General features: G+C 40.1%; 115 protein-coding genes and 1 tRNA gene (2 of these 116 running past the window's edge). 24 read left to right on the top strand and 92 right to left on the bottom strand.

Going from position 1 to position 115,343, the window contains the following annotated elements:
- The 6 genes from adhE to queA all read right to left on the bottom strand — a co-directional run.
- Positions 1-1,848, bottom strand: the 5' portion of a protein-coding gene (gene adhE, locus J9537_RS01815; protein ID WP_218256502.1) for a bifunctional acetaldehyde-CoA/alcohol dehydrogenase. 753 nt of this gene lie to the left of the window's left edge; 1,848 of the gene's 2,601 nt are visible here — the first part of the coding sequence; it begins with the start codon at positions 1,846-1,848; its stop codon lies off the left edge, out of view.
- A 278-nt stretch (positions 1,849-2,126) separates the two neighbouring features.
- Positions 2,127-3,719, bottom strand: a complete 1,593-nt coding sequence (locus J9537_RS01810; RefSeq protein WP_218257306.1) for a SpaA isopeptide-forming pilin-related protein — start codon at positions 3,717-3,719, stop codon at positions 2,127-2,129.
- A 264-nt stretch (positions 3,720-3,983) separates the two neighbouring features.
- On the bottom strand, positions 3,984-4,352 hold the full coding sequence (gene yajC / locus J9537_RS01805) for a preprotein translocase subunit YajC (protein ID WP_245001275.1): 369 nt from the start codon (positions 4,350-4,352) through the stop codon (positions 3,984-3,986).
- A gap of 85 nt (positions 4,353-4,437) precedes the next feature.
- Positions 4,438-5,583: a tRNA guanosine(34) transglycosylase Tgt gene (gene tgt / locus J9537_RS01800; protein WP_010747142.1), complete on the bottom strand. Its 1,146-nt coding sequence runs from the start codon at positions 5,581-5,583 to the stop codon at positions 4,438-4,440.
- Positions 5,584-5,781: 198 nt separating this feature from the next.
- A complete protein-coding gene (locus J9537_RS01795; RefSeq protein WP_218256501.1) occupies positions 5,782-8,424 on the bottom strand; it encodes a cation-translocating P-type ATPase in 2,643 nt (880 codons plus the stop codon).
- Between the two features lie 597 nt (positions 8,425-9,021).
- Positions 9,022-10,053 (bottom strand): tRNA preQ1(34) S-adenosylmethionine ribosyltransferase-isomerase QueA, encoded by a 1,032-nt coding sequence (queA, locus tag J9537_RS01790; RefSeq protein WP_218256500.1) that lies wholly within the window; start codon positions 10,051-10,053, stop codon positions 9,022-9,024.
- A 431-nt stretch (positions 10,054-10,484) separates the two neighbouring features.
- On the opposite strand from queA, the gene J9537_RS01785 reads away from it, so the two are divergent.
- Genes J9537_RS01785 through J9537_RS01770 form a run of 4 tightly spaced genes read left to right on the top strand, consistent with a single transcriptional unit; the run spans position 10,485 to position 13,881 of the window.
- Positions 10,485-11,657, top strand: a complete 1,173-nt coding sequence (locus tag J9537_RS01785) for a betaine/proline/choline family ABC transporter ATP-binding protein (RefSeq protein ID WP_010747145.1) — start codon at positions 10,485-10,487, stop codon at positions 11,655-11,657.
- A gap of 2 nt (positions 11,658-11,659) precedes the next feature.
- The gene (locus J9537_RS01780; RefSeq protein WP_010747146.1) at positions 11,660-12,295 is read left to right on the top strand and encodes an ABC transporter permease; all 636 of its coding nucleotides are present in this window, start codon (positions 11,660-11,662) and stop codon (positions 12,293-12,295) included.
- Between the two features lie 3 nt (positions 12,296-12,298).
- On the top strand, positions 12,299-13,213 hold the full coding sequence (locus J9537_RS01775; protein WP_218256499.1) for an osmoprotectant ABC transporter substrate-binding protein: 915 nt from the start codon (positions 12,299-12,301) through the stop codon (positions 13,211-13,213).
- A 5-nt stretch (positions 13,214-13,218) separates the two neighbouring features.
- The gene (locus tag J9537_RS01770; protein ID WP_028020376.1) at positions 13,219-13,881 is read left to right on the top strand and encodes an ABC transporter permease; all 663 of its coding nucleotides are present in this window, start codon (positions 13,219-13,221) and stop codon (positions 13,879-13,881) included.
- Between the two features lie 52 nt (positions 13,882-13,933).
- Here the strand turns inward: J9537_RS01770 and J9537_RS01765 are convergent, their stop codons facing one another.
- From J9537_RS01765 to J9537_RS01740, 6 genes are all read right to left on the bottom strand, one after another.
- On the bottom strand, positions 13,934-14,869 hold the full coding sequence (locus tag J9537_RS01765) for a sugar-binding transcriptional regulator (protein ID WP_218256498.1): 936 nt from the start codon (positions 14,867-14,869) through the stop codon (positions 13,934-13,936).
- Positions 14,870-14,909: 40 nt separating this feature from the next.
- Positions 14,910-15,716, bottom strand: a complete 807-nt coding sequence (locus J9537_RS01760; protein WP_218256497.1) for a Cof-type HAD-IIB family hydrolase — start codon at positions 15,714-15,716, stop codon at positions 14,910-14,912.
- A 52-nt stretch (positions 15,717-15,768) separates the two neighbouring features.
- The gene (locus tag J9537_RS01755) at positions 15,769-16,074 is read right to left on the bottom strand and encodes a PTS sugar transporter subunit IIB (protein ID WP_218256496.1); all 306 of its coding nucleotides are present in this window, start codon (positions 16,072-16,074) and stop codon (positions 15,769-15,771) included.
- A gap of 96 nt (positions 16,075-16,170) precedes the next feature.
- A complete protein-coding gene (locus tag J9537_RS01750; protein WP_218256495.1) occupies positions 16,171-16,635 on the bottom strand; it encodes a PTS sugar transporter subunit IIA in 465 nt (154 codons plus the stop codon).
- 14 nt (positions 16,636-16,649) lie between these two features.
- A complete protein-coding gene (locus J9537_RS01745) occupies positions 16,650-17,690 on the bottom strand; it encodes a zinc-dependent alcohol dehydrogenase (RefSeq protein WP_218256494.1) in 1,041 nt (346 codons plus the stop codon).
- On the bottom strand, positions 17,687-19,090 hold the full coding sequence (locus J9537_RS01740; RefSeq protein ID WP_218256493.1) for a PTS galactitol transporter subunit IIC: 1,404 nt from the start codon (positions 19,088-19,090) through the stop codon (positions 17,687-17,689). Before J9537_RS01740 ends, J9537_RS01745 begins: the two co-directional genes overlap by 4 nt.
- Positions 19,091-19,304: 214 nt before the next feature.
- Here J9537_RS01740 and J9537_RS01735 point away from each other — a divergent pair, with 214 nt between their 5' ends.
- The 3 genes from J9537_RS01735 to J9537_RS01725 are packed head-to-tail and all read left to right on the top strand — an operon-like array spanning position 19,305 to position 21,907.
- Positions 19,305-19,958, top strand: a complete 654-nt coding sequence (locus J9537_RS01735) for an L-ribulose-5-phosphate 4-epimerase (RefSeq protein WP_218256492.1) — start codon at positions 19,305-19,307, stop codon at positions 19,956-19,958.
- Between the two features lie 29 nt (positions 19,959-19,987).
- Positions 19,988-20,893: a transketolase gene (locus J9537_RS01730; RefSeq protein WP_218256491.1), complete on the top strand. Its 906-nt coding sequence runs from the start codon at positions 19,988-19,990 to the stop codon at positions 20,891-20,893.
- Positions 20,894-20,917: 24 nt separating this feature from the next.
- The gene (locus J9537_RS01725) at positions 20,918-21,907 is read left to right on the top strand and encodes a transketolase family protein (protein ID WP_218256490.1); all 990 of its coding nucleotides are present in this window, start codon (positions 20,918-20,920) and stop codon (positions 21,905-21,907) included.
- 42 nt (positions 21,908-21,949) lie between these two features.
- Here the strand turns inward: J9537_RS01725 and J9537_RS01720 are convergent, their stop codons facing one another.
- The gene (locus J9537_RS01720; protein WP_218256489.1) at positions 21,950-22,990 is read right to left on the bottom strand and encodes a 2-hydroxyacid dehydrogenase; all 1,041 of its coding nucleotides are present in this window, start codon (positions 22,988-22,990) and stop codon (positions 21,950-21,952) included.
- Between the two features lie 34 nt (positions 22,991-23,024).
- A complete protein-coding gene (locus J9537_RS01715) occupies positions 23,025-23,666 on the bottom strand; it encodes an L-fuculose-phosphate aldolase (RefSeq protein WP_218256488.1) in 642 nt (213 codons plus the stop codon).
- A 263-nt stretch (positions 23,667-23,929) separates the two neighbouring features.
- On the opposite strand from J9537_RS01715, the gene J9537_RS01710 reads away from it, so the two are divergent.
- Positions 23,930-24,934: a DUF4947 domain-containing protein gene (locus tag J9537_RS01710; protein ID WP_218256487.1), complete on the top strand. Its 1,005-nt coding sequence runs from the start codon at positions 23,930-23,932 to the stop codon at positions 24,932-24,934.
- Positions 24,924-25,517, top strand: a complete 594-nt coding sequence (locus J9537_RS01705; protein ID WP_245001274.1) for a hypothetical protein — start codon at positions 24,924-24,926, stop codon at positions 25,515-25,517. The genes J9537_RS01710 and J9537_RS01705 overlap by 11 nt, the downstream gene beginning before the upstream one ends.
- Positions 25,518-25,566: 49 nt before the next feature.
- Here J9537_RS01705 and J9537_RS01700 read toward each other — a convergent pair whose 3' ends face one another.
- The 12 genes from J9537_RS01700 to J9537_RS01645 all read right to left on the bottom strand — a co-directional run bounded on the left by J9537_RS01700 (position 25,567) and on the right by J9537_RS01645 (position 44,149).
- The gene (locus J9537_RS01700; RefSeq protein ID WP_218256485.1) at positions 25,567-27,411 is read right to left on the bottom strand and encodes an ABC transporter ATP-binding protein; all 1,845 of its coding nucleotides are present in this window, start codon (positions 27,409-27,411) and stop codon (positions 25,567-25,569) included.
- Between the two features lie 15 nt (positions 27,412-27,426).
- The gene (locus J9537_RS01695) at positions 27,427-29,808 is read right to left on the bottom strand and encodes an ABC transporter ATP-binding protein (protein ID WP_218256484.1); all 2,382 of its coding nucleotides are present in this window, start codon (positions 29,806-29,808) and stop codon (positions 27,427-27,429) included.
- The gene (locus J9537_RS01690; RefSeq protein ID WP_010747153.1) at positions 29,808-30,254 is read right to left on the bottom strand and encodes a MarR family winged helix-turn-helix transcriptional regulator; all 447 of its coding nucleotides are present in this window, start codon (positions 30,252-30,254) and stop codon (positions 29,808-29,810) included. The genes J9537_RS01695 and J9537_RS01690 overlap by 1 nt, the downstream gene beginning before the upstream one ends.
- A 235-nt stretch (positions 30,255-30,489) precedes the next feature.
- Positions 30,490-32,313 (bottom strand): APC family permease, encoded by a 1,824-nt coding sequence (locus J9537_RS01685; protein ID WP_218256483.1) that lies wholly within the window; start codon positions 32,311-32,313, stop codon positions 30,490-30,492.
- A gap of 176 nt (positions 32,314-32,489) precedes the next feature.
- Complete coding sequence (locus J9537_RS01680) at positions 32,490-35,225, bottom strand: YhgE/Pip domain-containing protein (RefSeq protein WP_218256482.1); 2,736 nt, start codon at positions 35,223-35,225, stop codon at positions 32,490-32,492.
- 154 nt (positions 35,226-35,379) lie between these two features.
- Positions 35,380-35,697: a hypothetical protein gene (locus tag J9537_RS01675; protein ID WP_218256481.1), complete on the bottom strand. Its 318-nt coding sequence runs from the start codon at positions 35,695-35,697 to the stop codon at positions 35,380-35,382.
- A gap of 1 nt (position 35,698) precedes the next feature.
- Positions 35,699-36,631 (bottom strand): NADP-dependent oxidoreductase, encoded by a 933-nt coding sequence (locus J9537_RS01670; protein ID WP_218256480.1) that lies wholly within the window; start codon positions 36,629-36,631, stop codon positions 35,699-35,701.
- Between the two features lie 18 nt (positions 36,632-36,649).
- The gene (locus tag J9537_RS01665) at positions 36,650-37,096 is read right to left on the bottom strand and encodes a GNAT family N-acetyltransferase (RefSeq protein ID WP_218256479.1); all 447 of its coding nucleotides are present in this window, start codon (positions 37,094-37,096) and stop codon (positions 36,650-36,652) included.
- 110 nt (positions 37,097-37,206) lie between these two features.
- Positions 37,207-39,087: an ABC transporter ATP-binding protein gene (locus tag J9537_RS01660; RefSeq protein ID WP_218256478.1), complete on the bottom strand. Its 1,881-nt coding sequence runs from the start codon at positions 39,085-39,087 to the stop codon at positions 37,207-37,209.
- On the bottom strand, positions 39,077-40,816 hold the full coding sequence (locus J9537_RS01655) for an ABC transporter ATP-binding protein (RefSeq protein WP_218256477.1): 1,740 nt from the start codon (positions 40,814-40,816) through the stop codon (positions 39,077-39,079). Before J9537_RS01655 ends, J9537_RS01660 begins: the two co-directional genes overlap by 11 nt.
- Positions 40,817-40,963: 147 nt before the next feature.
- Complete coding sequence (locus J9537_RS01650) at positions 40,964-42,610, bottom strand: MutS-related protein (protein ID WP_218256476.1); 1,647 nt, start codon at positions 42,608-42,610, stop codon at positions 40,964-40,966.
- Between the two features lie 84 nt (positions 42,611-42,694).
- Positions 42,695-44,149 (bottom strand): AcpB/EbpR/MafR family transcriptional regulator, encoded by a 1,455-nt coding sequence (locus J9537_RS01645; RefSeq protein ID WP_218256475.1) that lies wholly within the window; start codon positions 44,147-44,149, stop codon positions 42,695-42,697.
- 243 nt (positions 44,150-44,392) lie between these two features.
- On the opposite strand from J9537_RS01645, the gene J9537_RS01640 reads away from it, so the two are divergent.
- On the top strand, positions 44,393-45,409 hold the full coding sequence (locus tag J9537_RS01640) for a class F sortase (RefSeq protein ID WP_218256474.1): 1,017 nt from the start codon (positions 44,393-44,395) through the stop codon (positions 45,407-45,409).
- A gap of 27 nt (positions 45,410-45,436) precedes the next feature.
- On the opposite strand, the gene J9537_RS01635 is transcribed toward J9537_RS01640, so the two are convergent.
- The 11 genes from J9537_RS01635 to J9537_RS01585 form a co-directional block, all read right to left on the bottom strand.
- Positions 45,437-45,652: a hypothetical protein gene (locus tag J9537_RS01635; protein WP_218256473.1), complete on the bottom strand. Its 216-nt coding sequence runs from the start codon at positions 45,650-45,652 to the stop codon at positions 45,437-45,439.
- Positions 45,630-45,932, bottom strand: coding sequence for a helix-turn-helix domain-containing protein (locus J9537_RS01630; RefSeq protein ID WP_218256472.1), 303 nt, complete (start codon positions 45,930-45,932; stop codon positions 45,630-45,632). The genes J9537_RS01635 and J9537_RS01630 overlap by 23 nt, the downstream gene beginning before the upstream one ends.
- 216 nt (positions 45,933-46,148) lie before the next feature.
- A complete protein-coding gene (locus J9537_RS01625) occupies positions 46,149-46,520 on the bottom strand; it encodes a type II toxin-antitoxin system PemK/MazF family toxin (RefSeq protein ID WP_010747167.1) in 372 nt (123 codons plus the stop codon).
- Positions 46,521-46,614: 94 nt separating this feature from the next.
- Positions 46,615-47,742 (bottom strand): alanine racemase, encoded by a 1,128-nt coding sequence (gene alr, locus J9537_RS01620; RefSeq protein WP_218256471.1) that lies wholly within the window; start codon positions 47,740-47,742, stop codon positions 46,615-46,617.
- Between the two features lie 19 nt (positions 47,743-47,761).
- Complete coding sequence (gene acpS / locus J9537_RS01615) at positions 47,762-48,112, bottom strand: holo-ACP synthase (RefSeq protein WP_218256470.1); 351 nt, start codon at positions 48,110-48,112, stop codon at positions 47,762-47,764.
- A gap of 148 nt (positions 48,113-48,260) precedes the next feature.
- Positions 48,261-49,805 carry a degradosome RNA helicase CshA gene (gene cshA / locus J9537_RS01610; RefSeq protein ID WP_218256469.1) on the bottom strand — a complete coding sequence of 515 codons (1,545 nt, stop codon included), beginning with the start codon at positions 49,803-49,805 and terminating at the stop codon, positions 48,261-48,263.
- Between the two features lie 331 nt (positions 49,806-50,136).
- Positions 50,137-51,492 carry a UDP-N-acetylmuramoyl-tripeptide--D-alanyl-D-alanine ligase gene (locus J9537_RS01605; RefSeq protein WP_218256468.1) on the bottom strand — a complete coding sequence of 452 codons (1,356 nt, stop codon included), beginning with the start codon at positions 51,490-51,492 and terminating at the stop codon, positions 50,137-50,139.
- A 164-nt stretch (positions 51,493-51,656) separates the two neighbouring features.
- A complete protein-coding gene (locus J9537_RS01600) occupies positions 51,657-52,721 on the bottom strand; it encodes a D-alanine--D-alanine ligase (protein WP_010747172.1) in 1,065 nt (354 codons plus the stop codon).
- A gap of 100 nt (positions 52,722-52,821) precedes the next feature.
- Positions 52,822-53,271 (bottom strand): YaiI/YqxD family protein, encoded by a 450-nt coding sequence (locus tag J9537_RS01595; RefSeq protein ID WP_218256467.1) that lies wholly within the window; start codon positions 53,269-53,271, stop codon positions 52,822-52,824.
- Positions 53,255-54,601 carry a hypothetical protein gene (locus tag J9537_RS01590; RefSeq protein WP_218256466.1) on the bottom strand — a complete coding sequence of 449 codons (1,347 nt, stop codon included), beginning with the start codon at positions 54,599-54,601 and terminating at the stop codon, positions 53,255-53,257. The genes J9537_RS01595 and J9537_RS01590 overlap by 17 nt, the downstream gene beginning before the upstream one ends.
- A gap of 16 nt (positions 54,602-54,617) precedes the next feature.
- A complete protein-coding gene (locus J9537_RS01585; RefSeq protein WP_218257304.1) occupies positions 54,618-55,517 on the bottom strand; it encodes a metallophosphoesterase in 900 nt (299 codons plus the stop codon).
- 133 nt (positions 55,518-55,650) lie between these two features.
- On the opposite strand from J9537_RS01585, the gene J9537_RS01580 reads away from it, so the two are divergent.
- The 3 genes from J9537_RS01580 (at position 55,651) to J9537_RS01570 (ending at position 58,096) form a co-directional block, all read left to right on the top strand.
- Positions 55,651-56,052: a hypothetical protein gene (locus J9537_RS01580; protein WP_218256465.1), complete on the top strand. Its 402-nt coding sequence runs from the start codon at positions 55,651-55,653 to the stop codon at positions 56,050-56,052.
- Positions 56,052-56,609 carry an LOG family protein gene (locus tag J9537_RS01575; protein ID WP_218256464.1) on the top strand — a complete coding sequence of 186 codons (558 nt, stop codon included), beginning with the start codon at positions 56,052-56,054 and terminating at the stop codon, positions 56,607-56,609. The genes J9537_RS01580 and J9537_RS01575 overlap by 1 nt, the downstream gene beginning before the upstream one ends.
- A gap of 155 nt (positions 56,610-56,764) precedes the next feature.
- Positions 56,765-58,096 (top strand): ISL3 family transposase, encoded by a 1,332-nt coding sequence (locus J9537_RS01570; protein WP_218256463.1) that lies wholly within the window; start codon positions 56,765-56,767, stop codon positions 58,094-58,096.
- Between the two features lie 67 nt (positions 58,097-58,163).
- Here J9537_RS01570 and gshAB read toward each other — a convergent pair whose 3' ends face one another.
- Positions 58,164-60,425, bottom strand: a complete 2,262-nt coding sequence (gene gshAB, locus J9537_RS01565; protein ID WP_218256462.1) for a bifunctional glutamate--cysteine ligase GshA/glutathione synthetase GshB — start codon at positions 60,423-60,425, stop codon at positions 58,164-58,166.
- A gap of 173 nt (positions 60,426-60,598) precedes the next feature.
- Between gshAB and J9537_RS01560 the strand changes: the two genes are divergently transcribed.
- Entirely contained in the window at positions 60,599-60,802 is a 204-nt protein-coding gene (locus J9537_RS01560) for a hypothetical protein (RefSeq protein WP_218256461.1), read from the top strand.
- Positions 60,803-60,824: 22 nt separating this feature from the next.
- Here the strand turns inward: J9537_RS01560 and ftsY are convergent, their stop codons facing one another.
- From ftsY to rnc, 4 genes are all read right to left on the bottom strand, one after another.
- Positions 60,825-62,186, bottom strand: coding sequence for a signal recognition particle-docking protein FtsY (gene ftsY, locus J9537_RS01555; RefSeq protein ID WP_218256460.1), 1,362 nt, complete (start codon positions 62,184-62,186; stop codon positions 60,825-60,827).
- A gap of 21 nt (positions 62,187-62,207) precedes the next feature.
- Entirely contained in the window at positions 62,208-63,026 is an 819-nt protein-coding gene (locus tag J9537_RS01550; RefSeq protein ID WP_218256459.1) for a Cof-type HAD-IIB family hydrolase, read from the bottom strand.
- The gene (gene smc, locus J9537_RS01545) at positions 63,023-66,616 is read right to left on the bottom strand and encodes a chromosome segregation protein SMC (protein WP_218256458.1); all 3,594 of its coding nucleotides are present in this window, start codon (positions 66,614-66,616) and stop codon (positions 63,023-63,025) included. Before smc ends, J9537_RS01550 begins: the two co-directional genes overlap by 4 nt.
- Before the next feature lie 165 nt (positions 66,617-66,781).
- Complete coding sequence (rnc, locus tag J9537_RS01540; protein WP_218256457.1) at positions 66,782-67,477, bottom strand: ribonuclease III; 696 nt, start codon at positions 67,475-67,477, stop codon at positions 66,782-66,784.
- A gap of 290 nt (positions 67,478-67,767) precedes the next feature.
- Between rnc and J9537_RS01535 the strand changes: the two genes are divergently transcribed.
- Positions 67,768-69,237 (top strand): IS1182 family transposase, encoded by a 1,470-nt coding sequence (locus J9537_RS01535; protein WP_137438785.1) that lies wholly within the window; start codon positions 67,768-67,770, stop codon positions 69,235-69,237.
- A gap of 122 nt (positions 69,238-69,359) precedes the next feature.
- On the opposite strand, the gene acpP is transcribed toward J9537_RS01535, so the two are convergent.
- The 5 genes from acpP to J9537_RS01510 all read right to left on the bottom strand — a co-directional run bounded on the left by acpP (position 69,360) and on the right by J9537_RS01510 (position 75,132).
- Positions 69,360-69,605, bottom strand: coding sequence for an acyl carrier protein (gene acpP, locus J9537_RS01530; protein WP_028020380.1), 246 nt, complete (start codon positions 69,603-69,605; stop codon positions 69,360-69,362).
- 117 nt (positions 69,606-69,722) lie between these two features.
- On the bottom strand, positions 69,723-70,724 hold the full coding sequence (plsX, locus tag J9537_RS01525) for a phosphate acyltransferase PlsX (RefSeq protein WP_218256456.1): 1,002 nt from the start codon (positions 70,722-70,724) through the stop codon (positions 69,723-69,725).
- 114 nt (positions 70,725-70,838) lie between these two features.
- Positions 70,839-72,872 carry an ATP-dependent DNA helicase RecG gene (gene recG / locus J9537_RS01520; RefSeq protein WP_218256455.1) on the bottom strand — a complete coding sequence of 678 codons (2,034 nt, stop codon included), beginning with the start codon at positions 72,870-72,872 and terminating at the stop codon, positions 70,839-70,841.
- Between the two features lie 185 nt (positions 72,873-73,057).
- The gene (locus tag J9537_RS01515) at positions 73,058-74,740 is read right to left on the bottom strand and encodes a DAK2 domain-containing protein (RefSeq protein ID WP_010747187.1); all 1,683 of its coding nucleotides are present in this window, start codon (positions 74,738-74,740) and stop codon (positions 73,058-73,060) included.
- 29 nt (positions 74,741-74,769) lie between these two features.
- Positions 74,770-75,132, bottom strand: a complete 363-nt coding sequence (locus J9537_RS01510; protein WP_010742791.1) for an Asp23/Gls24 family envelope stress response protein — start codon at positions 75,130-75,132, stop codon at positions 74,770-74,772.
- 322 nt (positions 75,133-75,454) lie between these two features.
- Here J9537_RS01510 and rpmB point away from each other — a divergent pair, with 322 nt between their 5' ends.
- Positions 75,455-75,643, top strand: coding sequence for a 50S ribosomal protein L28 (rpmB, locus tag J9537_RS01505; RefSeq protein WP_010747188.1), 189 nt, complete (start codon positions 75,455-75,457; stop codon positions 75,641-75,643).
- 247 nt (positions 75,644-75,890) lie between these two features.
- Positions 75,891-78,488, top strand: coding sequence for a YfhO family protein (locus tag J9537_RS01500; protein WP_218256454.1), 2,598 nt, complete (start codon positions 75,891-75,893; stop codon positions 78,486-78,488).
- A gap of 56 nt (positions 78,489-78,544) precedes the next feature.
- On the opposite strand, the gene truA is transcribed toward J9537_RS01500, so the two are convergent.
- The 38 genes from truA to rpsL all read right to left on the bottom strand — a co-directional run bounded on the left by truA (position 78,545) and on the right by rpsL (position 101,638).
- Positions 78,545-79,291, bottom strand: coding sequence for a tRNA pseudouridine(38-40) synthase TruA (gene truA / locus J9537_RS01495; RefSeq protein ID WP_218256453.1), 747 nt, complete (start codon positions 79,289-79,291; stop codon positions 78,545-78,547).
- 97 nt (positions 79,292-79,388) lie between these two features.
- On the bottom strand, positions 79,389-79,961 hold the full coding sequence (locus J9537_RS01490) for a DUF6434 domain-containing protein (protein ID WP_218256452.1): 573 nt from the start codon (positions 79,959-79,961) through the stop codon (positions 79,389-79,391).
- A 108-nt stretch (positions 79,962-80,069) separates the two neighbouring features.
- The gene (locus tag J9537_RS01485; protein ID WP_010747192.1) at positions 80,070-80,867 is read right to left on the bottom strand and encodes an energy-coupling factor transporter transmembrane component T family protein; all 798 of its coding nucleotides are present in this window, start codon (positions 80,865-80,867) and stop codon (positions 80,070-80,072) included.
- Positions 80,857-81,726 carry an energy-coupling factor ABC transporter ATP-binding protein gene (locus J9537_RS01480; RefSeq protein WP_218256451.1) on the bottom strand — a complete coding sequence of 290 codons (870 nt, stop codon included), beginning with the start codon at positions 81,724-81,726 and terminating at the stop codon, positions 80,857-80,859. Before J9537_RS01480 ends, J9537_RS01485 begins: the two co-directional genes overlap by 11 nt.
- Positions 81,702-82,538, bottom strand: coding sequence for an energy-coupling factor ABC transporter ATP-binding protein (locus J9537_RS01475; protein WP_218256450.1), 837 nt, complete (start codon positions 82,536-82,538; stop codon positions 81,702-81,704). Before J9537_RS01475 ends, J9537_RS01480 begins: the two co-directional genes overlap by 25 nt.
- Positions 82,539-82,791: 253 nt before the next feature.
- Positions 82,792-83,172 (bottom strand): 50S ribosomal protein L17, encoded by a 381-nt coding sequence (rplQ, locus tag J9537_RS01470; RefSeq protein WP_010747195.1) that lies wholly within the window; start codon positions 83,170-83,172, stop codon positions 82,792-82,794.
- A gap of 27 nt (positions 83,173-83,199) precedes the next feature.
- Positions 83,200-84,138: a DNA-directed RNA polymerase subunit alpha gene (locus J9537_RS01465; protein WP_010747196.1), complete on the bottom strand. Its 939-nt coding sequence runs from the start codon at positions 84,136-84,138 to the stop codon at positions 83,200-83,202.
- Positions 84,139-84,217: 79 nt separating this feature from the next.
- A complete protein-coding gene (gene rpsK / locus J9537_RS01460; protein WP_010747197.1) occupies positions 84,218-84,607 on the bottom strand; it encodes a 30S ribosomal protein S11 in 390 nt (129 codons plus the stop codon).
- 24 nt (positions 84,608-84,631) lie between these two features.
- Complete coding sequence (gene rpsM / locus J9537_RS01455) at positions 84,632-84,997, bottom strand: 30S ribosomal protein S13 (protein ID WP_010747198.1); 366 nt, start codon at positions 84,995-84,997, stop codon at positions 84,632-84,634.
- Positions 84,998-85,015: 18 nt separating this feature from the next.
- Positions 85,016-85,132 carry a 50S ribosomal protein L36 gene (gene rpmJ / locus J9537_RS01450; protein WP_010742772.1) on the bottom strand — a complete coding sequence of 39 codons (117 nt, stop codon included), beginning with the start codon at positions 85,130-85,132 and terminating at the stop codon, positions 85,016-85,018.
- A gap of 33 nt (positions 85,133-85,165) precedes the next feature.
- Positions 85,166-85,384: a translation initiation factor IF-1 gene (gene infA / locus J9537_RS01445; RefSeq protein ID WP_010742771.1), complete on the bottom strand. Its 219-nt coding sequence runs from the start codon at positions 85,382-85,384 to the stop codon at positions 85,166-85,168.
- 175 nt (positions 85,385-85,559) lie between these two features.
- A complete protein-coding gene (locus tag J9537_RS01440) occupies positions 85,560-86,207 on the bottom strand; it encodes an adenylate kinase (protein WP_010747199.1) in 648 nt (215 codons plus the stop codon).
- 61 nt (positions 86,208-86,268) lie between these two features.
- Positions 86,269-87,570: a preprotein translocase subunit SecY gene (secY, locus tag J9537_RS01435; protein WP_218256449.1), complete on the bottom strand. Its 1,302-nt coding sequence runs from the start codon at positions 87,568-87,570 to the stop codon at positions 86,269-86,271.
- Positions 87,570-88,010 (bottom strand): 50S ribosomal protein L15, encoded by a 441-nt coding sequence (rplO, locus tag J9537_RS01430; protein WP_010747201.1) that lies wholly within the window; start codon positions 88,008-88,010, stop codon positions 87,570-87,572. The genes secY and rplO overlap by 1 nt, the downstream gene beginning before the upstream one ends.
- A gap of 40 nt (positions 88,011-88,050) precedes the next feature.
- Positions 88,051-88,230, bottom strand: coding sequence for a 50S ribosomal protein L30 (gene rpmD, locus J9537_RS01425; protein ID WP_010747202.1), 180 nt, complete (start codon positions 88,228-88,230; stop codon positions 88,051-88,053).
- A gap of 14 nt (positions 88,231-88,244) precedes the next feature.
- A complete protein-coding gene (gene rpsE, locus J9537_RS01420) occupies positions 88,245-88,745 on the bottom strand; it encodes a 30S ribosomal protein S5 (RefSeq protein ID WP_010747203.1) in 501 nt (166 codons plus the stop codon).
- Between the two features lie 20 nt (positions 88,746-88,765).
- A complete protein-coding gene (gene rplR, locus J9537_RS01415) occupies positions 88,766-89,122 on the bottom strand; it encodes a 50S ribosomal protein L18 (RefSeq protein WP_010747204.1) in 357 nt (118 codons plus the stop codon).
- Positions 89,123-89,174: 52 nt separating this feature from the next.
- Positions 89,175-89,711, bottom strand: a complete 537-nt coding sequence (rplF, locus tag J9537_RS01410; protein ID WP_010747205.1) for a 50S ribosomal protein L6 — start codon at positions 89,709-89,711, stop codon at positions 89,175-89,177.
- A 31-nt stretch (positions 89,712-89,742) separates the two neighbouring features.
- Positions 89,743-90,141 (bottom strand): 30S ribosomal protein S8, encoded by a 399-nt coding sequence (rpsH, locus tag J9537_RS01405; protein ID WP_010747206.1) that lies wholly within the window; start codon positions 90,139-90,141, stop codon positions 89,743-89,745.
- A 32-nt stretch (positions 90,142-90,173) separates the two neighbouring features.
- Positions 90,174-90,359 carry a type Z 30S ribosomal protein S14 gene (locus J9537_RS01400; RefSeq protein ID WP_028020384.1) on the bottom strand — a complete coding sequence of 62 codons (186 nt, stop codon included), beginning with the start codon at positions 90,357-90,359 and terminating at the stop codon, positions 90,174-90,176.
- A 17-nt stretch (positions 90,360-90,376) separates the two neighbouring features.
- The gene (gene rplE, locus J9537_RS01395) at positions 90,377-90,916 is read right to left on the bottom strand and encodes a 50S ribosomal protein L5 (protein ID WP_010747207.1); all 540 of its coding nucleotides are present in this window, start codon (positions 90,914-90,916) and stop codon (positions 90,377-90,379) included.
- Between the two features lie 26 nt (positions 90,917-90,942).
- Positions 90,943-91,254, bottom strand: a complete 312-nt coding sequence (gene rplX, locus J9537_RS01390; RefSeq protein WP_010747208.1) for a 50S ribosomal protein L24 — start codon at positions 91,252-91,254, stop codon at positions 90,943-90,945.
- Between the two features lie 35 nt (positions 91,255-91,289).
- Positions 91,290-91,658 carry a 50S ribosomal protein L14 gene (rplN, locus tag J9537_RS01385; RefSeq protein ID WP_010742760.1) on the bottom strand — a complete coding sequence of 123 codons (369 nt, stop codon included), beginning with the start codon at positions 91,656-91,658 and terminating at the stop codon, positions 91,290-91,292.
- 55 nt (positions 91,659-91,713) lie between these two features.
- Positions 91,714-91,980 (bottom strand): 30S ribosomal protein S17, encoded by a 267-nt coding sequence (gene rpsQ, locus J9537_RS01380; protein ID WP_010747209.1) that lies wholly within the window; start codon positions 91,978-91,980, stop codon positions 91,714-91,716.
- A gap of 21 nt (positions 91,981-92,001) precedes the next feature.
- On the bottom strand, positions 92,002-92,193 hold the full coding sequence (gene rpmC / locus J9537_RS01375) for a 50S ribosomal protein L29 (RefSeq protein ID WP_010747210.1): 192 nt from the start codon (positions 92,191-92,193) through the stop codon (positions 92,002-92,004).
- The gene (rplP, locus tag J9537_RS01370) at positions 92,183-92,617 is read right to left on the bottom strand and encodes a 50S ribosomal protein L16 (RefSeq protein ID WP_010747211.1); all 435 of its coding nucleotides are present in this window, start codon (positions 92,615-92,617) and stop codon (positions 92,183-92,185) included. Before rplP ends, rpmC begins: the two co-directional genes overlap by 11 nt.
- A gap of 2 nt (positions 92,618-92,619) precedes the next feature.
- Positions 92,620-93,276: a 30S ribosomal protein S3 gene (gene rpsC / locus J9537_RS01365; protein WP_010747212.1), complete on the bottom strand. Its 657-nt coding sequence runs from the start codon at positions 93,274-93,276 to the stop codon at positions 92,620-92,622.
- A gap of 13 nt (positions 93,277-93,289) precedes the next feature.
- The gene (rplV, locus tag J9537_RS01360) at positions 93,290-93,637 is read right to left on the bottom strand and encodes a 50S ribosomal protein L22 (protein WP_010747213.1); all 348 of its coding nucleotides are present in this window, start codon (positions 93,635-93,637) and stop codon (positions 93,290-93,292) included.
- Positions 93,638-93,658: 21 nt separating this feature from the next.
- Positions 93,659-93,937, bottom strand: a complete 279-nt coding sequence (gene rpsS, locus J9537_RS01355; protein WP_010742754.1) for a 30S ribosomal protein S19 — start codon at positions 93,935-93,937, stop codon at positions 93,659-93,661.
- Between the two features lie 42 nt (positions 93,938-93,979).
- Positions 93,980-94,813, bottom strand: coding sequence for a 50S ribosomal protein L2 (gene rplB / locus J9537_RS01350; protein WP_010747214.1), 834 nt, complete (start codon positions 94,811-94,813; stop codon positions 93,980-93,982).
- Between the two features lie 39 nt (positions 94,814-94,852).
- Positions 94,853-95,140, bottom strand: a complete 288-nt coding sequence (locus J9537_RS01345; RefSeq protein ID WP_010747215.1) for a 50S ribosomal protein L23 — start codon at positions 95,138-95,140, stop codon at positions 94,853-94,855.
- Complete coding sequence (gene rplD, locus J9537_RS01340) at positions 95,140-95,763, bottom strand: 50S ribosomal protein L4 (protein WP_218256448.1); 624 nt, start codon at positions 95,761-95,763, stop codon at positions 95,140-95,142. The genes J9537_RS01345 and rplD overlap by 1 nt, the downstream gene beginning before the upstream one ends.
- 28 nt (positions 95,764-95,791) lie before the next feature.
- The gene (rplC, locus tag J9537_RS01335) at positions 95,792-96,421 is read right to left on the bottom strand and encodes a 50S ribosomal protein L3 (RefSeq protein ID WP_010747217.1); all 630 of its coding nucleotides are present in this window, start codon (positions 96,419-96,421) and stop codon (positions 95,792-95,794) included.
- Between the two features lie 22 nt (positions 96,422-96,443).
- A complete protein-coding gene (gene rpsJ / locus J9537_RS01330; RefSeq protein WP_010756438.1) occupies positions 96,444-96,752 on the bottom strand; it encodes a 30S ribosomal protein S10 in 309 nt (102 codons plus the stop codon).
- Between the two features lie 441 nt (positions 96,753-97,193).
- Positions 97,194-98,381: an elongation factor Tu gene (gene tuf / locus J9537_RS01325; protein WP_010747219.1), complete on the bottom strand. Its 1,188-nt coding sequence runs from the start codon at positions 98,379-98,381 to the stop codon at positions 97,194-97,196.
- A 162-nt stretch (positions 98,382-98,543) separates the two neighbouring features.
- Complete coding sequence (fusA, locus tag J9537_RS01320; RefSeq protein WP_218256447.1) at positions 98,544-100,628, bottom strand: elongation factor G; 2,085 nt, start codon at positions 100,626-100,628, stop codon at positions 98,544-98,546.
- Positions 100,629-100,708: 80 nt separating this feature from the next.
- Positions 100,709-101,179, bottom strand: a complete 471-nt coding sequence (rpsG, locus tag J9537_RS01315) for a 30S ribosomal protein S7 (protein ID WP_218256446.1) — start codon at positions 101,177-101,179, stop codon at positions 100,709-100,711.
- A gap of 45 nt (positions 101,180-101,224) precedes the next feature.
- A complete protein-coding gene (rpsL, locus tag J9537_RS01310; RefSeq protein WP_010742744.1) occupies positions 101,225-101,638 on the bottom strand; it encodes a 30S ribosomal protein S12 in 414 nt (137 codons plus the stop codon).
- A 400-nt stretch (positions 101,639-102,038) separates the two neighbouring features.
- Between rpsL and rpiA the strand changes: the two genes are divergently transcribed.
- The 3 genes from rpiA (at position 102,039) to J9537_RS01295 (ending at position 103,721) form a co-directional block, all read left to right on the top strand.
- Positions 102,039-102,719, top strand: a complete 681-nt coding sequence (gene rpiA, locus J9537_RS01305; RefSeq protein ID WP_218256445.1) for a ribose-5-phosphate isomerase RpiA — start codon at positions 102,039-102,041, stop codon at positions 102,717-102,719.
- A gap of 130 nt (positions 102,720-102,849) precedes the next feature.
- Complete coding sequence (gene gpmA / locus J9537_RS01300; RefSeq protein WP_218256444.1) at positions 102,850-103,536, top strand: 2,3-diphosphoglycerate-dependent phosphoglycerate mutase; 687 nt, start codon at positions 102,850-102,852, stop codon at positions 103,534-103,536.
- A gap of 101 nt (positions 103,537-103,637) precedes the next feature.
- Positions 103,638-103,721: transfer RNA gene (locus tag J9537_RS01295), tRNA-Leu, on the top strand.
- 50 nt (positions 103,722-103,771) lie between these two features.
- Here J9537_RS01295 and udk read toward each other — a convergent pair.
- From udk to J9537_RS01280, 3 genes are all read right to left on the bottom strand, one after another.
- Positions 103,772-104,398, bottom strand: coding sequence for a uridine kinase (gene udk / locus J9537_RS01290; RefSeq protein ID WP_218256443.1), 627 nt, complete (start codon positions 104,396-104,398; stop codon positions 103,772-103,774).
- Between the two features lie 70 nt (positions 104,399-104,468).
- Positions 104,469-105,155 (bottom strand): YjjG family noncanonical pyrimidine nucleotidase, encoded by a 687-nt coding sequence (locus tag J9537_RS01285; protein ID WP_218256442.1) that lies wholly within the window; start codon positions 105,153-105,155, stop codon positions 104,469-104,471.
- A gap of 11 nt (positions 105,156-105,166) precedes the next feature.
- Entirely contained in the window at positions 105,167-105,883 is a 717-nt protein-coding gene (locus J9537_RS01280) for a 16S rRNA pseudouridine(516) synthase (RefSeq protein ID WP_218256441.1), read from the bottom strand.
- A 488-nt stretch (positions 105,884-106,371) separates the two neighbouring features.
- On the opposite strand from J9537_RS01280, the gene J9537_RS01275 reads away from it, so the two are divergent.
- From J9537_RS01275 to J9537_RS01265, 3 genes are all read left to right on the top strand, one after another.
- On the top strand, positions 106,372-106,989 hold the full coding sequence (locus tag J9537_RS01275; RefSeq protein ID WP_218256440.1) for a 50S ribosomal protein L25/general stress protein Ctc: 618 nt from the start codon (positions 106,372-106,374) through the stop codon (positions 106,987-106,989).
- 211 nt (positions 106,990-107,200) lie between these two features.
- Positions 107,201-107,524, top strand: coding sequence for a DUF960 domain-containing protein (locus J9537_RS01270; RefSeq protein WP_010747228.1), 324 nt, complete (start codon positions 107,201-107,203; stop codon positions 107,522-107,524).
- A 123-nt stretch (positions 107,525-107,647) separates the two neighbouring features.
- The gene (locus tag J9537_RS01265; RefSeq protein ID WP_218256439.1) at positions 107,648-109,021 is read left to right on the top strand and encodes an MATE family efflux transporter; all 1,374 of its coding nucleotides are present in this window, start codon (positions 107,648-107,650) and stop codon (positions 109,019-109,021) included.
- 71 nt (positions 109,022-109,092) lie between these two features.
- Here J9537_RS01265 and J9537_RS01260 read toward each other — a convergent pair whose 3' ends face one another.
- The 4 genes from J9537_RS01260 to rpsO form a co-directional block, all read right to left on the bottom strand.
- Complete coding sequence (locus J9537_RS01260) at positions 109,093-109,626, bottom strand: hypothetical protein (RefSeq protein WP_218256438.1); 534 nt, start codon at positions 109,624-109,626, stop codon at positions 109,093-109,095.
- Positions 109,627-109,773: 147 nt separating this feature from the next.
- Positions 109,774-111,771, bottom strand: a complete 1,998-nt coding sequence (locus J9537_RS01255; RefSeq protein ID WP_218256437.1) for a KUP/HAK/KT family potassium transporter — start codon at positions 111,769-111,771, stop codon at positions 109,774-109,776.
- A gap of 407 nt (positions 111,772-112,178) precedes the next feature.
- Entirely contained in the window at positions 112,179-114,308 is a 2,130-nt protein-coding gene (pnp, locus tag J9537_RS01250) for a polyribonucleotide nucleotidyltransferase (protein WP_218256436.1), read from the bottom strand.
- Between the two features lie 481 nt (positions 114,309-114,789).
- The gene (rpsO, locus tag J9537_RS01245) at positions 114,790-115,059 is read right to left on the bottom strand and encodes a 30S ribosomal protein S15 (RefSeq protein ID WP_010747233.1); all 270 of its coding nucleotides are present in this window, start codon (positions 115,057-115,059) and stop codon (positions 114,790-114,792) included.
- Positions 115,060-115,324: 265 nt separating this feature from the next.
- On the opposite strand from rpsO, the gene def reads away from it, so the two are divergent.
- A protein-coding gene (gene def, locus J9537_RS01240; RefSeq protein ID WP_218256435.1) for a peptide deformylase crosses the window boundary here: on the top strand, positions 115,325-115,343 show its beginning. It continues 545 nt past the right edge of the window; 19 of the gene's 564 nt are visible here — the first part of the coding sequence; it begins with the start codon at positions 115,325-115,327; its stop codon lies beyond the right edge, outside the window.

Below are 115,343 nucleotides of genomic sequence, written 5' to 3'. Positions count from 1 at the left end.
AATAACGGCAAATGGTGTTACTTCAGAACCAGTACCAGAAGTTGTCGGGATACATACGAACTGAGTTTTTTCAGGTTTGCCGATATTATAAGTCCGTTTACGAATATCTAAGAATTTTTGTTTCGCGCCGAAGAATGAAGTGTCTGGGTGTTCAAAGAACATCCACATGCCTTTCGCCGCATCCATTGCTGAACCACCACCAAGAGCGATGACTGTATCTGGTTGGAACTCGTTGAACATTTCTAGCCCTTTGTAAACAGTGTTTGTTGAAGGGTTTGGTTCAACATCAGAGAACACTTCGATTTTCACGTCATTTTTACGACGTCCAAGAACTTCGCGAACGATGTCAGCATACCCAAATTGAACCATACCAGGGTCACAAACTAACATAACACGTTCAACATTTTCCATTTGCGTCAAATACAATAGAGAGTTCTTTTCGAAGTAGATTTTTGATGGTAATTTAAACCATTGCATATTATTTCTCCGTTTCGCTATAGTTTTAACATTGATTAAGTTAATAGCAGATACGTTCTTAGATACAGAGTTCTTACCGTATGAACCACAACCAAGAGTCAATGATGGGATCATTTCATTGTAGATGTCACCGATACCGCCTTCAGCAGATGGTGAATTTACTAAGATACGGCAAGCTTTCATACGTAAGCCGAATTTCACTTGTAAATCTTCATCTTCAGTATGGATAACCGCTGTATGTCCTAATCCGCCTAACTCAAGCATGCCTTGGCAAAGATCAAATCCATGTTGGTGATCATTTGCTTTAATCATAGCTAAAACTGGAGAAAGTTTTTCACGAGATAATGGATAATCCGCACCCACGCCATCTAATTCCGCAATCAGGATTTTAGTTCCCGCTGGAACTTTGATTCCTGCGCGTTGCGCGATATCTTCAGCTGAATGACCAACGATTGCAGGATTTACTGCATATTTTCCTTCGTTCATTACAGCGTCTTCTAATCTCTTCAATTCTGCTTTCTTCACTACATATACTTGATGTGCTTGGAATTCAGCTTTTACTTCTTCATAGACTTCTTTGTCAACGATGACCGCTTGTTCAGAAGCACAAATCATTCCGTTATCAAAAGATTTAGAAACGATCAAATCATTTACCGCACGTTTGATTTTTGCAGTTTTTTCAATGTATGAAGGTACGTTACCAGCACCTACACCTAAAGCTGGTTTCCCAGTAGAATATGCTGATTTAACCATGCCAGGTCCGCCAGTCGCAAGGACGATTGCTACACCTGGGTGATTCATTAACATTGAAGTTGCGTCGATCGATGGCTTTTCGATCCATTGGATACAGTTTTCAGGAGCGCCCGCTGCGATTGCAGCATCACGAACGATACGTGCAGCTTCAGCTGAACATTTTTGAGCACTTGGATGGAATGCAAAAACGATTGGATTCCCTGTTTTCAATGCAATCATTGATTTGAAGATTGTAGTAGAAGTTGGGTTCGTGGTAGGTGTTACCCCACAAACAACACCGACAGGTCCGGCAACTTCAATTAACCCTTTTTGTTTGTCTTCACCGATTACGCCAACTGTCTTATCATGTTTGATGCTGTTCCAAATATACTCTGATGCGTACATATTTTTGATTGCCTTATCTTCGACAATCCCACGGCCAGTTTCTTCAACCGCCATTTTTGCCAACATCATGTGTTTGTCTAGTGCAGCCATTGCCATTTCATGAACGATATGGTCAACTTTTTCTTGATCGAAATCTTCCATTTCTTTCAGAGCAACATTTGCTTTTGCCGCTAATTCATCAATCACTTGCTCAACGCTGATCGCGTCTTTTTCCTTTTCAATCGCTTTAGCCATGTGTATCCTCCTAAAAATTTTTGTGTTACTTTTCACATACACATCATACAACACAGCCGATCGTTTGTAAATAGTTTTTGTGATTTTTTTCACACCATTTCGTTTTATTAACAAACTCCCTATTTTAAAGACTTTCGTAACATTTGTTTTTATAGTAACTTTAACTAATTCTTTACTCTTCTAAAGAACTTTTTTCACAAGTGTAATTTACCTGATAATTGCTTTTTCGGATTATACGAAATTAGTGGCTACCCAAATGAATTTCTATTAAGTCTGCATTAACTGGTCCTTTTAGCACTTAATACAAAAACTGACCCTATCAAGAAGATGCAGCCTATAATAGAGAGAAGTTTATTATTAGACATCCCTGTTTTTGGATATTGTTTTTTAGTTGCAGTTGATGCTGATTGGCTTGATTGTTCGCGGCTGCTTTCTTTTGTTGTGTCCATTTCTTTTGAAGCATTCTTTTTCGTAGCTGCTGTCTCGCCTTCCTTGATATTCTCTTTTGTTAAGGAGATTCGCTTATTTTTTTTGGTAAAGGTAAATGTTATCGGCTCATTATTCAATGTATAGCCTTCAGGTGCTCTTATTTCTACTAATGAATAGTTACCTTCTGGCAACGGATGAATGTGCAGCAGGCCATTCTTATCCGTTATTAGCTTCTTACGAAGATACATCTTCTCTCCCTTCTCGTTGCTTAATTCAAATTCTGCACCTGAGAGCTTCTCTCCTGTTACCGAATCGATTTTAGTTAAATTGATACCGTCCTTATTCTCTGAACTAGTGGTTGAAGTAGGGGTAGTAGACTTTTGAGCTGTCATCTTTTCTTTTGTAGAAGGTTTTCCAATTGTTATTTCTGACTGTTCCTTTCGACTCTGAAGAATAGCTGTCGCAGGAACAAAAACTTGATCACTAGAGACCTGTCCTCTTAAGGAAATTTGATTTAAGACAAGAAATTTATTGGTTTGGGTATTTTGAGTTCGAAAATTATATTGATTTCCTTCACCAGCTCCGCCTGTAATTACTGTTTGATACCCTGGAGTAGAAACCTCACGAATTAAATAGCTGTGTCCATCGCTTAACAATGACTTCCAGTCTTTCAAACCCTCGATCCTGTCTAAATACTTTCTCTGAGGAGACTTATTTTTATAGAAGGAAACTTTGACTACTTCCCCTTTTTTTACTATCTTTTTTTCAGTAATCCCATAAGCAACTGCTTTAACAGGTTCTGCTTGATCCACGATCACATATTCGAAATGTTGAAATTCAGGCAAGTCACCAATTCCTGTTACTTGGGCTTCTACTTGGATTGGACTAGCCTTTGAAGTTACTGAATCGATAATTGTCAATTTGTGATTTGTCAGCGAATCATTGCCTCCTAGATTAATACTATTGCCTGCTTTTACAGCTTTCACTTTAATTGTTAGTGGAATATTTATCAGCTCTTTTTGACTTGCTCCTAGGTCATTAAGTCTTACAGTAAAACGATTATTTCTTAGAAAAGCCTGACCAATCGTCTCTTTGGTGACAGAATTAGTCAAATCCAATGTCGGCTCCTCTATATAAGTATGGAGAAACCGTTCATCGGGTAACGTAAAAGCAAATGTATCTCCCGCTTCCACTTCTTTCATGTTTTCTGTACTAATGGTCCATAAGTAGCTCAATTGGACAATCTCGTCTACTTGAACTTTATTCGCTTCAGAAACTTGAATCCCGTTCTCTTTGGATACTTCTACCCCAAGAACCTCTACCTTGTCTGTAACATCTTTCGCCGCGCTTGTAACCACAGGAGAAAACACACTAGTCATTGTCATACTCAGCCCCAATAACAAAAGAAGGACAAGGATAGATACACCATTTCTTTCTCTCATTCTTTTCCCCTCCACTATCGTTTTATTCCACTAAACAAAAGAACACGTGCGTCATAACTATTTCCTAGTACTGATTCCTCTACTGGCAAAGTACCTCTCTTTTTTTATTTTCTCAGATTATCATCAGCAAAAGAGATGGTTTTAAAATCTTATATTCCTTATTTTTAACAGCTGATAAGTAATCTGGTTTTTGCGAGGAAACAAAAAAAAGGTGCGTATAATTACGCACCTTAACGATTATAATAGTAAGAACAATAATAAATCTTACTTATCTTCTGTTTTATCTTCAGGTTTTTCTTCCACGACAGTTTCAGTAGGCTCTGTTGTTTCTGGTTCAACAACTTCCGTTTCAACAGGGGCTGCCGCTGGACGGACACCAGACTTCACCGTTCTGATTGAAGAACGATCAAATACTAGATAAATTCCTTCACAGTCTAACGTAACTGTTTTATCGTTGTTGTTGATCTCAGAGATCACACCATGAAGTCCGCCAATAGTAACTACGCTATCTCCGACCTTCATTGCATCTAATAAACTTTGACGTTCTTGCTGTTGTTTCTTTTGAGAACGGTTCATCATAAAGAACATTCCCAGCATTAATACTAGCAAGATAATCATTGAAAAGTTTCCCATTTTAAATTTCCCCTCGCATTCTTAGTAAATCCACTTTTAACTGTAACAAAGTTTCCAGCGTTACACTAGCCTTTTTAATCAGACTTTAGAAACTTTTTGCGTTTTGCTTGTTAAAACCATATTCTTCAAAGAAGGCTTGACGAAATTCTAATAAGTTGTCATCCATAATTGCTTGACGAACTTGCTTCATCAAGTTGATCAAGAAATACAAATTGTGATAAGAAGTCAGGCGAATCCCAAAGGTTTCATCACAGTGGATCAAATGACGAATATATGCACGTGTATAATTACGACAAGTATAGCAATCACACTTTTCATCTAGAGGACGGAAATCATGAGCGTACTTCGCATTTTTAACGACTAATCGACCAGCAGACGTCATACAGGTACCATTACGTGCTATACGTGTTGGCAGCACGCAGTCAAACATGTCAACACCGCGTATGACACCATCTATTAATGAATCGGCTGCGCCAACTCCCATAAGATATCGAGGTTTGTTTTCTGGAATTAACGGTGTAGTAAATTCTAATACTCGGTTCATTTCTTCCTTTGGCTCACCAACAGAAAGCCCGCCGATAGAATAGCCAGGAAAATCCATACTTACAAGATCTTTCGCGCTTTGACGTCGTAGATCCTCAAAGCCAGCCCCTTGAATAATCCCGAATAGGCCTTGAGTCGCTGGATTCGCATGTGCTTTTAGGCCGCGTTCAGCCCAGCGAGACGTACGTTCAACAGATTTTTTGACATAATCATAGCTTTCATCAAATGGTGGACACTCATCAAAGCTCATCATAATATCTGAGCCTAATTTATTTTGAATATCGATCGCTTTTTCTGGTGATAAGAACATCTTCGAACCATTTAAATGATTTTTAAAATGAACTCCTTCTTCGACGATATTGCGCATATCAGCCAGTGAAAAGACTTGGAAACCGCCAGAATCGGTTAAGATTGGCTGATCCCAATTCATAAATTTGTGCAGGCCGCCTGCTTCAGCGACCAAATCTTCTCCTGGACGCAGCCAAAGGTGGTAGGTATTACTTAAGATAATGCCGGCACCCATCTCCTTCAATTCTTCTGGTGACATTGTTTTTACTGTAGCAAGCGTCCCTACGGGCATAAACATAGGGGTCGGGAAAGTACCGTGAGGCGTAATGATCTCGCCCAAGCGTGCGCCTGTATGTTTTTCTTTCTTTATTAAACGATAAGAAATGGCAGGTTCAGTCATTTAATTTCCTACTTTCTTCTATATGTATGTGTTTGCAACTTGTACCATAATACTGGTTTTAACTTGCTTTTGCAACTTCTCTTACAGCGATCCTAAGAAGAACTTAAACAGACTCAAAATCTCTTTTTGCGTATAACCTTTCCCTTACTATTAAAAAAAGTCTTCGATGGAAAGAATGACCATCGAAGACGTTCGTTTCTAGATATTTTTCGGATCTACTTCTGGTGCTTTATGGAACTTGATTAGCTCGTTCACTATGATTGGTACAATTGAAAGCAAGATCGCAATCACCCAATGATTCATACTGATTGGTACAAGATAGAACAATTCTTGTGTCTGAGGAATTAGCGCAATTGCCGTTGTAATTCCTAATGCTAACCAGGCCATTTGAGCCAATGATTTATTCGTTGCTAAATCTACTTTAAAAATCGATTTACTACTACGTACATTAAATACGTGCAGGATTGATGAGTAAGCTAAAACTAGAAATGCAACAGTTTGCCCAACTTCCAAACTTGGTGGCGTAAAGTAGCTAACATGTTCAACAAATGCCCCAATATAGAAACCAATCAGAGTCACAACCGTAAAGACCGCTGCGTTCAAACCAATTTTTTCCCATAGACCGCGAGCAAAGATTCCTTCATCGCGAGGAATTGGTTTTTCATCCATGATTCCAGCTTCAGCCGGTTCTCTCCCCAACGCAAATCCAGGAAGCCCATCTGCTACCACGTTTACAAACAACAATTGTACTGCCGTAAACGGGGCACCCCAGCCTAATAGCATTGCAATCACTACAATGAAAATTTCTGAGATATTACAGCTTAATAAAAAGTTGATTGCTTTACGAATTCCTTGGTACACAGAACGTCCACGAGCTACTGCATCAACGATTGTTGCGAAATTGTCATCGGTCAACACCATATCGGCTGCACCTTTAGCAACATCGGTACCGGTGATTCCCATGGCACAACCAACATCACTCGCTTTTAATGCTGGAGCATCATTGACGCCATCTCCAGTCATCGCTACGACAGCGCCTGTACGTTGCCAGGATTTGACGATTCGAATTTTATCTTCTGGTGTCACACGTGCATAAACAGATAAGTCCTTCACACGTCCATCAAGCTCTTCATCACTCATTTTTTGTAATTGAGCACCAGAGATCGCTTCTTTCCGAGTTTTCATGATTCCTAATTCTTTGGCGATAGCTCCGGCAGTAACGACATGGTCCCCGGTGATCATCACTGTTTTGATCCCTGCTTTTTTGGCACGTGCAATAGCTGCTTTTGATTCTGGTCTTGGCGGATCAATCATACCGATCAAGCCCATCAAGCGCAAATCTTTTTCTAATGCTTCCGAGGTTATGTCCTTAGGTTCTTCTTCATGGATCGCATAACCTACAGCAATGACTCGTAACGCTTTTTTCCCGAAACGGTCATTAACGATCGCCGCCTGATCTACATCCCCGTAATGGAATTTTGGTAGTAACACGTCGAAAGCACCTTTAGTAATAGAAATAAATTTCTTCCCGCGCTTATGTACAGTCGTCATCATTTTCCGATCAGAGTCGAAAGGAATTTCACCGATTCTCGGGTATTTTTCTTCCAGTTCAGCTTTCGTATGATAATTTTCCTCTACTGCGCGAACAATTGCTGCTTCTGTAGGATTGCCTTTAATTTCTAATTCATTGTCATCATTTTCCACAATGACATCGGTACATAAAGCCGCAATGCTCAAAACTTCCATCGCTTCTTCCGTCATACCTTCTTCAGTATCAACGACCGAATCACCATGTGTCCAGACACGACGAACACGCATTTTGTTTTGCGTCAATGTCCCAGTTTTATCAGAACAAATCACGTTTGCTGATCCTAAAGTCTCCACAGCTGGTAATCGGCGAATAATCGCATTCTTTTGCGCCATTTTTTGAACGCCATAGGCTAATGTTAATGTCACAATAACCGTCAATGTTTCCGGCACGGCCGCCACAGCTAAGGAAATCGCTGTGATAAACATATCCAACATTGGTTCGCCTTGCATCTCTCCAATGAAAAACACAAAAGCCGCAGCTGCCAAAGCGATCAAACTGATCCGTTTCCCTAATTGATTTAATCGTTTTTGCAGAGGTGTTTTTTGTGTTTCATCACTATTTAAAAGACCGGCGATTTTTCCCATCTCAGTCTTCATACCAGTTGCAGTTACGATTGCTTTCCCGCGACCATTAACTACTGTCGATCCTTTGTAAAGCATATTCAAGCGATCACCTAATGCATCGTCCTCTTCGCCTTGATATTCTGGATCTTTCATCACTGGTTCACTTTCACCAGTTAATGCTGATTCCTCTACACGTAATTGTGACGCTTCTACGATTCTTGCATCCGCAGTGATCATTGAGCCAGATTCAAGTAGTAGTGTATCCCCCGGCACAAGATTCTCAGCATCAATTTCTTCTTGTTTTCCATCACGCATGACAGTCGCTGTCTGCTTATTCATATCTTGCAAAGCAGATAATGCTTTCTCCGCATTTCCTTCCTGCACGATCGCTAAAACCGAATTAATCACAACAATAGCTATAATTAGAAAACTTTCGAAATAATCACCATGATCAGTCGCTATAGCGGTATAAAGGGATATAACTGCTGCAACTAATAAAATAATCGTTGTAAAATCTGTCAAACTATGAAAAAATTTTTTAATCAAGGATTCCTTTGGCGCTTCATCAAATTTATTTTTTCCGTTATTTTTTATTTGTTCCTGTACTTTATCTTCCGTCAATCCATCAGCTAAATCAGCGTCAAATTCGCTAACTACGGTATCTATCGTCTCTTTGTAGGGTTCCATCCCATCCCTCCTTTTCGTTATAAAAAACCTGTCTATATTATTACTATAACACAGAAAAGAGTCTTAACTCAAAGCATACACCTTGTCTTTTGATCAAAAAGTAACAAAATTAATCTTTCTAAATAACCAAGTGTAATCGCTTCCAAAAACAACTCAAATGTGCTATATTATAGATACAAGGAAGGAGGAACTTAGATCATTCGAAGGATTTCTCGATAAGAAAGTAGAAAAAAGTAAACAATAAAATTGTTAGTAATACAAGATTCACCGAAAAGTTGTCAAGAGTGTACGTGTGAAGTATTTCTTTATAAATAGTGAATGCGTATCAGAGGTTGAGTAGTACATCAAACACACAAGTAAAAAGATACGTAAGTAAGAAAAAAGTTTCTTAAAACTGAATAAAAGTGAAAACGTAGTAAAAACAAATATTTATGTTTATAGTCAAGAAATTCATGTAATACTTTGCATGTATCATAAAAAGTAATATAAAATTCGAATGAACTAATCCTTCCGATATTCTAAGAGCCAGGCAATCGAGAGCCTGGCTTTTTTGTGTGCAAAAAAACCAGTGAAATCATCCACTGGTTTCTTTTGGTCTTATTTAACAAACATTGCGTCACCGAAACTGAAGAAACGATAGCGTTCTTCGATTGCATGATGATAAGCCGCCAAAGTCTCTTCTCGTCCAGCAAAAGCACTGACTAGCATTACTAGTGTTGATTTCGGCAGATGGAAATTCGTCGAAAATGCTTGAACAATTTTAAATTCATAGCCAGGTGTGATAAAGATATCTGTCCAACCACTGTCGGCTTTGATTTCACCATTGAATTTCGTTCCGATTGTTTCTAGCGTACGAATAGATGTTGTTCCAACGGCAATTATTTTTCCGCCTTTATCACGAACCTCATTCAATTGAGCCGCAGCTTCTTCTGTCAAACGATAAAATTCACTGTGCATTTGATGCTCAGCAATATTGTCTACACTTACCGGTCGGAATGTCCCAAGCCCAACATGCAATGTCAAATAGACAAGCTTCACGCCTTTCGCAGCAATCTTCTCCAATAGTTCTGGTGTAAAATGCAGACCTGCAGTGGGTGCTGCCGCTGAGCCATTTTCTTTCGCATACACGGTTTGGTAACGTTCAGGATCTTCTAAACGTTCTTTGATATATGGCGGTAAGGGCATTTCTCCTAAAGACTCTAAATTTTCCAAGAAGATTCCTTCATAGGAAAATTCTACGATCCGACCACCATGCTCCAATTCCTTCTTCACTTCTGCACGTAAACGTCCATCCCCAAACACGATTTGGGTTCCCACTTTCGCCCGACGCGCTGGTTTGATTAATGTCTCCCATTCATCTCCCTGTGTATTGTTCAATAAGAGTACTTCTAGATGACCGCCGGTTTCTGGCTTCTCTCCATATAAGCGAGCAGGTAAAACTCGAGTATCATTCATTACTAGCGCATCACCAGGAGCTAACTCCTCAATAATCTCATCAAAATGTTTATCCTCAATTTGACCAGTCTCCCGATCTAAAATTAATAAACGCGAACTATCGCGTTTTTCTAGAGGGGTCTGGGCAATTAATTCTTCTGGTAAATCAAAATCAAAATCCTCTGTGGTTAACATAGCTTCTCCTCTTTTCCTTCGCTATTCTATCATGGGGAATTCTGATTGAAAAGCACCGTGCTGCTTTCTTCCTCAAGAACCAAAAGAAAAAATAATACAAATTTAAAAATTGATTTCTTTCATTAGTATAAAAATGTTTTTTTATTCTCCCCTTCTCTACTCCTTTGTGATGAGAAAAATGTGATGTACTAAGGGTGTAACGGTTATTTTAAAACCATAGATAACGGTTTCTAATACATTATTTTGACCAAAAACAAGCCAGTTATTTGTTTTTAATTGACCTTTGTTGCATACTAAAACTATAAGTCTGTTAACTTTTCTACATTTAAGATGCTAATTATTAAGATTACGAACTTGCATTAGCAAGTTCGTAATCTTGGTGTACAAAGCGCTAATAAGATGATTTTTATTCAGAAAGAAGGAGTGAAAAAATGATTGAGTTTGACCACGTTTCTAAAATTTACAATGGAAACAAAGTAGCCGTTGAGGACGTCAACCTCTCTTTTGAAAAAGGAGAATTCATTTGTTTGATTGGTACAAGTGGGAGCGGGAAAACGACGACTATGCGAATGATTAATCGGATGATTGATCCAACAAAAGGAACAATCACGATTAACGGAGAAGACATTCAGAAGAAAAACCCTGTTGAATTGCGTCGTCAAATCGGGTACGTCATCCAAAATATTGGACTGATGCCACACATGACGATTCGTGAAAATATTAATCTTGTTCAACGTTTGTTAAAGGTAGACAAAGAAGAGCAGAATAAAACAGCAGAAAGAATGATTGATCTAGTCGAATTACCGCGGGACATGCTGGATCGTTATCCCCATGAGCTATCTGGTGGGCAACAGCAACGGATTGGGGTTGTTCGAGCACTCGCAGCCGATCAAGACATCATTTTAATGGATGAACCTTTTGGTGCCCTCGACCCGATCACTCGCGATTCTTTACAGGACCTTGTGAAGGATTTACAAGAACGCTTAGGTAAGACCATCGTTTTCGTTACCCACGATATGGATGAAGCTTTAAAATTGGCCAATCGAATTGCGATTATGGACAACGGAAAAGTCATTCAATTTGATACACCGGAAAACATCCTGCAGCAACCCGCGAATGAATTCGTAGAGGAGCTTTTGGGTGAAGATCGATTATTACAAGCAAAACCGGATACGACAACAGTTGGCGAAATTATGATGCATACCGCCGTATCTATTACACCGGAAAAGAGCTTGCAAAATGCCATTCGTTTAATGCGCGAAAAACGTGTAGATACGTTATTGATTGTTGATGAAGACAATGTCTTAAAGGGATTTGTCGATGTCGAAACTATCGACCGTGAACGTCGACGCGGTAAAGCGACAAGTGTAGGGGATATTATTAATCCAAACGTTTTTTATGTGAAGGAAGCAGCTTTGGTTCGTGATAGTTTACAACGAATTCTAAAACGTGGCGTTAAATATGTTCCCGTCGTAGATGAAAACAAGCATCTTGTCGGCATTTTAACAAGAGTTTCCCTTGTAGACATCATTTATGATGTTCTTTGGGGTGAAGAAGAAACCTTCGGAGATGCGGCCGAAAGCATTACAAGCGAGGAGGCATAACTATGCAAGCATTCATCAATGAATATGGTGGGCAAATGCTGACAAAGAGTGCTGAACATTTATATATCTCTGCTATTGCATTAGGTCTTGGTATTTTAGTTGCTGTACCTTTAGGCATTTTATTGACTCGCCTGCCGAAAATATCAAATTTTGTTATCGGAGTTGCCAGTGTCTTACAAACCATTCCCTCACTTGCTTTGCTTGCTTTGATGATTCCCTTCTTCGGCGTAGGTAAATTCCCAGCGATCATCGCGTTGTTTATCTATTCTTTATTGCCGATTTTACGAAACACGTATATCGGAATGAAGAATGTGGACCGAAATTACCGAGATGTTGCTAAAGGCATGGGGATGACCAATTTGCAATCAATTTTCACGGTAGAATTGCCAATCGCAGTCCCAACGATCATGGCTGGTATTCGTTTAGCCGCAGTGTATGTAATTGCATGGGCAACGCTGGCTTCTTATATTGGAGCAGGCGGATTAGGGGATATGATTTTCAGTGGTTTGAATAATTTCCAACCCCCTTTGATTATCGCTGGAACCGTTCCTGTTATCTTAATGGCGTTAATTGTGGACCTCTTATTAGGTTTCTTAGAGGATCGCATGACACCCGCAGCACTAAGGAAGGAGGAGTAAAGAATGAAAAAAATAAAAGTTTTAGCTTTACTCGGACTTTCATTATTGTTTCTAAGTAGTTGTTCTTTTCCTGGATTAGCTTCCAATGATGAAGACACAATCGCTATTACAGGCGGGATTACTTCAGAAATGCAAATATTAGGAAGCATCACTGCTGGTATGGTTGAACATTATACGGATAAAAAGACCACTGTAATTAATAATTTAGCTACCAATATGATTAACCATCAAGCTATGTTAAAAGACGATGCTTCCATATCTTCCGCACGCTACACGGGAACAGATTTATCCTCTATCTTGCAATTGCCTGCGGAAAAAGATCCGAAAAAAGCGTTCAATATCGTACATGATGAATTTGAAAAGCGTTTTGATCAAACCTGGTTCCCATCTTACGGATTTGATAACACCTATGTCTTTTTAGTAAGAAAAGATACCGCTGAAAAATATAATCTTAAAAAGGTAAGTGATTTAAAACGAGTTTCAGGAGAATTGAAAGCTGGGGTAGACACTTCTTGGATTACACGTAAAGGAGATGGCTACGAAGGATTTAAGCAAGCCTATGGATTTGAGTTTTCTTCAATCTTACCGATGCAGGTCAGCCTTGTATATGATGCCCTCTCAGCTGGAAAGATGGATATTGTTCTCGGGTATTCAACAGATGGACGTATCGCCAGCTATGATCTCGTAATGCTGGAAGATGACTTACGCTTCTTCCCTCCTTATGACGCTGCGCCAATCGTTTCTAATAAGCTATTGAAATCTGATCCCAAAGTAAAAGATGCACTGGAACGTCTTGCAGGAACGATTTCTACTGAAGAGATGCAAAAGCTTAATTATCGCGCAGATAATGACTTAGTCGAACCACAAATCGTTGCAGAAGATTTTCTAAAAGAACATAACTATTTCGAAGGGAAGTGAGCGTAGTGGAAAATCTAAATACTTTTCAACAATTCATTCAATACTATCAAACGAATGGCAGTATTATTTTTGCCCAATTTGTACGCCACTTCTTAATCTCGATCTATGGAGTTATCTTCGCCGCGATCGTTGGAATTCCGTTGGGGATTTTCATTGCGCGCCATACAAAGTTAGCCAATTGGGTTATTCGTTTAGCCAATGTTATCCAAACAATCCCCTCATTGGCAATGATTTCCGTATTGATGATTGGAATGGGTCTTGGTGTCAACGTTGTTATCCTGACAGTATTTCTATATTCGTTACTACCAATTATCAAAAATACTTACACTGGTATGCGGCAAGTCGATAAAAATGCCTTAGACGTCGGAACCGGCATGGGTATGACAAATTGGCAGCGACTTTATATGATCGAACTGCCTCTGTCCGTTTCAGTCATTATGGCAGGAATTCGAAATGCGTTAGTCGTTGCCATCGGAATCACTGCCATCGGAGTATTCGTTGGAGCGGGTGGTTTAGGCGATATTATCATTCGTGGTACGAATGCAACAGATGGGACCGCCATTATTTTGGCAGGTGCCTTACCTACTGCTTTAATGGCTATCATGACTGACTGGATTTTAGGGATGGTCGAACGGAAATTAGACCCTGCTACTAAAACAAGTAAATAAAATGAAAAATGCTGCTGTTTGAAGAGACCTTCAAACAGCAGCATTTTTTTAGTTAACAATCTAATAATTCATACCCAACTTCTTCATCACAAATCAACACATTGATCAATTTACCGTTGATGGCGCCTAGAGTTGCCGTCGCTCTTTTTTTCGAGCAGACTGCTCCGATACTAATTGGGGCTAGGCGTAAAGAGTCTAAGCCGCTAGATATCGGAAATTGATTGCGGTATTGAATTTCTTTTCCTTCAATATCAAACGCTCGACCGATCATCGTTCCCACAGCTCCTTCGGCCACAAGATCATTCAAATCCCGGTTATCTAAAATCCCTGAAGAGACAAGTGTATTTCGCGTCGTTTCGATATTTCCGATTCCGCTAAACGCCACATCGATTTTCCGTCCAAGTGAGATATTCAAATCAATTTGCGGTTGCGCCAACAGCTCTTCCTGCAGCTTTTTAGAATTGACAAAAGCCGGTGCATTGAAAAATTCATGGCGTCCGTTTAGTTTTTGCGCTAAGCGGAAAACCAGTTCATTTCCATCCATCACTGTTCGATTTGGGCCTAAACTTCCAGTCAGCTGAACGACATGAACATTTTTTAAGTCATGATCCGGGAAATTTTTCACCATTTTTTCGACCGTTACACCCCAAGATATCCCTAAAATCTTATCATTTGATAGCGCATTGCTGATAAAATCTGCTGAAGCTTTACTTACGTTGTCTAGATCATAATCGTAGTCCCCTAAACTCTTTACAACGATAACTTCTAATAAATCAAATTTTTCTTTTAATTGCATCATCAGTTTATTGTTTCGCTCAAAGGGCGCTTCGATCGATATTTTGACAATTTGTTTTTCACGGGCTTCTTCCAGCATTCTGGAAATGGATGGACGGGATACCCCAATTATTTTCGCAATATCATTTTGGTTCATCCTATCTAAATAATAAAGTTCTGCTACTTTTAATAATGTAGAAATATCATTCGCCATTTTTTCCTCCTAGTTCGAATACTGGACCGACATCCTGTAATTATGTAATAAATTCGTCAATGAGCTCTAACGCTTTTGCTACTCCATCTTCATCGTTCGTTGGACAATGCCATTTCGCTGCCTTTTTTAATTCAATCGTAGCATTTCCCATGGCGATTGATTGAGAAAATCTTTCAAAAGTCGAGAGATCGTTCCCATTGTCACCGATCACAAATACCTGACTATTGGAAATACCATAATAGTCAGCTAGTTTTACTAATGCTGCTCCCTTACTGACATTTTTCTTAGAAAACTCAATCATTGTGGGGTATCCCTGAACACAAGAATAATGATTAGAAAAGCGTTGTTCTATCTTACTTTTGTTCTGCTTAATTATATCGGGGTTATCACAAATAAGCAATTTGGAATATTTGTCCGCTGGGTTAAGTTCGCTGATTGGACAGATAGTTAACTGGTTATTTGTTAGAAAACAAAATTCTAAAGTTCCTAGATTGATTGTTGGAAAAGAAGTTGTTACTTCTCGCTCGTTAACAGCGATGCATGTCAAGCCATTGTTTTGACAATAATTTACCACTTCCCAATAATCGTTTAAATCAAGCAACTCCTCAATAAGTTTCTGACCGGTTCCATTTTGCACTATTGCTCCATTGGCAATTACGTGATAATCGCCAGCGATGCCTGTAATTTCCGCATGGGGCAAAACACCAGACATGGGTCGTCCAGAACAAAAAGCAAATCGGTACGCACCGGATTCAGCTCTTAAACGAATCGCTTCAGTAACCTTTTTTGTCAGTTTTCCGCTGGAATTTAGTGTTGTTCCGTCAAGATCCAAAGCCACTAACTTCATTATTCTATCCTTTCAAAAAAGGCTGGACACTCTGATCCAGCCTTACAAATTATTATTTTCCCATTTCTTTCAAGGCTTCTAGCGCTGCATCTAAGAATGTTTCTTCATCTAAACCCGTCAATAATCCGACAGAATTGATTTGTGGAATTCCCTCCGCATCTGCTGGGTCAATTGGACTTGTAAAGGCAATTAGATCAATATCTCCATTGGCTACAGCTCCCTTTACCATTCCCGGGTTAACTTCTTGAATCTCTACTTCATAACCGTGCTCCTCTAACAGCTCGACGATCCGTTCACCAACCATTGCTGAACTAACCGTGCCAGATCCGCACACGGATAAAACTTTAATTTCAGCCATTTCTAAACCTCCCATTAGTTTGTTATTCTTTTTTCTCAGGCACATAGCATTTCCTCTATCTACCAATAGTATAACGCTTTCATCAATTGATGTCTGTTAAAACTTTATTTTACCAGTTACCGCTAAAACTTCTTCGGGCGTTTTAGCCATACGGATCGAATCCAAGTCTTCTTTCGTTTTAAAAACACTCATTAGTTGCCGCAACAAGGCCAACTGCTTCTTAGGGTGTTCCATTGCCAGCGGGAAAAAAATGTTGCTTTGCAATTTAATATCCGGACTTCCCATCATGGAAACTTCAATCGGTTCTTTCGTAACAACGACACCCATCCCTGGACGCAAGACATGTTCCGGGTCCGTGTGAGGAATCGCGATATTATGTCCGTCAGCCGCTAAGCCTGTAGGAAATACTTTTTCTCTGGCAATCACAGCATCCACGTAGGATGGTTTCACAATTTGCGCCTTTTCAAATTCCGCTCCGATTAATTGAATGACTTCGTCAAATGAATGGACATCTTGATCAAGCAAGATGCAATTTTTTTCTACAAGATTTCTCTCTTCCATCACTAATCCTCACCTTATTGTTTGTTCGGCTGTAATACAACTTTTATCTCATTGCCAGCCATTACTTGTTCAATTGCCTCATCCCATTTTTCCAATGGATAAACTTTTGTAATCAATCGTTCCGCATTAATCATTCCTTTTCTCATTAAATCCAAAGTCAAACGCCAGGTAGACGGTTTTTGCGAGCGCGAACCAATAACATTCATTTCTCTTTGTACAATTGAATTCATATCTAACTCATTTAAGCTTTTAGAAAAGACCCCCATTTGTACTAAAGTTCCTTTTTGTTTCAAATAATCAAAAATATTTTTGATTGCGGGGGCTGCACCAGAGCATTCAAAACAATAATCTGCCATTTTTCCATTAGTAAATGTATTTATGATCTCAACCGCGTCTTCTGTCAAGGAATCAATGACGATATCTGCACCTAATTCTTTTGCCGTTTTCAAACGTTCTCCATCTTGAGTGATTCCTACAACAATCACTTTGGCCTCAACACTTTTTAATACTTGACTTAAGCATAAGCCAATAGGACCAGGTCCGACAATCACTGCCACGTCATTTTTCTTAACTTGCGCTTTTTCAAGGCTTGCATGAACACCACAAGCGATAGGTTCTGTAATCGATGCGGCCAATAAACTGATTTTTTCATCTAAAACATGGATGCTCTCTTCCCGAGTCAACACATATTCCGCAAAGCTGCCGTTCACTTGACTGCCTATTCCTTGACGGTTTAAACAAAGATTGTACTCCTTATTTTTACATGATTCACATTCCCCGCAAGTATCAAATGTCGTCTCACTAGTGACCAAATCACCTTTCTGTACATTTGTTACACTTTCTCCTATTGCTTCGACTACTCCAGAGAATTCATGACCCAACACTAACGGTGTCTTCAAGCGATCGTATTCCCCTTTGAATCCATGAATATCTGTTCCACAAATTCCTGTATAAATCACTTTAACCAATACTTCGGTTCCTTTAGGTACAGGCTTCTCAATTTCTAACAACTTCATTTTATTATAGCCAGGTTCTGTTTTGACTAGCGCCTTCATGCAACCACCTTTTCTTCTGGAGCATCCTTTTTCTCACCCTCCAAGAAACTCCAAACAGCTTGTTTATTTTTCTTGAACAATACATACATTGCTAAATAAAGAACCACAACGATTCCCATCCATAAAAAGTTCCCTGATAAAAAGGCTAAAAAGATTAATGCCATCACAGGATTGTATAAAATTCCGAAGCTCGTAATCATCATAGCACCTTCTGGAATATTCACGCCAACTTGAGCAGCAACTTCAGTAAAGTATGGTGCTGTTAATGTACATACGTATAGTCCAATCGTAAACCAAATGATTCCTGATATAACGCCTTTGAAAATATTTCCTTTCGAAACACAAATAATCATTTCTACCATGTATGGCAAAGCGATTAAGTCAACCAAAGGTAGCGTTTCATTTCCTGGTAAAATCATCGCCAGCAATACCATGATTGGAATCAAGATCAGCCCAGTCATTAAAGTTGCGGGTTCCCCGTAACCGACGGCGTCATTGACAGAGAGCATCCATTCACGGTTTTTACCGCTGCCTTTCGCAGTTTTCTTACTAGCATTCGTTAGACTAGTGAATGCTGAAGCGAAAATACTTGCGACCCGAGGGAAAATCGCCATAACGGCTGATACTGCTAACCCCATTGTGAAAACACTGCCCCAACCATCTAATGAAGTTAAATTATTCAAATTTCCCATAATACCAATTAATAAACCTAAAAACAATCCTAAAGTAACTGGCTCTCCTAAAAACCCTAATTTCTTTTTCAAAGTGGCAGGATCCCAATTGATTTTCCCAGCACCTAGTTTATCTAAAAGCCAATTCATCACGATTGCATAAGGAACAGAAGTTACATGATGCGGTGCAGTTAATGTCGTACCAGGCAAATTATAATAATTGGCCCAGCGTTTTGCGATTACTTCTCCAAGTAGCATGACGTATAAGTTTTGCACGATCATGCAAGCCATGGCTAAAGCCATGTTACTGGTAATCAAATAAATCATAGAACCCCAAACCATGAAAGAATAGTTGTTCCACATATCACTAGGCATAAATACATCTGTCCACTTTAATAGAAACAAAGCCACTTGCAGGACCAATCCCACTACTAAGAAGACGACACCTACCTGTGTAGAATAGGCAATAACTGAGGTTGCCTGCCAACCAGTGTCAAATACTGGTAATTTAACACCTGTTTGTTCAACCATGTTATTGATGACAGGTGTAACAATCGGCACAAATGAATTAACAATCAAGTTGAAACCTGTTAATCCGATTCCGGCATTTAACGCAGATTGAAAGGCTTTTTTCGGCTTTACCTTCAAAAATAAGGCTACGATGAACAACATTACCGGTACAACAACAGCGGCACCAAAAGAACTTAAGATATTTTGTAACAACTCCACAATAATTCCTCCTTTTATTGAACTATTTTTCACTTGTTAGAACTTATGAAAAGTATCGCACGGGTTTTTCGTTCTGTCAACACTTTTATTGGAAACGATTACAGTGGTTTTTAATTACTATAAATAGATTTTATACAAATTAATTTAAAAATCCGGCATTGACATTTGTTCTTTATGATGAAATAATGTAAAAAACAATATTGGAGGTATCGTTATGCTTGAACAATTGAAAAAGACTGTCTGCAAAGAAAATAAAGCGCTTCCTAAAAATGGATTGGTTTTATGGACGAGCGGAAATGTCAGCGCAAAAGATCCAGAAACAGAATATGTGGTCATCAAACCTAGCGGGATTCATTTCGAGGACTTGACTCCTGAAAATATGATTGTGGTTGATTTAGCAGGAAATGTGATAGAAGGAGACCTAACCCCTTCTGTCGACACAGAATCACATCTCTATGTGTACAATCATTGTCCGGACGTTTTTGGTATCACCCATACACATTCTCCATACGCTACTGCATTTTCGATTGCTGGAGAACCACTTCCTATTTATACAACGACTTCCGCTGCCGTTTTTGGTAGAGAAATTCCTTTATCTAGAATCGCAGCCGTAGGTGAAAAAGCTATCGGAGCCGAAATCGTACGTTGTTATCAAGAAACGAATTGCCCAGCAATTTTGTTAAAAAATCATGGGGTCTTTACAGTAGGTAAATCTGCGACAAATTCATTAAAAAATGCTGTCATCCTTGAAGAAACCGCTCAAAGTGTCTATTATGCTCGAACATTAAATGGAGCAATAAAACCATTAGACTCTTCCTATACTTCTGAAGTATATGACTTCTATCAAAACAATTATGGTCAAAAATAAATACAATTATATAAAAAAGGAGTTTTATCATGGCAAATAATTATACGATCGCCGATGTAGAAAAAGCTGCAAAAAACATTCGCAAACACGTACTGAAATTGACACTTGAAAGAAATGGCTGTTACCTTTCACAAGCCTGCTCTTCAGCCGAACTTTTCGCAACGCTTTATTTACGCGTACTCAATCTTAGCGAAAGCACAGCGCCCCGACTACCTGAAAAGTTCCCAGGAACCCCTTCAAAGGACAATATGGATTACATTCAAGGAGCTGAGTATCACGGATCATTAAAAGCTCCTTATGATCGTTTCTTCGTGTCACCGGCTCATTATGCTGCGCCCGTATATGCAGCTTTGATCGAAGCAAATCGCCTAGACGAAGACGCGTTGGAGATGTTCAACCGCGACGGTTACTCAATGGAAATGATTGGAGCCAATCACACACCAGGATTCGAAAATGCTGCCGGGACTTTAGATCAGGCAATCAGTGTCGCAGGCGGAACTGCTCACGCAAGAAAATTGCGCGGGGAAGAAGGACGTGTATTCGTGATGATGTCCGATGGCGAGATGGAAGAAGGGCAATTATGGGAAGCCATACAGGCAGCTGTTTTTTATGAATTGGATAATCTCGTTTTATTAGTCGACATCAACGGACAGCAGGTCGAAGGAGAAACCAAAAAAGTCATGAATATTGAACCATTAGAGGATCGCTTCACTGCTTTTGGAGCAAAAGCTGTCTCTGTCGATGGACATGACATCAACGCTATTGAAGAAGCTACAAAAAAAGGTGAAAAGAATAAACCACTAGTTATCCTTTGCTATACTGATCCAACGCAAGGAATCCCTTATTTAAACGAAAGAAGACCCATTTTGCATTTCGTTCGTTTAAAACAGGGAGAAGAATTTGATAAATATGAAACATTTTACAATGAAATGTAAGCTAAATCAGAAAGGAGTCTTATTATGAAAATCGAATCGGATGTTCATTCAAAAAATATGATCAAATTTGCACGTGAAAATGAGGACGTTTTAGTTTTATCTGCCGACCTTGGTACTTCTTGCGAGGTAAAGGAGTTCCCAAAAGTTTTCCCTGAAAAATACTTATCTATGGGGATCGCTGAACAAAACATGTTAAGCTGGGCCGCTGGCTTAGCTCGAGAGGGTTTCCGTCCTTTCCTACACACTTTTGCAGTCTTTTTATATCGTCGACCGCTGGATCAATTGGAGATGTCGATTGCCTACCCGAATCTTCCTGTCTCACTTTTAGGATTCGTTCCTGGAATTACCACTCCCGGGGGGGTCACTCATCAATCCATCGAAGACGTCGGAATTTTAAGAACCGTTCCAAATATGACAATTTTTGACTGTGGCGATGCGACAGATGTTGAATCCGCATTAGACATCTGCAAAGAAGTAAATGGTCCTATCTACGTTCGAATGCTTCGTGGGCAAATGCCGCGACTCTTCTCTCCTGACAAGCCGACTAAGTTCAATAAGGGTCGTGTCATTTCAGAGGGAACCGATGTCGCTTTGTTCTCCAGCAGCATCTGTACAGAAGAGGCTATGAGAGCTACCCAATGGTTGGAAAAGCAAGGAGTTTCTGTTCAGCATGTTCACATCACAACATTGAAACCATTTACCGATCCGTTGGTAGTAGAATCTATCAAAAAAGTAAAGCACGGTGTTGTTACAATGGAAAACCACGTGAAAATCGGCGGGTTAGGTACCGCAGTCGGCGAAGTGATGTTAGAACATCAGTTGCATAGACCCTTGATCAAAGTCGGAATTGACGATGAATGGACACATGGTGCATCAAAACCATATTTATTAAAAAAATACGGGCTAGACGCCGCTTCATTAATAAAAGCTGTCGAAAAAATAATAGATAAAGACTTAGGCTTCAAAGAAGAAGAACTAGAAGACATTCGTTTAGAAGATTACGATCGGGTATAACACAAAAGCGTTTCTGAGAAATAACCTCTCAGAAACGCTTATTTATATAATAAATTCACTGACTCCAGTTTTTATATAGTCATTTACTGTTTTCGCTAATAAGAACGGTGAATTCGGTATCGCATCGACTGTATCACCTGCGATATGCGACGTAATAACTATATTATCCAATTCTCGCAAAGGATCATCTAATGCCATCGGTTCCTCCCAAACAACATCGATCGCTGCCCCAGCAATTTTACGCTCCTTCAAAACTTTAATGAACGCTTCCTTTACTAATATTCCTGGTCTTGCGGTATTAATCAAATAAGCGCTAGGTTTCATCAGCGCTAACAATGATTCATCCACTAGATTCTCCGTTTCCGGTGTGACACGCATGTGCAGCGAAACAATGTCTGCTTTTGTAAATAGCTCCTCTAAAGAAACAAATGTTAAAGACAGTCCTGAGTCAAGAACCTTTTCCTGTTCAACAAACGGGTCATAGGCGATCACATCCACTCCCAGACCTACTAAACGTTGGGCAACCATTTTTCCAATATGACCTAGCCCGACTAATCCAACTGTTTGATTTGAAAGCGTCGTCCGGTATCCATCATTCGGAAATTTTTTGGACCACTCACCCTTCATCACTGCCTCATGAGAAAGCGCGATATTTCTAGTCACTGTATAGATTAAGCCCAGTGTGTAATCTGCAACTGGTTCAGCATTTCGAATAACATGAATAACTGGTATCCTTTTTTCGTGTACCGCTTCCATGTCAATATGTTCCACTCCACCGCGACAAGTACCGACTAATTTCAATTGCTTCGCATTTTCCAGCAACCTACGTGAAATCGGTGCAAGATGAACGAATAAATAGTCTGCATCCACCAGTTCTTCCATGATTCCCTCAGGCGGAGGCACTGCTTCAGGACCATGTTGCTCGATTAACTTCAAGTTTCGCTGAAACATCTCAGGCGAATCTTCTGGACACCATTCCAATGCAACAACCTCTAATGGTTTTGGAAGGAGCATAGATTCCACAGCTCTTTTCATTGTATCGACTGTAACAAATGTATCACCCACGATAATTACCTTACTCATTTTCTCGCCTCTTCTCCGATTAATCTGAAGCTATTTATTGTCCATAGCTTGGAAATTGTTCATGCACCTTCTTCATCTCTGCATCATCTAAAATCACTGGGTCCCCTAGTAACGATGCGCCTATATGCAGTCCAGCCAATCGTTCGATTTCACCAGCGATAGAAAAAGCCTCTTTCAAAGTCGGACCACAAGTTAATAAACCATGATTCGCCAAAAAACAGGCATACCGATCTTTCATTGCATCAAAAGCATACTCCGCTAATTCCGCTGTCCCGAACGTCGTATATTTCGAACAGCGAACCTCACTCCCTCCTGCAATCGCTATCATATAATTGCTTGCTGGTAAATCCTTACGGCACGTAGCAAGGATAGAACTAAATGTTGAATGCGCATGAACAACCGCGCGGACTTCCTCACCACGTTTTTGATAATTGATTAAATGCATTTGCCACTCGCTTGAAGGTTTTCGTGTTCCTTCTACCACATTCCCTTCAAGATCTAATACGACAATATCCTCTGTAGTCATCTCAAAATAATCGATTCCGCTTGGTGTAATAGCCATCAACTTCTTCTCAGAATCATATACGCTAATATTCCCCCCTGTCCCTGCCGTTAACCCTGAGGAAATAAGCTTCTTTCCATACTCCACCAATGACTTCTTTTCTCCTTCCAGCATTTCTCTTCCTCTCCTTTTTGAAATTATGTTCTATAATTAGAAAACATTCTCTATTTGAAACTTATCATCTTTTCAAATAATAGTCAAATATGAACATATTATCTAAATGCAGAAATTGTGTTCATAAGATAAAGGCAGACAGACCACAATAAACTTTCCCTTAATCCTTCATTATGTGCTTTTCCTCACCATTTACTCCGTGTTATCATTTATTCAAGTTATTTGAAGATGACTTTTATGAAAAAGAAGTTTGAGGAGAAAAGATGAAGGGTTTAGTATGCAAATATTGCGGTGGAAATCACTTTAATAAAACCGCAGAGGGCTATGAATGTGATTATTGTCATGCTGTTTATGAATTTGAAGAGGACCCGAAAAAAACGAGTAGCCTTCCGCAAAAAAGGATGCCTATTACGCGGATTACTTTGCTTATCATGTTGGGCCTTCTTTTAGTTAGCGGATTTTTTCTGGTCATTACGAAAGAGCAAACACCAACAAAAACAGCTTCTTACACTAATCCCGCAGCAATTGATAAACCTGGGAAAGAAACGTATACTGCTAGTCAATTAAAAAATCCAGAAAGAAATGTACGAATTGCTGAGCTTTCTTTGAATCAAACCGAACTGAAACTAGCTAGCGCATCCGTCAAAGAATACGGCGGAGACAAAACTGCGGACTTCGAAGAGCGTTTGAAGAAAGCCCAAGCGGAACATGAGTCATTAAAAAATAAGAGACTTAAAACAGCACCGAAAGAGGATATGATTATTGAAAATCCAGACTCTGAATTCGCTGTAACCACCTATTACCGCGAAGCAGGTTTTCTTGCGGCTTATGGTCCTAATTTTGATCAATACTCAAGTTCAGATATTATACGCATTTGGGGACAACCTGATGACATTCTCACAAATTCAGAGGAAATTCAAAAAAATCTTACCCTTGAGTTCGATGATCAAAATAACCCCGTGAGTTACGAAGCCAAAATTCTTAGAGAACAATGGCAGCAAGGCAAACTGACTTGGCGAGAAGTACGAGCTTTTATTGCCTTCGTTCAAGATAATTCTTATGCAGGCTATACGAAGCAATTCGTTTATGAAAAACAAGGAAAACCTAATGTCTATTTCACTGATGATCAAGTAGGATATGTGACGCCGATAGTCCGCTATGTCTCCTTTACTCGATTACCGGAAAAATATCCACGCGCAGGACTAGGCAAGTATCCAGATGATTTTCCTGAAAATTATGGATCGGATGGACTTTATCATGAAAAGTAAAGAATGTATGAACTGTGGAAGTACTAAATTTCATCAAGTTGAAAATGGCTGGAAATGTGATTACTGTGGTACGCTCTATTTAAAACAAAGAAAGAAGACACCAGAAAAACCAATTCAAGAGCCGTCCAATCCCCAAAAGAAAAAGACGAAAATTTTGATTTGGTCGGTTCTTTCGACTATTTTTGTCTTAATGGGTCCGCTTAGTTTTTTGGTTACAAAAATAAATGATACTCGCACACCGACATACAAACCAATTAAACCGAACGCTGAAAAATCTGGAGAAAAAACCGAATTTCCCGGAGAATGGACATCAAGTATTTACGATTCGGTAAAAGTTGCAACAGAGAACTACGACGCCGATAACGAGAAGTATTCTTTCACCGGCGGTTCCAGTTACGAAGAACTAGAAAAGCTTGTTGGCCCACCAGATACGGTGACTAGTTGGGAAAAAGAAGATTATGGAATGCCCCCAAGAGCAATGGCTACTTGGAATAAACTGAAAAATGGGGAGTATACTAGTCATTCGATCACCATTCACTACGATAAAAAGACAATGATGATCACAGATAAAGATCATTACTGAGTGATTAAAAAATGGACGGTACATCAAAATGATGGCCGTCCATTTTCTATTATTCTGATAATTCTTCAAATTGCGAATTATACAATGCGGCATAAAGCCCGTTTTGAGCCAATAATTCTTCGTGGCTTCCTTGTTCCTTAATATCTCCGCCTTGCATATAGAGAATCTTATCCGCATCTTTGATTGTTGACAAACGATGGGCAATAACGAAAGAGGTACGCCCCTTCATTAAGTTATTCATAGCCTCTTGGATCAATCCTTCTGTCCGTGTATCAACAGAGGATGTCGCCTCATCCAGAATTAGAATGGGTTTGTCTGCTAAAATCGCGCGAGCAATCGTCAACAATTGTTTTTGCCCCTGCGAGATGTTGGAAGACTCTTCGTTTAACTCCATATTATAGCCGCCAGGTAATGTCTTGATGAAGTGATCCACGTGAGCGGCTTTTGCCGCTGCGTAAACTTCTTCATCGGTAGCATCTAAACGACCGTAACGAAGGTTGTCCATAATTGTGCCTTTAAATAACCAGGTATCTTGTAAAACCATCCCGATATTTTTACGTAAATCTGCACGATTGAAATCCTTGATGTTATGACCATCAATTTTGATTGCACCAGAATTTACATCATAAAAGCGCATCAGCAACTTAACCATTGTCGTTTTACCAGCGCCAGTTGGTCCAACAATTGCGACTGTCTGACCAGGATCAACATGAGAAGTAAAGTCTTGGATAACGATCTTATCCGGTGTGTAACCGAATTGAACATGTTCAAAGTCCACCATGCCTTCTGCTTTGTCGATCTGAACTGGGTTTTCAGCCAGTTGATCTTCTTCGTCTTCTGCTAAGAATTCAAAGACGCGTTCAGCCGCTGCCGCCATTGATTGAAGCATGTTAGATACTTGCGCAAGCTGAGCAATTGGTTGTGTCAGGTTACGTACATATTGGATAAACGCTTGGATATCTCCGACTGTGATTGAGCCGTTGTATGCCATAACCCCACCAGCGATCGCCACACCGACATAGCCTAAGTTTCCGACAAAGTTCATAATGGGCTGCATCAAACCAGAAAGAAATTGTGATTTCCAAGCTGATTTGAACAATACATCATTTTGCTCTTTAAATTCTTTTAATGAGTTTTCTTCTTCATTAAATAAACGAACGATTGTATACCCACCGATGGTTTCTTCTACCTTCCCATTGATAACTCCAAGGTATTCCTGTTGGGTTTTGAAGTATTTTTGTGAGTTTTTCACAACAACTAAGATCAGTATTAAAGAAATTGGTACGATTAAGATCGCAATCCCTGTCATCTTCACTGAAATCGAAAGCATCATAACGATAACTCCGACAATCGTAAAGGTTGAAGTAATCAATTGAGTTAAGCTTTGATTCAAGGATTGTCCTAAAGTGTCCACATCGTTTGTGATACGGGAAAGAACTTCTCCTGTCGTCCGACTCTCAAAATAATTCATTGGCATGCGATTGATTTTCTCAGAAATTTCCTTACGCATCCGATACGTAATTCTTTGCGAGATCGTCGACATGATCCAGCCTTGGATAACTCCAAATAAGGAAGCTACTAGATATAGGCCTAACATGAAGACTAAGATCCCACCAATTTTCTCAAAGTTAATATCGCCGGTTCCTTGATACTTCTTAATCAAGCCATTAAATAATTCTGTAATCGCCTTTGATAAGATTTTTGGCCCCCAAATATTAAAAATCGTTGAGGCTGCTGCAAAGATCATTACAAAAAAAACTGCGATTTTATATGCGCCAAGATAGGAAACTAATTTTTTGATTGTTCCTTTGAAGTCTTTGGCTTTTTCTACTGGCGCAGCCATTCCCCGGCCAGGTCCGCCACCATGAGGGCGATTTTGTTTTTGTTCTGCCATTCTTCTCGCTCCTCCTTAATCCGCTTCTTCTATGCCTAATTCAGCATTGCTTAATTGTGACTGAGCAATTTCTTGATAGACAGCTGATGTTTGCATCAATTCTTCATGACGCCCTTGCGCAACGACACGGCCTTCATCCAATACGATAATATTGTCTGCATGCAGGATCGTTGATATTTTTTGTGCCACGATGATTTGCGTCGCATCCTTGATATTTTCAGCTAGCGCTTTACGCAATGCAACATCTGTTTTGTTATCAAGAGCTGAGAATGAGTCATCAAAGATCAATATCTTAGGATTCTTCGCTAAGGCACGGGCAATAGATAAGCGTTGCTTTTGTCCACCTGAAACGTTTGTCCCACCTTGAGAAATTGCACGGTCAAAGCCTTTTTCGTTCGAGTTGATAAATTCATCAGCTTGTGCGATCGAAGCCGCTTTTTTCATTTGCTCATCAGAGATATCCGCATCGCCAAATTTGATATTTGAAGCAATGTCACCTGAGAACAATATCCCTTTTTGCGGTACAAAGCCCATAATCTCATGCAGCTTGTGCATACTCATTTCACGAATATCGATGCCATCAATGGTAATTCGTCCACCAGTCACATCAAATAGACGCGGAATCAAATTAACGATCGTTGATTTCCCTGATCCAGTCGACCCAATCAAGGCTGTTGTTTCACCAGGCTTAGCCGTGAAATTGATGTGATGTAGTACATCAGCATCAGCATCGCCATAACGGAATTGAACACCTTCAAATTTCACTTCACCTTTAAAGTCATGGTCGTCTTTTGGTTGTTCTGGATCTTTAATCGTAGGTTCTGTGTTCAAAACTTCATCCACACGACCTGCAGCCACATTGGCACGAGGCAAGATAATAGATACCATCGACAACATCATGAAGGCCATAACGATTTGCATCGTGTAGGTAATAAACGCCATCATATCTCCGACCTGTAATTGACCATTGTCCATATTATGTCCGCCGACCCAAACGATCAAGACCGAGATACCATTCATCAACAGCATCATGATCGGCATCATTAGTGACATCGCACGGTTTACAAACATTTGTGTTTTCATCAAATTCGTGTTGGCCACATCAAATCGTTTTTCTTCATACTTTTCACGAGAAAACGCGCGAATAACTGGGAGCCCAGTGATAATTTCACGAGAAACCAGGTTCACACGGTCAACCAATGTTTGCAAAGCTTTAAACTTAGGCATCGTGGTCAGTAACAGGGTCACGACTAAAACTAAGACACCCGCTACAGCTACACCAACGATCCAGCCCATGCCAGTCCCGGTTTTATATACTCTGTAAATACCACCAATTCCTAAAATCGGTGCATACAATACGATACGCATGATCATAACGATCCCCATTTGGATCTGCTGGATATCGTTGGTATTTCGAGTAATCAATGAAGCCGGAGAGAATTTTTCCATCTCATTGTTAGAGAACTCCAATGTGCGTTCATATTGTCCGACCCGCAGGTTTTTACCCACTGTCGCGGCAACCAACGAACCAATCAGACCTACAATAATCGCTGCTACTGCTGATAGGAGTGTTAGACCGATCATTTTAGCACCTGTTTTGATCATGTAGTCGGTTTGAATTTTTTGCGTGTTGACGTTTAAGGCTTTGTATTCAGCTAAAGTCAACTGGATACCGACAGTCTTCAATGAAGCTTCACCAACATCACCTAAGCTATCCTTCGTCGCCTTACGCGCAGCGTTTACTTTGGCTGGCATCGCATCATTTTTTGCTTTAATCGCTTCGCCAAGCTTCTGAGCTTCTGCTCCTTTTGCTTGGGCCTCAGCAGCTAAGCTTTGAGCTTCAGCGCCTTTAGCGGCAGCCGTTGCGCCATCTGTTGCCGCTGCGGCTTCTTGTCCAGCAGCTTGTGCCTGTTCACCTAAAGCTTTTGCTTCCTGTCCTAACGTCTGTGCTTTGGCAGCATCTTTTGAAATAGCTGTGTAATCATTAATGATTTCTTTTGCTTCTTTCGCGTTGCTTGAATCTTTTGAGCGAGTCGAAGCAATCATCATCATTGGCAGATCAAAGATTTTAGCTAATTTTTCTTTCGTCATGCCCTCTTGAAGATCTAGTTTATAGATAGCCACTTTTTTTCCATCAACGGTTTGAGTAGCTTCCTTATAATTGTCTTTAATCGTTTGCTTCTCTTTATCGGTCATGAAGATTTCGATTCCTTGAAGCGTTGATTTTCTAATTTTATCTGGAGTCGACTGTTCAAGTCCTCCTTGTTGAATACCGACATCAACGATATCCGATGTTAAACTTGGCAAGCTCAGATCACTAGATGCCTGTACAATTAAAAGTAAAAATACGGCGATGATCGCATACCAATATTTACCAAGATATTTAAAAATCTTCACTATTGCTCACCTTCCCCTTCCATGGATAATTTTTGCGAGTAGTCGACAAACTTTGCAGTTAATTCGAGATATTTTTTTGTGTCTTCTTCTCCCATAAGCTCAAACACTCGAACAATTTTATTTCGCATCTCCTGCTTTTCAGCTTTGGCTACTTTTTTTCCGCTTTCCGTTAAACTGACATTGATTCGCCGTCGATCATCAGGATCCATCGTTCGGCTAATCAATCCGCGCTTTTCCAAATTCCCCAACACAGCAGCAATTCGAGCAGTAGACAGATTAAGCGTATCGGCTAAATGCTTCGGATTTGTCGGTTCACCTAAACGATCCAGCACCTTAATGACGATATTAGCGCCTTTGCTGCTCTTTTCTATTTTACTGAATGCGCCATGACGATTTTGGACCATCAGCTGCATCAGTTCACGTTCAGCATCTTCTGCGAATGTCATTAGACTCCTCCTTCTTTCGAAAAAATAATTTCAGTCCATTAATACCTAACAGTGTTAGTAATTAATGCTGTTTGATATTACCGCTAATAGCAATTAAAATCAACCCATTTTACTCAAAAAAACAGATGAATCCGTTTTATTTTTAATTTTTTTGATTTCTCTTAAGAAATATAGTTTTTAAGCATAAAAAAGCAAGGTATCCATGCAATTTGGACACCCCACTTTTGACAGTTTTCTATTTTTTCAAATGATAATTATAGGTACTGATAATGATATCATCCCGATAAGACAAGCGGAAACGTAAGCGCAACGCCGTTTGGTTATGCAAGGAACGCTTCCATGTTCTATTAGGAACAAATTCCGGAATCAAGACAGTCGTTGTATAGTTGTGCTGTTTGGCATTTTTACTTACCCGATCAACATATCGACTGACTGGATTGACGATCGACCGATAAGGAGAACGAACAACTGAAAAACGAACATCCGGGAATTTTTCTCTAAACTCATGACGTATCTCCCGTTCCTTCTCTTCATTCTCTTCTAACGATACATGCATGGCAATGACATAGTCACCGATTGAACGCGCATAGTTGATTGCGCCAATATTTACTTGAGTCACATTTCCAACTAGCACAATCACAGTATTTCCAGCGTATTCGTGCAATTCAACATCGTCAACTAAACGTAATTGTTCGGCAACATTTTTATAGTGCTCATGAACCTTGTAAAAACCAAAGATCAAAATCGGCATAATGATGAAGAAGGGCCAAATATCCGGTAAACGATAAACAAATAGAATCACTACGATTGCAAATGAAATCAAAGCACCGATAATGTTAGCAATAGATTTTCGAATCCAGTGATGTCCTTCTTTACGCCATTTCAAGACCATCCCAGTTTGTGATAACGTGAATGGAATGAAGACCCCTACTGAATACAATGGAATCAAGCGTTCTGTTGATCCTTGGAAAATCAACAACAGGACAATGGAACCTAAGGCCAGAGTAATAATCCCGTTTGAGTAGCCTAGACGATCGCCACGATCTTGATAGCGGTGAGGCAAAAATTTGTCCTTTGCTAAATTGTAAGCTAAGACAGGAAACGCTGAGAAGCCCGTATTTGCTGCTACCGCTAAAATCAATGCTGTAACAAATTGCAATAGATAATACATGATACCTTTACCAAAGACGGCTTCCCCCACTTGTGATAGGACGGTCACTTCCGCCGTCGGAACAATTCCAAACCAATAGTTCAAAAAAGTAATTCCCGTAAAGAAGAATCCTAAAATCAAGCCCATCATTGCTAATGTTCCTGCAGCATTCTTTGCGCGCGGTTTTTTGAAGAACGGAACGGCATTACTAATTGCTTCAACCCCCGTCAACGAGGAAGAGCCGGAAGAGAATGCCCGCAGCAAGAGCGCCATAGTAATTCCTGGAACAACTGCTCCGACTTGAGCCGTTGCATGCATGGGCGCTGCACCTGTCACAATTTTAACAAGACCAACAATAATTAAGATCGTAATCACCGCAATAAAGCTGTACACGGGAACCATCAACAGTCCCGCACTTTCACGCAGCCCACGTAAATTCATCAGCATCAATAATAAAACAATAATAACGGAAATCAACACGCGATGATGATACAGGGCTGGAATTGCAGAAGCAATTGCCTCCGCCCCCGCTGATACGGACACAGCTACGGTCAACATATAATCGACTAGAAGTGAGCCGCCGGCAATCAGACCAGCATTTTTTCCTAAATTCTCACTACTGACGACGTATGCTCCGCCGCCATGAGGATAGGCATGAATAATTTGACGATAAGATAAAATCAATGATGCTAATAAAACCAAAACGACTATTGCGATTGGCAATGAATACCAAATCGCTGCTGCTGACAAGGTAACCAGAACAACAACAATCTGTTCTGTCCCATAGGCCACAGAAGATAGCGCATCTGAGGAAAGCATTGCTAAAGCAGCAAAACGTGACAAGTTTTGATCATCGTTTTCCGAAGACTTTAGCGGCCGGCCAACCAGCAAGCGTTTAAGATAATCCACTAGACTCACTCCCTATTTCTATTAATCAGCATTCTCTTTAAAAAATGCAAACAAGCGAAATATTACTCGCACTCCTATCAAATGTCAATGATTTTTCCAACAAATTTTCATACCTTTAGTAAAACACGAAAACAGGCAAAACAACAGTAATACGCTGTTGTCTTGCCTGTACTTTTTTAATGGAAAATTTTGCTTTCATGGGCAACTTTTGTAAGTTTGGTTAAACGAGGTTGTAATACTGGATATGCCCAAGTTCCTAGGATACCAAACACGATGAAAAGAACGATCATAATAATGATATCTCCTGTCGCATTTGGCCAATAGATCCCACCTGCGCTTTCACGTAGCAAGTTAACCGCATGGGTAAACGGCAACCAAGGATTGACTGCTTGGAAGAACTTGCCAGATACCTGGATCGGGTAGTTCCCACCTCCACCAGAGATGGAAAGCACGAGAATAATAATCGCGATCCCTTTTCCGACTGTCCCAAAGAGTGCCACAAGTGTGTAAACAATCATCATGAAGGCCAGGGCGACTAGCACTGCAAATAGTACGCTGTAAACTGGATTTTTCACATAAACGCCTAGTAAGAACATATTTCCTAGCGTTACAATCAACGCTTGTCCAACACTTACGACCAAATAGGTTAACATCCGTGCGCCAAACTGTTCACGTTTCGTGTATTTGCCGCGATCTTTTTTATCTAAGAAAAATTCTGTTGTGGTAACACTTGAGAACAATACCGCTCCAACCCACAGACATAATGCTGTATAGAAAGGCGTACTAGCTGACCCGTTATTTTCGATTGGATACATCGTATTGGTTTGTAAATCTACAGGAGTAGTGAAGAAGTCACTTTCCTTTTGTGCATCCAGCTTCAATAATTTCAATACTTGACCGAAGTCAATGGTCTTATCCCCTTGCTGAATCGCATTCGCCGCTTTTTGGATACCGCTGCGTAGAGTCGGCCAATCATTTTGGATTAAATCCGTCGCGAGATTTAAGGCCTGCTCAACCTCGGGCATCTTGTCATTTGCGACTTTCAAGCCGCCTGTCAGATCCTTTTTCACACCCGGCCAATCATTTTGCATGAAGTCCGCAGCCATGCCTAACTTTTGTTCTACTACTGGCAATTCATTATTGTAAAGATCTGCACCTGTATTTATCCCATTAACAATGTCGTTCATATGTCCATTTAATAGCACATTTGCATCATGTACTTCCTGACCAATGGCTGGCATTTGTTTTTGATATTTTTCTAAGAAGGTGATCGCATTGCTGACAGTGCCCTCCGTCGAATTTAATAAAGAAGCAAAATCAATTTGCTGTGCTTGATTCAATACCCCTTGTGCTGTAGTAATTGTATTGATTAATTTATCAAGAATCGTGCTGACTGTTTGAGAGATTTGCTCAACGTTGATACCGTTAACGAAATTAGCAATATTTCCAGCAGCTGTATTGATTTCCTTTAAATATTCTTTTGCTTCATCTGTACTACCATTTTGAACCAAATCATTAAGGTGACCAAAACGATTGCTTAGATCGCCTAGAGAATTTTTCACATTTTCAAGTTGACCTATAATTGTTGCTAAACTTTGACTTGCTTCAGTATTACCGTTATCTTCTGCTGTTTTCTTTAAGTCCGTCAAAAATTGATTGAGTTTATCTATGGCTTCTTGTTGTCCTGCAAGATTATTTTGAAAATCACCAATGATTGCAGCAATATGTGCTTTTTCATCTGCAGTCAATTCTTCTTTATCTAATAAAGCAGATAAATCACTAGTTATTGATTGTGTCGTCGTCGCTACTTGTCCAATCGACTGCAGCGTCACCTGAACACTGCTTGAAATACTGGGTACCGCGGATTTCAGTTTTTCTGCGCCATCTTTTGTTGTTGCAGCAAAATCGTCTGCTTGGTTCCCAAGCTTTTGAATATCTGGCAGGATCGTTTGAACTTGATGAATGATGTTCAATCCTTGTTTGGCCTCGTTAATGCCGTCATTCATTGTCTTTTGAATCTCAGCAAAGTCACCGTCAACTTGAGCTAATTGATTGCCAGCTTGTTGAATTTCTGGAATCTTCTGCTGCAGAGTCAAGATAACACTAGCTTGCTGTTTGATCTCCGGCATCTTTTGATTTAACGTAATCAATTTTTGGCCCATCTCATCGACTTGCGGTAAATAAGCCTGCAATTCATTGGCTTTTGCCAATTTTTCCTTCAACTCAGGTAATTTGCCCTGAACCTCTACAACTTCCTGCGTATATTTATCGATTTCACCTAAATTATCATTCGTAGTAAGAATCAAATTTTTGACCTTATTGATACTTACTAAGTTCTCATCAATGTTATAGCCGATCTCATTAAAAACCTTCAACAGTGTTGAACTAGCCGTTTTAATAAACTCTTGACTGATTTCTTGTTGGATTGATCCGGCACCCTTATCCGTAATTTTCGGTGCGATCGCATTGATTTTTTGATTCAGATAATATTCGATCTTTGGTTTTTTTATATCTCCGGAGGTGAAGCTCAATAAATCTTTCGAAAATTCTTTTGGCAGATAAATACCCGCATAGTATTTACCAGACTTTACGCCTTCGACGACTTGTTCTTTTGAGTCAACGAAGCGCCAGCCTAATTGCTTATTTTTGTGAAGATTTTTAACAACTTCATTTCCGATCTCGACATCCTTGTCTTGGAATTTCGCCCCTGTATCGGCGCTGTACACGGCGATTGGTAATTCACCGGTATTGGAATATGGATCCCATAAGGCTTTTATATTGAACCAGGCGTAAAGGGATGGAATGATGACTAACGCAGCCATCAGAAAAATGGCGATCGGATTTTTGAAAATTCGTCGCCAATCTAATTTAAAAAGACTCCATGTATGTTTGAGAGATTGTAAAACTTTCATTGATTTCACCTACTATTTTTTCTCGCTGAACCACTTTAGCACGGAATTTCGGCTAATTTCAATTCTAGTGTGGGTCTGAAATGACCTTTTTTGACATTCCTAACGATTTGTCATAATTGTATCCCTTTTCACCTATGAAAAGCTAAAGAAATGCTTAAAGGCTGAGTTTTTTGGCCTTGATAAAGCGATTTAGAAGTTGATCTGTCAAGGCTTCGATTCTTTCTAAATCATTTTCCTGTGATAGGTTCAAAATCGGTGTTGCTTCCAAATCCCGTAAACGAATCGGCTGCATCTGATTCCCTTCTAAACGCAGCGTCACTTCTGGATGTGGAATCTTGTCTCCGCAAGGCCCCGCGACTAAAAACGCAAGCTGATAGCCTCCATCAATTTCACGCAAGCGATAATAGCCATCTGCCAAATCTTCTGTTCCATCAAAATTCGCTTTTATTAATAACCATTTTCGTTGATCCATTTTATGCCTCTCTTTTAATAATGATTTTTCCGGCTGACGGGTGACCTTCTAATGCTTCATGTCCTTGAATCACACTCGATAAAGTGAAGGGCAATACTTCTGCAATCGTTAACTGAAGATTGTCCGCTAGTTCTGTTAATGCCGTCAACGCTTCAAAATCTGAATAATCCTTTGAAGGACTGTAAGAGAGATAATGCCCAGATTTTTTTTGTTTCTCTGGCAGGTCGTTTAAGGCGACAAAATTCCCGCCTTCTTTCATAATCTGCATCCCTGATTCACCAGCACGCCCGCCTTTAGTTGCGTCAATTACTGTATCCGCCTGATTTTCAAAAATCACTCCAGCATCCTCTTCATCATAAGCAACAAATTGATCCGCTCCTAGTTGGCGCACTAAGGACTCATTCCGTTTAGAAGCCGAAGCAAAAACAATCTTTCCTTGTTTCTTTAGAAATTGGACTAGCAGTGAGCCAACTGCTCCAGATGCCCCCTGTACCATCACTGTCTTCCCAATATCATCACCTAATACGTGCGTGACTAAATTGTACGTTGTTAACCACGGAGTTACAGCACCTGCTGCCGCTTCCCAAGACATTGAAGCTGGTTTCTTCACTATTTTTTTACCTGGAACGACTACTTCTTCGCCATAAGTCCCTCCAACCGCATGAACAATCACTTCATCGCCAATCTTTACATGGGCAACTTCACTGCCAACTTCTGTCACGATTCCCGCACCATCATTGCCTAATACGTAAGGAAATTTAAGTGTTCGAAAATCACGCATCGCTCCTTGCCGCAAAGCAACATCATAAGGATTAATCGCGAAAGACAATAGCTTTACCCGAACATGGCTCGCATCCACCGCTCGAGGTTCTGCCTCGATTTCTATCAATACATCTTTGGCCGTACCGTAATCTTTTATTGCAAAACGTTTCATCTTCATCTGTCCTTTCTATTATTTATAAACCATTGACTGAAACCTTATCCCTGAAACAGTTTTTTCGTTTCCTTCAATTTGAAACCCTAACCGTTCATATATCGGAACAGCATAGGGAGAAGAATTGACTGTTACTTGTTCCGGCATTAGTTCTGAAAGCATCTCTTGAAATAATTGCTTCGCGATCCCTCGACGATGATAGGCTTCGTCAACAAACAAAAGTGCTACATGAGCAGGTAAACGGACCGCTAGCAGTCCTACGATTTGCTGGGCATCTTTCCCACACCAAACCTGTACTTGATTCGCTGCAAGCTCCATTTCTAGCTCTTCATCCAAATATGTCAAAAAATGAGCCACGCCCTCCTTTGAATAATCTGGTGCTTCAAATGTCATAAATACTTTTTTGACCAATTTTTTCGCCTCAGATAATTCCGATAGGTCCAACCTTGAAATCTCAACATTCATCCCACCGCTTCCTTTCCAGAAACCTTTATTTTTATTGTAGCGATTCTTTTACAGTTGTTCCAACAAAAAGGTGTGTCTCACCTATGCAAGACACACCTTTTCTTTAGCAACTAATCTAATTCAACTTTTCCAGTATACAATTGATAATACATTCCGCCTTCGGCTAACAGACTTTCATGATCTCCACGTTCAATGATTCGACCATGATCCATTACCATAATCACATCCGAGTTTTGAATCGTTGATAATCGATGGGCAATAACAAATACCGTGCGCCCTTCCATTAAACGATCCATTCCAGATTGAACGATGCTTTCCGTTCGAGTATCAATACTAGAGGTTGCTTCGTCCATGATCATAACTGGTGGATCTGCGATCGCGGCACGGGCAATCGCCAATAATTGACGTTGTCCCTGTGATAGACCTTCGCCATCGCCAGTGATCACCGTATCGTATTTTTCTGGTAAATGCTGGATAAAGGTATCCGCATTTGATAACTTCGCTGCTTGATAAACCTCTTCGTCTGTCGCACTTAAATTTCCGTAACGAATATTTTCCTTAACGGTTCCTGTGAATAGATGGGTATCCTGCAAAACGATCCCTAAAGAAGAACGCAGAGAGCTTTTTTTGATTTTTTTGACATTGACACCATCGTAGCGTATTTTACCTTCTTGAATATCGTAGAATCGATTAATCAGATTCGTGATTGTCGTTTTACCAGCACCTGTCGCCCCGACAAAAGCCACCTTTTGACCAGGCTCGGCATAAAGATTAATATCATGCAGTACCAGTTGATCGTCATTGTAGCCGAAATTCACATCCTCGAATCGAACATCTCCGGTCAGACGGACATAAGAAGTCGTGCCATCTTCATGAGGATGCTTCCAAGCCCATATACCAGTCCGTTCATTGGTCTCGACTAGATCCTCATTAACTTCTTTGACATTGACTAACGTTACATAGCCATCATCCACTTCTGATTCTTCATCCAATAATTGGAAAATCCGATCTGCCCCCGCCAAAGCCATAATAACGAAATTGATTTGTTGTGAAATTTGACTAATAGGACCATTCAACGAACGGCTCAATTGTAAGAACGAAGCAATCATTCCGACAGTCAGAGCAGAAACACCGTAAACTGCAAAGAGGCCGCCAATTATTGCCACTAAAACATACTGAATATTCAAGAGATTCATCATAATGGGCATTAATGTATTTGCAGTAGCATTGGCTTTCGTCGCACTTTCTTGCAGCTGATCATTGATTACGTCGAATTCCTTCATTGCATTTTCTTCATGATTGAAGACCTTTACTACCTTTTGTCCGTGCATCATCTCTTCGATGTATCCATTGACTTTTCCAAGAGAGCGCTGCTGTTCACCAAAATACCTTCCGCTGCGATTGGTAATAAAACGAAGCATGACAAACATCATTGAAACCGAAACAATAACAAAACAAGTTAAAGGAATACTCAATGAAAACATCGCAATAAACACGGAAACAAATGTGACTAGCGCCATCATTAGATTCGGAATACTTTGCGAGATCATCTGACGCAATGTATCGGTATCATTGGTAAAATGACTCATGATGTCTCCATCAGCATTTGAATCAAAATAGCGTAAGGGCAACGTTTCTAGATGATTAAACATTTGATCGCGAATCCTCTTTTGCGTTCCTTCAGAAACTTTTACCATGATCAGGTTATAAGAAAGCGTGCCAATAATCCCGACAACGTAAATCAAAGCCATCGTCATAATCGCCTTCAACAGACCTGTAAAATCAGGATTACTTTGTCCAATCAATGGAGTGATGTAATCATCGATCACGACCTGCAAAAACAGTGAGCCTCGCACATTCGCAAAGGCACTGATCAGGATCATGAAAAAGACAATGATTAGTTGCGTCTTATGCTCCTTCGCCATAATTTTCAAAAGGCGTTTGATTGTTTTCATAGGGCTGGATTTGGGCATCGTTGCTTTATTCATCATGGTCACCAAATCCTTTCTGTTGAGAATCAAAGACTTCTTGATAGATGACATTATTTGCCAGCAGCTCATCATGCGTTCCGACACCGTTGATTTTTCCATCGTCCAATACGATGATTCGATCTGCATCTTGGATGGAACTAATCCGTTGAGAAATAATAAAGGTCGTCGTCCCTGGAATCTCTTTAGCTAGGCCTTCGCGAATCGCCCGATCCGTTTTCGTATCTACTGCACTCGTAGAATCGTCTAAGATCAGAATTTTGGGCTTTTTCAACAAAGCACGGGCAATCGTCAAGCGCTGCTTCTGACCGCCGGAAACATTGTTCCCGCCTTCAGAGATCATGGTGCCATATTTATTAGGAAATTCTTGAATAAATGAATCTGCCTGTGCAATCGTTGCTGCATGGATAACTTCTTCCTCTGTGGCGTTTTCATCGCCCCAGCGCAGATTTTCCGTGATCGTTCCGCTGAATAAAACATTATTCTGCAGAACCATTCCCACTTGGTCACGTAATGTTTCTAAATCGTAGCTGCGAACATCATGACCGCCTACTTTGATTTGACCATGCGTAACATCGTAAAGTCGTGGAATCAACTGGACCAAACTTGATTTTGAACTCCCGGTACCGCCCACAATTCCGATGACTTCACCAGAAGCTATTTTCAAATCAATATTTTCCAATACTAGTTTATCCATATCATCTTTGTAGCTAAAGCAGACATCTTTAAATTCTACTGAACCATCTGATACTTCTGTCAGAGGATTATCGCCATTTTTCAGATCACTTTCTTCCGTCAACACCTCTGTTATTCGCTCCGCAGATGTACGGGCGATCATCAACTGAACAAAGGTCATTGACATCATCATCAAGCTCATCAAAATCTGCATAGTATAATTGAACATACTGACTAACTCACCGGTAGTCAGATTCCCTTTGTCCACGATCAATTCCGCACCTAACCAAGAAAGCAGCAGCATACACGTATACACGGCTACCTGCAGGAGCGGCATATTGAAAGCAACGATTCGTTGTGCCTTCGTAAAATTATCAAAAACCATTTTTGATACACGACTGAATTTTTCTTCTTCATGGCCTTCACGGACATAAGATTTCACCACTCGGATCCCTTGCAGATTTTCATGGACCACGTTGTTCAATCGGTCATAGGTTCGGAATACCTTTTCAAACAAAGGATGAGCAAAGCGAATAATCAGACCTAGCCCCACAATCATAATCGGAACAATCACTAAATAAATCATGGATAGCTCTCGATTAATATGAAAGGTCATCACTAATGAGAAAATCAAGATTAGCGGTGAGCGTACCAAAATCCGGATCACCATTTGATAAGCATTTTGAACATTGGTAACATCTGTGGTTAAACGGGTAATCAAACTCGAACTTGAAAAACGATCAATATTCGAGAAGGAGAAACTTTGAATCCGTTCAAACAGGTTATGACGCAAATTTTTGGCAAATCCTGCTGAAGCGATAGCGGCGGTTCGCCCGCCTAATGTTCCCATAGCTAGTGCAAACAATGCACACAAAAATAATAAACCACCATAACGTAAAATCGTATTCGTATCACTTTTTTCGATGCCATGATCGATCACCCCTGCCATGATCAAGGGCATGATCACATCCATCAAAACCTCCCCCATTGTAAATAGAGGGGTCTGTAAGCTCTGCTTCTTATATTCACCGACATTTGCCAGTAATTTTTTCAGCATGTATTCACGTCCTTTCCTAACTAATTGCTTACTATAGTATAGAGATTTTTATACAAAAGTTCTAATAAATTAACCCCTTTTTCATAAAAAAGAGCCTTCTTGTTTTTAAGAGGCTCTTTCGTTTCGAAACAAAACATACTTGTCCGCCTATTTTTTTAGAATCGGCCACTTTCGCTGCTGATCGAAATAACGCGCCTCATTTTGAGCCTTAGTGACCAGTTTTTCAGGATAATCCATCACCTTCAACAAGGCGATTGCGTTACGAGTGATTGCCGGTCCTTTCTTTAATAAGTAGTCAAACGTGATGCCTTGTTCTTCTGTCACAGTTTCATCAAAATGCACATTATCACATTGATTTTTCAGGATTTCAGTCAATTCAATATCATGTGTCGCTACAAAGCTTAAGCTTGGGGAATCTGCCAACCAGGTAACAACACTAGAAGAAGCTGCGATTCGTTCAATCGTATTCGTTCCTTTTAGTATTTCATCAATAAAACAATAGCATCGTTCACCTTGTTCCACTTGATCCAGAAGCCTTTTGATTGATTTTATCTCAGCGACAAAATAACTGTCACCTGCGATAATGTCATCTTCAACAGCCATGGAAGTTAGAACATGTCCCGCCTGTAAGACAAATTCTTCAGCAATTGCTGTATTGATCGTCTGAGAAAGAATCGCACTAATAGCAATACTTTTGACATAGGTCGATTTTCCAGAGGCATCGGAGCCGGTAACTAATGTATTTCGATGCCAGTCAACAGGATTAACCACTGAATAATCAACAAGCGGATGATAAACGTCCTTCGCTTGAATTCCTCCTTCAGTAAATTCTGGCTGGCAGCTTTCTGGGAAATACGTCCGAAAATTCAGAACCGCTGCGGCAACCTCCATCTCTCCCAGCACTGTCCACAAAGCAATTGCTTCTTGACTATATTTACTCAAGCGAGTAATCACGAAATTGTAGGCAATAAAAGGAATCATAAAAGCCAAATTCAAATATTCAAATAAAATATCCGCTTCACTTGTACTCTTTACTCGAAAGGTAAAACCCCAGCGAGCAATGGATTTTAAAGGTTTTACATTTTTCATGATTTCTGTCTGACGTGGAGTTGCTAACTTACTTAATCTATTAGCTAAAGAAATCGACTGAACCAAATATCGCATACTTTCTAATTCTGTTTCCAAGTTGGCTTTCTTTGTCATATAAAAAATAATATTGAATAAAATAGACCCCAGCAGGAAAAATATACCTATTGGTCCAATGAATAAAAGCGAAAGAAGTCCCACAAACGGCAAAGCTCCAAGTAAAACAAATAACCATAAATTCCCTAACTTTTCTTTTTGACCATTCGCAATATATTGCTTAGTAAAATTATTGTCCCGCTTTCCCAATCCAGCAAAATAATACTGAACCTTCTCTCTGATTTCAGGGTTCGCTTGATAAAACTGGATCAACTCTTCTAAATCATCGGCTGGATGAAAATTATAGTTTCTCAAGCGTTGATACAACGCCTCTGATCCAATACTAGAATAAGTCCCATTGAGCAGTTCAAAAATTTCACGCATATTCAAGTCGTACCAAGTTAAATCGTCAATTTCACTATCCCATTCATGAAATTGCTTTTCAAGCTGCCAGACAGCCTTCAAGCTTTCTTCTTTATCAAAACGAGTCTGACGTGGCAATTTTCCCCACTGGGTTCTAACCCGAATCTTGAGTTGGGAAGAACTATCTAACACGACAAAAAATGTCGCAACAATCAAAACAATACCTACAGCTAAGAGTATGAAATTCATCAATTTCTCCTCACTTAGAACAGTTAATCCCATTGTAGCGAAAGTTATGAGTAATAGAAACAAAAAAAGAGACTCAAAGCGAGTCTAACGAATCTCTTTTATCACAGAACCAATCGATGACAAATCACTCTCTGTCAAAAAATCATCAACGATTTTCAAATTACCATAGGAATAATTCTTAATTGGGTAGTTAGCAAGCACTAGATCATAATCTTTGAAGTTCACATCCTGCCGATAATTCAACGCCGATCCTTGATGGGATTCGATCCATACCCGAGAATGAAACCGACTCCTAATGAGTTCTGCAAGCAATTCTGCATGACTTTTACCAGAATCACTCATCACCAAAATCTTAACCTTTGTCGAATGAGTATCTAAAGAATGTGCCAATCCCTCCCATTCTTTAAATAAAACTGTCAGAACTGAAAAATAAAATTGACTAAACCAAGGGTCTCCGAGTGTTCGTTCCATCCGCAGTAATAATTGATGGACGTATTTTGTGAAATGCGGGTATTGCTGTTTCGCATTTCTTGAAAAATAGGCAGCCGAGTCAAATAAAATTGACCGTGGATAGGGACAAACCTGATATGCTGCTTGTATTTGCAAAAGTTTTTGCAGGATAACTTTACGTCTTTCATCAGACAGAGGGACTTCATAAACATGCTCTAGCTCTCCAAGAAAACTATCTAAATACCCGAGTGTATGTTGACAAGTTGGATCAAAACGCGTAATGAAACACGAACAAAACAAACTATTCGCCACCTCATAATACCACTCATCTGTCACTAAATATTCCGAGTTTTGGACTATTCGATCTGCTTCTGGTCTCAAGGTCAAAATTTTATCAATCAACGCTTGATTCAAGCTCATTTTCTCTCGCTCTGATAATACAAACCCCTGTGACGTACGCTCGATAATGATCGCCAATAAGTAACTGCTCTCTAGAACTTCACGATCATTATAAACAATATCAAAAGAACGATTCGCACATTTGATAAACTCAATCATTCGTTCACGTTCTAATACGAATGGCCATTCGTTCAATCCATATTTCTCTAAAAATAATTGAACATAAAAAACACGGACCCACCGTTCGTTTTTCGCATTTACTCGAAAGGGCCTTCGTTCCAAAACGAGCCCTTTTTCTTTTAAAACCTTATCAATTTGCTTGATCATGCGATAAAAAGTCGCTTCACTAATGTACAGCTCCTTGATCCAATAATCCATATCTTCATTTGGTTGGAAGAAGATTCGTTCCAAAAAAGTAAAGGCTTCAGACTCTTCCATCAAATTTCGCGCTAGCTGTCGTGTCTTATTATGAAGTGCATCATTCAAACGAAAGCCGTTTGTACGAGAATATTCTACCCCAACATGTTCTCCCCAATGATCATTGATTGCTTCAACATCAGAGATAACCGTTCTCATTGAGCAATCTAACAGATCAGCAATCATTTCTGGATTCTGCCATCCAATCAAATCCCTTAAAACACCAATAATGGCTAGCCGCCGTTGTGTTGTATTTTTTAATAATCTTCGCACAAAAGTCCCCCCTTAAGCCAATTGTCACTATTCTTCAAATTCAATAATCTTTTTTATTTTTTTGGATTATAACATTCTTTGGTCATTATATCATAAAATAACTCCATAAAAGCGGAAAAATATTGATATTTATTTAACTAAAATCCACATATAACAACTCCTTTTAACAATTACGTTATTTTTATTTTTTGTTAATCATTTATGCTTTATCATCTAGGCAAATAAGAAAAAGGAGTGTTTTTTATGAAATCAGCACGAAGGAAAAAAACTATTTTTTCAGCTGTTATTGTATGTCTCCTCTTATTATTTGTCCCACTTATTTTTTCTTCCATTTCAGATGCTCGATCCAATAATAAAAAGGAAGATAGCTATGAAAATCAAGTAAAGATTTATGGTGAAGACACGATCACGATCACTGCGAACCATTCCTTTCACCCAAAACAGTATTACAAAGCCGTTGATGATAACTATCAACTTATCAAACTCAACTATTCTAAAATTAATACAAGCAAACCTGGACGCCACTCACTAACCTTATCGGCAAAAAACAAACAGGATTACGATAAGCGGAAAGTCCTTATTATTGTTGAGGAAGAAAAAGTTGCTCCTTCTGAAAAAAAAGAAGATAAAACTCATACCGCTGTTGCTTCGCAAAAAGAGGCAGTCCTAGCCCCTGTTGAAACTCCCGATCCACCAGAAGTAGCAGAACCTACTACTTCTTCTTCAGAAACAGAACAAGCACCTGTCGAACCTCCAGTACAACAAGAACAGCTCAACAATGAACAAGAAATACAGCCTGTAGTCCCAGAGGAAACTCAAACAGAAGTTACTGCTCCACAAACACCTTCTTTACAGCCAAATCAAATTTCTTTTCACGGTCAGTTTCTTCCTTATGTAAATGCTGGGCAAGGCAGCGGCCAGGGGGTTATCAATGGTAGTCCGGTTGCTGCAACTTGGGGTGGAAACCCTACACAATCTGGTATGGATAATCAAAACACTCATTTTATTGGGCACAATCCTGGAATCTTCTCGCCATTATTATCCCTTGGTGGAGGAGATGCCATTACTGTTACTGATAACGCAGGCAATGCAACCACTTATATAGTAAATGGATTGATTCAAGTCGATGATAGCGGCAGAGACATCGCTTCTGGAATAGATAATTGGGACCAGATTACCTCTGCTGGTGGAGGTGAGCGTATTACCTTACAGACGTGTCTCAGCGATACGGTCAATCTGATCGTTTTTGCGCAAGCATAAAAAGAGGCTGACACTTTGTGTGCCAGCCTACTTTTTTATTGTCCGCTCCATAATATAGCGAATAAGATGAGCTATCAGCATCGTAGAAAAAACAATCGCAGTGACTATCTTTATTCCTGTTGAAATATACCCTGGTGAAGCCCCGATGCCTCTCAGATGGCCTATCGCAATTAAACACACTCCGCCTAAATTATAGGTAATTAAAAGTAGCTTATTGATTTTACGAATCCTCTCTTCCATCATCTTCTCCTCCGTTCATACTGGGCAACCCATACTGGTTTCTAAAATTCTGCGAATCTGCCAAATAATCCAAAAGGCTAGGTTTGGCCTGGCCTAAAAGCGCATCGATACTTTTTCGATAAATTTTACTAAGGGCAATCAGCTGATCATAATCTGGTGCACTTTTATTCAATTCCCATTTAGAAATGGTTTGCGGTGTAACATGCAGCAGCTCGGCAAGCTGTTTTTGGCTCATCTTTTTTCTTTGACGAAAATACCGAAGCTGTTCTCCGATATCAACCATTGCTCTCCCTCATTTCCAGTACTTTTCTATACCTGTATTATACAATGCTAACCTCCAAGTTTACTATAAATCATTGATAGATGATTCGTTGAACCATGAAAAAAAGAACACAACGAATCGTTGTGTCCTTGTTAGCTAGCACATTTTGAGAAATTTTCCTGTAGCTTAAACGCTGGTTCCTAAGATAAGAAACAAGCCTTGTAAATCTAGCTGATTTTATGTAAGATTCGATGTCACAGCAGACATCGTCTCGATACCCACGCTGATACGTAAGGCAGCATCCACTTCTGCCATCAAGCACCGATCTAAATGACAAACCTTTTCCTTCAAACGTGATTTGTCAATCGTGCGAATCTGCTCTAATAAGATAACCGAATCTCGTTCAATTCCGGTACCGTTTGATTTGATTCCGATATGTGTTGGTAATTTAGGCTTAGCCATTTTCGCTGTGATCGCAGCGATGATGATCGTCGGGCTAAAATGATTTCCTAAATTATTTTGGATGACCAATACCGGCCGAATGCCACCTTGTTCAGAACCAATGACTGGCGATAAATCCGCGAAATAGATATCACCACGTTTAACCATAATAATCTCCTTACTCCTTTTAATGTAGGCATTTTTTCCAAAAAATGCCCCCGATGTTCTTACCGTATATCATTCCTCTAAGTATTTCTTGCCTTTAGTTTTGATAAATTCTAGGAACACGTTCTGAAAGCATGCAGCAAACCTCATAATGGATTGTCCCTAAATGATCCGCAACCTCTTGCATTGTAATCTCTTTTCCGTTGTTTTTACCGATCAATGTGACTTTTGTACCGACCTTGAACTCTCGTGGCAGACGAACCATTAATTGATCCATACACACACGACCAACAATCTCACAATACTCGCCTTCTACCAATAATGAAAATCCCTGCATCTTCCGCAGCCAACCATCCGCATAGCCGATCGGAATAGTCCCAATCCATTCTTTTTTAGGTGTGTCATAGGTTTTACCGTAACCAACACCTTCACCGGCAGCCAATTCTTTTACTTGAATCAACTCAGAAACTAATTCCATTGCAGGTTTTAATGGATAGGTCTCTGGCAATTCATGACCTGATGGATTCAATCCATACATTCCAATGCCATAGCGAATCATGTTTCCCGGCATTTCTTTGTCATGCCATAAGGCCGTCGCGCTGTTGCTTGAGTGAACGTAGCGTGGCAAATGGTCTAGTGCCTCAATCACCATGTTAAACCGCTCTGCTTGCTTATGCCAATAAGAAGCGTCTTTCTCATCAGCGGTAGCGAAATGAGTAAATAGACCTTCCCAAATCATATGTGGTGAATCATCAATGATTGCAGCAGCTTCCTTTACTTCTTCTGGTGTTAAGAAACCAATTCGCCCCATTCCAGAATCCGCTTTAATATGGATCTTTATTGGTTTTGTTGCCTCTTCTAAATCTTTTAAAACTTCTTGAGCCTCGATCAGCCATTCCTTTGTTGCCACGGTGATTGACAAATCATAATCAATAACCAATGATAGATAGCTTGGGAATACCACACTCAAAACTAAAATAGGCTCCGTAATCCCCGCTTCTCGCAACTCGATTGCTTCATCCAGTGTCGCCACACAAAAACCTGTAGCACCAACCGATAAAGCCGTTTGAGCAGTAGCAACCGCTCCATGACCATAGCCGTCTGCTTTCACTACCGCAAACAATTCCACGCCTTCCGGCAAACGCTCAACCTCATGTTTGATGTTCTCTCTCAATGCTTTCCTATGTATGATAGCTCTTGTAGGTCGATGATACGTTACAACCATAAACTAAGTATCCTTCTTTCTATTCTTCTAGCAATACTTGAGCGATCGCTAGGTCCTCCGTATGGGTCAAGCTGACAAAAACTTTTCCCTGATGAGGTGATTTTGTAAAGGCGGGTGCACCGTTATCATCTCGTAAAATCTCTAAATCCTGAAAACTGACTTTTCCAATGCCGGTCCCCCACGCCTTTGAAAAAGCTTCTTTACATGCATACCGTCCTGCTAGAAATTCTACCTGACGATGAGGCGAATGGCTAGCAAAAAGGGTCTGTTCCGCCGGAGTTAATATTCGTTCCACAAAATGCGGTCGGCGCTCAATGATTTTTGCGACTCGTTCAAGTTCAGTCGCATCAATCCCGATTCCTTTGATCATACTCTCAACCCTTTCAAGTAACATCTTTATTTTACCAAAGACTTCTTTAAATGCTATGATTTTTTTTTAATAATCCGCGCAAAGTCCTTTATATCAAGAAAAAAGCCATCAATCAAAAAGATTGATGGCTTTGACAGTTATACACGAATTAATCGTTTGTGTTAGTGCGAATTACAAACCCGCGCTTTTTGTCGTTACTACGGTTTGAATTTTTATTGTTGCTGCGTTGTTTGTTTCCGCCGTAGTTTTTGTTCTTGTTATTGTTACGGTCGCGATCTTTGCGGTAGTTATCTTTTCCGCGTCCGCCGCCACGGTTGTTTCCTCCGCCGCGTTTACCGCCACGATTAAAGCCGCCTTTTTTATTTGAAGGCAATGGACGTTCTGGTGTAATTTTAACAGGTACAGAGTCAGCTGGGTCCTTAGCGACCGTCTTCAACAGCATTGCAGTTAATTCTTCTGGAGAATAAGCTGCTAATAACTCCTGTGCTGATTCATTGTATTTTTCTAAGCTATCAGAATTTTCTTCCATTTGGCTTTGAATTTGTTCCATCGCCGCTCCTAGTTGACCCTTGAAGGCTTCTTTCTCGGTTGGCGGACGCATTGGGTTCATACGTTTTTTCGTTAAGTTTTCAATGACATGCAAGTAACCCATTTCGTTTGGTGTAACGAAAGTTACAGACATACCACCTTTACCAGCACGACCTGTACGACCGATGCGGTGAACATAGCTTTCTGGATCTTGTGGAATATCATAGTTATACACATGAGTAACACCTGAGATATCCAATCCGCGAGCAGCAACATCTGTTGCGACTAAGATATCAAGATCGCCACGTTTAAATGAGCGCAAGACACTCATTCGTTTTTGTTGTGACAAATCGCCATGAATTCCTTCTGCTTTGTAGCCGCGCGCCTCCAAGCCACGTGCTAATTCATCAACGCGACGTTTAGTACGTCCAAAGACAATCGCTAAATCTGGTGTTTGAACATCAAACAAACGAGTCATAATATCGAATTTTTCATAATCTTTCGCCCGAACATAATATTGATCGATTAAATCAGCGGTCATTTCTTTCGCTTTGATTTTCACGTGTTCAGGGTCTTTCATAAATTTCACGCCGATTTTTTTGATTGCATCAGGCATTGTTGCTGAGAACAACAATGTTTGGCGTTCTGCAGGGACTTTACTGATAATTTTTTCGATATCTTCTAGGAAGCCCATGTTCAACATTTCGTCTGCTTCGTCTAGAACAAGCGTTTCGACTGTTTCTAATTTTAGGGTGTGACGATTGATATGATCCAACATCCGTCCTGGTGTTCCAACGACGATATGTGGACGATCCTTCAATCCACGAATCTGACGACCAATGTCTGCACCGCCATAGACAGCTTGTACACGAATTTTTTTATCGCGGCCTAAACGATACAATTCTTCTTGTGTTTGGATAGCAAGTTCACGGGTTGGTGAAATTACTAGACCTTGTAAAACATTCTTCGTCGTATCAATTTTGTCTAACATCGGTAGACCAAAAGCGGCTGTTTTACCAGTCCCTGTCTGTGCTTGACCAATAACATCTTTTCCGTCTAGTGCTAAAGGAATAGTTTGTTCTTGAATCGGTGTTGCTTCTTCAAAACCTGAGCGTTCGATCGCTACTAATAGTTCTGGTGATAATTTTAGTTCTTTGAATTTCAAATGATATCCTCCTAATGTCTGTTGACCTTATCATTTAGAGCGTATGGTTTGGTATCTGCGTTTGGTCTGCAACTGTCCCTTTAGTTGCCGTCCTTGGCGATACTACCGAAAAACCGCTCCGCGAAGTCAGGCGGAAGGATCATCTCTCACAAAAAGTGGTTGAGACATCGTTCAATTGAAAAATGCCCCAACCGCTTCTCAAAAATAATTGGTAAGCCAGCGTATACACCGCTAGCGAATCTTTAATTTATTGGATGACTCATTCAATCATTACTTCATTTCTCGGCAATGGCTCATTTTAGCACATCATTTCATTTTCTGCAAGTTTTCACTATTGCTGCAAAGCTTCAACGACTTCGAATAAGCCCATGCCGTTGCTACCTTTCAAAACAATGCTGTCTGTTGTTTGCAAACTTTCTTTGATCGCCTGAATCATTTGCGATTTATCACTTTTATTGAAGTACCGCACTGTCAATGATGGATACCGATCCGCCAAAGCAAGCTTTAGTCCTTTCATTTCATCCCCGTAAAGATAGATTTCTTGAAAGTCTTGGTCATTAATATGATCTACCATACTCGCGTGTAGCGAATAGGAATCCGCGCCTAACTCTAACATATCCGCTAAAACAGCTAGGCGGCGGCCTTCTGTTGGTAATTTTGCAAAAGTATCCAGCACTAGTCCCATTGCTGTTGGGTTCGCATTATAAACATCACTCAAAATGTCTGCGCCATTATTCGCCTTCAACCATTGGGTGCGATTTTGAGTCACCTGTACATAGGCTAGTCCTTGAAAAATTTGCTCATTGCTAACGTCGAACCATCGACCAATTGCCATCGCAATCAACGCATTCTGCACATTATAGCTTCCTGGCAGAGGAATTTGGTACCCATTATCATCAACTGAAAAAACGGTCGCGCCTTTGTTTTCATTCAGAATCGTAGCAGATAGATCCCCTTTTTGAATGCCAACGGTTTCGACCGTTTGAGACAATGAACTAATACGCTCTTCTAATAAAGGTTCGTCGGCAGGGACAATTAGTAGGCCGTCTGAAGCTAAACCTGTTGTAATTTCCATCTTAGCGTCTGCGATTTTTTCGCGCGAACCTAAGTTTTCTATATGGGCCTCACCGATAATCGTGATCGCCGCAACATCCGGTTCAGCCAACTCTGATAAGATACTGATCTCACCAGCATGGTCCATGCCCATCTCCAAAATTAATTTTTCAGTTCCTTCTGGCATATGCAGGATCGTATAAGGTAAGCCAATATCATTGTTGTAATTTCCTTGTGTTTTATGTGTCCGAAACTTTTGGCTAAGGACCGATTCAGTCATATCTTTTGTTGTGGTTTTTCCGTTTGAGCCTGTAATAGCAATCACATCTGGATTTTCTTCCAATAAGTAATAGCTTGCTAGAGCTTGAAAGGCTAGCAGCGTATCCTTAACTAAAATGACAGCAATACCTTCTGGCGCTGTTTCTGGATCATTGCTCCATAGCGTTGCAGTCGCTCCATTTTCTATTGCCTTTGATACAAACTCATGGCCATCATTTGTTCCCTGCAAAGGCACAAATAAATCGCCAGCTTCAATTTTTCGTGAATCGAATTCGACACCAGTAACGGTCACCTCATTTTCCGCCAATACTTTACCTTGAACGGCCTTGCTGATGATTGTCGTTGTAAAATTCATGGTGTTCCTCCCAAATTTTTGTTTCTGACTACAGTGAAATTTTCATGTACCTGTGTATCTTCCAAATAATACTCCTTTGATACGCCAGACGTTAAAAGGAACTTGAAACATCATTCAATCGAATCATGTCTCAAGCCCTACTCGGTTGTTAAACAGAAGCGATATTATTCAAGGGCAGCTCGCTGCTCATGACGCTTTGTACCTAATTGAATCAATTCTTCAATCAAATCGCCATACTTCAAGCCCATGTTCTCCCATAATAATGGATACATGCTAAATTCAGTAAAACCAGGCATCGTATTCAATTCATTCAAGAATAATTCGTTTTTATTCGTTAGGAAAAAGTCGATCCGGCTAAGTCCTGAACCGCCTAACATTGTATAGGCTGACTTGGCATAATCGCGAGCTTTCTGCATCACTTCTTCTGGAATATCTGCCGGGATCGCCATTTGAATCGTGTTGTCGATATATTTAGCGTTGTAATCGTAGAAAGCTTCTTCTTTTACAATTTCTCCAGGCAATGTTGTCCGCACATCGTCGTTTCCTAAAACAGCTACTTCGATTTCACGCGCATCAATTCCCTGCTCTACCAAAGCACGAGAATCATAGCGATAGGCTTCTTGAAGTGCATTTTGCAGCTCTTCACGGTTTTCTGCTCGTGTGATTCCTACACTCGAACCCATATTAGCAGGTTTGATAAACATTGGGTACAACAAGGTCCCTTCGCATTTATCAAAGATTTGTTTTGGATTTTCTTTCCACTGATTCTTTAAAACAGGAACGTATGGAACTTGTGGAATACCGGCTGCTTGCAGGATATATTTCGTCATAATTTTATCCATCGCACAAGCACTCGTCATAACACCTGCACCGACATACGGCATATCCAATGTTTCTAAAAAGCCTTGGATGGTTCCATCTTCTCCGTTCGGTCCATGTAAAACTGGAAAGACAATCGCATTGTCTTCCTTAATATCCCCGGGAGCGATTACCTTGCCGCTGAATCCCTCAACTTCATGACCGGTTGGGTCCCAAGTTAGGCGCAGCGTTTCATCTGTTTCTGGTGCTTCCGTTAACAATGGACCTTTAACCCATTGTCCGGTTTTATCAATATAGATAAGTTGTACTTGATAATAGTCAAAATAAACCGCAGAAATAACTGAAAAAGCCGATAAAATCGCTACATCGTGTTCTGGACTTTTCCCACCATAAAGTAAAATAATTTTCAACTGAATGTCCTCCATTACTTTCTGATCCCTAACATTTTAGCACAAAAATCAAAATCCCCAAAAAGAAATTTTACAAGTATTACAAAGCTTATCATTTAGATTACAACAAAGACTGTTGGATCAAGCTTTCCAGAACTTCTTGAAAATGTGTCCGATCCTCATTAGTAAAAGGTTTCGGTCCCTTTGTACGTTGTTTCGCTTGACGCATTTTGCCTCCAATAAAACGTTGTGTCAGGAGCGCATCAATATTCATTTGCGTATATTCCATCCCTATTTGATGTAAAACATGTGCAGCCTTCGCCAAGGTCAATGACGCCAAACCATAATCCTGCGTCACTAAAATATCCTCTGGTTGAATAACGGAAACTATTTTAAAATCGGCGGAATCGGCACCACGATCCACATAAATAAACTCCACGAAATCTGGATATTCTTTTTTTGAATAGTGATCAATACTTGTAACGATCACAACTGGCAGTCCATATTTTTTTGCAACCGCGATCGTGGTATCTTTTACTGGCGACCCATCGCCATCAATAATTAAACGCATGTTTTCCAACCCTTCTAATTAGACCAAGCCCAACCAATAGAATAATGATCGAGAGAAATTTAACTATGTCCATTGTGGCAAGGATTTCTGAGGAGTGCAAGCTGCGCAGCAGAAAAATATCCTTCATTGGTAAATTTTTCGCCTGCAATGTGACAAGCATCAACAACATTAAGATAAATTGATGCGTGATGCTCCCTTTGTTAGATGTTGAATACTTTGCAGTAAGGCGCTGCTGCGCTTCAATACTCTCTGTTTGATAGTACAAACGATTTAGCCAAGCGCTGGTTCCTTTTTGAAAAAAGGTTAGTACAAAGATGGCAACTGGAAATAAGAAGCGAATACTTAATAGTAATAAACCCGCCGCTAAACCAGCCAGTTGTACATTCAACTCATTTTTAAACGATTGACGCACCTTTCCTGCCAATACTAAGGAACTAATAACCCCTAAAAGATAAGGTAAAAATAGATACAGGCCTTGTGAAGCAGCCCCTTTATAAACCGCAACATAAAATGCACCGAAAAGAAAAATAAAATTTCCTAACATGCCATTAAGAAACGTTAGTGCATTCTGCCAAAGCGGCAGCTTCCATCGACTTTTCACTTGATTTACCACAACGATAGCCACCATAAATATTCCCGCAAACAAAATAATGGCATTGTTCAACAAAGATTCATTAAACAACAATCGACCACTTCGTAATAAAAAGAGAGCAACAAAGAATAAAATGAACCAGGTCAATTCAGAAATTGAAAAAACATGCTTCGTTAATTCTTTAAAATCCATCTCGTAATGCGGATAATGTTTCACCGTATGATAAGCACAAATAAAATAAAGGGTAACGACACTTGGCACGATAACTGATTGAATAGGAAATGCAAGTGTTGTTCCATAAAATAAGGGCGCCAGAACAATTAAAGCGATCAGATAGCGACGGCTGCTCATCGTTTGAAAGCCTTTAGATTTTTCAAAAAAATTAACACTGGCATTTGCTGGCGGCAACCAAGCCGCACTTAATCCTAAAAAGATACTGCCAAATAAGTAGAAAGTAAAATGCAATGCTCCAATTAAGGTTAGAAAAGAACCAATCCCACCGACCAAAAGAGAAACCATTAATAGCGTATACTGATCAATCGACCGATATAATCCGCGAATCAGAAAAATTCCAGTCACACGAAACGTATAAAAGAAAACAAAGGGTAGAACCGTAACAGACGACTGCGAATCTACCAAGTGCATAAATAATAGATACGGAATAACAATCATCGTGTTGGCTAAAACAAAAGGGGTTGTTTGCGTAAATTGTCTTAAAAATTTTTTTATTACTTCCATTAAAATTATCCTTCCACTAATAAGAAATCAACGTTATCGCTTGTTGAAATTCTTCAATCAAATGATCCTCTTTATAAGCAGCAAAATCTTCCTGATGCTTATTCAATAAGCCGCGCATTTTCATAGGAATGAAAACTTCTGCTAAATGATTATCTAAAACAAAATTCTTTGTAATCGACCATTCATAATAATACCCTAATGGTCGACAGCTATAAATGGTGTCATGAATCTTACGATCGCCAAACCGGCGATGTGTATGCCCAAATACAACCTGTTGAACATTGGGATACTGGTCCAGCAGTTCGCCTAATGCCTTCGACCCCAAGAAAGCATTCAATTTATTCCAAATTTGATATTTCCCACTTAAATGTACAATAAACTCTTCTTTTGGAACAAAGTGAGTTGCCAAAATAACCTGATAATTTTTTCTAGCTAAATCATCCAGTACATTGCGCAATTGACGTAAAATCTCTTGATTCACCGTCTGATCATCTGAAAAACGTTCGATGATCCGATCGAACCAATAAATATTTTTGATTGAACGAATTTGTTTTGGATCTTTTAACTCAGAAAAGCCATAATCATACCAGCCATTAAACCCTAATAGAACCGTTTTTTGGTTGAGGGGCAAATAACGGAGATTTAGAAAATGACTGTCTGGATAATGCTCAATCATTTGTTCTCCTTTAACATTTCCCATCTCATGGTTTCCTAGATTGAAGGTTGTCGGAAGCTCTCGTTGACGAAAAAAATGATTGACCGCTAGTGTCTGATCCATCTTATTCGCAGTATCTCCAGCAAAATGTAAGCGTGTCACCTCTTGCTCTTTCAGTAAAGCAAAAAGTTTTGACAGCTCAGTCTCGCCAAAGTGATTAATATCTGCATGTAGGTCCGTGATCACTGCTAATTTTCCCATCATACTGCCTCCTTACCCGTCTACTTTACACAAATCCTTGTAATAATGCGAGCCAAAAGCTGAATCCGCACGTAGGATATTTCAGGTCTGTGCTATACTTATTTCAAAGAAAGAATTTAAGGGGGAGAACAGAATGGTTACTTATCAAAATCTTCAAACCGATTTATTGCAAGCGCTTGATTTACACGTGGATATTTTAAAAGAAGTCAACGATATTAAAACAGATGAGATTCCTGCTTTTTTATTTATGATGCGCAGCTTGGGCTTCATGCTTGATCGGGCAGCATTAGTTTTAGCAAGCGGCGATGATGAAGAGATGTATTACATGATGTTTCAATATTATAGTTTGTTAAAAGAACTGAAATTGAATCTGGCAATGAATTATCCTTACGCCAAACTACAGGAAGAACCTTTAATGAACACTGTTGATAAATTCCCTAATACCTATGAAAATGAAATGAAGCTATGGTGGGAAGAGAAGACAGGGTTAATCGTGGAATCAACGAAGCAAACGCTCGAATTGGAAGAACACTGATGCGAATAGCTGTATATTGTGGTGCACACCTTGGGGCCGGCCCTGCCTATGCTCTTGCAGCACAAGCACTGGGACATTGGATCGTAAGGAATGGGCACGAACTTGCTTATGGAGGTAGCAAACTTGGGTTAATGGGTGTGGTCGCAGACAGTGTTTTGGACGCCGGCGGTACTGTGATTGGCATCATGCCGAAATTTCTGCAGGATCGCGAACGTGTTCACACCGGTTTATCACGTATGATCACCGTAAATGACTTAGATGAACGAAAAAAGATGATGATGCAACACGCAGATGTTTGTTTGGCTTTGCCTGGAGGCGTCGGAACATTAGAAGAAATCAGCGAGGCTTATTCTTGGGCTCGTGTTGGGCAAAATAATAATCCCTGTATCTTCTTTGATGTGAATGATTATTATCGTCTTCTGCGTGATTTTTTTGATCAAATGGTGGAACAACACTTTTTGTCAGCGGAGGATCGTCAGCTCGTTTTATTTTCTGACTCATTAATCGAAATCGACAACTTCATACAATGCTTTTATAAAAATACTCCACACGACTGAGTCAAGTCGTGTGGAGTATTTTGGCTCTATAATATCTAGTGTTGGTGACACCTTCTGTTGCCAACACTTTTTCTTTTTTTCTAATAAACGCAAACAGACACCTTGAAATCCTTTAGAATAAAGTCGACGAAAACCATTCAAAGGAGTGTTTCAAGATGTCCTATTCAGAGTTTACCAAAGAGTTACTAGATATTCTAGACCTAAATCTTACCTTTCATGAGAATGCCTTTCGCAAAGAGCGAATCAAGGACGAGACCTGTTTTGTTTTTGATGGCACATTAACCTATCGACCAGAAGAATGCTTTCATTGCCGCTATGAAAATGATCAAACGATCATTAAATGGGGCTGGAAGAAAGTCTCTATCTTATTAAATGACGTCAGTAACTACAAGACGATTCTGCGGATAAACAAGCAACGCTTTAAGTGTAAACACTGTGGGAAAACTTTTTTAGCCGAAGATTCGGTTAGTGATCGTCACTGCTCCATTGCCCGCAGAGTCAAACAAGCCGTTCTCGAACTATTAAGTGAGCCTCTTTCTATGTCCTTGATTGCACGCATGAAACACGTTTCTCCAACAACGGTTATTCGGATCCTTCGCAGCCTTCGGCCTAAAACCATTTCTTTGAACCAGCCACTGCCAGAAGTGTTGTGTTTTGATGAATTCAAATCAGTGAAAAATGTCTCGGGTGCTATGAGCTTTGTCATGATGGATGGCAAAACCCATCAACTGATCGACATTGTGGAAAATCGTCAACTCGATCCTTTACGCGACTATTTCTTGCGTTATCCCAGAAAGGTACGGGAACAAGTACGTCTAGTGGTTTCAGATTTCTATACACCCTATCGTACATTGGTGAAAGATTGTTTTCCGAATGCCCGAATCGTCGCCGATCGCTTTCATATCAGTCAACACATTGGCCGAGCATTTACCAATCACCGAATTCAGATAATGAAGTCCTTTAGAAAAGGCGACAGTCGATCAAAACATTTAAAGAAATACTGGAAACTGCTTCAGAAGAATGCGTGGGAATTGAAGGGGAGACACCGCTACTGGCGACCTTCTTTTCGGGCACATCTAACGGAAGCAGAAATCGTCGATCGCCTGTTGTCTTACGATGACTCCTTAAAGCAAGGCTACGAAGTCTATCAGCACTTTCTGTCCGCTATCAGAAGACGAGATGTTCCTGATTTCACGAAGCTTTTAAAGGAAAATTACAAAGAGTTACCAGAACACTACCAACCAGTGATTACGACCTTCAAAAAGTACCAAACAGAAATCAAACGCGCGTTGCGGGTTCCCTATTCCAACGGGCCACTGGAATGTTTGAACAACCATATCAAAGTACTAAAACGAATGGCCTATGGCTTTAGAAACTTCCAAAACTACCGAGAACGAATCTTTTTGTATCGCGGAAAGTATTTCAAGAAAACCACCCAAATGAACAAGACCAGAACGACAACACGGCTAGACAAAAGAGCTGCCTAGCCGTGTGAATGACTTGATTATTCTATTGAATTTCTTCACCAACACTCATTGACGAAGAGCCAGTATTTTAGATAGTCATTTCTGGATACAAGAAGCGCAAGACGTCCAGAGTCAATCGCCGACTTTTCCCGATATAGGGGTATATGTGCATATGCATCATTGGGTTAAAGTTCGCTTCGATAATCCCGTAGTCATCGTGTGTTTCATAAGGCTTGTTCTTGTCTGGGATGATCAAATCGATACCACTGATACTAGCTCCCAATACCTCCACTGCTTCGATTGCTATTTGTTTATAGCTTTCATGAATTTCATCCGTTACATCAATAGAATCTCCGCCGGTAGAAACATTGGAGTTCTCCCGCAAGAAGACCTGTTGATCTTTGTCGGGAATACTGTCAATCCGTAATCCTTGTTCCTTCAGCATCAATTGTTCTAAATCACCCAATTGAATTTTTTCTAAAGGCGACCGATGATTCATCCCCCGTAAAGGATTTGCGTTCTTTTCAGCGACTAACTCTTCAATCGTACGATCCCCATCGCCTATAACATTCGCAGGAATCCTAAGTAAAACGGCCTTCACTTGGTGATCGATGACAAAGAACCGATACTCTGTTCCAGGTAAAAATTCTTCAATAATGATTTCATCGTCTTCAGCAAAAGCAAGCGCCAAACCACTATTAAAATCCGTCACCGAGGTCTCACCTTTAAAAATGGTAATCCCTAAGCCATAATTCGTAGATTTTGGTTTAATCACGAAAGCCTTTTGAGCAAATCGTGGATATGCCTTTTTCGCTGTCTCGATCGAGCCAAAGGTTTCGCCATCTGGTACCCGGAAGCCCGCTCGAGCTAGGACCGTTTTAGTGACCGTCTTATTTGCCATCAGCAACGGTGCGATATACGTATCTTTGCTGGTCATATTTCCATTTTTTACTAATTCTTGATGATCATTATGCTGAAGTTTCACGAACTGATCTTGCCGATCCAATACTTCCGTCTCGATTCCTTTTTGAATAGCATCGAACAGTAAATTTTGTGTTGATAATTCCATTTCTTGGAAGCCTGCTAATTGATAAGGGTGTGCCCACGCTTGATCATAGAACTTACGTCCCAACATGGTTGCCACTGCTGCCTGTCCTTCAGTTTCATCCAAAGCAAGAATTTTGGCAGCTAACGTCTCTTCAGGTCGATCCATCCAGGCTTGATATTTTTTAATTAGTTCAGCACCTTCTAATTCTAGCTCGTCAACCATTTGCAGCATCTCAGCAAAAATCATATGTCCCTCTGCTAAATGTGCAGTTGGTTTCATTGGATGCTCTAAAGAGACCTCATCACTTATGCGATTTCCTTCCGCTACCCACTCATCAGCTGACATTTTTTCATCGGTCCACAACAAATACAACATGAACAAATGGATGAATTCAATCTCCTCTGCATTGATCCCAACACGATCAAAGGGATTCAAATCAATATTCCGCAACTCTACATAACGAATTCCTGTATGGAAAAGATCGGCCACCTTTTTTCCACCACGCATGCGGATGGGTGCATAGAACTCTTTTTCCTCCGATAATCGGCCTTGCGAAACATTTTCCGCTAAATCTTCACTATAACGTGTCAAGGTTTCATAGGAGACTTGTACATCTGGTTTATTTACGTAGCCATAATGACTAGTCCGAATACTTCGGACAGGTTCTTTTGGACGATCCTCACTATCAAAGTAGCGGTTTTCACTTAACGGACTCGCTCCAAATAAATAGGTCAACAGCCAGCGATAACGCAAAAAATTACGGGCTATTTTCATATATAATCGCGTTTTGAAATCTTCCATAGAAGCTTCTTCAGTTTGTGCTAAAAAGAGCTGTTTTACTAAATCTAAGCCATATTCAAAATTAAAATGAATCCCGCTGACCATCTGCTTACGTTTGCCATACTCCCGCGCTAAGTAACGCCGATACAACACATCTGCATGTCGCTCCAACTTCGCGATCTGGATATCTTCCTCTTTCTCGGGAAGTACTGGTGGCATAGAAAACGGCCACATCATTTCATCTTTTGACATGCTTCGCTGTGCAACATCATGGATTGCTTCTAAATATGCTAAAACTTCATCCACTGATTCCGTCACTGGGGTGATCAGCTCTAATTGTGTTTCAGAAAAATCTGTTTGGATATAGGGATGGAAGCTCCGGTTCCCAACAGGGGCTGGATGATCCGTCTGTACAAGTTCACCATCTAAGGTGACCCGTTGACTTTCTTTTTCGATCCCATAGCGTGCTTGCAGCAAGAATGGTTTTACCTTTTCTTGCGCCATCATTTTTTTTGTATTCATTTGTCCATAGTCCTCCCAAGCTACATTATATAGAAGAATAACCAGAAACAGAACGGAAATGCTTGAAAAAGAAATAGCCTTTTAAATGAAAATATGATTAAATATTAATAACAACTAGTCTAATCAAACTACAGTTTTAGTTTGCTTTTATTAAAAGAATGGAGGCCTCGCTCATGCAAGAAAAAAATGGTTCAATGATAGATACCACTCATTTACAACAAGAAACGACCCCAAAAGAGTTTGTAATGTTAAAACCGCACCACCAACATCAGTTCCATTGCAACGAGGTTCATCGAATAATGGATGCCAATGCTCGGCAAAGCAACGTCAGCCTGCACGTTCCGCCATATTTTCAGACTATGCAAAAGAACTGTTGAGGTTTTCTCAACAGTTCTTTTTTTATTCTTCCTTCAACAGACCTTTAAAGAGTCCGACTGCAAAATCATTTGGATCAAAGGCTTCAAGGTCATTGATTCCTTCACCTAACCCAACTAGTTTAACTGGCAGATGAAGCTCATTACGGATCGCCAACACGATACCGCCTTTCGCTGTTCCATCTAGCTTAGTTAAAACTAATCCTGTAACATCCGTAGTTTCTTTGAACTGGCGTGCTTGAACTAACGCGTTTTGACCAGTTGTTGCATCAACTACTAGCAGAACTTCATGTGGAGCTGTTGGAAACTCTCGTTTGATCACTCGTTTGATTTTTTCCAACTCGTTCATTAGATTAACTTTATTTTGCAAGCGTCCTGCTGTATCAATCAGCAAAACATCATAATTTTCTCTCTTGGCTTTATCCACCGCATCAAAAACTACTGCCGCCGGATCGCCACCTGCATTGCCGCGAACAACTTCTACTCCAGAACGCTCACCCCAAACCACTAGCTGATCAATCGCGCCAGCCCGAAATGTATCCGCTGCAGCTAGTAAAACTTTTTTGCCTTCATTTTTATACTGATTGGCTAATTTTCCGATACTGGTGGTTTTCCCTGTACCGTTGACCCCAACAAATAAAATCACGCTTAATCCATCATTTTGCAGATTGAGTTTGTTGTTTTCGTTGACGCCCTCTGCCTCATAAATTTCTACCAGCTTTTCAATAATTACATTTTGGATCTGAGCTGGTTTCTTGGCATTTTTTAACTTAACCTCTTGTCTCAAGGAATCCGTCAATTTAATGGCCGTATCAAAGCCAACATCAGCGCCTATCAGGGTTTCTTCTAATTCTTCAAAGAAGTCTTCATCAACTCGGCGAAAGCGAGCAAACAGTTCATTCATTCGTTCGCCGAATGATTTACGCGTCTTTTCCAACCCTTTGTCATATTTTTCCTGAACCGTCTCTTCTGCCTGAACAGGTTCTGCTGAATCCATGATCTCCGTCTCTGTTTCAGCCTCTTCGGAATTTTCTACAGTTTCTTCAACGAGTTCCTCGATAACTTCAGCTTGTTTGTCAGACTGCTCCTCTTCAATCGTCACTAAATCATCAGATGCATCAGAATTGTCAGATCCCTGTGGAGGTATCTCTTCCAAAGGAGTGTCTGGTGCTTCGTCAGTCGCTTGTTCCTGCGATTCTTCCTGAGATTCTTCTTTTTGTTCTATTGCATCATCAGCAGTATCTTCACTAACGACTGTTTCTTCCTCATTGTCAGTGGCAGCTTCTGAATCTAAGACTTCTTTATCTTCTAAAAGCGCCTCTTGTTTTTCCGTTTCTTCCTTTTGCTCACTAGAAAAAGCCTTTTTTATTCGATCAAATAGTCCCATGAATATCCCCCCTCATTTCAATTATTCCTTTAAATCATCAAATACGAATTTTTGAATAGCATGCGCAACACCATCCGCTTGATTGGTTTTCGTCACAAAATTAGCAGCCGATTTTACTCCATCTGTCGCATTTTCCATCGCGACACCCATTCCAGCATAATTGATCATCGACAGATCATTCGCTTCATCGCCTAATGCCATCATCTCACGAGCATCGATACCAAGATGCTCACCTAAGACTGAAAGTCCAAAAGCTTTTGTCACACCTTTTGGCATAAATTCTAATAAATTAGGACGCGTCTTGAAAATTTCGAAGCGCTCGTATTCTTCATTCGGAATTAAGGCGATTTTTTGATCCAAGTATGCTGCATCAATTGCCGCCACCACTTTATTGTACAACGTATCCTCATCCAATGCCTCAATCGTCTTTGGAACATACGTTAATGCTTTGTTCAATGTTGGATAAATTGATGGATGATCTTTTGCTGTTTCAAATTGGAAACATAGAGCATCTGATAGAACGTCCATCGGCAGAGCAAGATTCGTCAATAACTGATGAATATGTTGTACATCAGCCAAATCCATTGCTGTCTTTCCTAAAATTTCACCTGTATTTGTTTGGATTAATCCTCCATTAAATGTAATAGAGTAATCATCTGCATCCAATAAGTTTAGCTCGGCTAAATAATCCTTGATCGCAATCAGTGGACGTCCTGTACAAATCACGATTTTAACCCCTCGTGCCTTTGCTTCAGCCAACATTTTTTTATTTGTATCGGAGATTGTTTTCGCATCCGTCAACAATGTTCCATCTAAATCAATCGCAATTAATTTTATCATTCCAACAATTCCCTTTCCTTCACTTGAAATTTCCCATCCTCTTTCACTTCTTCAAGCCTTACTGAAATAATTTTTGATACACCTGATTCTTGCATTGTCACTCCATATAGGACATCAGCGGCTTCCATTGTTCCTTTACGATGAGTAACTACAATAAACTGCGTATCATTTTGGAATGCACTCAAGTAACGACCAAAGCGAGTAACGTTCGCCTCATCCAAAGCAGCTTCTACCTCATCCAAGACACAAAATGGTACTGGGCGAACCTGAATAATCGAAAAGAGTAGGGCAATTGCCGTCAATGCGCGTTCTCCACCAGAAAGCAACGACAGACTTTGTAATTTCTTCCCCGGGGGCTGTGCTTCTATCTCAATTCCTGTATTCAACAAGTCATCAGGATCAGTCAATACTAGCTCCGCACGACCCCCGCCGAACATATTAGGGAAGACCTCATTGAATTTTTCACGTATCGCTTGGAATGTGGTGAAGAAACGTGTTTTGACTTCATCATCCATCTCGTCCATCGTTTCAAATAGTTGCTCTTTCGCTGATAACAAGTCATCTCTTTGTGTAGTAAGAAAATCATAGCGTTCTTCAACCTGTTGATATTGCTCAATCGCATTCAGATTAACTGGACCCAATTTTTCGATGGCTTGTTTCAAGCGACTGACTTCATTTTGCGCTATCTGTTGATCAATTTCAGGGTCCGACTGCGCTTCTGCCCCTTCGAAGGTCAAACTATACTCTTCTTGTAAATAGGTCAATGCATTATCCAATTTCAGCTCGTACCGGTTTTTTTGAACATCTGCCTGTGATTGTCTTGCAAGCAATTGTTTTTGTTCCCTATTGGCTTCAGTTAATGCACTATCAGACTGATCCACTTGTTTCTGTAAGTCCTGACGGGATTCCTTCCACAAAGTCAACTGCTCATGCAAATGCTCTTTCGCCGTGGCCAACTCTGTTAGGCGCTGATTTAAGCTTTCTTCAGTTTCCTCATGATCTGACGAATCACTAGAGAGTGCTAATATTTGGTTTTCCAGACTCATAATCTGACCCGTCAACTCATTCATCTGACTTTCAAAGTTTATAGCTTGTCGTTCTAGATACAGTAACCGCTCATCTAATACAGCGTAATCCGCTTGAAGACGACTTAATTCAGCATTGATATTTGCGCGTTTTTCTTCTAACTGATCGCTTTCTTCATTCATCTGCTGAATTTCTTGATCGATTCTTTCTTGCTGCGTCTTCAATTCAACCTGTTGAATTTTTAAAGCCTCTTTTTGTGTTTGATAGTCATTCAAAAAGCTTTCCAATTCCTTAGCTTCATATGAGAATAACGCTTGCTCTTTCTGTAAACGCGCCAACTCAGTGTTAACCTGTTCTTCGTTGTTTTGCGCTTCCTGATAGGCTAACCGTGTTTGCTCCCCTTGTGTTCGCAAAGTTTCAAGTGTGTCTGTTTGCTCCGCTACTTTTGTTTGTAGCTCCTGAACAAATTTTTCCTTTGTCTGCAACGCTTGATTAATTTCCTCATAGCGTTTCGTCCATTCTTCCAATTCATGTCCTTGGTTGAATAAGTTCCCACGATTCCCTTGCTTCGTCGCACCACCAGTCATGGAGCCGCCGGCATTCATCACATCGCCATCCAATGAGACCACTCGAACTTGATATCCTAATTGCCGAGCAAGCTGATTGGCACTGTTTAGATCTTTGGCGATTACAATAGCGCCCAAGAGATTCTGCATAACAGGTGCAACATTCTCAGGAAATGATACTAACTCACTTGCAACTCCTAAAAAGCCTTCTTCATCCTTAATTGCCTGATATTGATGAGCTCCTAAGCTTCGTGGCTTAATCGTCGTTAACGGCAAGAAGGTTCCTCGGCCGCTGCGTTGTCTCTTTAAAAAAGTAATACCCTGACGGGCATCCTTTTCATTTTCTACGATGATATGCTGTGCAGATGCACCTAAAGCTGTTTCAATCGCCAAAGTATATTCTTTGGGTACCTGAATCAATTCTGCCACTGCACCAACAATTCCGCTTAGCTGGTCCTTGTGCTGCAAGACACTACGTACCCCTTGATAAAAGCCGCTATAATTCTCTTGAATTTCTTGCAGACTCTTTTGTCGTGCCCGCGCTTGCTGGACCTGACTCATCAAATCATACATCAGCTGCTGCTCTTTTTGCAGTTGCTGCTGTGCCCCATTTTTTTCTACTGTTAACCGTCGATAGTTTTCCTGCTCTTCTTTCAACAGTGTTTCTAAATCTTGACACTTAGTTTGTGCGGTTATTTGTTGTGCTGTCAATGCTTCCAATTGCTCTTTTAACACTTCAAAGCGACTCATGCTCTGTTGGTTTTTTGCTTTTTCTTGCGAGTATTGACGCTCTAAATATTTCAATTCATTGCTGACATTCGCTGATTCTTGCATCAATTCCACGTAAGTGCCACGTAGATCCTCTAATAATTCTTTAGGAGATTTTTGATATTTCTCGGCTTCCGAAGTTAACTCTTGAATCTTTTCCTCTAACGCCAGTTTTTCGACTTGCTTATCCTTCTGCTGCGCTTGAACATCCTGCAAGTTCAATTGTGCTTCTGCTTTTTTCTTGCGCTGTTCCTCTAATGTTGTTCGATATTCCGCACTAGTTTTTTGGGTATTCTTTGAACGTTCACTCAATAGTTCCTTCTGGCCTTCTGCTTGCTTCAAGGCCTCTGACAAATGGAGTAATTGCTGCTGTCCAGTTTCCAACTGTTCATCCAAAGTTCCACGTTTTTCTCGTAGTGTGCCTAATTGCACTTCTGTTTGTTGAATAAACTGGCTTTTTTCTTCGACTATTTTGGACAATGTATCAAAATCAGTTTTAGCTGATTGCCAAGAATCTCGCGTTTGCTTGATTTTGGCTACCATCAAACTGACATCCGTAGCTGTCAATTCTTTTTTTAGCGCTAAAAACTCCTTGGCTGCTTCGCTTTGAGCAGCTAAAGGAGTCAGCTGATCCTCTAATTCATAAATAATATCCTGAACGCGGCTTAGATTATCTTCCGTTTCGAAAAGCTTTTGTTCAGCTTTACGCTTTCGTTGCTTATATTTCAAGACACCTGCGGCTTCCTCGAAAATTCCGCGACGATCCTCCGGTTTGCTGGAAAAAATCGCCTCTACTTTTCCTTGAGAAATAATCGAGAAGGATTCTTTTCCTAACCCAGAGTCCATAAAAAGGTCTTGGATATCTTTTAAACGACAAGCTTTTTTATTAATGAAAAAATCGCTTTCTCCCGTTCGTCGATAACGTCTCGTCACACTGACTTCACTAAAGGCTAACGGTAAATAGTGATCCGTATTGTCCAACACTACGGTCACCTCAGCGATATTCAACTGTTTTCGCGATTCTGAACCAGCGAAGATGATATCGGGCATTTTACCTCCCCGCAAGCTCTTTGCAGATTGTTCGCCTAAAACCCAGCGAATCGCTTCAGTAATATTACTTTTCCCGCTGCCGTTTGGTCCAATAACCGCCGTTACGCCCTTTTCAAACTCGATCTTTGTTCGATCGGCGAAGGATTTAAAACCAGCGATCTCAATTCGTTTTAAATACAAAATGTTCCTCCTATACTTTCATAAAAAGAGCTATACGAACTTGCACAGCAACGACAGTTGCTGTGCATCCCTTTTGTTAAGCAGATATAACTGCTGACTTTACCTTTAAGATATGTCGTAGTTCTACGTCTGCCTCATCTATTTTGATACGTAGAGAACAACGTCTTATTTAGCTGCAATTTTTATTAATGCTTTTTCCGCTGCATCTTGTTCTGCCAATTTTTTAGATTTCCCTTGGCCTGAACCAATCAATTCATCATCAGCATACACATCAATCGTAAAAATCCGCTCATGGGCTGGTCCCTCTTCATTCACTAATCGATAATCGATCGATACGTCTCCACCTTTTTGCAAAACTTCCTGCAAACGAGTCTTATGATCCATTTCTCTCGTAAAGACCCCTGCCTCAATTTTCGGAAAGACAACGGTTTGAATGAAACGTAGAGCCACATCATAGCCTTGATCTAGATACAAAGCACCTAAAAATGCCTCAAATAAGTCACACAAGAGCGCTGCACGGTCACGACCGCCAGAATTCTCTTCGCCCTTTCCTAACAGGATATAGTGATCAAAATGACATTCTTTCGCAAATTTTGATAAACTTTCTTCCCTTACAATTGCCGAACGCAGCCGAGTTAAGCGGCCTTCTGGCAAATTTGGATAATGGTGATACAAATAGTCCGATACTTGAATTTCTAAGACAGCGTCCCCTAAAAATTCTAACCGTTCATTATCTGAGATGTTCATGTTACGGTGTTCATTCACATATGATGAGTGGGTAAACGCCTGCTCTAATAAGTTCACATCGTGAAAAACGATGCCGTAGTTTTCTTTCAATTCATTGATCAACTGTGTATCCATGGGCTCATTCCTTTTTTTGAGATTTCCATCACGCTTTATTATACTGTTTTTTCTAGGATTTTTAAATCAGAAGTCATGATAGTAAGAAATTTTCAAAAAATGATCGAACTTCATCTCTCTTTTATTACACAAAAAAAATACACCAGCAATTGCCGGGAGCCACTGATAAAGTTCAATAACAAAAATTGTCGAAAGAGAATGCAGGCATTTTCTTTCGACAATTTTTTCTTTTAGATAGTGATTCGTTGTCCAGATATCTTTATAATTAGAAGTATCTAGGGGGCGATTTCATGCTTAAACAAATGGTTCAAACCACACTTAGTCCATATAGTGATCTTTATGATTTACTCATCCCAGCCGATCATATTTTGCGTCGGTTCAATGAGTTAGTTGACTTTTCTTTTGTTTACGAGGAACTAGAAAATAAATATTGTTTAAACGATGGTCGCAATGCCTATGATCCGATTAAGTTATTCAAATATTTGATGTTAAAAGCGATGTTTCCCGCGTCTGATGTGGATCTCGTTGCTCGCAGTAAAACAGACATGGCCTACAAATATTTTCTTGGCTTAGCTCCAGAAGACGAGGTCATTGATCCAAGTCTACTGACGAAATTCAGACGACAACGCTTGAACGATTCAAATTTACTAGATCTCTTATTGAACAAAACCGTTCAGCTCGCGATCGAAAAAGAGATTATCAAAAGCAAAGGAATTATCGTAGATGCCACACATACCGCTTCTAGATTTAATAAAAAATCCGCAATAGAGCTCTTACGTTCTTATTCAAAAAAGGTGCGCAAAGCGATTTATACAGTAAAACCTGAAGCGAAACAGATCATGCCTGAAAAAAATCAAAAAAACGAGTACCAAGCAGAAAAAGACTATGTAAAGACGCTCTTAAAAGCAATTGAGGAACATCCAGAATGGTCCGTCATACCTGCAGTCGCGGAGTCAGTCAATCAGTTAAAAGAAACGGTTGAAGATTGCCAAGAATATGAAGTCTATTCTCACGATACGTCCGCAAAGGTTGGACATAAAACCGCAGAAACAGAATTTTTCGGCTATAAAACCCATCTGGCTATCACCGAAGAACGAATTATCGCAGCCGCAAGTGTGACTGGTGGGGATGTTGGAGACGGCCCATATTTAAAAGAATTAGTTGAAAAATCACGTGCGAACGGAATTGATGTGAAGGAAGTTATCGGTGATACAGCGTATTCAGGAAAAGCCAACTTACTTTTTACAGCAGAAGAAAAAATTAAACTTTATTCAAAACTTCATCCAGTGATTTCAAATGGCACACGAGATCCCGAACAGGAGTGGGAATATAATAAGGACGCTGGAATGTACGTCTGTCCCAATGGACAATTGGCCTTTCGAAAAGCTGTTCAAGGAAAGAAAAATCAAGGAGAAAACCAACGATTGACCTTCTATTTTGATGTAAAAAAGTGCCAAGCTTGTCCATTGAATGAGGACTGTTATAAAGAAGGGGCAAAAAGTAAAACGTACAGTGTGACGATTCAATCCCAAGCACATAGCGACCAACAGACATTTCAGGAAACGGAAGCGTTCCAAAAACGTTACCGTATGCGTTATATGATTGAAGGAAAGAATAGTGAAATCAAAAACAGACATGGCTACAATGTTTCTTGGTCTAAAGACATTGAGGGCATGATGCTTCAAGGAGCCAGTACGCTCTTTGTCACTAATTTAAAACGAATCGTTAAGCTGATTGATGAAAAAGCGGAAGAAAAATAATAAAGAACGCCCGATGATCAACTTTGTAGGCTGATCATCGGGCTTTTTCCGTTCATTAATCTGAGTTTTTGTAGAAACTAGGGTACTTTATCAGTGGCTCTAATTGCCGGTGTACCACTTTGTTAAGCTTGGTTGTTTTCCACAATGTAATCAACTGCAGCTCCAACTGTTTCAATTTTTTCAGCATCTTCATCAGAAATTTCTGTTCCGAATTCATCTTCTAATTCTAGAACAAATTCCATAATACTGATTGAATCTGCATTTAAGTCGTCTTTGATACTCAATTCAAGTGTTACCTTGTCTTTATCAATTTCAAAGTGATTTGAAATTATTTCAGCAACTTTGCTAAATACTTCTTCACGAGTCAACAACATTCACCTCCACTTGATCAACTAATATTCGTCTATGTTTTACCAGAAGGTCACAGTTCATTTTACTGATGTTTGTGCCCTTTGTCTACCTTTTTCGGTAAATTATCACCCTGCTTATTCGCCCTTAGGTGTTTCAAAAAACTGGACCAATTGCCCAACCACATTCGTTTCAAGCATCGTGTGAATTTGATCAATCGTATTAGCTACTGCTTCTGGACCGGTAGAACCGTGTGTTTTAATCACTGGTGCCTTCAGACCAAACAATACTGCACCGCCATGAGAAGAATAGTCCAATTTGTCTTTTAAGCCATAAAGCGTATCTTTTAACATCAGTGCTCCAAATTTCCCTTTGACACCTGCCTCATTGATACTGCCTTTAATCAAGCTCATCAGACCCATTGCTGTTCCCTCGATTGTTTTTAAAACCGCGTTTCCTGTAAAGCCGTCTGTAACAACGACATCAGCGGCACCATTTAACAGCTCTCTAGCTTCCACATTGCCGATAAAGTTGATGCTCTCTTCAGCTTGCAATAGTTTAAATGCTTCTTTTGTTAATTCACTGCCTTTTGTTTCTTCAGTCCCGTTGTTTAAAAGTCCGACACGAGGGCTTTCAATACCACGAACATGTTTTGCATAGAATGAACCCAAAATCGCATATTGGTGAAGATGCTCTGCTTTGTTTTCTGCATTCGCTCCTAGGTCCAGCATATCGAAACCACTGTTGCTATTTAAAACAGGCAAAGTAGACATCAAACCAGGACGTTCGATTCCTTTGATCCTTCCTACTACAAACAGGCCAGCAGCTAATAATGCTCCTGTATTTCCTGCAGAAAAAATCGCATCTGCCTTCCCTTCTTTGACCGCTTGCGCTGCCAAAACCATTGAAGCATTTTTCTTGCGACGAATAGCCTTAACAGGCTCATCATCACTATTAATTTTTTCATCTGTGTGGATAATCGTAATATTCTTTTCGTTAGTTACATATTGACGAATAGCGTCTTCTTTTCCATATAATTGGAACTCGATTTCCGGGTGATTTTGTTGTGCTAACATCACACCCTCCACGATAGCTTTAGGTGCGAAATCTCCGCCCATTGCATCTACAGCAATTTTCATGAGAACACTCTCTCCTTTTTTTCAATAAATTCATATTTAATCCGTGTCCCATTTGCCTTTTATATCATCCAAAATAGCAATGGGAGTCTTTAAATTTTTCTACAGTATAGCATACTAATCGAAATATGTTTCGCCAGTTTCAGCCGGTTTTAAGGTCTTTGCTAATGGTGCAAAGGCTGGCTGCTCACGCCAATTATCTACTTGCCAAATCTGATTGGCCTCGTCCCTCGCTACTTCTAATACGTTGGCATCATTTACCAGATCCGCAATTAAAAATTGCGGCAACCCGGATTGACGGAAGCCGAAAACTTCCCCAGGCCCGCGTAATTCTAAATCTTTTTCACTTAAGACAAATCCATTATTTGTTTCAGTCATGATCTTCATACGTTCCTTGCCCAGCTCATTTTTAGGACTAGCAACTAAAATACAATAAGAAGCATCTGAACCACGGCCCACACGACCACGTAATTGATGAAGCTGTGCCAAACCAAAACGATCCGCATCCATGATAAACATCACAGTCGCGTTTGGAACGTTGACTCCCACTTCAATAACGGTGGTAGAAACTAAAATTTGGCTTTGATTATCCTTGAATGCTTCCATAATCGCATCTTTTTCGGAATTCTTCATTTTTCCGTGTAATAGACTAACCTGATAAGTCGGTGCATAGTACTCCTTCAAATGCTCATAAATTTCAGTCGCATTCTTCACGTCCAACGCTTCAGACTCCTCAATTAAGGGACAGATCACATACAACTGATGACCAGCCTGCAATTCTTGTTTCGCCCAATCTAAGGTATGCTCCAATTGTTTAGGCTTAATCCAACTGGTTTTGACGGGAATTCGCCCCGCAGGCATTTGATCAATAACAGAAACATCCATCTCTCCATAGGCTGTGATCGCCAATGTCCGCGGAATCGGTGTCGCTGTCATGAATAAAACATCAGGGTGTAGCCCTTTTTCTCGTAAGACTCGTCGCTGATTTACCCCAAATCGGTGTTGTTCATCCGTGATAACTAATCCCAGATTAGCAAATTGGACCTCGTCTTGAATTAAAGCGTGTGTCCCGATGACCACATCTATTTCGCCATTTTGTAAGCCTGCGAGAATCGCTCGTCGCTCTTTTGTTTTCGTTGAACCGGTCAATAGTGCTGTCGTCAGCTCCAACGGATCAAACAGTTGATTCAGACTTTCTAAGTGTTGCTGCGCCAGAATTTCCGTTGGCACCATTAAAGCTCCTTGAAACCCTGCTGTCATTGTCGCGTATAAAGCAATGGCGGCCACTACTGTTTTTCCGCTCCCAACATCTCCCTGCAGCAAACGCTGCATATGTTTTTTGCTTCGTAAATCATAACAAATTTCATTGGTTACCCGTTTTTGCGCGTCTGTTAACTCAAAAGGCAGCCTTTGAGTAAATTGTTTTAGACGTTCTACATCGTAACGAATTGAGATTCCGTTTTTTTCGCTGCGCTCACTATTCTTTAATCCCTGCATTCGCATTTGGAATAGGAAAAACTCTTCAAAAACAACTCGCCGTTTGGCTTGTTGGCTTTCTGCCGGATTTTTAGGAAAATGCATCGCTCGCATCGCTTGCTTTCTTGGCATTAAGCGATACTTTTCCAAAAGATATTCAGGCAGGTTTTCCATCACTTGATCACCAAATTTTTCAAAAGCAGCCTTAATTAAGTCAATCAAGGTACTTTGTCGAATCGCTTTCGTCACATGATAGATGGGGGCATATTCTTCTGTTTGTTTGCCGCCTAAAATCTTCATCCCAGTTAATGACTTACGCTTAGCATCCCATTTTCCATAAACGGCTAGCTCTTCACCGACTTCAACTTTATCTTTTAAGTAAGGCTGATTGAAAAAAGAAACCATAAAAACGGCGTGATCTTGCATCATCCGAAACTGAAGACGGCTTTTTTTGTAGCCAAAGCGGCTAACTACGGGGGCCGAGACAATGACCCCTTTTAATGTAACCTTCTCTTGATCGTTGATCTCTAATAAATTTTTTTCTTGAATGTCTTCATAACGAAAAGGGTAATAGCTTAATAGATCTTCAATCGTTAAAATCCCTAAGTCAGCTAACGTTTGCGCACGTTTCGGCCCTACACCTGGTAATACTGAAACAGATTCTTGAATCGTCATCGTAATCCCCCTTTCGTCTTTGAATTTCTGCTATCTCGTAGTCAATAGAGTTGATTGTCGAAAATCACCTTATTCTCGCTTCGCATACGATTCCGCTAATTGTTTGTGTTAAGGCGAAAATTCAATTTGACAAAAACAGGAGTGAGCCAGATATTCTTGGCCCACTCCCTCCGACTTTTACTAATTTATTCTGCTGAAAGCAAGTATGGATAAACGGGTTGGTTTCCTTCGTGGATCTCAACCTCTAAATCAGGATAGCTTGCTTCAATTGCTTCGCTTATTTTTTCAGCTTCTGCTTGGGTACCTTCAACGCCTACGATGATCGTGATGATTTCGATATCCTCGCTGATCATTTTATTCAAGGTATCTAAGGTCGCTTGGTATTTATCTGCTTCTGAAAGAACGATTTTCCCATCGATCATCCCTAAGTAGTCGCCTTCATGAATCTCAACACCATCAATCGCTGTGTCACGAATCGCATTCGTAATTTGACCGCTGACTACTGAATCCAGCATCTCAGTCATTGATGTTTTATTATCCTCTAGGCTTTGATCCCCATTAAATGCCAACATCGCTGTCATTCCTTGAGAAACAGTTTTACTTGGTACTACTGCAACTGGAATTTCCGCAACTTCCGCTGCTTGATCTGCTGCCATAAAGATATTCTTGTTATTCGGCAAGACAATGACTTGGTCCGCATTGACTTCTTTGATAGCCTTCAAAATATCTTCTGTACTTGGATTCATGGTCTGACCGCCGCTGATGACATAAGAGACTCCTAGACTCTTGAATAATTCTTGGACTCCTTCACCGGCTGCAATAGCAATCACTGCGTAAGGTTTATGCTCTGCTGGTGCTGCTTCAAAAGCTGCGACCTCTTCATCGTGTTCTAAGATCGTTTCATGCTGTTGACGCATGTTATCCACTTTAACTTTGATCAACGCACCAAATTTTTGTCCATAATTCATGACTTCGCCAGGATGTTCCGTGTGCACGTGTACTTTAACGATCTCGTCATCATTGACCACCAACAGTGAATCGCCAATGCCATCCAAATAGTTACGGAAAGTATCGTAATCAAATTTACTATCAACAGTTGGTCCTTCCCCTAGACGAACCATAATTTCAGTACAATAGCCGAATTTGATGTCTTCTGTTGCTAGCTGTCCTTGAACACTGCGATGATGTTCCGCATTCACCATTTCATCCATTTCAGCTGGACTTGGCTCATACGTATCATCTGCTTGAAATTCGCCATTTAACGCACTCAAGAAGCCTTCATAAATGAACAATAACCCTTGTCCACCGCTATCAACTACACCAACTTCTTTTAATACTGGCAGCATGTCAGGTGTTTTATCTAACGCTTTTTTTCCATATTTAACAACAGCTGACATGACTTCAACCACATCATCTGTTTGTTTCGCTTTACGTTCACCAGCTTTTGCTGATTCGCGAGCCACAGTTAAGATCGTCCCCTCTACGGGTTTCATCACTGCTTTATAGGCAGTCTCTACACCATGCACTAATGCTTCTGCTAAATCTCGCGCATTTAATGTATCCACCTCTAAAATCTCTTTAGAAAAACCACGGAATAATTGTGACAAAATAACCCCGGAGTTTCCGCGAGCGCCCATCAATAATCCTTTTGCTAAAACATTAGCTAACTCTCCAACCTTTTCAGAAGCAGAATTGACAACGGCCGTTGCACCGCTAGTCATAGATAGATTCATATTGGTCCCAGTATCACCATCCGGTACTGGAAATACATTTAATGAATTGACATATTCTGCATTGACTTGCAGACGTTTAGCGCCAGCCTCTACCATTTCTTGGAATTGACTCGCGCTGATTTCTGTTACCTTCACTTACTTAGTCCTCCTTAAGAACGCTGCCCTTAATCAGGCAGAACACGTACACCTTGAACATAGACATTCACTGAGTTGGCTGTAACCCCAAGCATCGTTTCCAAATTATATTTCACTTTTTCTTGGACATTGCGCGACACTTCTGAGATCTTCGTGCCGTAGCTGACGATCGTATAGACGTCGACTGCGATCCCGTTCTCCTCTTGACGTACTACGACGCCGCGTGAATAGTTTTCTTTTCTTAAAATTTCTGTGATATTGTCTTTGATTTGATTTTTACTAGCCATACCGACGATACCAAACACGTCAGTAACTGCACCGCCGACAACCGTCGCGATGACGTCGTTTGAAATTTCGATCATACCAGTCTGTGTATTAATTTTCACAGCCATAGTTGTTAGCCTCCTTAAATAGGCACACTCGCCCATTTTTTCTACTATAATAGTTTATCATAGCCCTATGACAAATAAAAGAAAGTTCCATTGCGATTTGCTGATAGGGCGCTGCCTGCTTGCCGCAAATTGTACCAACTTTCTTGCATCAAAACTTTTACTAAAAAATTTTTACGCTAACAGAGTATAATTTACCTGCAAATCCATAGAATGTCAATCTTTCTAAAAAAATTCACTTGCTAATCTTGCTAATATGTGCTATTTTATTTTAGTATGAGCCAAAGAAGCGCTCCAATATCAAGGCAAAAGGAGGAAACAACACATGGCAAAAGTTTGCTATTTTACTGGTCGTAAAACAAGAAGTGCAAATAACCGTTCTCACGCTATGAACGCTACTAAACGTACTGTAAAACCTAATTTACAAAAAGTTCGCGTATTAGTGGACGGAAAACCTAAAAAAGTTTGGGTCTCAACTCGTGCTTTGAAATCTGGAAAAGTTGAGCGCGTTTAATATTATCCAACTAAGTCAAACCGTTCAATTCTGAACGGTTTTTTTTGACAGTTTTTTTATTTTACATATTTTGAATAAGAATTGCGGGTCGATCGTATCGGCTCGTTTTTTTATTTCTCATTTTGAATAAACCCTTCTCCACACAAATTTCAAATCTTTGCTTGAGTTTCATAGCTCTTTCACAATATTTTGCTGTGTTTATGGTAAAATTTGAATAGTCTGTTGAAAGAAGTTTGGTGATTTTTATATGAAAAACTATCTTAAAGAAAACCGTTGGTATTTATTAGCCAGCTTTTTCCTGCCGCTCACCCTCATGGTGATCGTCTATTTAACGATTGGTATCTATCCTGGATCAAGCCGTAGTGTTTTAGCCAGTGATGCCTTCTCCCAATTTTCAAATTTTCACGCAAGTTTTCGAAATATGCTTTTAGGTAAGCAAGGCCTTTTTTATACTTGGAATGCCTCTATGGGGTTGAATTATCTGTCATTAGTTTCCTACTACCTCGGCGGATTTTTTACACCGTTGGTTATTTTCTTTCCAAATCAATTGATGCCGGATGCTCTGTATTTCTTAACTCTAGTCAAAATTGGCTCCGCGGGACTAGCCTTTTGGTTTTACGCTAAGGGGAGTTTTAAATTGCCCGACTGGTCTCGTGTAGCACTGAGTGTCACCTATGCTCTGATGTCCTTTGCTATTGCACATTCTGAAATCATCATGTGGCTGGATGCCTTTGTTTATCTACCATTGATTATTTTAGGAATCAATCGTGTGATGGATTTGAAAAAGCCGACTGTACTGTTTGTCTCCTATTTAATGTTGTTTCTAACGAGCTTTTATATGGGATTTATGATTGGTGTTTTTTCAGTTCTTTACTTTATTGCACGTTTGATCACCAATTGGAAGCTGTATAAAAAAAGCATTATTCCCTATGGAGCCACTTCGTTATTAGCCGGTTTTGCTTCAATGATTGTAATTCTACCCTCAATCCTTGATTTACGGACAAATGGTGAAGAACTAACGCAAATCACTACCTTTAAAACGGAAGCGACAAGCTGGTGGGATTTTATTGCAAAAAACTTGATTGGCTCCTACGATACAACGAAATATGGTTCGATTCCATTTATATATATCGGTCTATTACCATTAGCTCTGTGTTTGTTTTTCTTTATCTGCAAAAAGATTCCTTGGAAAAATAAACTCGCTTATGGTGTGATTGGTGCAATCCTGATTGCAAGTTTTTATATTCAGCCGATGAATTTATTTTGGCATGGGATGCATGCGCCAAACATGTTCTTATTCCGTTACGCGTATTTACTTTCATTTTTAGTGATCACACTAGCGGCGTGGGGCTGGGAAAAGTTAGACCGAGAGAATATTTTGCAACTGGTAGCTTCCTGTCTGCTGCTAATCGCACTCTTTGCCATTTTCTGGGGAATGAAGGGCAAAGATTACGACTACCTTAAAAATATTTCACTTTACATCACATTAGGCTTTTTAGCGGTATATGCGTTGATCTTTACCGCCTACCATTTTAATAAGATTCCGTTCAAGGCACTCAGCATTTTACTTTTATTACTGATGTCTACAGAAGCCTTTATTAATAGTGACTTTATGGTACGTGGCGTGTTGAAAGATTGGAACTATGCTTCCCGCAGCCTCTATACTGAGCCCTATCCTTCGATCAAAGCATTAGTTGATAAAACCAAGAGTGATAACGATACGTTTTATCGAATGGAGAACCTTGACCCCGTTTCCTCTAACGATGCCTTTAATTATGGCTATAGCGGTGTCAGCATGTTCTCTTCAATTCGTAATCGACACTCTTCTGGTTATATGGATCAATTAGGATTTCGTTCAAGAGGCACAAGTCTAAACATTCGTTATCAAAATAATACATTGCTAGCTGATGCCTTCACAGGGATTAAATACAATATAGCGAAAACGAAAGACTTAAATAAATATGGATTCACGAAAACGCAAAGCGTTGGCGAGTATAATCTTTTTGAAAATAATAACGCCTTGCCATTAGCTTTTACGGCTCCAACAAGCATTGATAAATTAAAGGCCTTGCCAAATGATAACCTTGGCACGCAGACACAATTATTTAACGCATTGTCGCAAGAACAATTTCAGTATTATCAATTTCTGCCTATCACACAAATAGACACAAAAAATGCCAACGTTACTAACGCTGGCAATATTACAACAATTACTGAAAAACAAGGAAATGTAGCGAAAGATGTCACCTGGAAAGTACAGGTCCCAGCAAACACTCAAGCCTACTTAAGTCTCTATCCTTACGATTTTGCTGAGCTAGAAAGTTCGACCGCTACCGTTACAGCAAATGGACAAACACGCCAAGCGCAAATCGGAATCAGCGGACAATATTATGATTTAGGTTATTATGAAAAAGCAACAACAGTTACCTTCACCGCAAGTTTTTATGGTACAAAATCGATCAGCTTCCAAAAACCGCAAGTCTTAGCATTAGACACCGTAGCCTATCAATTAGCTGTCGATAAGATCAAAGAAAATGGTGTAGATATGCAAGTCGGCAAACGTAGTGCTGAAGGAACAGTAAACACGAAAGAAGACAAGACTTTAATTACAACGATTCCTTACGATGAAGGGTGGACTGCCAAAATCGATGGCAAAAAAGTGGAGACAAAAGCCTTCCAAAACGCCTTTGTCAGTATTCGCGTCCCAAAAGGCAAGCACAAAGTAACCTTTAGTTACCTGCCTAAAGGCTTCATCGCTGGTGCATGTTCTTTTGTAATTGCTATTGGTATGTTCATTCTTTATCTAAGAGTACTTAGACCAAAAAAAATACATCGGCATTCTTAGTAAAGACCGTAAAAAAAGATCAAACAATCTGAGTCTTCAGTTGTTTGATCCTTTTTTTATTTATATTTGACTTCTGCAAGATACAATCCTTCTGGATGCGCTGTTGGTCCGGCAGCGTTCCGATCCATCGCTGAAAGAATCTCTGGAATTCCGTCTGCAGGAATACGCCCATTTCCAATCTTTAACAGAGTTCCCACCAAAATTCGGATCATCTTGTACAAAAAGCCGTTTCCGCGAAAAATGAAAGTCAGTTCTGTTCCTGCTGTATTCACCTCAAGGTCTGCTTGGTAAATCGTCCGAACTTTATCTTCAATCGCTCCACCTGTCGCACAAAATGAAGTGAAATCATGAGTTCCCAATAAATCCGGCAATGCTCGGCGAATCAAATCCAAATCTAAAGGATACGGATAATACGCAGCATAGTGGCGCCGAAAAGGGCTCCGCGGCTTAGCAATTTGAACTTTAAAATGGTAGGTTTTCTCTACAACGTGATAACGCGCATGAAAATCATCAGCAACAACCTCAACTGAGGAAACCGCAATATCCTCGGGGGTTTGTGTATCCAACGCAAACCGCATACGTTCTAGCGGCCGTTCCTGCGGATAATCAAAATGAATGACTTGTCCAATCGCATGGACTCCAGCATCTGTCCGACCTGAACCAAAAATTGTTACAGGGATTCCATTGTTCATTTTCTGTAAGGTTTTTTCTACTTCTTCTTGTACTGTTCGACCATTGGGTTGTCGCTGAAATCCGTTAAAATTTGTTCCATCATAGGCAATCACTGCCTTATATCTAACCATCCTAATTCTCCTTTTAAAAACAAACGAATCTTAATCTAATATCTCTTAAATTAAACATAGAGAGATATTCTTAACCGGAGTCATTATAACAGCTTTTTTATCGGGATTCCAACACACTTAAATCTGAAACATGGTACTTATTGCTGCCTGGCAATGCTTTTTTATGCTTCCAACATACGATCGCTTCTTGTAATGATCGATCCTTGTTCGCTATAAAGAAATCACGGATATAAGTATTGTATTCAAATTGCGCATCAATTTTTTCAGGCTTCTTCGCTGCAACATCAGGATACATCAGAATCGCTTCACGATAAGTCTTTCCTGGGTTAGATTTCAGCCATTTTTGAAAGGCTACTTTAAAACGAAAAGACTCGCCAAGTTCTTGTTTAAAAAAAGCACGATGCTTCTCAGAAAAAACAATATTCTCTTCGATTAAACTATCCAGTGTTAATTCTTCCGTACGCGCAATTTTTGTTGGTTTCTTTTTAGGAACTAGCTTTTCCCCCGTGCGCAAAAAGTTTGCAATTCGTTGGTTCAACTCCGCTTTACTTCCTGATTTTGCCAAACCATGAGCTTGACAAAAGGCTTGCAGTTCTTCTTTTAAATAATAATATTCGCTAAATGTTTCTATCTTCATCCCTGCGTGTAAATCTGGTCGCTTTTCAGCCATCTTTCCCCTCCATCTTATTCCTTTATTCATCCTAACATAAAAACTACAAAATAAGCTCTGTGCATTCAAACTAATTGGCGTACAAAAAAAGCTTGGATGTCTCCAAGCTTAGCTGCGTAAAAATATTAAAAGAATTGTTGCTATCCCAAAAACAACAAGGACAATCGTATCTCGTGATGCCCATTGTAATTTACGATATTTACTACGTCCTTCACCACCACGATACCCACGGGCCTCCATCGCAGTCGCCAAATCTTCCGCACGATTAAAGCTGCTAACAAACAACGGTATCAATAGAGGCACGATTGCTTTAACCTTTTGGATCAAATTGCCATCATTAAAATCAACGCCGCGAGCACGTTGCGCGTTCATTATTTTTTCCGTTTCATCCATCAATGTAGGAACAAACCGCAGAGCAATCGACAGCATCAAAGCAATCTCATGAACTGGTAAATGGAATCTTTTTAACGGATTCAATAAAGATTCAATTGCATCGGACATTGACAATGGCGGTGTCGTTAAAGTCAACAATGTTGACATAAAGATGATCAACACAAAACGGCAAAAGATAAATAGTCCGTTCTGAATCCCGTAGGAGGAAAGACTAAATACTCCCCATGACCAATACAAAGTTCCACCGCGTGTAAACAACATTTGCAATGCTACAGTAAAGATGATCAACCAAATCAAGGGTCTAACACCCTTTAAAAAGAAGTTTATATTTATTTTTGACAAAAAGACTGCGAATAATGTAAACACTCCTAAAAAAACATAGCTTTGCCAATTATTCGCCAAAAAAATAATCCCAATAAAATAGAAACTCGCAACTAATTTAGCCCGTGGATCCAGACGATGAATCAAGGAATCCCCCGGAATATAGCGGCCAAAGATCAATTTATTCATCATGAGCAGGACCTCCTGCTTGTTTAACGATCCAATCAGCCAATTCGTTTTCTGTTAATGGTAATTCACTAAAGGCAGCCCCGCGTGCTTGCATCTTTTCAGCAAAAGCACTTGCCTGAGGGACGCCTAATTGCTTTTCTTTTAGCCATGCAACCTCAGCAAAGACTGACTGAGGAGTCCCATGTTTCACCACATGGCCCTTTTCTAAAACATAAACATAATCGGCAAAATTGGCAACATCATCCATTAAATGAGTGACCAAAACGATCGTCATATTTTTTTCCCGATGCAACCGCAAAAACATTTCCATCATTTCTTTACGTCCAAGCGGATCTAAGCCTGCTGTTGGCTCGTCTAAGACTAATATTTCAGGTTCCATGGCTAACACCCCTGCAATCGCAACACGTCGCATCTGCCCTCCTGAGAGCTCAAAAGGAGATCGCTCAAGATATTCTTCATCCAAGCCAACTAATTTCAAATTTTCCTTTGCTAAAACGAAAGCTTCTTCATCACTAGCACCAAAATTCTTCGGTCCAAAGGCAATATCTTTTGCCACCGTCTCTTCGAATAATTGAGCTTCCGGAAATTGAAAGACAATTCCTACTTTTTTCCGAACAGGCTTCAAATTCTTATTATCTGTAGTCGGTGTAATCATCCGATCACCAATTTTCACTTGCCCTTCAGTTGGTTTTAATAACGCATTCAAATGCTGAAGTAAAGTGGATTTTCCACTACCAGTATGTCCCACTAATGCAGTATATGACCCTTCTTTAATAGATAGATCAATATCATAAAGTGCTCGTTGTTCAAAGGGAGTATTCGGTTGATAAACGTAGCTTACTTTTTCAAAACGGATGTCCATAACCAGTCCATCATCCCTTCTTCATCTAAATAATTCAACGGCACATTTACACCATGGGCTTTTAATGCAGCCTTTAATTTTTCAGGAAACGGCAAATCTAATCCCAACGAAACTAACTCAGGTCCTGCAGAAAAAATTTCTTCAGGGGTCCCCTCTTGATATAGTTCGCCTTCTCTCATTACTAGAATTCGATTGGCGCTGGCTGCTTCGTCAATATCATGAGTGATTGATATGACTGTTAAATCACTTTCCTCTTTAATCTTACGAATTGTCGCAATAACATCATCTCTACCCTCAGGATCTAACATGCTAGTCGCTTCATCTAAAATAATAATATCCGGTCGGAGGGCAACAACACCGGCAATAGCTACTCGTTGTTTTTGTCCACCTGATAGACGTGCAGGTTCTCGTGTTGCAAAATTTTGCATTTTTACCTTTTCCAAGGCATCCTTTACACGACTTTGCATCTCGCTTCGTTCAATTCCTTGGTTTTCCAATCCAAAGGCAACGTCATCTTCTACTGTTGCTCCAACAAACTGGTTATCAGGATTTTGAAAGACCATTCCCACCATTCGACGAATATCCCATACAGATTCCTCAGACAGTTCCATTCCTCCAACAGTCACCGTTCCCTTTTGCGGTAAATGAAGACCATTGATCGCTTTGGCTAATGTAGACTTTCCTGAACCATTATGCCCAACGATAGCGATCCATTCTCCTTTGTTAATTGAAAAACTGACATCCTTCAAAGCGGGTGTCGCATCTTCTTGATAGCTAAATTCAATTTGATTGATTTCAATAATTGGCTTCATGGTTACACCTTCCCACTTCTTTGCAAATCTGTTCTAAGCCTAGCAAAAAAGCTATGTTTTATCAATCCTTGATACTCGATAAAATGCTTTTGTATACCGATCTGTCTTGACAGTATTTTTGGGTATAAAAAAACACTTTATGATGAGTGCCGGCTTCCCAGTCAATCTGGGAAGCGGCGCTGAGCTAGACTCGGAGAAAATCTCCAACATCATAACACTCTAAAAGAATCATCTATAAAGTGAAGAGTGATTATTATACAAGTTCTAAAACGACCATAGGCGCGTTATCGCCACGACGAGGTTCAGTTTTTAAGATACGAGTGTATCCACCTTGACGTTCAGCGTAACGAGGAGCGATATCGTTGAATAATTTTTGTAATGCAGATTCAACAACGATTGCTTCGTTTTCTTCACGAACATCAGCGACTTCATTACGTACAAAGCTAGCAGCTTGACGACGTGCATGAAGATCCCCGCGTTTTCCTAAGGTAATCATCTTTTCAGCAGTTGAACGAACTTCCTTCGCACGAGCTTCAGTCGTAACGATGCGTTCGTTGATAATTAAGTCAGTTGTTAAGTCACGCAACATCGCTTTACGTTGGCTAGATGTGCGTCCTAATTTACGGTAACTCACGTAGGTTTCCCTCCTTTGTAAACAATATTAATCGTCTTTACGTAATCCTAAACCAAGATCATGCAATTTAGCCTTCACTTCTTCAAGTGATTTACGACCCAAATTACGAACTTTGATCATTTCAGGTTCAGACTTATTCGTTAATTCTTGAACCGTATTAATTCCAGCACGTTTCAAGCAATTGTACGAACGTACAGACAAGTCTAGTTCTTCGATGGTCATTTCTAACATTTTTTCTTTTTGCGTTTCTTCTTTTTCAACCATGATTTCAGCGTTTTTCGCTTCATCAGTAAGATTTACAAAAATATCTAAATGTTCAGTCAAAATTTTCGCTGCAAGACTCAATGCTTCTTGAGCAATGATTGATCCATCAGTCCAAATTTCCATCGTTAATTTATCGAAGTCATCACGACGGCCAACACGTGTATTTTCAACTTGGTAGTTTACTTTACGTACTGGTGTGTAAATAGAATCGACTGGAAGGACACCAATTGGCATGTCTTCCTTTTTATTTTCGTCTGCTTGAACATAGCCTCGACCAGGTTTTACTGTTAAGCGAGCATGGAATGTCGCTCCTTCAGCAACAGTACAAATGTACATATCTTTATTCAAGATTTCAACGTCACTGTCAACAATAATATCGCCGGCAGTTACCGTAGCTGGTCCAGTAATATCGATCTCAAGGGTTTTTTCTTCTTCAGCGAATAATTTCAAAGCCAAACCTTTGATATTCAAGATGATTTGTACAACGTCTTCTCTTACACCTTTGATGGTTGAAAATTCGTGTAACACCCCATCGATTTGAATATTGGTAATGGCAGCGCCTGGTAAAGAAGAAAGTAGAATACGACGTAGAGAATTACCTAAAGTAGTTCCATAACCTCTTTCCAAAGGTTCAACAACGAACTTGCCATAATCTCTGTCTTCATCAATTTTTGTGATTCTTGGTTTTTCGAATTCAATCATTCTTGTCTTTTACCCCTTTCAAAACGAAAAGTGTCTTGTTCAATGACGTTCCTGTAAAACTCATAGAGTGGGGCACTCATTAAACACGACGGCGTTTTGGAGGGCGGCATCCATTATGAGGTACTGGAGTCACGTCACGAATTGCAGTTACTTCTAAACCAGTTGCTTGCAATGAACGAATCGCTGCTTCACGACCAGAACCAGGTCCTTTAACAGTTACTTCAACACTTTTCAATCCATGTTCCATTGCAGCTTTTGTTGCAGTTTCAGCAGCCATTTGAGCAGCGAAAGGAGTTGATTTTTTACTACCTTTGAACCCTAATGCACCTGCAGATGACCATGCTAAAGCATTTCCGCTTGCATCAGTAATCATGACGATTGTGTTATTGAAAGTCGAATGAATATGAGCAATACCAGTTTCGATATTCTTCTTCACACGACGTTTACGGTTGACTTTCTTTGCTACCATGAAGATTTAAACCTCCTTCACTAATTATTTTTTCTTGCCGGCAATAGCGCGAGCTGGGCCTTTACGAGTACGAGCGTTGTTTTTAGTGTTTTGTCCACGTGTAGGTAAGCCACGACGATGACGGATTCCACGGTAAGAACCGATTTCCATCAAACGTTTGATGTTTAAGTTAGTTTCACGACGAAGATCGCCTTCAACTTTTAATTTATCAACTTCAGCACGGATAGCGTCTGTTTGTTCGTTGGTTAAATCACGTACACGAACGTCCTCAGAAACGCCTGCATCGGCTAAAATTTGTTTCGCTGTAGTATTTCCAATACCGTAAATATAAGTAAGTGAAATTACCACGCGTTTATCACGAGGAATATCTACTCCTGCAATACGAGCCATACTTAATTACACCTCCAATTATCCTTGACGTTGTTTATGTTTTGGGTTTGCTGGGCAAATCACCATAACACGTCCATTACGACGAATTACTTTACAATGTTCACACATTGGTTTTACTGATGGTCTTACTTTCATGATTATACCTCCTGAAGTTTTACGGAGTACAACTTACTTAAAGCGATAGGTAATGCGACCACGGCTCAAATCATATGGAGAAAGTTCAACTGTAACCTTATCTCCAGGCAAGATTCGAATATAATACATCCGGATTTTACCAGATACGTGTGCAAGAACTTCGTGTCCGTTTTCCAATTCGACTTTAAACATTGCATTCGGCAAAGTTTCGACGACTGTTCCTTCGATTTCAATCATATCTTCTTTTGCCACGCAGAGTACCTCCTTGTAGTTGTTTCGCATTTTCACACGATAAAATGGCGGAAACTGCAGTTCCCACCCTAATTCTTAAGTTAACTTCCAAAAAAAGCTAGAAGTCGGACTGACAAATTCTATCATAAAACATCGAACTTGGCAAGATAAACTGCATCTCAAGTCGGTAGGCAAATTATTTTTCGATAATCTTTTCTACATCCGCAAATACGGCATCAATTTCACGATCTCCATCAACTGGATATAACAGACCTTCTTCATCATAATAAGCTAAAATTGGTTCACTGTTTTTAATGTTTACAGATAAACGATTTTTAACTGTTTCTGGCTTATCGTCTTCACGTTGGTAAAACTCATGACCACCGCAACGGTCGCAAGTTCCCTCTACTTTTGTAGGGTTGAAGATTTTATGATAAGTTGCACCGCAGTTTCGGCACATGAAGCGTCCTGCCAAACGTTCAACTAACACTTCTTCTGCTACTTGAATTTCAATCACAGCATCAATCTTTTTATTCAAGTCCGTTAACATTTCAGCTAATGCTTTGGCTTGATCTAAAGTACGAGGGAAGCCGTCTAACAAGAACCCTTTATCAGTGTCCTTTTGAGCTAAACGTTCCTTCACGATACCGTTAGTAACTTCGTCTGGGACCAAATCCCCTGCATCCATGTAAGATTTTGCTTTCAATCCGAGTGTTGTCTCGTTCTTGATTGCTTCTCGGAACATATCCCCCGTGCTGATATGTGGAATATTGTACGTCGCAACAATTCTTTCTGCTTGTGTTCCTTTTCCTGCTCCTGGCAGTCCCATTAAGATCAGGTTCATTGCTTTCCCTCCTAAGTATTTGAAGTGAGAACGGCGTTGAGGAAACCCTCAACACGCGAATCTACTCTTCATCCATGAATCCGACATAACGTCGTTTCAACATGAGTCCTTCTAATTGTTTTGCTGTTTCGAGTGCTACACCAACTACGATCAAAAGACTTGTACCACCTAAACCGATTGATTGAGGCAGGTTCCAAACCATTTGCGCAATAATTGGAATCAAAGCGATCAAACCTAAGAAAATAGCTCCGACTACGCTTAAACGCATCAAAATTGCAGAAACATATTCTTCTGTCCCTTTACCTGGTCTTACACGAGGAATGTAACTTCCTTGTTTTTGTAAGTTCTCAGCCAATTTTTCAGGATTAACCTGAACAAAGGCATAAAAGAAAGTAAAGGCAACAATAAGAACCGTATAAATCGCAGCACCAGGCACTGTGTTATAACTAAATAATTTGGTTAAAACATCGTACCAGCCTTCCGCGCTATACTTGCTAGCCAATGCTTGTAACACCGCATTTGGTGTCGCAATGAATGAGCTGGCAAAGATAACTGGGATAACCCCCGCAGCATTCACTTTTAATGGTAAATAGCTACTTGTGGGTGCACCAACGACTTGTTTTGTATATTGTATCGGAATTTTTCTTTCTGCTTGTTGAAAGTACGTTACAAAAACGACAATCAATACAATAGCAATAAGTAAAATCACAACAAAAATAACTGATTTCCATAGATCACTAGGATCGATATTTACGAAATAATCATCATAGATATCTTTGATACTTTGCGGCAATCGAGAGATGATACCCGCAAAGATGATCATTGATACACCATTACCGATTCCTTTTTCAGTAATCTGTTCTCCCAACCAAGTAACAAACATGGTACCTGCTGTAAGAATAATACCGATCGTAACGAATGTTTGAACATTACGATTTGGTACAAAACCGAATTGTGCAAAATAGTCAAATCCAGCTGTAATACTTACAGACTGAATGAAAGCCAAAACCAAAGTTAAATAGCGAGTCGCTTGATTCAACTTTTTACGTCCAACTTCCCCTTGTTTTGACCATTCGACAAATTTAGGGATGATATCCATCTGCAGCAATTGAATCACAATTGAAGCCGTAATATATGGAGAAACCCCCATCGAGAAGATCGAAAAGTTTTGCATAGCTGAGCCGCTGACCATATTCAACATTCTGAAAAATGGCATTTCGCTCAAACCTTGCAATCCATGTGCATCAACTCCCGGTACAGTGATTTGCGCACCTAATCGGAAGACTAATAGCATCATGACAGTAAACAGGATCCGTGATCGGATGTTCTTAACTTTGAATGAATCTTTTAAAAGTTTGAACATTAAATCACCTCGATTGAACCACCAGCAGCTTCAATTGTTTCTTGAGCATGTTTAGAGAATTTTGCTGCTTTAACGGTTAGTTTTTTATCTAATGATCCGTTTCCTAAAACTTTGATTCCAGCTTTTTCGTTTTTCACGATTCCAGCTTCGACTAAAGCAACTGGAGTTACTTCAGCTCCATCTTCAAAACGATTTAAGACATCTAAATTGATAACAGCATATTCTTTACGATTCACGTTAGTAAATCCACGTTTTGGTAAACGACGGAATAAAGGAGTTTGACCACCTTCAAAACCTAAACGTACACCACCGCCTGAACGAGCCTTTTGACCTTTTTGACCACGTCCAGCTGTTTTTCCGTTACCTGATGAAGTACCACGTCCAACGCGGTTGCGAACTTTACGTGAACCTTCGGCAGGTTGTAATTCATGAAGTTTCATTATATTGGGCACCTCCTTAGATTTTAATCATCATTGTTTATTAAACTTCTTCTACGTCCACTAAATGAGACACAGTGTTAACCATACCTTTGATTGCATCATTGGCTGGTTTAACAACAGTGCTGTTCATTTTTTTAAGACCCAACGCTTTAACAGTGTCACGTTGGTTTTGAGGACGTCCGATAATACTGCGTTTTAAAGTAATTTTTAATTCAGCCATGTCATTCGTCCTCCTTAATTAGCTAAGTTTTCAACAGAGATGCCACGTAATTGTGCCACTTCTTCTGCCTTTTTCAATTGAGTTAAACCTTCAACAGTTGCGCGAACAACGTTGATTGGTGTGTTTGAACCTAAAGATTTAGAAGTTACATCGGCAACCCCAGCTAATTCCAAGACGGCACGAACTGGTCCACCAGCAGCAACCCCAGAACCTTCAACGGCTGGTTTCATCAAGATGCGGCCACCGCCGAATACACCAATAACTTCGTGAGGAAGCGTAGTTCCTACCATTGGTACTTCGACTAGGTTTTTCTTAGCGTCTTCGATTGCTTTACGAATTGCTTCAGGTACTTCTTGTGCTTTACCTGTACCAAAGCCTACGTGACCGTTTTTGTCACCGACAACAACAAGTGCTGCGAAACGTAGACGACGTCCACCTTTAACAACTTTAGTAACACGGTTGATCGCTACAACGCGGTCTTCTAATTCCAAATGTTTTGGATCGATATAAACCATGAATGGTGTTCCTCCTTCTCCTAAAATTCTAGTCCATTTTCGCGAGCTGCTTCAGCTAAAGCTGCTACACGGCCATGGTAAAGGTATCCACCACGGTCAAAGACTACTTTCTTAATACCTTTTTCTGAAGCACGTTCTGCCACTAATTTCCCAACAGCTTGTGCTTGTTCAGTTTTTGTTCCACCTGAAATTTCTTTATCCAAGGCAGAGGCACTTGCTAGCGTCACACCCGCTACGTCATCAATTACTTGCGCGTAGATGTTTTTGTTAGAACGAAAAACGTTCAAGCGTGGGCACTCAGCAGTACCAGAAATCTTGTTACGTACACGCATGTGGCGCTTTTGGCGTGTTTTATTCTTGTCTGGTTTTGTAATCACAATTGTCACCTCTTTAATTAAGCTGGCCTAAGCCGCGTGTAGGGTCAACCTACTATTTACCAGTTTTACCTTCTTTACGACGTACGTATTCGCCAACATAACGGATACCTTTGCCTTTATAAGGTTCTGGAGGACGAGTTCCGCGGATTTTCGCAGCTAATTCGCCTACTACTTCTTTATTAGATCCCTTAACAATTACTTGAGTGTTTGCAGGAACTTCGATTGTAACACCTTCTGGAGCTACGATCTCAACTGGATGTGAATAACCAACGTTCAAAACAAGTTTTGATCCTTGTAATTGCGCACGGTATCCGACCCCGATTAATTCTAATGCTTTTTGGAACCCTTCTGAAACACCAACAACCATGTTATTGAAGTTTGCACGAGTTGTTCCGTGAATTGTTTTCATTTCTTTGCTGTCGTTTGGACGAGTAAATGTTACTTCGTTTCCTTCGATACTCATTTTGATATCAGAAGAAAAAGTACGAGTTAATTCACCTTTAGGTCCTTTAACAGTAATGTCATTTCCGTTTTGAGTTACTTCAACTCCTGCAGGTAAAACGACTAATTTATTACCAATACGGCTCACTTAAAGACACCTCCTCATGGATTGTTTGTTCTTACCAAACGTAAGCTAGCACTTCGCCGCCGACGTTTTTACCTCTAGCTTCTTTATCAGTTACTAAACCTTCAGAAGTAGAGATGATTGCGATACCTAAACCATTTAATACTTTTGGTACTTCGTCAGCTTTGACATAAGCACGTAAGCCTGGTTTAGAAATACGTTTTAAGTTCGTGATAACACGTTCGTCATTTTTACCGTATTTAAGGAAAACACGGATCATGCCTTGTTTGTCATCTTCGATATATTCAACATCACGTACGAAACCTTCACGTTTAAGGATTTCTGCGATATCACGTTTGATTTTTGAAGCAGGTACTTCCACTGAATCGTGTTTTACCATGTTGGCGTTACGAATACGAGTTAGAAAATCTGCAATTGGATCTGTCATGACCATTGAACTGTTTACCTCCTTTATGCGAGTTTATTTTACCAGCTAGCTTTCTTCACGCCGGGAATTTGACCTTTGTAGGCAAGTTCGCGGAAGCAAATACGGCAAAGATGAAATTTACGATAAACTGAATGTGGACGTCCACAACGTTCGCAGCGAGTATATTCTTGCGTTGAATGTTTTGCAGGACGTTTGTTTTTAGCAATCATTGATTTTTTAGCCAATTTTTTCGCCTCCTTGATTATTTTTGGAATGGCATTCCAAGTTGTGTTAATAATTCGCGAGATTCTTCGTCTGTTTTAGCAGTTGTAACCACAACGATATCCATACCACGAACTTTATCAACTAAATCATAATCTACTTCAGGGAAGATCAATTGTTCTTTAACACCCAAAGTAAAGTTACCACGGCCGTCGAAGGATTTTTTGCTTACTCCGTGGAAGTCACGTACACGGGGAAGTGATACAGACACTAATTTGTCTAAGAATTCATACATTCTTTCTCCACGTAGTGTTACTTTCGCACCAATAGGCATTCCTTCACGTAAACGGAAACCAGCGATTGATTTTTTAGCTTTTGTAATGATTGGTTTTTGACCAGAGATCAAGGCTAATTCTTCAACAGCTTTGTCTAAGTTTTTTGCGTTTGATACCGCATCACCAACACCCATGTTGATGACGATTTTCTCAACTTTAGGAACTTCCATAACTGAATTATAGTTAAATTTTTCCATCAAAGATGGTGTAATTTCACTTACAAATTTTTCTTTTAGGCGGTTCATCTATAAGATCCTCCTTCCTTGTTTAATTATTTATCTAGAGCTTCGCCGGTTTTCTTAGAAACACGGACTTTCTTACCGTCAACCACTTTGTAGCCAACGCGTGTCGCTTCTCCATTTGAAGGGTCGATCACCATAACATTAGAAGCATGAATTGGTGCTTCTACCTCAACGATTCCTCCTTGAGGAGCTTCTTGAGAGGCTTTTTTATGTTTTTTCACGACATTGACGCCTTCAACAACGACTTTGTCTTTTTTAGGAAGGGCTTCTAATACTACGCCTTCTTTATTTCTGTCTTTACCAGAGATAACTTTTACTTTATCGCCTTTTTTAACGAACATTACTGTTGCGCACCTCCTTTGGTTGAATCTTTCGATTATAATACTTCCGGTGCCAATGAAACGATCTTCATGAAGTTGCCTTCGCGTAGTTCACGAGCGACAGGTCCGAAGATACGTGTTCCTCTTGGGCTCTTGTCATCACGAATGATAACAGCTGCATTTTCATCAAATTTGATATAAGAACCGTCAGTACGACGAGCGCCTGATTTAGTTCGAACGATAACGGCTTTTACAACGTCACCTTTTTTGACAACACCACCTGGCGTTGCTTGTTTAACCGTAGCAACAATCACATCACCGATATTTGCAGTTTTGCGACCAGATCCGCCAAGAACTTTAATAGTTAAAATTTCACGAGCGCCTGAGTTGTCCGCGATTTTTAAACGGCTTTCTGCTTGGATCACTTGTGTATCCTCCTTTCAGATTTAAGAAACATCTATATAGGAAAATCTCGTGTGATTAGATAATCACTGCTTTTTCAACGACTTCAACCAGACGGAAACGTTTGGTAGCTGATAATGGACGAGTTTCCATGATTTTCACGATATCGCCAATTTTTGCTTCATTGTTTTCATCGTGAGCTTTGTATTTTTTAGAATATTTCATACGTTTACCGTAGATTGGATGGTTCTTCTTGGTTTCAACGACAACAGTGATCGTCTTGTCCATTTTGTCAGATACCACACGTCCTTGATAAACTTTACGTTGATTTCTTTCTTCAGTCATACTGGAAATGGCCTCCTTCCACTATTTGTCAGCTTGTTCACGCAACACAGTTTTGATGCGTGCAATCGATTTACGTACTTCTTTAATACGTGCAGTGTTTTCTAATTGACCTGTTGCTAATTGGAATCTAAGATTGAACAATTCTTCTTTCAATTGTTTTTCTTGATCTAGCATTTCGGCAGTGGTTAATTCTCTGATTTCTTTAACCTTCATTCGATTCACCACCCATTTCCTCACGTTTTACGATCTTAGTCTTCATTGGTAATTTGTGAGAAGCAAGACGTAATGCTTCACGAGCAACTTCTTCAGGAACGCCGGCGATTTCAAACATGATCTTGCCGCGTTTAACTGGTGAAACCCAGCCTTCAGGAGCACCTTTACCAGATCCCATACGTACACCAATTGCTTTGGCAGTATAAGATTTGTGAGGGAAAATTTTAATCCATACTTTCCCACCACGTTTCATGTAACGAGTCATTGCAATACGGGCAGCTTCGATTTGGCGGTTAGTGATCCAATGTGAATCAACAGCTTGTAAGCCGTATTCTCCAAATGCGATTTCTTTACCACCTTTAGCTTCCCCACGCATTTTACCGCGGAATTCACGACGGTGTTTTACACGTTTAGGTACTAACATGATTATTTCCCTCCTTTCTCAGTGTTTTTCTTTGTAGGAAGAATTTCTCCACGATAAATCCACACTTTAACTCCTAGTTTTCCGTATGTTGTATCTGCTTCTTCCCATGCGTAGTCAATATCGGCACGCAATGTATGAAGAGGAACTGTTCCTTCAGAGTATCCTTCTGAACGAGCGATATCCGCACCATTCAAACGACCAGATACTTGAGTTTTAATTCCTTTAGCGCCTGAACGCATAGTGCGTTGGATCGCTTGTTTTTGTGCACGACGGAAAGCAACACGGTTTTCTAATTGACGTGCGATTCCTTCTCCGACTAATTTTGCATCTAAATCTGGTTTTTTGATTTCAACGATGTTGATGTGAACTCGTTTACCAGTTAATTTATTTAATTCTTTTCTTAGGCTCTCAACTTCAGATCCGCCTTTACCGATAACCATACCAGGTTTGGCTGTGTGAATTGAAATGTTTACACGGTTTGCAGCGCGTTCGATTTCAACAGTTGACACAGCGGCATCAGCAAGTTTAGTTGCGATGAACTTACGGATTCTCAAATCTTCGTGTAGAAATTCAGCATACTCTTTTTCAGCATACCATTTAGCATCCCACTCACGGATGATGCCTACACGCATTCCAATAGGATTTACTTTTTGACCCACTGATTATCCCTCCTTATTTTTCTGATACCACAACGGTAATATGACTTGTACGTTTGTTGATTGGTGAAGCTGATCCTTTTGCACGTGGACGGAAACGTTTCATTGTTGGTCCTTCGTTAACAAATCCTTCAGAAACTACCAAATTTTCAACATCTAAGTCAAAGTTGTTTTCTGCGTTAGCAACTGCTGACATCATTACTTTTTCAATGATTCCTGCAGATTTGTTCGGTGTGAATTTCAAAATTGAAATTGCTTCTGCTACGCTTTTTCCTCTAATAAGATCCATTACTAAACGTGCTTTACGAGGAGAAGTGCGAACTGTTTTTGCAGTTGCCTTAGCTGATGTAATTTGTTCTGCCATGTTAATATCCTCCCCTCAAAATTAACGTCTTGTTTTCTTATCGTCGGCGGCATGTCCACGATAAGTTCTTGATGGTGCAAATTCACCTAATTTATGTCCTACCATGTCTTCTTGGATGTAAACTGGTACATGTTTGCGTCCGTCATAAACAGCAATTGTAAATCCTACAAAACTAGGGAAAATTGTTGAACGACGAGACCAAGTTTTAATAACTTTTTTCTTTTCAACACCTTGTTGCGCTTCAACCTTTTTCATCAAATGATCATCGACGAAAGGTCCTTTTTTCAAACTACGACCCATGGTGTACCTCCTCTCAAAATATGCGACACATAGTCAATGGTTCTATTTAGTCTTACGACGACGTACGATAAGCTTGTCAGATGCAGCTTTCTTATTACGAGTTTTGTAACCCAATGCAGGTTGTCCCCAAGGAGATACCGGAGCTTTACGTCCGACTGGAGCTTTACCTTCACCACCACCGTGTGGGTGATCGTTAGGGTTCATTACACTACCACGTACAGTTGGGCGTTTGCGCATCCAACGAGAACGACCAGCTTTACCGATATTGATCAATTCATGTTGTTCATTACCAACAGAACCGATTGTCGCACGGCAAGTAGCTAAGATCATACGAACTTCGCCAGAGTTTAAACGTACTAATACGTATTTTCCTTCTTTACCAAGTACTTGAGCACTTGTACCAGCAGAACGGATTAATTGTCCGCCTTTGCCAGGTTTCATTTCAATATTGTGGATCACAGTACCTACTGGAATATTTTCTAGTGGTAATGCATTTCCGATTTTAATATCTGCATCTGGTCCAGAAACGATTGTCATACCTACTTCTAAGCCTTTAGGGGCTAAGATGTAAGCTTTCACTCCGTCTGAATAATGAACTAATGCAATGTTTGCTGAGCGGTTTGGATCGTACTCGATCGTTTGAACTGTAGCAACCACGTTATCTTTATTACGTTTGAAGTCGATAACACGGTATTGACGTTTATGTCCGCCACCTTGATGACGTACAGTGATGCGACCGTTGTTGTTACGACCGGCGTTGTTTTTCAATGGTTGTAATAACGTCTTTTCAGGCGTTGAAGTAGTGATTTCAGCGAAATCAGAACTTGTCATATTACGACGACCATTTGAGGTAGGTTTGTACTTTTTAATCGCCACGTCTAGTTTCCCTCCTATTTACTAGTGATTTTCTAACGCTTATTCAGCGTCGAAAAGTTGGATTTCTTTTGAGTCTTCAGTTAAAGTCACAACAGCTTTGCGACGTTTTTTTGTGAAGCCTTGGTATTTACCCATACGTTTTGCTTTTGGTTTAGCATTCATAATGTTTACGTTTTTTACTTTAACGTCGAAAGCAGCTTCTACTGCTTGTTTCACTAAAGTTTTGTTTGCGCGAGTGTCAACTTCGAAAGTATATTTCTTTTCGTCCATGTCTAACATAGATTTTTCAGTGATCACCGGGCGTTTAATTACGTCTAGTAAGTTCATTATGCAAGCACCTCCTCAATTTGAGTAAGAGCAGTTTGCGTTGCTAAGATTTTGTCATTAGCGACTACATCTAATACAGTAACGTTGTTTGAAGTAGTAACAGTTACGTTTGATAAGTTACGAGCAGCTAAACCTGCAACTTCGTTTTCTGTTTCTAATACAACCAATACTTTAGAATCAATAGACAAGCTAGTTAAAACTTGTTTAAATTCTTTTGTTTTAGGTGTGTCAAAGCTTAAAGCATCAACAGCAACTAAGTTATTTTCAGCAACTTTTTCTGATAATACAGATTTAATTGCTAAGCGACGAACTTTTTTAGGAAGTTTGTAGCTGTATGAACGTGGTGTAGGTCCGAAGACAACGCCACCTCCACGCCATTGTGGTGAACGGATAGAACCTTGACGAGCACGTCCAGTTCCTTTTTGACGCCATGGTTTGCGACCACCGCCACGAACTGCGCTACGATTTTTCACAGCGTGTGTTCCTTGTCTTAATGAAGCGCGTTGCATAACAATTGCATCGTAAACAACACTTTCATTTGGTTCAATTCCGAAGATTTCTTCATTTAAAGTGATGTCACCGTTTTGAGTTCCATCTTGTTTGAATAATGCTACAGTTGGCATTCCTTAGTTCCTCCTTTCCTCTAACTAATTATTTAGCTTTCACAGCTGATTTGATAGTGATTAAAGATTTTTTAGCGCCAGGAACATTTCCTTTTACTAAGATAACGTTGCGGTCAGCGTCAACACGAACAACTTCAAGATTTTGAATTGTCACGCGATTGCCACCCATACGGCCAGCTAAACGTTTATTTTTAAATACACGGTTCGGTGCAACAGGACCCATAGATCCAGGACGACGGTGGTAACGAGAACCGTGAGCCATTGGGCCGCGGCTTTGTCCGTGACGTTTGATAACGCCTTGGAATCCTTTACCTTTAGTCGTTCCGGTAACATCAATGATGTCTCCAGCTTGGAAAGTATCAACTTTCACTTCTTTACCTACTTCATAGTCTCCTAGCTCAACATCTTTGAATTCTCGAATGAAGCGCTTAGGAGCCGTGTTTGCTTTTGCAACATGACCTTTCGCAGGTTTGTTAGACAAAACTTCACGCATATCTTGGTAACCTAATTGAACAGCTTCGTAGCCATCGTTTTCCATTGTTTTCACTTGTAAAACAACGTTTGGAGTAGCTTCGATAACAGTAACTGGAATAAGTTCGCCAGATTCAGTGAAGATTTGAGTCATTCCCACTTTTTTCCCTAAGATTCCTTTGGTCATGATTACACCTCCATCTTCTTAATTATAGTTTGATTTCAATATTCACACCTGATGGTAAGTCAAGCTTCATTAAAGCATCAACTGTCTTCGGTGTTGGGTTCACAATGTCAATCAGACGTTTGTGAGTACGCATTTCGAATTGTTCGCGTGAATCTTTGTATTTATGAGTCGCACGGATTACAGTGTAAAGACTGCGTTCAGTTGGTAATGGAATCGGACCAGACACGCTAGCTCCAGTTCTTTTTGCAGTTTCCACGATTTTATCCGCTGATTGATCTAAAATACCATGTTCATACGCTTTTAAACGGATACGAATTTTTTGTTTTGCCATCTTGTTCCCTCCTTCGCCTATTTTAAAAAGTAGACATAGCTCCACGAAAATCTCCGTCACGCTCGTTCGTGGCAAAGCGTCCGGGCGTGTCGCAACCTCTCGTTTCAAAGCCGACGGATTCTTTTCAGAACCCCCCAGTGTCGGTTGCACTTCTGCAAACAGCACCTTTATGATTATATTATATGGCATCAATGATTGCAAGGATTTTCTCAGTTTTTTTGAATTTTCTATTACGTTTTCAGAAAACCTAAAAAATACCTGCTTGATATGTTTCCTACTATATAATATAGCATTTCACTTTATCACCTATAACTAGCGACAGATTCTTCAATCTTTATAAATCAAGACCAAACCAGATATCGATATTCGATCCAAAAAAAGAGTCACTGGAATTCCAGTGACTCTTTGCGTCCGAGTATAATAATTAAACTATAAAGCTAATTAAGCTTTGATTGTTGTTACAACGCCTGAACCAACAGTACGTCCGCCTTCACGAATAGAGAAACGAGTTCCGTCTTCGATCGCGATTGGGTGGATTAATTCAACTTCCATAGTTACGTTATCACCAGGCATTACCATTTCAGTACCTTCTGGTAGATCAACTACACCAGTTACGTCAGTTGTACGGAAGTAGAACTGAGGACGGTAGTTAGTGAAGAATGGAGTATGACGTCCGCCTTCTTCTTTAGTTAAAACGTAAACTTCTGCAGAGAATTTTGTATGTGGAGTGATTGAAGCTGGTTTAGCCAATACTTGTCCACGTTGGATGTCTTCACGTGCAACACCACGTAATAATGCACCAATGTTGTCGCCCGCTTCAGCGTAATCCAACAATTTACGGAACATTTCAACACCTGTAACAGTTGTTTTAGCAGTTTCTTCAGCAATACCTACGATTTCAACTTCGTCACCAACGCGAACTTGTCCACGTTCAACACGACCAGTTGCAACAGTTCCACGACCAGTGATTGAGAATACGTCTTCCACTGGCATCATGAATGGTTTGTCAGTATCACGAACTGGTGTTGGGATGTATTCATCAACAGCAGCCATTAATTCTAAGATTTTTTCTTCGTATGAAGCGTCGCCTTCTAAAGCTTTCAAAGCTGAACCTGCGATAACTGGAGTGTCGTCGCCTGGGAAGTCGTATTCAGTTAATAAGTCACGAACTTCCATTTCAACTAATTCTAGTAATTCTTCATCGTCAACCATATCCATTTTGTTTAAGAATACAACGATGTAAGGAACACCAACGTTACGAGATAACAAGATGTGTTCACGAGTTTGAGGCATAGGGCCATCAGCAGCAGATACTACTAAGATAGCTCCGTCCATTTGAGCAGCACCAGTGATCATGTTTTTAACGTAGTCCGCGTGTCCTGGGCAGTCAACGTGAGCATAGTGACGGTTGTCAGTTTCGTACTCAACGTGAGCAGTGTTGATAGTGATTCCGCGTTCGCGTTCTTCAGGAGCTCCGTCGATTTGAGCGTAGTCCATAGCTTGCGCTCCGCCTTGTTTAGCAAGTACAGTTGTAATTGCAGCTGTTAAAGTAGTTTTACCATGGTCAACGTGTCCGATAGTACCAATGTTAACATGGGGTTTTGAACGGTCAAATTTTTCTTTAGCCATTTAAAATGTTCCTCCTAAGTAAATGAGATTAGTTTTTTATCTGATAGGTCCGCACCACACAAGCGATGCGAGCCCATATCATCAGTAATTATTTTACATGAAACGTTACTAAAAATACAGTTCTTTTCGGAAAAGCAGTCAAAAACAATTGACTTTTAAGAATTAATCAGCTTTGCCGCCGTTTTTCTTAATAATTTCTTCTTGAACTGATTTTGGTACATCTTCATAGTGGTCAAAGACCATCATGAATGTACCGCGTCCTTGAGTAGAAGAACGAAGCGTTGTTGCGTAACCAAACATTTCAGCTAACGGCACAATAGCGTTAACGATTTGCGCGTTACCATGCGCTTCCATACCTTCCACACGACCACGACGTGCAGTTACATGCCCCATAACATCACCTAAGTAATCTTCCGGAACAGTAATTGTAACTTTCATCATTGGTTCAAGAATTGATGGATTCGCTTTTTTCGCAGCAGCACGTAGCGCCATAGACGCAGCTACACGGAAGGCTGTTTCATTTGAATCGACATCATGGTATGAACCATCATAAAGTTTAGCTTTGATATCAACTAATGGATAACCTGCTAACACACCGTTTGCCATAGCGTCTTCTAATCCTTTTTCAACTGCTGGAATGTATTCACGAGGAACCACACCACCGACAATTGCGTTTTCGAATTCGAAGCCGGCACCTTCTTCGTTTGGTGTAAATTCGATCCATACGTGACCGTATTGACCTTTACCACCAGACTGACGTACAAACTTACCTTCTGCATTTGTCGCAGAACGGAATGTTTCACGGTAAGATACTTGAGGGGCACCAACGTTTGCATCCACTTTAAATTCACGACGCATACGGTCAACCAACACGTCTAAGTGAAGTTCACCCATACCAGCGATAACTGTTTCGCCAGTTTCAACGTTTGTTTCAACGCGGAATGAAGGATCTTCTTCAGCAAGTTTTTGTAAAGCAACACCCATTTTATCTTGGTCAGCTTTTGATTTAGGTTCAACAGCAACTTCGATAACTGGATCAGGGAATTCAATTGATTCTAAGATAACTGGTGCATCTTCAGCACAAAGTGTATCTCCAGTTGTTGTATCTTTCAATCCAACAGCAGCGGCGATATCACCTGAGTAAACCGTTTCGATTTCTTTACGAGTATTTGCATGCATTTGCAAAATACGTCCGATACGTTCACGTTTGCCTTTAGAAGCATTCAATACATATGAACCAGAATTTAGAACACCTGAGTAAACACGGAAGAACGTTAGACGACCTACGAATGGGTCAGTCATTACTTTAAACGCTAGTGATGAGAACGGTGCAGAATCATCAGCTGGACGTTCCGTTTCTTCGTCAGTTTTAGGATTAAACCCTTGGATAGCTTTTACGTCAGTTGGTGCTGGAAGATAGTCAATGACTGCATCCAACATCAATTGAACACCTTTGTTTTTGAAGGCTGAACCACAAAGAACAGGGTAGAAGTCTACAGATAGAGTAGCGTTACGGATACCCGCTTTTAATTCTTCGTCAGTGATTTCTTCACCTTCCAAGAATTTCATCATTAGGTCTTCATCAGTATCAGCCACAGCTTCTACTAATTTTTCACGCCATTCTTCAGCTTGTTCTTTATATTCTTCAGGAATTTCAGTCTCTTGGATTTCAGTTCCTAAATCATTTGTATAGATTTCAGCTTTCATTTTAACTAAATCGATAATACCAGTGAAGTCATCTTCAGCACCAATTGGTAATTGGATTGGATGAGCATTCGCTTGTAAACGATCATGTAAAGTGCTTACTGAGTAAAGGAAGTCAGCACCAATTTTGTCCATTTTATTACAGAATACAATACGTGGTACTTGGTATTCTGTCGCTTGACGCCAAACAGTTTCTGTTTGTGGTTCTACACCTGATTGTGAGTCCAATACAGTTACTGCACCGTCAAGCACACGTAATGAACGTTGTACTTCGATTGTGAAGTCCACGTGTCCTGGGGTATCGATGATATTTACGCGGTGACCCTTCCATTGTGCAGTTGTTGCAGCAGAAGTGATCGTGATACCACGTTCTTGTTCTTGTTCCATCCAGTCCATTTGAGAAGCACCTTCGTGGGTTTCACCAATTTTATGGATTTTACCAGTGTAGTACAAGATACGCTCAGTTGCTGTAGTTTTACCTGCATCAACGTGGGCCATGATCCCGATATTACGCGTATTTTCTAGAGAAAATTCTCTTGCCATTTCTTTGTTTGCTCCTCTCTTAAATTAAATTTAGCATTGTCTGGTCAGTTTTCTGTTGACCTTCGCCAGCAGAAAAAATCTTACCAACGATAATGAGCAAATGCACGGTTGGCTTCCGCCATTTTGTGTGTATCTTCGCGTTTTTTCACAGAAGCCCCAGTGTTGTTAGCAGCATCCATGATTTCTTTCGCTAAGCGTTCTTCCATTGTATGTTCGCCGCGTAAACGAGCGAAGTTAACAACCCAACGCAAACCTAAAGTAGTACGACGTTCTGGACGTACTTCAACGGGCACTTGATAGTTAGAACCCCCAACACGGCGAGCTTTAACTTCTAGTACAGGCATGATATTTTCCATTGCTTGTTCGAAAACTTCCAATGGATCATTCCCTGTTGATTCTTTGATAGTGTTAAAAGCGTTGTATACGATATTTGAAGCAGTTCCGCGTTTTCCATCAACCATTACACGGTTGATTAAACGAGCTACTAGCTTAGAGTTATACATAGGATCTGGCAAAACGTCGCGTTTTGCGATAGTTCCTTTACGAGTCATACGTAACTCCTCCTTCCGAAAATATGTCTTTATCTATTCGTTTGATTAAGCTTTAGGTTTTTTAGTACCGTATTTAGAACGGCTTTGTTTACGATCGTTAACACCGGCAGTATCTAGTGCGCCACGAACGATGTGGTAACGTACCCCTGGTAAGTCTTTTACACGACCACCACGTAATAGAACAACACTGTGTTCTTGTAGGTTATGGCCGATACCTGGAATATAAGCTGTTACTTCGATCAAGTTTGACAAACGAACACGAGCATATTTACGCAATGCTGAGTTGGGTTTCTTAGGTGTCATAGTCCCCACACGTGTACAAACTCCACGTTTTTGTGGTGAGTTCACGTTTGTTTGAGCTTTTTTAAAGCTATTATATCCTTTGTTCAATGCTGGTGAATTTGATTTTTCCACCTTTGATTTACGAGGTTTACGTACTAATTGATTAATTGTAGGCATTCCTTGTTTCCTCCTTCCTCGATCCGCTTTCTAGTACCACACATCCTGGTGGTTCTTTTTCAGCGATAAAAAATAATGCATCCCTGCATTCTCTATCAAGCGTACCTTGACACAGTCAGCACGTCTCTATTGAGAGACCTGTTCACAAAGCACCTTTGATAGCATACCATGATTGATTTTCGCTGTCAACAAACTATCTAGAGTTTTTTTACTTTGGATCAGCGTTTAGATTTTGTATTAGAATAAAAAAATTTATTTAGATTAAGCAGTTTCTCTTGATGATTTATATATCAGCAAATAAAGCGGATTCACTTTTTTGGTCTTTTTTACTTAAAAGGCTATCTTTTTTCTTTTTTTGCGATTACAATAAACGTAACTTAGCAAAAGGTGGGATTTTTCAATGAATTTGAAAGAGTTAGTTGGGATCGAAGCAGCAAAATTTGTCAAAGATGGAATGATTGTTGGATTAGGCACAGGATCAACTGCTTATTACTTAGTAAAAGAATTAGGTCGCCGTGTCAATGAAGAAGGATTGAAGATCACAGGTGTTGTTACTTCTATTAAAACAGAAGAACAAGCAAAAGAATTAGGTATTCCCCTAAAAGCTATCGATGAGGTAGCGTCTGTTGATCTCACAATTGATGGCGCAGATGAAATTAGTGAGGACTTCCAAGGAATCAAAGGCGGCGGTGCTGCCCTGCTTTTCGAAAAAGTCGTAGCAACTTATTCAAAAGAATGTATCTGGATCGTTGATGAAAGCAAGATGGTTAATAAGCTCGGAAAATTCCCTTTACCAGTCGAGGTTGTTCCCTTCGGCAGCCACAACGTATTTCGATTATTTGAAGCAAAAGGATATCATCCTTCTTGGCGATTGAACGATGCAGGAGAACTTCTAACTACCGATGGCGGTCATTACATCATTGATCTACATCTAGACATAATAGAAGACCCTCACGCGCTTGCAGCAGAGTTAGACACTTGCGTTGGTGTCGTTGAACACGGGCTATTTATTGATATGATCTCACGTGTTATTGTTGGTACTCCTGAGGGACCAAAAATTCTTGAGGTTCCAGCGAAATAATTCTCTAAAATTCCTGGCAAAGCTTGTGATTTGATAAAAAACACACTCAATTTAATGGAAATCACGACCGAAACATTGTACAATGAATCAGGAATTGAAAATTTCAGAAATTTCAAAAGGAGAGAATGATATGCCAAAATTAGTTTTTTCTCGTCACGGCTTGAGTGAATGGAACAAATTGAACCAATTTACAGGCTGGGCAGACGTTGATTTGGCTCCAGAAGGTGTCGAAGAAGCAAAAGAAGGCGGCCGCAAAATTAAAGAAGCAGGAATTGAATTTGATATTGCTTTTACATCAGTTTTAACTCGTGCGATCAAAACTTGCGACTACATCTTAGAATACTCTGACCAACTTTGGGTACCAACTGTTAAATCTTGGCGCTTAAACGAACGTCATTATGGTAAATTACAAGGATTGAACAAAAAAGAAACCGCTGAAAAATACGGTGACGAACAAGTTCACATCTGGCGCCGTTCATACGACGTATTACCTCCATTGATGGAAGCAACTGACGAAGGTTCAGCAGCTCAGGATCGTCGTTACGCAATGTTAGACCCTCGCGATATTCCTGGAGGCGAAAACTTAAAAGTTACTTTGGAACGTGCATTACCTTTCTGGCAAGACGAAATCGCTCCTGCTTTGAAAGATGGAAAAACTGTTTTAGTAGCTGCACACGGTAACTCACTACGCGCATTGGCTAAACACATTGAAGGTATTTCTGACGAAGACATCATGGACTTAGAAATCCCAACAGGTCAACCTCTTGTTTATGACTTGAATGATGACTTAACAGTTGCTAAAAAATACTACTTATAAAATTATTCCCGACTTATCAATGAGTCGGGATTTTTTTTATTTCGCAGCATTATCTCTGGCACATTGGTCTTTTTGTGCTAAAATAAATAAGTACTTTCTTTGCGGTCGTGGCGGAATTGGCAGACGCGCTAGCTTCAGGCGCTAGTGGTAGCAATATCGTGGAAGTTCGAGTCTTCTCGGCCGCATAATACAAGCTGTAAAAAGAGCAAGACAGAAGTTTTCTGTCTTGCTCTTTTTAATCATGATTCAAGAAACTTGCCACTTTTGTAGCAATCAGGTCAATGGCGACGTGATTCTCGCCACCTTCAGGCACAATGATGTCTGCATAGCGTTTCGTTGGTTCGATAAATTGATGGTACATTGGTTTTACTACTGTTAAATATTGATCAATTACCGATTCCAATGTCCGGCCTCGTTCGTTCATATCCCGTTTAATACGGCGGATAATCCGAATATCATCATCTGTATCTACATAAATTTTAATATCCATTAGATTACGCAGCCGTTCATCTTCTAGGATTAAGATACCCTCTAGAATGATGACTTCTTTTGGCTCTTGCAAATAAACTTCATCACTGCGTGTATGTTTTACGTAATCATAGATCGGTACTTCTACCGATTGATATTTCGTTAATTCCTTTAAATGCTCGATCAATAAATCTGTGTCAAACGCAAACGGATGATCGTAATTCGTTTTTAAACGTTCCTCAAAGCTGATACCACTTTGGTCCTTATAGTAAGAATCGTGTTCCAACATCATAATTGAATGATTGGGAAACCGATTGTAGATTGCGCGGCTGACGCTAGTTTTCCCACTACCTGAACCGCCCGTTACGCCAATAATGATCGGCTTGTTTTCCATGCAACTAAAACCTCTTTCGTTTTTCATTAGTCCTATTATAGCGAATCATCGTTAAATTGCTATCAAAAACTTAAAATTCTTCTAAAATTTGATAGAGGTCGGTTAATTCTTTTATCTGAAATGTTGGTTTTATTTCTTGGGCTTCTTTTTCCTGAGGATTCATCCAAATCGTATCGATGCCAGCAACCTGTCCACCCTTAATATCCGAGGTTAAAGAATCTCCCACAATCACTGTTCTTTCTTTTTCTATATGAGGAATTTCAGCAAAAACGATATCAAAGAATTCTTTCATCGGTTTGTGGACACCCATCTCTTCAGAAATAAAAAATTTCTTGAAATAAGGAGCTAGGCCTGATTTTGTCAAACGTTCATGTTGTGTTGCAGAAACCCCATTAGTGACCACATAAAGATCTTTTTTCTGACTTAAATTTTCTACCACTTCCAGGCTATTCGAAATTAATTGATGGCCTTGGTTCAAGTAGTGGCGATAACGCGCTTCAGTTTTTGGTCCATCAACCTCTTGCTCATATTGCTCAAAAAATAAGCGAAAACGATTATCTAATAAATCTTGACGAGAAAGCAAACCTGCTTCATGGTCTCGCCAAAAGCCTTGATTCATTTTCTTATACTGATTTTTTACCTCTAAAGACGGCTCTACACCCATGTCTTGAAATAACCAGCTTAAGGCTTGCTCCTCTGCGGCTTTAAAATCTAACAAGGTGTCATCAATATCAAATAAAATTGTTTTGTATCCCATTTCTATACCTTCTATCTAAAATATGTTTTTAATTGTTGAAGCTCTGTAATCGTTAGAGATCGATACTTCCCCTCTGCTAAATCTTCTGGTAATACTAGCGGCCCCATAGAAACTCGCGTTAATGCAATAACTTTTTTCCCGCATGCTAGAAACATTTTTTTCACTTGATGAAACTTGCCTTCTTTGATCGTTAATAGCACCTCAGAATGCCTAGACGTTGAACTTACAATACTTAATCTCGCAGGTTGGCAGCGAACGCCTCCATGAAAAACGATCCCCGCTTTGAACGCCTCCACGTCCTCCATTGTTACCGCCTCATTGACAATCACTCGATAGGTCTTGGTAACTTTGGATTCCGGCTGCAAAAGGTCGTAACCCAACTGTCCATTGTCTGTTAAAAGCAACAATCCAGTCGTATCACGATCTAATCGCCCTACGGGATAGAGAGCTTCCGGACGTTCTGACTCTTTTACTAATTCTGTTGCCGTTTGAAACTTCGTATCTTTTTTTGCTGTTACGACACCTGAAGGCTTATTCAATAAATAGTATACGTGGTTCGTCTGCAGTTTTTGCCCATCGACTTGAATTTTATGAAGCTTGCTATCCACATTTCTCTGTGGGTTCATTTCCACTTTGTTGTCTATTAAAACTTTTTTCATGAGAAATAAACGTTTCATTTCTTTTCGAGTCGTTTTTAGGTTTTCTTCGATGATCTTATCTAGCCGCATGCTGATACTCCTTTAAATCTATCGGACTCATTATACCGAATTTTAAAAAAAGTCAAAACCCTAGAACTCCTCTTCCTATTATTTCTACTTCATACAGTGCTTTTTTTATGTTCATTAGCTAACTGTTGAAAAAATTAATTCCTTAATCAAACCCTTTACTTAAAGCAATTTCAGGAAAAATTCCACACTCTTCCAATAGGTGCAAGGAGTTTATACTTGCATTTTGATTAGATGAGCCCTAGAATTTAATTATACGAGTCAGAGATTCGTATGATTAAGTGAATCGACACTCCGGTGTCAAAGGTTTCTCATACACAGCGTTATGACCTGGTAGAGAAAGTTGAACTTAGACTTTTTTTGGACAGTTGTGTATACGACTGTCTTTTTGCGTTTTTTTCGCAAAGCCATTGTGCTGAGAATAACCCATCACTTAAATAAAATCTGTCTGCTTAACCACAGACAGTCACATTTTAAGGAGGAATTTGGTTATGGCAGTATCATTGAAAGTAGAAGAAAGAGCAACTCGTCCCCGTTCCATTCGCAACCAGCTACGTCACGAAGGAAAAGTCCCTGCAGTCGTTAATGGGTATAAAGTAGAAAGTACCCCTATCTCATTCGACGAACGTGAATTTTCTAAATTATTGCGTGAAAATGGCGCAAATACTGTTTTCGCTATCGAAGTCGGTGGAAAAAAAGTGAATACCTTATTGCGTGATTCACAGGTGGACACCTTTACTCGTCGCTTAACTCATGTAGAATTATTATCTGTAAACTTATCAGAAGAAACAGAAGCTGAAACAGAAATCAACTTAGTTGGTGAATCTGTTGGCGTGAAGGCTGGCGGTGTGTTGACACAAACACTTTATACAGCAACGGTTTCCGCTACACCAGAAAAATTACCTGAGGGGATCGAAGTAGACATCTCTGGATTAGAAATTGGTCAATCCCTATCTGTTGGTGATCTACCTAAAAATGATGATTACACAATCGTTACGGATTCAGAAGAACAAATTGTAGCTGTCCAAGAAGCACAAGAACTTCCTGAAGAAGACGAAGCTTCTGAAGGTGCTGAACCAGAAGTTATCGGCGAATCAACAGAAGAATAAACAAACCAACGAGGCATATCGAAAGACTTTCGATATGTCTTTTTATCTTCCAATACAGGACATCTGACAAGCCTTGGCTTCTGTAAATTTTTACGTTTTCTTATATACTAAGTACAATGAGTGGTTTTTTTAGCAAAAAAGAATTACAATAAGTCACTACAAAGCTTATTTGTACTTAAAGTAAGTGATTCCAACTAAAGGAGGAAAATCTATGTTTGAAACATTTGATTCTAAAAAAAGTCGTTATGCCTCTGTCGGTGTGGTGTCCAGTTTGCCAGGCGAGCTGATTGATAGTATCTGGTATATCATTGACTTAGACTTAAAGGGACTAATCCCATTAGAAAATATTTTGAGTTTTGATTTAATCAATAATGACGGCCACGTTACCATGCACTTCTCTCAAGAAGACAGTAGTGTTGAAATGGGAATTGATTTACCTTTTAGATATTCTAGTGAATTCCCACAAGAAGTATATGCTTACGATGATGGCAACCGTCAAACAATTTTGTTGCCAAATGAAATTCGCCAACGTTAATTCACGAGACATTCCTTTTCTTAAGGGATGTCTTTTTTTCTTAATAATTGAAAATTTATTCTTGCTTTCAGAAAATTTTGTGGTAATATCAATCAGAAAATTTTAATAGAAAGCGGGAAAAGAATGAAAGAATTAACTCATGGCAATCCAGCAAAATTGATCTTATTATTTACACTGCCCTTGTTCGTAGGAAATGTTTTTCAGCAATTTTATAGCATGATAGATATGTTAGTTGTCGGTCAGGTATTAGGTAAAGATGCCTTAGCTGCTGTTGGCGCAACAGGCAGCGTCAGCTTTTTAATTATTGGATTTGCACAAGGTCTAACCTCAGGCCTCTCAATTATTACCGCACAACGATTCGGTGCAAAAGACTTGCAAGGCGTTCGCAAAAGTTTTGCTGCTTCCATTGTAATCAGCTTAGTTGTCACTGTCATTTTAACGATTTTAAGTTTAGTCTTTTTACGTCCCTTGTTGTTGTTGATGCAAACACCGCCTGAACTTTTAAATCAAGCACAAGATTTTATTTCTGTCATTTTAGCTGGGATTTTTGCGGCCATGAGTTTTAATCTTTTGTCAAACATGGTAAGAGCTTTAGGTGATAGCCGAACACCATTGTTTTTCCTAGCTGCTGCAGTTGTTGTTAATGTTGTTTTGGATTTGATTTTCATTATCTATTTCCATATGGGCGTCGCCGGTGCCGGTTATGCAACAGTTATTGCCCAAGTATTTGCTAGCCTTTTATGTGTTTGGTTTATTCGACGCAAAATTCCTTTGCTGCAAATCAGCCGTAAACATTTTTCCTTTGATAAAAAGGAGTTGGCGCTGCATTTACGAGCAGCTCTACCTATGGGCTTCCAATCATCCATTATTGCTATCGGTGCTGTGATTTTACAATCTGCGCTAAATACGTTAGGGACAGATGTAGTTGCTGCTCAGGCGGCGGCTAGTCGGATCGATCAATTCGCGATCCTTCCTATGATGTCCTTTGGTATTACCATGACTACTTTCACGGCACAAAATTTAGGCGCAAAACAATACGGACGTATCCTGCAAGGAGTGAAGTATGGTCTACTAATGAGTGGTGCATTTAGCTTGTTCGCTGGTCTGCTAGTTATTACATGCGGTCGCACATTCATTGCCTTATTTGTTGCTCGCAGCGAAACGCATGTCTTTGATTTAGCGCAAACCTATTTCACAATTAATGGTTCTTTGTATTGGGTGCTAGCAACTTTACTAATTCTGCGTTACACATTGCAAGGCTTGGGGCAAGCAAAAATCCCTACAATCGCCGGAATGATGGAGTTGATTATGCGCTCATTTGCTGCCATTATTTTGACCCACTCCTTTGGCTTTGCTGGCGCCGCTTTCGCTTCTCCGCTAGCTTGGATTGGTTCAACACTTGTCTTGTTGGCCTCTTATTTTAAGGCCATACGCCGATTGAAACAATTGGATAATCAACAAACCCTTGAAGCCACAGAAATAAGCTTCGAACATTAAAAAGGCAAAAATCCGTTTGGATTTTTGCCTTTTTCTCTTATACTCATTGGTTTGAACAATCGAACAGTCTCTTACTCATTGGCTAACTGATGGTAGATCGTTAACATCTGTTGCGAGAACTCTGATTGAAATTTTCTAGCATTATCAATAATTTGGTTGCATCTAGAAAAATACTCGTGAAAATATACTTGTGAGTCATCTTCTAAAATTCGAGCAATCGCTGACGCATAGCTTGTATTCATCAACGTAATGATCGACTTATCTGATTCACCAAAAATACCAATAAAATCCAAGCCACATTCAACAAAATACAATTCTACATCAATCAATGCCCGTTGGTTTTGACAGCTCTTACGAAACTTTCGCAGTAGCTCCTTTGCCTCGGATAAAGAACGATCAATTTTTCGATGTGGAAAAAAAGCTTGTTCCAGCTTTTGATTGGTTTCTTTTGCGATCCGTAGTCCATAACCATCCCCCAGAAAACGTGAATCCACAATCTGCTGAGCAACCTCCGATTGTTTGTATAGCTGACAAATCAGTTCTCTTAACTGTTCATCATTCGCCTCGCCTAGTTTTTCCCGCAATCCCGAAATCGTCATTTCCATCTTGCAACCCTCACCTTCACTCTTTTTTAATCTTAATTTAACGCATTTCAAATAAAAAGAAAAGGACTTTTGGCATCTATTTGAGCCAAAAGTCCTTAGTCTAATTAAACTTTTTGAGTGAATGGGGTAACGCTAGTCAATGAGTAGCTAGGACTTTCTCTCCTTTAGCCAGGTTTTTCTTGTTTCACCAACAATTAGTGGAACCGTCTCATAGGTAACCTCACTATACTCAATACCGAACCAACGCTCTGGGGTAACTGTATGCCGTTTGATCGCCAACCTCGCCTGCATAACCTGACGATCCCATTTATCAATTCGCGTCATGTTTGACAGCTCTTCTTGTATCATCACGAAACGGAAATCTCCAACTTGACGACCTGGAGTTAACGAATAGTGCTGTGGTTGTTTTGGTAAACGTCCTTGCTTCATTAAGTCATGAATAATTTGACGCAAATAAACATTCACATCTTGCGCAATTCGGAAACCTAAATACAATTTTACCTTCACGATAAAATCTGTTCCCATCATATCCACACTATATTCTTCTGTATATGGTTCATCAGTAACTTCCACATTTACAAACCAATAGACTTTGGCACGTTTCAACCGTTTATCCAAAATTGAATAAATAAATTGTTGCGGAATACTATCTTCCTCTAACCGCGGCACCAAAAAGACCACGTTTGTTTGATAATACGGAATCTTCTCATCATCATGAAGCTCCTGAAGTTGCGGCAGATAATCTTTAAATCGAACATCTTGACTTGCGTTTTCTTGAACACGATTGCTGCGGTGCCAGATGTACATCACACTCAAAATCACTAACGCCATCGCAACAGCAACAAATCCGCCGTGGAAGAATTTCGTAACACTCGAGATAAAGAAAAATCCTTCTAGCGTACCAAAAAAGAGCAGCATTAATGTAGCTAAAACACGTGAGGTGCCATTTTGCAATAAGTAATGATAGAGCAAGAAGGTCGTCATAAGCATCGTCACTGTAATTGAAAGTCCGTAGGCTGCTTCCATGTGCGTAGAGGTTCGGAAGGTCAGAACAATCAATGAACAGGCGGCCCATAAAATCAGGTTAATCGCCGGAATATACATCTGTCCGATACTTTTACCGGGATAAATGATGCGCATTCTTGGTAAAAGCTTCAATTTGATCGCTTCAGATACTAATGTAAACGAACCGGAGATCAGTGCCTGAGAAGCGATAATTGCCGCGATTGTCGCAAAAACTACACCAAAAATCATCCAGCCATCCGGTAAAATTTGAAAGAATGGATTTAAGTTATCAATGGCTTCAATCGAAGCATCTCCTTTCGCGTGAAGAATCCACGCTGCTTGGCCAGCATAATTCAACATTAAGCAAATCAACACATAGGGCCAGCTAAAATGAATATTTTTCTTCCCCACATGGCCCATATCAGAGTAGAGCGCTTCTGCCCCGGTTGTCGCCAAAAAGATGCTCCCCAAAATAAAGATACCCATTTTATTCTCAGGACTGAATAACAAATGAATGGCATAATAAGGATTCAATGCTTTGATTACACTAAAATCATAGGGAATGTTCATCAGACCCATTAACCCTAAAAAGGAGAACCACAAGAACATAATCGGCCCAAAGGCTTTTCCAACAAAGTCAGTTCCAAATCGTTGAATTAAAAATAAGAATAACAAGATGATTAATGTGATAATTACAATAACGTTTTGATTGTTCCCGAACTTTTGATAGAAATTAGGAATCCCCCGCAATCCCTCGATGGCAGTGGTTACTGTTACAGCCGGTGTTAATACGCCATCGGCTAGTAATGCCGCCCCACCAATCATCGCCGGGATGATTAAATATTTTCCATCTCTGCGCACCAATGTATACAAAGAGAAAATTCCTCCCTCTCCATGGTTGTCTGCACGCAGGGCAATTAATACATACTTGACGGTCGTCAGAAGCATGACTGTCCAGAACACTAGCGAAACCGCACCAAGGACAAAATCTTGAGTAACGGTATTTAATCCGCCATTTTCTTCTAAAATAGCTTTCATTACATATAGTGGGCTCGTTCCGATATCTCCATATACAACGCCCATCGCTATCAGCAGACCTGCCGCTGAAAGCTTCTTGATATGGTCTTTCTTCTTCTCCATTTTGCACACTCCTGTTACAGGTTCTCATTGAATCGGTGGTGATTTTTATTTAAAAAGTTTTAGGCAGACAAAGCTTTCGAAAAAAGATCCCACTAGCCCTACTGAAGTAAGAAGTGAAACTCGCTGCTATTTCGTAGTGCGAAGTTCATTGCTACGAAACCATGAATCTCGCTACGCATACCATCCTTCTAATCGCACGAAAATGCGAAGAAGAACTTGCAAAAAAAGACCTAAACAACAGCTTTCACTATTGTTTAGGTCTTGCAAATTACCTCTTAGACCAGTGCTTTGCACTAGTTGTTGATCTAAAAGCATAGAACGTTTCTCTATGTCGCTACTCCCCTAAAACTTATCCGTATTATCCAGTTTCCAGAGAGAATTGTCAAAGAATAACCTCAAAATAGAAACTATTTTTCTTCTTTTTTGCTTTCTTCTTCCTTCAGCAAGACTTTACGAGAAGCATTTACACGTCCTTGACGGTCGATTTCAGTGACTTTAACGAGTACTTCGTCCCCTAGTTTCACAACATCTTCCACTTTATTAACGCGTTCGTTAGCAAGTTGAGAAATATGAACCAGCGCGTCTTTGCCTTTAATCAAGTTTACGAAAGCACCAAATTTTTCGATACGAACTACTTTACCTAGATAAACTTCGCCGACTTTTACTTCTTTTGTTAGTTCTTCAATGATCTTGATAGCTTTCTTAATCATCTCAGCATCGGAAGAAGCGATGCTGACATTGCCTTCTTGATCAATATCGATTTTCACGCCAGTTTCTTCGATAATGCCATTAATCGTGTCGCCGCCCTTACCGATAACTGTCTTGATCTTATCTGGGTCGATTTGGATCATTTCAATCTTCGGTGCATAAGGACTTAATTCTTCACGCGGTTCAGCGATCGTATCCGTCAACACTTCTAAAATTTCCATCCGCGCTTTTTTCGCTTGTGTCAACGCTTCTGAAAGAATTTGTTCTGTGATCCCTTGGATTTTAATATCCATTTGCAAAGCAGTGATACCATCTTTTGTTCCAGCAACCTTAAAGTCCATATCGCCAAGATGGTCTTCCAACCCTTGGATATCTGTCAAGATTGTATAGTTTTCTCCATCTGAAACTAATCCCATAGCGATCCCGGCAACAGGCGCTTTGATTGGAACACCCGCATCCATCAATGCTAAAGTGCCCGCACAGATACTTGCCTGTGAAGACGAACCGTTTGACTCCAATACTTCCGCTACTAGACGAATTGTATAAGGGAAATCTTCTTCACTTGGAATAATTTGAGCCAAAGCACGTTCACCCAATGCTCCATGTCCAATTTCACGGCGACCAGGAGATCCTGCTCGTCCTGTTGAACCAACAGAGAATTGTGGGAAATTGTAATGATGAATGAATCGTTTGCTTTCAACTGTTCCTAAACCATCAATAATTTGATGCTCACCCAAAGGCGCCAAGGTACAAGCAGACAATGCTTGTGTTTGTCCCCGAGTGAACAAACCTGATCCGTGAACCCGTGGCAATAAGCTTGTTTCTGCTGCCAATGGACGGATTTCATCTAATTTACGACCATCCGGACGAATCTTGTCAATCGTGATTAATTTGCGCACGACATCTTTTTCAAGATCTTCTGCGATTTGTTTCACTTCTTTTGTGATTTGAACTAAGTCTTCGGTTTCAACATTCGCAAATTTTTCTCCATAGACTTCTTTCACTGTTTCTTTAACTTTTTCGATTTCATCTTCACGAGCCAATTTGTCCATCGTCATTACAGCTGTCTTCATTGTTTCGTAATAGCCGTCAAAAATTTCTTTTTTCAATTCTGGATTGACTTGTAATAAGGACACTTCCATTTTTTCTTTACCGACTGCTGCGACGATTTCAGATTGGAAAGCGACCATTTCTTTAATTGCTTCAAAACCGAACAATAATGCCCCTAACATATCTTCTTCAGAGACTTCTTTTGCACCAGATTCAACCATGTTGATAGCCTGTTTCGTACCGGCAACGGTTAAATCAATATCTGATGCCTCATGTTGTTCCGTCGTAGGGTTTAGCACATACTCGCCATTCACACGTCCCACATCAACTCCTGCGATAGGACCGTCAAACGGAATATCTGAAATAGCTAATGCTAATGAAGAACCAAACATCGCCGCCATTGAAGGGGAGCAATCTTGTTCCACACTCATTACCACGTTTGTCACTTGAACTTCGTTACGGAAGCCATCAGCGAACATCGGACGAATCGGGCGGTCAATCAAACGAGCGGTTAAAGTCGCATCTGTACTTGGACGTCCTTCACGCTTAATGAAGCCTCCAGGAATTTTACCTACCGCATACATCTTTTCTTCATAGTTGATCGTTAATGGGAAAAAGTCGGTATCCTTCGCTTCTTTTGAAGCAACCGCTGCACTTAATACAACTGTGTCTCCATAGCGAACCAATACTGCGCCATTCGCTTGTTTAGCAAGCTGACCAATTTCAACTTGCAGAGGGCGTCCGCCCCAAGTGGTTTTAAAAACTTGTTTTTCTGACATAATTTCTCCTTTTCCCTTTGACCAGTGCGACGCTACTAAACAAATGGAAACAGCGGGTGAAACATGCGTACACTGAAATTGCCAATAAACGGTGTACCAGAAGTAGCTTCTACGGAAATAAGTCCGTCAATCTCGAAAATACGAAAAGCTGTTTTCAGATTGCCTGTCTTATTTCTTGAAGCTGAACACTTCTGTTTCAACCTCTACTTGCATTTGGTTAGTAGAGTGACAACACGCTAATCAAAGGTCTTTTATTTTTTCCGAGAAAGCCTCGGTAATAGAATCACTTAGATATAAACGATCGCCTACTAATATTTTCTACGTTTGCATGATAAACTAGCAGCTAGCTCATTTTTCTACAAACCAGAAAAATGAACTTATTCTCGCTTCGCATAACATTTCATTAACGTATTGAAAATACGAAGTGAAACTGTCAAAAAAAGTGAGATTCCTAGGAACCTCACTTTCATAGTAGTACGAATTAACGACGTAGTCCTAGACGTTGGATTAATTCACGGTAACGTTGTACTTCATTCTTACGTAAGTAAGCTAGCAAGTTACGACGATGACCAACTTTTTTCATTAGACCGCGATATGAATGGTGGTCTTTTTTGTGGACACGTGCATGCTCATTAAGTTGATTGATTTCTTCCGTTAATACAGCGATTTGTACTTCTGGAGAACCAGTATCTCCTTCATGGCGAGCATATTCATTGATGATTTCGTTTTTACGTTCTTTTGACAATGCCATGGTTTTCACCTCTTCCTTTTTTCTTCCTACGACTGAGTAGAGCGTTGGTGAATCGCCCAACCAAGTGATAGGTGGTGCGCTTTGCACACTCTAACACTTTACTTTATTTACTCTAAAAAATCAAGCTGTACAGCAATTTAAGCAAGTCTTTTACAATCATTACAATTTCTTTAAAGAACGGCTTCTCTAGAAACAGTTTTTTTACCTTACTTACTTTTTGTGTTAAACTAACGTGATGAAATCATGTCTGAGAGGAGACTTTTTAATGATCACAATGGATGATA

It is taken from the genome of Enterococcus raffinosus (assembly GCF_019175485.1).
Classification (GTDB): domain Bacteria; phylum Bacillota; class Bacilli; order Lactobacillales; family Enterococcaceae; genus Enterococcus_A; species Enterococcus_A raffinosus.
Note: the sequence above shows the minus strand (reverse complement) of the source record. Positions and strands in the feature narration are given on the sequence as shown.

Bases quoted from the DNA above. Each gene is read 5' to 3' on its own strand.
- J9537_RS01810 (WP_218257306.1), bottom strand. From the start codon at position 3,719: ATGAGAGAAAGAAATGGTGTATCTATCCTTGTCCTTCTTTTGTTATTG.
- yajC (WP_245001275.1), bottom strand. From the start codon at position 4,352: ATGGGAAACTTTTCAATGATTATCTTGCTAGTATTAATGCTGGGAATG.
- tgt (WP_010747142.1), bottom strand. From the start codon at position 5,583: ATGACTGAACCTGCCATTTCTTATCGTTTAATAAAGAAAGAAAAACAT.
- J9537_RS01795 (WP_218256501.1), bottom strand. From the start codon at position 8,424: ATGGAACCCTACAAAGAGACGATAGATACCGTAGTTAGCGAATTTGAC.
- queA (WP_218256500.1), bottom strand. From the start codon at position 10,053: ATGTTAACCACAGAGGATTTTGATTTTGATTTACCAGAAGAATTAATT.
- J9537_RS01785 (WP_010747145.1), top strand. From the start codon at position 10,485: ATGATTGAGTTTGACCACGTTTCTAAAATTTACAATGGAAACAAAGTA.
- J9537_RS01780 (WP_010747146.1), top strand. From the start codon at position 11,660: ATGCAAGCATTCATCAATGAATATGGTGGGCAAATGCTGACAAAGAGT.
- J9537_RS01775 (WP_218256499.1), top strand. From the start codon at position 12,299: ATGAAAAAAATAAAAGTTTTAGCTTTACTCGGACTTTCATTATTGTTT.
- J9537_RS01765 (WP_218256498.1), bottom strand. From the start codon at position 14,869: ATGGCGAATGATATTTCTACATTATTAAAAGTAGCAGAACTTTATTAT.
- J9537_RS01760 (WP_218256497.1), bottom strand. From the start codon at position 15,716: ATGAAGTTAGTGGCTTTGGATCTTGACGGAACAACACTAAATTCCAGC.
- J9537_RS01755 (WP_218256496.1), bottom strand. From the start codon at position 16,074: ATGGCTGAAATTAAAGTTTTATCCGTGTGCGGATCTGGCACGGTTAGT.
- J9537_RS01750 (WP_218256495.1), bottom strand. From the start codon at position 16,635: ATGGAAGAGAGAAATCTTGTAGAAAAAAATTGCATCTTGCTTGATCAA.
- J9537_RS01745 (WP_218256494.1), bottom strand. From the start codon at position 17,690: ATGAAGGCGCTAGTCAAAACAGAACCTGGCTATAATAAAATGAAGTTG.
- J9537_RS01735 (WP_218256492.1), top strand. From the start codon at position 19,305: ATGCTTGAACAATTGAAAAAGACTGTCTGCAAAGAAAATAAAGCGCTT.
- J9537_RS01730 (WP_218256491.1), top strand. From the start codon at position 19,988: ATGGCAAATAATTATACGATCGCCGATGTAGAAAAAGCTGCAAAAAAC.
- J9537_RS01725 (WP_218256490.1), top strand. From the start codon at position 20,918: ATGAAAATCGAATCGGATGTTCATTCAAAAAATATGATCAAATTTGCA.
- J9537_RS01720 (WP_218256489.1), bottom strand. From the start codon at position 22,990: ATGAGTAAGGTAATTATCGTGGGTGATACATTTGTTACAGTCGATACA.
- J9537_RS01715 (WP_218256488.1), bottom strand. From the start codon at position 23,666: ATGCTGGAAGGAGAAAAGAAGTCATTGGTGGAGTATGGAAAGAAGCTT.
- J9537_RS01710 (WP_218256487.1), top strand. From the start codon at position 23,930: ATGAAGGGTTTAGTATGCAAATATTGCGGTGGAAATCACTTTAATAAA.
- J9537_RS01705 (WP_245001274.1), top strand. From the start codon at position 24,924: ATGAAAAGTAAAGAATGTATGAACTGTGGAAGTACTAAATTTCATCAA.
- J9537_RS01700 (WP_218256485.1), bottom strand. From the start codon at position 27,411: ATGGCAGAACAAAAACAAAATCGCCCTCATGGTGGCGGACCTGGCCGG.
- J9537_RS01690 (WP_010747153.1), bottom strand. From the start codon at position 30,254: ATGACATTCGCAGAAGATGCTGAACGTGAACTGATGCAGCTGATGGTC.
- J9537_RS01680 (WP_218256482.1), bottom strand. From the start codon at position 35,225: ATGAAAGTTTTACAATCTCTCAAACATACATGGAGTCTTTTTAAATTA.
- J9537_RS01675 (WP_218256481.1), bottom strand. From the start codon at position 35,697: ATGGATCAACGAAAATGGTTATTAATAAAAGCGAATTTTGATGGAACA.
- J9537_RS01670 (WP_218256480.1), bottom strand. From the start codon at position 36,631: ATGAAACGTTTTGCAATAAAAGATTACGGTACGGCCAAAGATGTATTG.
- J9537_RS01665 (WP_218256479.1), bottom strand. From the start codon at position 37,096: ATGAATGTTGAGATTTCAAGGTTGGACCTATCGGAATTATCTGAGGCG.
- J9537_RS01660 (WP_218256478.1), bottom strand. From the start codon at position 39,087: ATGATGAATAAAGCAACGATGCCCAAATCCAGCCCTATGAAAACAATC.
- J9537_RS01655 (WP_218256477.1), bottom strand. From the start codon at position 40,816: ATGCTGAAAAAATTACTGGCAAATGTCGGTGAATATAAGAAGCAGAGC.
- J9537_RS01650 (WP_218256476.1), bottom strand. From the start codon at position 42,610: ATGAATTTCATACTCTTAGCTGTAGGTATTGTTTTGATTGTTGCGACA.
- J9537_RS01640 (WP_218256474.1), top strand. From the start codon at position 44,393: ATGAAATCAGCACGAAGGAAAAAAACTATTTTTTCAGCTGTTATTGTA.
- J9537_RS01635 (WP_218256473.1), bottom strand. From the start codon at position 45,652: ATGATGGAAGAGAGGATTCGTAAAATCAATAAGCTACTTTTAATTACC.
- J9537_RS01630 (WP_218256472.1), bottom strand. From the start codon at position 45,932: ATGGTTGATATCGGAGAACAGCTTCGGTATTTTCGTCAAAGAAAAAAG.
- J9537_RS01625 (WP_010747167.1), bottom strand. From the start codon at position 46,520: ATGGTTAAACGTGGTGATATCTATTTCGCGGATTTATCGCCAGTCATT.
- alr (WP_218256471.1), bottom strand. From the start codon at position 47,742: ATGGTTGTAACGTATCATCGACCTACAAGAGCTATCATACATAGGAAA.
- acpS (WP_218256470.1), bottom strand. From the start codon at position 48,112: ATGATCAAAGGAATCGGGATTGATGCGACTGAACTTGAACGAGTCGCA.
- J9537_RS01605 (WP_218256468.1), bottom strand. From the start codon at position 51,492: ATGAATTTTACAACGACAATCATCAGCAAGGCCGTTCAAGGTAAAGTA.
- J9537_RS01595 (WP_218256467.1), bottom strand. From the start codon at position 53,271: ATGCGTTTAATTATTGATGGCGATGGGTCGCCAGTAAAAGATACCACG.
- J9537_RS01590 (WP_218256466.1), bottom strand. From the start codon at position 54,601: ATGGAAGTAATAAAAAAATTTTTAAGACAATTTACGCAAACAACCCCT.
- J9537_RS01585 (WP_218257304.1), bottom strand. From the start codon at position 55,517: ATGGGAAAATTAGCAGTGATCACGGACCTACATGCAGATATTAATCAC.
- J9537_RS01580 (WP_218256465.1), top strand. From the start codon at position 55,651: ATGGTTACTTATCAAAATCTTCAAACCGATTTATTGCAAGCGCTTGAT.
- J9537_RS01575 (WP_218256464.1), top strand. From the start codon at position 56,052: ATGCGAATAGCTGTATATTGTGGTGCACACCTTGGGGCCGGCCCTGCC.
- J9537_RS01570 (WP_218256463.1), top strand. From the start codon at position 56,765: ATGTCCTATTCAGAGTTTACCAAAGAGTTACTAGATATTCTAGACCTA.
- gshAB (WP_218256462.1), bottom strand. From the start codon at position 60,425: ATGAATACAAAAAAAATGATGGCGCAAGAAAAGGTAAAACCATTCTTG.
- J9537_RS01560 (WP_218256461.1), top strand. From the start codon at position 60,599: ATGCAAGAAAAAAATGGTTCAATGATAGATACCACTCATTTACAACAA.
- ftsY (WP_218256460.1), bottom strand. From the start codon at position 62,186: ATGGGACTATTTGATCGAATAAAAAAGGCTTTTTCTAGTGAGCAAAAG.
- J9537_RS01550 (WP_218256459.1), bottom strand. From the start codon at position 63,026: ATGATAAAATTAATTGCGATTGATTTAGATGGAACATTGTTGACGGAT.
- rnc (WP_218256457.1), bottom strand. From the start codon at position 67,477: ATGGATACACAGTTGATCAATGAATTGAAAGAAAACTACGGCATCGTT.
- J9537_RS01535 (WP_137438785.1), top strand. From the start codon at position 67,768: ATGCTTAAACAAATGGTTCAAACCACACTTAGTCCATATAGTGATCTT.
- plsX (WP_218256456.1), bottom strand. From the start codon at position 70,724: ATGAAAATTGCTGTAGATGCAATGGGCGGAGATTTCGCACCTAAAGCT.
- recG (WP_218256455.1), bottom strand. From the start codon at position 72,872: ATGACGATTCAAGAATCTGTTTCAGTATTACCAGGTGTAGGGCCGAAA.
- J9537_RS01510 (WP_010742791.1), bottom strand. From the start codon at position 75,132: ATGGCTGTGAAAATTAATACACAGACTGGTATGATCGAAATTTCAAAC.
- rpmB (WP_010747188.1), top strand. From the start codon at position 75,455: ATGGCAAAAGTTTGCTATTTTACTGGTCGTAAAACAAGAAGTGCAAAT.
- J9537_RS01500 (WP_218256454.1), top strand. From the start codon at position 75,891: ATGAAAAACTATCTTAAAGAAAACCGTTGGTATTTATTAGCCAGCTTT.
- truA (WP_218256453.1), bottom strand. From the start codon at position 79,291: ATGGTTAGATATAAGGCAGTGATTGCCTATGATGGAACAAATTTTAAC.
- J9537_RS01490 (WP_218256452.1), bottom strand. From the start codon at position 79,961: ATGGCTGAAAAGCGACCAGATTTACACGCAGGGATGAAGATAGAAACA.
- J9537_RS01485 (WP_010747192.1), bottom strand. From the start codon at position 80,867: ATGATGAATAAATTGATCTTTGGCCGCTATATTCCGGGGGATTCCTTG.
- J9537_RS01480 (WP_218256451.1), bottom strand. From the start codon at position 81,726: ATGGACATCCGTTTTGAAAAAGTAAGCTACGTTTATCAACCGAATACT.
- J9537_RS01475 (WP_218256450.1), bottom strand. From the start codon at position 82,538: ATGAAGCCAATTATTGAAATCAATCAAATTGAATTTAGCTATCAAGAA.
- J9537_RS01465 (WP_010747196.1), bottom strand. From the start codon at position 84,138: ATGATTGAATTCGAAAAACCAAGAATCACAAAAATTGATGAAGACAGA.
- rpsK (WP_010747197.1), bottom strand. From the start codon at position 84,607: ATGGTAGCAAAGAAAGTCAACCGTAAACGTCGTGTGAAGAAGAATATC.
- rpsM (WP_010747198.1), bottom strand. From the start codon at position 84,997: ATGGCTCGTATTGCAGGAGTAGATATTCCTCGTGATAAACGCGTGGTA.
- rpmJ (WP_010742772.1), bottom strand. From the start codon at position 85,132: ATGAAAGTAAGACCATCAGTAAAACCAATGTGTGAACATTGTAAAGTA.
- J9537_RS01440 (WP_010747199.1), bottom strand. From the start codon at position 86,207: ATGAACCTGATCTTAATGGGACTGCCAGGAGCAGGAAAAGGAACACAA.
- secY (WP_218256449.1), bottom strand. From the start codon at position 87,570: ATGTTCAAACTTTTAAAAGATTCATTCAAAGTTAAGAACATCCGATCA.
- rplO (WP_010747201.1), bottom strand. From the start codon at position 88,010: ATGAAACTTCATGAATTACAACCTGCCGAAGGTTCACGTAAAGTTCGC.
- rpmD (WP_010747202.1), bottom strand. From the start codon at position 88,230: ATGGCTGAATTAAAAATTACTTTAAAACGCAGTATTATCGGACGTCCT.
- rpsE (WP_010747203.1), bottom strand. From the start codon at position 88,745: ATGGTTTATATCGATCCAAAACATTTGGAATTAGAAGACCGCGTTGTA.
- rpsH (WP_010747206.1), bottom strand. From the start codon at position 90,141: ATGGTCATGACAGATCCAATTGCAGATTTTCTAACTCGTATTCGTAAC.
- rplE (WP_010747207.1), bottom strand. From the start codon at position 90,916: ATGAACCGCCTAAAAGAAAAATTTGTAAGTGAAATTACACCATCTTTG.
- rplX (WP_010747208.1), bottom strand. From the start codon at position 91,254: ATGTTCGTTAAAAAAGGCGATAAAGTAAAAGTTATCTCTGGTAAAGAC.
- rpsQ (WP_010747209.1), bottom strand. From the start codon at position 91,980: ATGACTGAAGAAAGAAATCAACGTAAAGTTTATCAAGGACGTGTGGTA.
- rpmC (WP_010747210.1), bottom strand. From the start codon at position 92,193: ATGAAGGTTAAAGAAATCAGAGAATTAACCACTGCCGAAATGCTAGAT.
- rplP (WP_010747211.1), bottom strand. From the start codon at position 92,617: ATGTTAGTACCTAAACGTGTAAAACACCGTCGTGAATTCCGCGGTAAA.
- rplV (WP_010747213.1), bottom strand. From the start codon at position 93,637: ATGGCAGAACAAATTACATCAGCTAAGGCAACTGCAAAAACAGTTCGC.
- rpsS (WP_010742754.1), bottom strand. From the start codon at position 93,937: ATGGGTCGTAGTTTGAAAAAAGGACCTTTCGTCGATGATCATTTGATG.
- J9537_RS01345 (WP_010747215.1), bottom strand. From the start codon at position 95,140: ATGAACTTACTAGACGTAATTAAACGCCCGGTGATCACTGAAAAATCT.
- rplD (WP_218256448.1), bottom strand. From the start codon at position 95,763: ATGCCAACTGTAGCATTATTCAAACAAGATGGAACTCAAAACGGTGAC.
- rplC (WP_010747217.1), bottom strand. From the start codon at position 96,421: ATGACCAAAGGAATCTTAGGGAAAAAAGTGGGAATGACTCAAATCTTC.
- rpsJ (WP_010756438.1), bottom strand. From the start codon at position 96,752: ATGGCAAAACAAAAAATTCGTATCCGTTTAAAAGCGTATGAACATGGT.
- tuf (WP_010747219.1), bottom strand. From the start codon at position 98,381: ATGGCTAAAGAAAAATTTGACCGTTCAAAACCCCATGTTAACATTGGT.
- fusA (WP_218256447.1), bottom strand. From the start codon at position 100,628: ATGGCAAGAGAATTTTCTCTAGAAAATACGCGTAATATCGGGATCATG.
- rpsG (WP_218256446.1), bottom strand. From the start codon at position 101,179: ATGACTCGTAAAGGAACTATCGCAAAACGCGACGTTTTGCCAGATCCT.
- rpsL (WP_010742744.1), bottom strand. From the start codon at position 101,638: ATGCCTACAATTAATCAATTAGTACGTAAACCTCGTAAATCAAAGGTG.
- rpiA (WP_218256445.1), top strand. From the start codon at position 102,039: ATGAATTTGAAAGAGTTAGTTGGGATCGAAGCAGCAAAATTTGTCAAA.
- gpmA (WP_218256444.1), top strand. From the start codon at position 102,850: ATGCCAAAATTAGTTTTTTCTCGTCACGGCTTGAGTGAATGGAACAAA.
- udk (WP_218256443.1), bottom strand. From the start codon at position 104,398: ATGGAAAACAAGCCGATCATTATTGGCGTAACGGGCGGTTCAGGTAGT.
- J9537_RS01285 (WP_218256442.1), bottom strand. From the start codon at position 105,155: ATGGGATACAAAACAATTTTATTTGATATTGATGACACCTTGTTAGAT.
- J9537_RS01280 (WP_218256441.1), bottom strand. From the start codon at position 105,883: ATGCGGCTAGATAAGATCATCGAAGAAAACCTAAAAACGACTCGAAAA.
- J9537_RS01275 (WP_218256440.1), top strand. From the start codon at position 106,372: ATGGCAGTATCATTGAAAGTAGAAGAAAGAGCAACTCGTCCCCGTTCC.
- J9537_RS01270 (WP_010747228.1), top strand. From the start codon at position 107,201: ATGTTTGAAACATTTGATTCTAAAAAAAGTCGTTATGCCTCTGTCGGT.
- J9537_RS01265 (WP_218256439.1), top strand. From the start codon at position 107,648: ATGAAAGAATTAACTCATGGCAATCCAGCAAAATTGATCTTATTATTT.
- J9537_RS01260 (WP_218256438.1), bottom strand. From the start codon at position 109,626: ATGGAAATGACGATTTCGGGATTGCGGGAAAAACTAGGCGAGGCGAAT.
- J9537_RS01255 (WP_218256437.1), bottom strand. From the start codon at position 111,771: ATGGAGAAGAAGAAAGACCATATCAAGAAGCTTTCAGCGGCAGGTCTG.
- pnp (WP_218256436.1), bottom strand. From the start codon at position 114,308: ATGTCAGAAAAACAAGTTTTTAAAACCACTTGGGGCGGACGCCCTCTG.
- rpsO (WP_010747233.1), bottom strand. From the start codon at position 115,059: ATGGCATTGTCAAAAGAACGTAAAAACGAAATCATCAATGAATATGCT.